The following is a 115,343-nucleotide window of genomic DNA, read 5'->3' on the forward strand; positions in this document are numbered from 1 at the left end:
TGTAATTATAGCTTTTTGAAACAACTATCTTTTTTGAATTTAATAAATACATCTTAAGACCTAGATTATTCTCAATATAAATATAAATACCGATGAAACTTAATATGTTCCATCGGTATGATTTCAATTATATTTTAATATTTAAAATTAATCATCTTTGCTATGCAATTGATAACTTATAATCTTGCTTCAAGGTCTTTCTTCATATCTTCAAATCCTGGTTTACCAAGTAAAGCAAACATATTTTGTTTATATGCTTCTACACCAGGTTGATTGAATGGATTGACACCTAATTGATAGCCGCTCATAGCACAAGCAAGTTCGAAGAAGTAAACGACATAACCAAATGTTTCTTCATCTAATTGTGGAATGTTAACAACGATATTTGGAACGCCACCATCAGTATGTGCTAATAATGTACCTTCAAACGCTTTTGTATTAACTTCATCAATTGTTTTACCAGCAAGATAATTTAATCCATCTAAATCGTCACTATCTTCTTCAATAGTAAGATCATGTTTTGGATGATTCACTTTTACAACTGTTTCAAATAAGAAACGACGACCTTCTTGTACGTATTGTCCTAATGAATGTAAATCAGTTGTGTAGTTAGCACTTGAAGGATAAATACCTTTAAAGTCTTTACCTTCTGATTCACCGAATAATTGTTTCCACCATTCATTGAAATATTGCATTGAAGGTTCATAGTTAATAAGCATTTCAGTTGTATAACCTTTGCTATACAGAAGGTTACGGATTGTTGCATATTGATAAGCAATATTTTCTTCTAATTTGTCAGAAGATAATTCTTTACGTGCTTTTGCTGCACCAATCATCATTGCTTCAATATTAATACCTGCAGCTGCGATTGGTAATAAACCTACAGCAGTTAAAACTGAATAGCGACCACCTACATCATCAGGTACTACAAATGTTTCATAGCCTTCATTCGTAGCTAATTGTTTCAATGCACCCTTTTGCTTATCAGTTGTAGCAAAGATACGTTTTTTAGCTTCTTCTTTACCATATTTATTCTCAACTAATTGTTTGAATAAACGGAATGCAACTGCTGGTTCTGTAGTTGTACCAGATTTAGAAATAACATTTACAGAAAAATCTTTGTCAGCTAAATAATCTACTAACTCTTTTGTATAGCTTGAAGATAAATGATTACCTACAAACACAATTTCAGGATAGTCATTATTTGTTCTGAATGAAGATGTTAGCATTTCAATAGCAGCACGTGCACCAAGGTATGAACCACCAATACCAATAACAACTAACACGTCAGAATTTGCTTTAATACGTTTAGAAGCTTCTACAATTCTTGAAAACTCTTCTTTATCATAATCAACAGGAAGGTCTACCCAACCCAAGAAATCATTTCCTGCACCAGTTCCTTCATGTATCGTTTTGTGTAATGTCTTCACGATATCTTTTTGTTGTTCTAATTCATGTTCTCCAAAAAATTCTAAAGTTTTACCATAATCTAATTGAATATGAGTCATCTAAAAAGCCTCCTAAGTTTTACTACTTTAATTCTACTAAGTTTGTATATGCTATTCAATTCACAAGTCTCTATTTTATATTCAAAAAGTGAATTTTCAGTGTCATCTTCTTAAATCATCAAAATACCTCCCTTTCTTTATACAATTTTCTAAAAATTATTAATTAATTAAAATGCCTACAAATCAATTATTACATGTATTTCGGTTCTAAAAAGTTATACCTAAAATGTATATTTATGTAGTTTTATGGTTTATTTTTCATCAAGAATTTGCTATGATGAATTTATATTAAAATTCTGAAAATAATTTGAGGTGTAAATATGAAAGAGAAAATCGTTTTAGCATATTCCGGAGGATTAGATACAAGCGTTGCAGTACAATGGTTAATTGACAAAGGATACGATGTAGTCGCTTGTTGTTTAGATGTAGGAGAAGGTAAAGATTTAGACCTTGTTCATGACAAAGCATTAAAAATGGGTGCTGTAGAATGTCACATCATTGATGCAACAAAAGAATTTAGTGATGATTATGTTAGCTATGCTATTAAAGGGAATTTAATGTATGAAAATGCATATCCATTAGTATCAGCATTATCTCGTCCCCTAATCTCTAAAAAGTTAGTTGAAATTGCTGAAAAAACAAATTCAGTAGGTATTGCTCACGGATGTACAGGTAAAGGTAATGACCAAGTACGTTTCGAAGTTGCTATTAAAGCCCTTAATCCTAACTTAAAAGCATTTGCACCAGTAAGAGAATGGGCATGGAGTCGTGAAGAAGAAATTGATTATGCTATCAAACATAATATTCCAGTTTCTATTAACTATGATTCACCTTATTCCATCGATCAAAATTTATGGGGTAGAGCTAACGAATGCGGTATTTTAGAAGATCCATATGCTGCTCCCCCTGAAGATGCCTTCGATTTAACGAATGCATTAGAAGATACACCTGATGAAGCTGATGAAATTATCCTTTCATTTAAAAATGGTGTACCTGTTCAAGTTGATGGTAAAGATTACAATTTAGATGACTTAATCCTTTATTTAAATGAATTAGCTGGTAAACATGGTATTGGTAGAATTGACCATGTTGAAAATAGATTAGTAGGTATTAAATCAAGAGAAATCTATGAAACACCAGGTGCGGAAGTCATCTTAAAAGCACATAAAGCATTAGAAACAATTACGCTTACTAAAGACGTGGCACACTTCAAACCAGTCATTGAAAAGCAATTTTCTGAACAAGTGTACAATGGTTTATGGTTCTCACCATTGACTGATAGCCTTAAACAATTTATAGACAGTACACAACAATATGTTGAAGGTGACGTAAGAGTTAAATTATTCAAAGGCAATGCGATTGTAAACGGCAGAAAATCACCATATACACTATATGATGAAAAACTTGCGACTTATACTAAAGAAGATGCCTTTAATCAAGAAGCTGCAGTAGGATTTATCGATATTTATGGTTTACCAACACAAGTCAATGCTATGTTACATGGAGGCTATAGTAATGAGTAATAAAGCTTGGGGAGGCAGATTTGAAGCACAACCAGAAGAATGGGTTGATGAATTTAATGCTTCAATTGATTTCGATCAAAATCTAATCGATCAAGATGTACAAGGCAGTATTGCACATGCTACAATGCTCGCTAATCAAAATATTATTAGTCAAGATGAAGCCCATACAATTATCGAAGGGCTAAAAGCAATACAAAAAGACGTACATCAAAATAAAATCGAATTCAAAGCGTCATTAGAAGATATTCATTTAAATATTGAACATGAACTGATTCAACGTGTTGGTGAAGCTGGGGGTAAACTTCACACAGGAAGAAGTAGAAATGACCAAGTAGCTACAGATATGCATTTATATACTAAAGAAGAAGTAAGTGGCATTATTGAATTAATTAAATCATTACAACAAACAATACTGACAATTGCTAACCAACATGTCGATACGATTATGCCAGGTTATACGCACTTGCAACGTGCACAGCCTATTTCATTTGCACATCACATTATGACTTACTTTTGGATGTTAGAACGTGATAAATCACGTTTCCAAGATAGTATGAAAAGAATCGATATCTCCCCTCTTGGTGCAGCAGCATTAAGTGGGACAACACATCCTATTGATCGTCATGAAACACAAGAATTACTCAATTTTAGTGCAGTTTATGAAAATAGTTTGGACGCAGTAAGTGACCGTGACTATATTGTTGAAACTTTGCATAATATCTCATTAACTATGGTTCATTTATCAAGATTTTCTGAAGAAATTATCTTTTGGTCTACAGATGAAGCTAAATTCATTACTTTATCTGATGCCTTTTCTACAGGGTCATCCATCATGCCTCAAAAGAAAAATCCTGATATGGCTGAATTGATTAGAGGTAAAGTTGGACGTACCACAGGACATTTAATGAGTATGTTAGTAACACTCAAAGGATTACCATTAGCTTATAACAAGGATATGCAAGAAGATAAAGAAGGCTTATTTGATGCGATTCATACCATTAAAGGTTCATTAAAAATATTTGAAGGTATGCTAGATACTATGACGGTAAATACCAACCGTTTAAATGAAACAGTTACTAAAGATTTTTCAAATGCTACTGAATTAGCAGATTATCTAGTAAGTAAGAACGTTCCATTTAGAACAGCACATGAAATTGTTGGAAAAATCGTCTTAGATTGTATTAATAAAGGTATTTATTTACTTGATGTACCTTTAGAAGATTATCAATCACATCATGAAAGTATCGAAGCTGATATTTATGACTTTTTAAAGCCTGAAAATTGTTTAAAACGTCGTAAAAGTTATGGTTCAACAGGTCAAGATGCTGTTAAACACCAATTATCAGTTGCACAACAATTAATAAATTCATAATATATTTAGCAAGGAGAGACAAATTGTCTCTCCTTGTTTTTCTCTCCAATCCTCTCCTCTTCCAACATAAAACCTAAAACAACTGTTTTAAATTATAATTATATTGCCTGTCAACTTATAGTATAATAATCAAGTATTCAAAAATTATTAGAAAGGGCAATCTATGTTTAAACATCCCAAAACTACTTTATTTTTATTATTTTTTATATTTTTGTCTTTCATTGGTCTGTTTATTTATACTTACTTCCAAAACACTCGTGTTAAATCTGAACAGTTCAATAACAAAGCCAGTCAACATTCAAAATGGCATACCAATCCCACACAAGAAACATTTGTAACAATTGCACATAGAGGCGCGAGTGGTTATGCGCCTGAACATACACTTAATGCCTATGATAAAAGTCATCATGATATTGGCGCCTCATACATAGAGATTGATTTACAAAGAACAAAAGACGGCCAACTCATAGCGATGCATGATGATTCAGTTGATCGAACTACTAATGGTCATGGCAAAATCAAAGATTTAACGCTAGCACAAATTAAAGAACTAAACGCTGGTGAATGGTTTAATCAATTACATCCTGAAAAGGCTAAACCAGAATATCAAAATGCCAAAGTACCAACCTTAGATGAAATACTGTCAAGATATGGTAAACATGCAAATTATTACATCGAAACAAAATCACCTAATGTTTATCCAGGTATGGAAGATCAACTTTTACAAACACTTCAAAAACATGATTTATTAAATAAAACCTCTTTAAAAAATGGTCATGTTATGATTCAATCCTTTTCTGAAGATAGTCTGTTAAAAATCCATCATCAAAATAAGTCTATTCCGTTAGTTAGATTATTAAAAAAACACCAATTACAACAAATGACAGATAAAGACTTAAAATATATTCGCAAATACGCAACAGGCATTAGTCCAGAATATACTGACTTAAATGAATCTAACACTGTTCATTTAAAAGATTTAGGTTTTATCGTACATCCTTTTACTGTAGATAAAAGTGCTGATATGAAACGATTAAATCGTTATGGTGTCGACGGTGTCTTCACCAACTATGCAGATAAATATAAACGTATTTCACATTAAGATAAATGCATATCATAAAGCATAACTACTCAATATTTTTAAAACTTCAACAATGTAAATGGTTTGTTAATTATTAATATATTTTGAAATGAATATTAAGTTCTTTATAGTTGTTTAATTATTCAGTAAATTCTATTTCTCATATTTAAAAATATTGCCATGATAGTAGTAACACTCAAATTGAAAGGATGTTATTACTTTGAAATTAAATAAATGGGTATCTGTTGGAGTTGCAACAATCACTTTATCTATGCTAAGTGTCAGTACACCAGCACTTGCAAGCGGAGATGGTCAATCAACACAAACATCAGATTCAACTGAAAATCAAACACAAACTCAAACATCTAATCATACTAATCAAAGTCATTCGCAATGGCAGAAAAATTTAACTGGTGAAGCTCACACGACAATTGCTCATAGAGGTGCAAGTGGTTATGCTCCTGAGCATACATTTAATGCCTATGATAAAAGTCATAAAGAATTAGGAGCGTCATACATAGAAATTGATTTACAAAGAACGAAAGATGGTCATCTCGTTGCCATGCATGATGAAACCGTTGATCGTACTACTAATGGACATGGACGAGTTGAAGATTATACATTAGCAGAGTTAAAGAAACTCGATGCTGGTAGTTGGTTTAACAAACAACATCCTGACCTTGCTAAATCAGAATATAACAATGCAAAGGTCCCTACTTTGGATGAAATTTTAAGTCGTTACGGTAAAAACGCTAATTATTATATCGAAACAAAATCTCCTGATGTTTATCCAGGTATGGAAAATCAATTAATTCAAAGTTTAAACAAACATGGTATGTTGACTGATCAATCACTTAAAAATGGTCATGTCATTGTTCAATCTTTTTCTGAACCTAGTCTACAAAAAATGAAACAATTAAATCCTAATATTCCTTTAATTCGTTTATTAGATAAAGGCGAGTTACCTTTCCAAAGTGAAGCAGATTTAAAACGTATTAAGTCTTATGCAGTTGGTGTAGGGCCTGAATATACAGATTTAAATGAAAAAAATACTAAGCATTTAAAAGATTTAGGATTCCTAATACATCCATTTACTGTTAATGAAGAAGCAGATATGCAACGTTTGAATGACTATGGCATTGATGGTGTATTTACCAACTATGCAGATAAATACAAAAATTTAAACCAAAAATAGCAATACTTATAAATCATTGTGTATACTAACGTTAGATTCATACTTTTAACTTAAGGGTTGTGAAAACATGGCAACATCTGAAAATATACTCAATCGATTTATGCAATACATGAATGAAGATCATATTACGACTCGTAAAATGATGGGAGAATATATCATATACTATGATAAATGTGTAGTTGGTGGATTATACGATAACCGATTATTGATTAAAACGACACCTTCTTCGTCAGAAATATTGAATGATTGTGAATTGGTTGTGCCCTATCCAAATGCCAAACCAATGATTCATTATCTAAATATTGAAGACAGTGAAACTATTTTAAAAGTCTTGCAACAAGTTAAAAATGATTTAAATTAAACAAAAAACATTCACTCAACAATTTCTGAGTGAATGTTTTTATTTTATATGAAAGTAGGTTTAACCGATATTAATAAAGGCTGTTATGCCCATCCACGATATCTAGCTGCTTCTGCTGTACGTTTGATACCAACAATATAGGCTGCTAAACGCATATCGATCTTTCTGTTTTGTGATAATTCATAAATTGTATCGAAAGCAGTAATTAATTTTTCGCGTAATTTTTCATTAACTTCTTCTTCAGTCCAATAGTAACCTTGATTGTTTTGAACCCATTCGAAGTATGAAACTGTTACACCACCTGCACTAGCTAAAACATCTGGTACTAATAAGATGCCACGTTCAGTTAAAATACGTGTCGCTTCAGGTGTAGTTGGTCCGTTTGCAGCTTCAACCACGATACTTGCTTTAATATCATTAGCATTTTCTTCAGTAATTTGGTTTGAAATCGCTGCTGGAACTAAGATATCACAGTCTAATTCGAATAATTCTTTATTTGAGATTGTCTCTTCAAATAAGTTTGTTACAGTTCCGAAGCTATCTCTTCTGTCTAATAAATAGTCAATATCTAAACCGTTAGGGTCATGTAAAGCACCGTAAGCATCTGAAATACCAACTACTTTCGCACCTAAATCATATAAGAATTTAGCTAAGAAACTACCTGCGTTACCAAAACCTTGGATAACCACTTTAGCATCTTTAAGATCCATGCCTTTACGTTTAGCTGCTTGTTCAATTGCAATAACAACGCCTAGTGCAGTTGAACGGTCACGTCCTTGTGATCCACCAAGTACAATAGGTTTACCAGTGATAAATCCTGGAGAATTGAATTTATCTAGTGCACTGTATTCATCCATCATCCAAGCCATGATTTGTGAGTTAGTGAATACGTCTGGTGCTGGAATATCTTTGTTTGGTCCTACGAATTGTGAAATCGCTCTAACATACCCACGAGATAAACGTTCAACTTCATGAATACTCATTTGACGAGGGTCACACACGATACCACCTTTACCACCGCCGTATGGTAAATTAACAATGCCGCATTTTAATGTCATCCACATTGATAATGCTTTAACTTCTTCTTCGTCAACATCTGGGTGGAAACGCACTCCCCCTTTAGTTGGACCTACTGCATCATTATGCTGTGCACGATAACCAGTGAATGTTTGAACTGTACCATCATCCATACGCACTGGAATACGTACTTGTAAAAATCTTAGTGGTTCTTTGATTAGATCGTACATACCATCATCAAAGCCCAATTTATGCAAAGCTTCTTTAATAATTCCTTGAGTAGAAGTCACTAAATTATTATTCTCAGTCATGATCCTTTTCGCCTCTTTTTAACTAATGATTTCGCTTTCATTTATTATTGTAACACAACTTTATCCTTTTTAAAGGGGTTGCAAAATGATTGTTACAACTTTTTGAACTTATTTAAAAACTTGTTTAATTTTTTCAATTGCAAGGTCTAATTCTTCTTTAGTAATAACAAGTGGTGGTGCAAATCGAATAACTGTATCATGTGTCTCTTTACATAATAAACCTAATTCTTTTAATGATTCACAGTATGGTCTTGCATTCTCAGTTAATTCAATTCCGATGAATAAGCCACGGCCACGTACTTCTTTAATTGAAGGATGTTCGATTTTTTGTAATTCAGATTTGAAGTATTCACCTAATTCTAATGAACGGCCAGGTAAGTCTTCATCTACAATGACATCTAAAGCAGCTAGTGACACGGCACAAGCTAATGGATTACCGCCAAATGTAGAACCATGTGAACCTGGTGTAAATACATCTAAAACTTCTTTATCAGCTAAGACAACGGAAATTGGCAGTACGCCACCGCCAAGCGCTTTACCTAAAATGTATACATCTGGTTTAACATTATCCCAGTCTGTGGCAAATAGCTTACCTGAACGGCCTAACCCAGCTTGGATTTCGTCTGCTATAAATAAGATATTATGCTCATCACATAATTCTCTGATTGCTTTTAAATAACCTTCTGGTGGCACATTGATACCAGCTTCGCCTTGAATAGGCTCTACTAAAATTGCTGCAGTATTATCAGTGATTGCTGCTTTTAATTTTTCTACGTCACCAAAATCAATTTTACGGAAACCATCTAATAATGGACCATATCCTCTTTGATATTCTGCTTCAGACGATAATGACACGGGTGCCATTGTACGACCATGGAAGTTACCATTGAATGCAATGATTTCTGCTTTATTTGGTTCAATACCTTTCACATCATAAGCCCAACGTCGTGCTGCTTTTAATGCTGTTTCAACAGCTTCTGCACCAGTATTCATTGGTAATGCTTTATCTTTACCTGATAATTCACAAATTTTCTTGTACCATTCACCTAAATTATCACTGTGGAAAGCACGTGATACTAATGTTACTTTCTCTGCTTGATCTTTAAGTGCCTGAATAATTTTAGGATGTCTATGCCCTTGGTTTACTGCTGAATATGCAGATAGCATATCCATATATTTATTACCTTCCGGATCAGTTACCCATACACCTTCTGCTTCGGCAATGACGATTGGAAGCGGTACATAGTTATGTGCTCCATAGTGATTTGTTAATTCAATAATTTGTTCTGACTTAGTCATAATATCTCCCCTTTGTTTAATAAATACTAAAGCTAGTTACCAATATCATAACTGATTTCCAGTGGCTCTCAAACAGATTACATTAATATATTTCTAAATAGTCTCATTTTATTAAAGTTGTAATTTTTCTATCTCTTATTACAACATGTATTACTTAAATTTTTATATTTTGAAAGCCCTTACAAATATAATGACACATGCCCGCTATGTTGTACAAGTAAAAGTTTAAAAATTCGTCATAATATATCTTTTATTGTTTCTAAAACCTTATAGTGACACCTTTTATTGATTTTACAATATACCAAAAATTCTATAAAAGTGTATAAAAAAAGCTAGAAATAATCATTGGTAAATGATCTTTTCTAGCTTTAAATATATTGCTTTAAATATATTATTGATCTTTTCTAGGTAAAGGATAAAAACCATTATTAAATTGTTGCCATAATTTAGGTGGTAATTCATGATTATCTTCACGTTCTGGATCAAAATAGCTTATAATTTCAGATTCTCTACCTTCTTTAATTTTCCCTACAAAATCATAATCAAGTAGAATCTCACGTCCTAAAGCTACTAATTCTACGCCAACATCTTCAACTGCATTTAAAGCATCATCAGCAGTAAATACTGATCCAATACCGATTAATGGCATACGTCCATTAATCCATTTATGAATAAGTTCTAATCTATTTTGTCCTTCATACTGTCCATCACGTGTTTTAGAATAAATATCCATAATTGATACATGAATATAATCTATGTCTTTTTTAGTAATTGCATTAACTAATTCTTCAGTAATATCCATTGTAATACCTGGTGATTCCGCTTCTTCTGGTGACAAACGATATCCGACAATGAAATCATCAGATGCATAATCTTTTTTCGCTTTAAGCACTTCATCAATGACAGCCATTGGGAATTTCAAATTCTCAGCCCATATATCGTTTCTTCTATTGTAGTAAGGTGAAACAAATTGGTGGATTAAATAATGGTTAGCTCCATGAATTTCAACACCATCAAATCCAGCCTGTATAACACGTCGTGTTGCTTCACCGAAATCTTTAATCGTTTGTTCAATTTCTTCTGATGTCATTTCTCTTGCATCGTGTTCTTGTTTTTGGCCGAAACTTTTTAATGAAATTGGGCTTGGAGCAGCTACATCACCATCGGGCGTCAATTCAGGTAATGCTTGAGCCCCACCATGATGAATTTGAACTAATGCTTTAGCACCATTTTTCTTCATCGCTTGTGCAAGTTTTTTAAGACCTTCTATGTCTGCATCGTGAGCTACTGAAGGCTGTCCAGGAAATGCCTTACCAAGATCGTTCACATTACTCGCTGCATTAATCGCTAATCCGACATCTTTCGCACGCTTTTCAATATATGTTAATTCAACATCTGAAATTGTGCCATCGTTATTAGATGAAATGTGTGTTAAAGGCGCTAAAACGAACTTATTTTTTAATTCAACGCCATTTGGCAATGTCACACTTTCAAATAATGAATTATATTTACTATTCATAACTCTACCTCCAGATTAATAATAATGGAGACTATAACATGAAAAGATTTTATGCTCTATTTATTTGCTTATAGATTTTTTATATGAATCATCATCAAACAATCAAAGGGCTCTTTAGAGACTGAAGCTATACTTGTTCAACTTTCTCAAAATAAAAACGATAATATCCATCACAAAATAGATACTATCGTTTATATCATCCCTATATTCTTAGTATAAATATAACGAATATAATTACGTCACTTTAATCTTGACGTATAGTACGTTTAGACCGTTTGATCCAGACCGGTAAGCGTTCTTCAAGTGTTTGAAACCCATACTTTTCTGTTTCTTTTATTTCATCTAGCACCGACTGTTTTTCTTTTTTACGTTCATAATTTTTAAAGTAATCATTATCTTTTAAAGACAAGTTGAGTTTACCTTCTTCATCAATTGATAAAATCTTAGCTTTGACGACTTGTCCTTCAGATAGAAATTTCTTCAAGTTATGGACATAATCATCCATGATTTCAGAAATATGGATAAGTCCTTCAGTATGGTCAGGGGCCTCAACAAATGCGCCATACGGTTGAATACCAGTCACACGTACCTTAATATGTTGACCTTCTTTGTAGTGATTATTCAACTTGATAACCCCTTATTTCGTTTTTCTTAACACTATTATCATAGCATAAAACAAATTAAGGGACTAACTATAACGTTGAATTTTTTGAATTATTTTGAAATAGATCCTATGGAACTTTATTCATTCCCATAATGATAATAATAAAATGTCTGATAAAAATGTTGTGCCCCTCTATGTTATATAACATTAAAAAACTTCACGTTCAAAGTATGACTTTACTTGAGCGTGAAGTTTCTAATCTTTTTTAAATTGAAATTATCCTAAAATCATGTTTACGAATCGTTAAATACAAACAGTCACCTTATTCAGTAACATCGATAGATTCGATAACTACATCATGTACAGGTTTATCTTGAGGTCCTACTTTCGTATTCGCAATGTCTTCTAATGTTGTTTCACCTTCAACCATTTGACCAAATACAGTATGTTTTTGATCTAACCAAGGCGTACCTCCATTTTCACCATACGCTTTAACGATTGGTTCTGGCCAACCACCATCAGCTAATTGACTTAGCATATTTTGTGGTACTTCTTTCATTTGAACGATAAAAAATTGTGAACCGTTTGTATTCGGACCAGCATTAGCCATAGATAATGCACCATATAAATTAAACGCTTCTAACGAAAACTCATCTTCGAATGCACCACCATAAATGCTTTCGCCACCCATTCCAGTTGCAGTCGGGTCGCCGCCTTGTACCATAAAATCATTGATTACGCGGTGGAAAGTTACCCCATCATAGTAACCATTTTTAGCATGTGTAACAAAGTTTTCAACTGTTTTAGGTGCAATATTAGGGAATAACTTAAATGTCATGTCTCCTTTATTAGTATGCATTACAACTTTAATTTCATCTTCTTGTATCTCTTTATTTAACTGAGGATAGTTCGTCATTAAAATTCTCCATTCATGTTATGATATACGTATATATTAACACATTTGAAAGGAAGTAATATAGCATGTTATATCGATTTTCTCATAAGACAGGAAGCTACGGTGTTTCAATTAAAGAAGATACTGGTGACGACGTTTTAGTTCAAGTTGAACAAGTGATCAAACATCCTAAACAAGGTGATTTACACAATCCTAATGAATCGACAGGTGTATTTTTCCATGAACGTAAAGCATTAAGCCATTATGAAAAAAGATATGCTAAGCGTTCACAATTACGTGACTTTAATGTCGAAAAAATGTCATATGAAGATTCTCTTCAACAAGCTATTTCAAATTTAGAGTCACAATTAAAAGAAAAAAATGACGCACATGCAAAGCGTTCATTACAAAATTTAGAACAACTTAAAGCTGATTATACTATTCAATACAAACAAAATTTTCATTAAAAATTGACGTGTTTCTTCTTATTTAACAGTGGATAGAAATTCAGTAATTTCAAGCGTTCAGACGTTTTTCAGAATGATATGATTCATGTATAATGAATATCATAAACATTTTTAAAGGAGGACAATTTAATGAGTTTGTTACATATTGCGGTTCTATTACCGTTAATATTTGCACTCATTATTCCAATCCTATATCGCTTCTTCAAAAGAATTCACATAGGTTGGTTTGTATTACCTGTCCCCGTCGTCTTATTTATATATTTCTTATCCTTTATTACGACTACTTCGTCAGGTAATACCGTAATGAAAACTTTTAAGTGGATGCCACATATCGGTATGAATTTCAACCTTTATGTTGATGGATTAGGGTTGTTATTCAGCTTACTGATTACTGGTGTCGGCAGTTTAGTTGTCTTATACTCCATTGGTTATTTAAGCCAATCAGAACAATTAGGGAATTTTTACTGTTATTTATTACTTTTCATGGGTGCAATGTTAGGCGTTGTTCTTTCAGATAACCTTATTATTTTATACTTATTCTGGGAGTTAACTTCGTTCTCAAGTTTTTTACTTATATCATTTTGGAGAGAGAAACAGGCTTCCATTTATGGGGCTCAAAAATCTTTAATCATCACAGTTTTTGGAGGACTTAGCCTTTTAGGTGGCATCATTTTACTTTCTGTAGCGTCAGATTCATTTAGTTTACATTATATTATTCAACACGTTGCAGAAATACAAAACAGTCCTTTCTTTATCCTGGCTATGATATTTATTTTAATTGGTGCATTTACTAAATCAGCTCAAGTACCTTTTTACATATGGTTACCAGATGCAATGGAAGCACCAACACCTGTTAGTGCCTATTTACATTCGGCAACAATGGTTAAAGCTGGTTTATATTTAATTGCAAGAATGACGCCCATTTTTGCTGTATCACAAGGTTGGATTTGGACAGTTACACTAGTTGGATTAATCACTTTATTTTGGGCATCTTTAAATGCAACAAAACAACAAGATTTAAAAGGTATACTAGCCTTTTCAACTGTGTCACAACTCGGAATGATCATGTCTATGTTAGGTATGGGTGCAGTTAACTATCATTTTGAAGGTCAAGATAGTCAACTTTATATAGCTGCCTTTACTGCAGCTGCATTTCATTTAATTAATCATGCTACGTTTAAAGGTGCGTTATTCATGATAACTGGTGCAGTCGACCATAGTACCGGAACGCGTGATATTAAGAAATTAGGTGGTTTATTAACTATTATGCCTATATCGTTCACGATTACTGTTATTACTTCATTAAGTATGGCAGGCGTCCCACCTTTTAATGGCTTTTTATCTAAAGAGAAATTCTTAGAATCCGTCATTGAATTAACACACGCGCATGTGATGAGTCTAAATACATTAGGCCTCATCTTCCCAATACTTGCCATTGTCGGAAGTATTTTTACTTTTGTCTATTCAATTAAATTTATTATGCATATATTCTTTGGAGAATATAAACCTAATCAATTACCACAACGAGCTCATGAAGCATCTATATTAATGCTTATTTCACCATCAATATTAGCTATATTAGTTATTATATTTGGTCTATTCCCTGGAGTATTGACACAATCGATTATTGAACCAGCGACAACATCAATGAGTCAAACAACTCAAGTAAGTGCCGAGTTTCACTTATTCCACGGTATAACACCGGCATTTATTACAACTATTGGTATCTACATCATTGGTATTTTACTCATCATAACGTTTGCTTATTGGATTAAATTATTACAGTCACAACCTAACCAACTTACACTTAATTACTGGTACGATCGAACTGGTAAAATAATGCCAACGTATTCTAAAAATATGACAAATAGCTATGTCACTGAATCTTCTCGAAATAATCTCGTGATTATCTTCGGTTTATTAATTTTATTAACTACAGTAATTTTATTAAGCGTTCCATTCACAATTAATTTCAAAGATGTCAGTCGCATTAGAATATTTGAAGTAGGCATCATTGTTTTACTTGTCATTGCTTCGTTCTTAATTGTCTTTGCTAAATCTCGTTTATTTAGCATTATTATGTTAAGCGCTGTCGGTTATTCTGTTTCAGTGTTGTTTATATTCTTTAAAACACCTGACTTAGCATTAACACAATTTGTTGTAGAATCCATTTCTACCGCATTATTTTTACTATGTTTCTATTTCTTACCTAATCTTAACCGTTACAACGAAACACGATCATTTAAAGTCATAAATGCTTTAATTTCGGTTGGTGTCGGTCTTGTTGTGACGATTTTAGGATTAATTGCGTATGGCAATAGACACTTCGAATCAATCACTCATTATTATCAAGATCATGTTTACGATCTTGCTTCAGGTAAAAATATGGTTAATGTTATTTTAGTAGATTTCCGTGGCATGGATACTTTATTCGAATCATCCGTATTAGGTATCGCAGGTTTAGGTATTTATACAATGATTAAATTACGTATGAAACATCAACATCGTTCAGAAACAAGTGAGGTGAAACGTCATGAACAGACAGAAAAATGATTTAATGTTCCAATATACAGCAGTCATCATTTTCTTCATGGTTATGATGTTCGGCTTTTCACTATTTCTAGCAGGTCACTATACACCAGGTGGCGGTTTCGTTGGAGGTTTATTATTCTCAAGCGCTTTGGTTGTTATTGCCATTGCATTTGATATAAAGACAATGAGACGTATTTTTCCAATTGATTTTAAAATATTAATTGGTATCGGATTATTATTTTGCGTCGGTACTCCAATGGCAAGTTGGTTCATGTCCAACAACTTTTTTACACATGTCACATTTGACATACCTATTCCATTGCTAGCGCCCATGCATATGACTACCGCTGTATTCTTTGATTTCGGTGTCTTATGTGCCGTAGTTGGAACTGTAATGACTATTATTTTATCGATTGGAGAGAACGAATAGTGGAAATTATTATGATATTTGTTAGTGGTATCCTCACAGCAATTAGCGTCTATCTCGTTTTGTCTAAGAGTTTGATACGGATCATTATGGGGACTACGCTACTAACACACGCAGCAAATTTATTTTTAATAACAATGGGCGGATTAAAACATGGCAAAGCACCTATTTATGAAAAAGGCACGCAAAGTTATGTTGATCCAATCCCACAAGCACTTATATTAACAGCCATCGTTATCGCTTTTGCTACTACTGCTTTCTTTTTAGTTTTAGCATTTAGAACTTATAAAGAACTTGGTACAGATAACGTTGAAAGTATGAAAGGAGTTCCAGAAGATGTCAGAGAGTAATATGTTAGCTCTTACTTTAGTTGTACCAATTCTGACGGCAATATTACTCGTCTTCATTGGAAAAAGACCGCATATCAAACGTTATGTCGCATTAGTAGGTACAATCATTACATTAATAATTGCAATACTTAATTTAAAAAATGTCTTACAAGATGGACCTATTAAATTAGAATTAGGTTCATGGAAAGCACCCTATAGTATCGTTTTTGTATTAGATATTTTTAGTGCATTATTGATTATTACGAGTATTATCATTACTGCACTCATCATATTATATTCTTATCAATCTATTGGTGTTGAAAGAGAAACGTTTTATTATTATTTCTCTATTATGTTTATGCTTATTGGTATCATCGGTGCATTTACAACAGGTGATATTTTCAACTTATTCGTATTCTTCGAAGTATTCTTAATGTCATCCTACTGTTTATTAGTTATTGGTACGACAAAGATTCAATTACAAGAAACGATTAAGTATATATTAGTCAATGTTGTATCATCATCATTCTTTGTCATGGGTGTAGCGATTCTATACTCTGTCGTGGGCACTTTAAACTTAGCGCATATTAGTCAACGTTTGAATGATTTATCAGCACATGAAAGTGGCTTAGTAAACATTGTATTTATATTATTTATATTTGTCTTTGCTACAAAAGCTGGTGTCTTCCCTATGTATGTTTGGCTACCAGGCGCTTATTATGCGCCACCTTTCGCTATTATTGCATTCTTCGGTGCGTTATTAACAAAGGTCGGCGTCTATGCAATTGCTAGAACTTTAAGCTTGTTCTTTAACAATACAGTAAGTTTTTCTCACTATGTCATTTTATTCCTAGCTATCATGACGATTATATTCGGTTGCGTTGGTGCAATAGCATACTATGATACAAAGAAAATCATTCTATACAATATTATGATTGCTGTTGGCGTTATATTGGTTGGCGCAGCTATGATGAATGAAGCAGGTATGATAGGTGCTATTTATTACACTATCCATGATATGTTAGTAAAAGCATCTCTATTCTTACTCATCGGGGTCATGTATAAAATCACTAAAACTACCGATTTACGTTTATTTGGTGGTTTAATTAAACAATACCCAGTGCTAGGTTGGACATTCTTCATTGCTGCATTAAGTTTAGCCGGAATCCCACCTTTAAGTGGTTTTTACGGAAAGCTATATATTGTGCAAGCTACATTTGAAAAAGGCTTCTATATCACTGGTATCGTTGTCTTATTATCAAGTTTAGTTGTTTTATACTCAGTCATAAGAATTTTCTTAAAAGGATTCTTCGGAGAACCTAAAGGATATGACGTCACAAATAAAGCTAATACATTAGGTATGACTACCGTATCTATCGTAGCTGTGGTTATTACTGTGATATTCGGTTTATCAGCAGATGTGCTATACCCTATTATTAAAGAAGGCGCAACAACATTCTACGATCCAACTGTTTACATCAATAGCGTATTGGGGGGTAAATCATAATGGCAGTCCAAATTGTTATTAATTTATTAGTCTCAATCATATGGTTACTTATCTCTGATAGTTATACACTTAATAACTTTGTATTAGGCTATCTATTTGGTCTCATTTTAGTTTACCTACTCCACCGTGTGATGCCAGGTAAATTTTATCTCATACGTATTTATAGAATGATTAAATTAGTTTTCATTTTCTTACTAGAATTAATTAAAGCGAATTTAGATGTGTTGAAAATTATTTTAAAACCACATATTTCAAATAAACCTGGGTTCTTTGTCTATCACACAGACTTGAAGACGGATTGGCAAATCGTGTTACTGTCTAACCTGATCACACTAACGCCAGGTACTGTCGTCCTTGGAATTAGTGATGATCGTACAAAAATTTATATCCATGCCATTAACTTTAGTACTACTGAAGAAGAAACTGAAGGTATTAAATCTTCACTTGAAAAAGTAGTTAGAGAGGTGGGCGAACAATAATGATTACCAAAACATTAATAATTATTGCTTTAGTCATTGTCGTATTATCTATGTTAGCAATGTTAGTTAGAGTTATTTTAGGCCCATCTCTAGCCGACAGAGTTGTTGCATTAGATGCAATGGGATTACAATTGATGGCAGTTATTGCCCTTTTTAGTATTTTAATGGATATCAAATATATGATTGTTGTTATCCTACTAGTAGGTATTTTAGCCTTTTTAGGCACAGCTGTATTTTCAAAATTCATGGATAAAGGTAAGGTGATTGAACATGATCGAAACCATCATCATTAGTATTTCAATTATCTTAATTATGATTGGTGCACTTATTAGTGCGGTAGCAGCTATTGGTTTATTGAGGCTTGAAGACGTTTATTCACGTGCACATGCTGCAGGAAAAGCGTCTACTTTAGGTGCTATGAGTTTATTATTTGGGGCCTTTTTATACTTTATTGTTAAAGATGGTTATACAAATATGCAGTTAATTATAGGCATCATATTTGTACTAATCACTGGTCCACTTTCAAGCCATATGATTATGAAAGCAGCCTATAATATTAAAACACCCTACAGTAAAAATACTAAACAAGATGAAATCAAAGACGATTTAAAAGATAAAAAATTATAGAAATAAACAGCCAATCGGGATGTTATACATCAACCGTTTGGCTGTTTTATATTAATATGACATATTTGAATTGCAAATAATTTTAATGGGTGTCGTTATTAACAACATCAATTTCAAATCCTAAATCCTCTAACATCTCGTAATCCATTTGATTAGGCTGTCCACCAGTAATTAAATAATCTCCAACAAATATTGAATTAGCAGCTTGTAATGCTAAAGGTTGTAATGATCTTAAATTCACTTCTCGTCCACCTGCTATTCTTATTTCTTTAGTAGGATTAATTAATCTAAACATCGCAATAATTCGTAAACACTTTATTGGATTTAACTCATCCATATCTCCAAATTTAGTACCTTTAATCGGGTGTAAAAAATTAATAGGTATACTATCAGCATCAATCTTTTTTAATGCTAATGCCATATCAATGATATCCTCATTTGATTCTCCCATACCACATATTACACCTGAACAAGGTGATATATGATGTTGTTTCATAATCTCAACTGTATTAACACGATCTTTATACGTATGTGTAGTCACTACATTATCATGGTATCGTGCACTGGTATTAATATTATGATTATAACGATCGACACCTGCTTTTTTTAACCTTGCAGCTTGTTTTTCATTTGTTAATCCTAGGCACGCACAAATTCTTAATTGAGGATGAATACTTTTAATTTCCTCAACTGTATCGCAAATATGTGCAACCTCTTTATCACTTGGACCACGGCCACTCATCACAATACAATACGTTCCAATTTGATGTTCTCGTGCTACATTGGCACCATCTTTAATCTGTTCTTTATCAACTAAACTATATCTCTGTTTTTGCTTCATTTATCTAGATTGACCACAATAGCCACAATCTTCAGGACAAATACCACTTTTAGCATTTAATATCATATTTAATTTTACACGTTTACCATAATAATGCTTTCTAATGTTATACGCTTCATGTAATAAATCCAATGTATCGATATGTTCATCTTCAAATATATGCATCCACGCTTCTTTAGAAAAATGCTCATTGTTTAAAATTCGTTCTGATAATGTCATCAGAAATCCTCCTCTTCTTAAAAAGTAATCACTCACCATATAAAGTCATTGACTTAACTTAGTACAATGTAAACTTAATTAAAATAAAAGTTTACATTATAAGCGTGATTCATCCTTTCAATATAAAAATTGTATTCATGTCACAAATATGCTACAATTTTACAAATCGAAACAATTACGTTTTATAAAAAATAAGAAAGAGTTGATAGTATGCAATGGACAATTATTGGTGGTGGCATTCAAGGAACAACCATAGCTTTAAAATTAAGACAAGCTGGTTTAGACGCTAAGGATTTAACAATCATTGATCCCTATCGTACATTATGTGAACAATTTAATAGTTATACACATCGTATTAGTATGCCTTTTTTAAGATCACCTTTTGTACACCATATACATCCAAAACCATTTCATTTAAAACAATACGCTAAATTAAATCAGTATACAGGGGCTACTTATGGGCCATATAAGCGTCCTCAACGCGATATGTTCATGCATCATACACATGAACTCATCCATCAATATCGTTTGAATGAAAGTCATATACAAGGAGCCGTAAGGCATATACATCGAGATAATCATCAACAATGGCAATTAGAATTAAATGATGGTCGAATATTGTCAACACAGTATTTAATCATTGCACACGGTTGCAATCATCGTGCCTATATCCCAGCTATGTATCATGATCAACCAGATATTCAACATATTTTTGATGAAGAAGAATCACAAATTAAAGAAAAACAAACATCTCATGTTGTAGGTAGTGGTATATCTGCTGCACATTTAGCCCTAAAATTAGTCAATAATGATGACAGTAAAACAGTACATTTATGGCTTAATAAAGATATTGAAATTCATGACTTTGACGCGGATCCAGGATGGTTAGGTCCCAAAAATATGAATGCATTCCTAAATATCGAATCTTCTGAAGAAAGAATGCGTATTATTCAAACAGAACGTCATAAAGGATCGATGCCTCATGAGTTATATCTGCGCTTAAAGAAAAAAATGAGCCAAGGTCGTTTAATCATTCATAAAAATGAGATTGAAGATATTAAAAATCATCATATCATTACTTCAAATGGCAAGATGTATTATGATCATATCTTATTGGCTACAGGATTTGAAAATACTGTCATGTCACAACCTATGATTCAAGATTTAGTTTTACATTTCAATGCCCCTATCGCACAATGTGGTTTCCCAGACATTACGCATGAACTAGAATGGCTACCACATTTATTTGTAGCTGGAGGTTTAGCTGATTTAGAACTAGGACCTTTTGGTAGAAACATTATGGGAGGCAGAGAAGCATCCGAAAGAATATACCAAGCGTTTATTCGCCTACAAAAACAACTCGCATCATAACATAATAAAAGCTACCGCTTCACAACGAAACGGTAGCTTTTATTTATTTCAATGGCTTAATAGCCATTGTTCCTCGCATTATACTAATTAATTGATTATTGTCATCTTTAATTTCAATATGCCATACTTGTGTTGATTTGCCTTGATGAATAATAGTAGCAATCGCAATCACTTTACCTTCTTTAACTGAATGAATATGATTAGCATTCATCTCTAAACCTAATGGAATATATTTAGACGTATCAATTAAGTTTGCTGCACCTAATGAGCATGCAGTTTCACCTAATGCTAAACTTGCGCCACCATGTAGATAACCAAACGGTTGTTTCACTTTATCTGTTACAGGCATTGAAATGACAACTTTACCTTCTTCTTCAATTTCAACATTCATTTCAAATGTTTCTAATAAATTGGTCAACCTAACACTCCTCTTTTTATACTATAATACCATGGCCGCAATCGTACCAAAAATAATTAATGGGATATTATAGAATAAAAAGTTTGGAATACAAGTATCTCTAATATGATCATGTTGACCGTCCATATTTAATCCTGCTGTAGGCCCTAATGTAGAATCACTTGCAGGTGATCCAGAATCACCTAACGCACTTGCTGTACCTATTAACGCTATTAATGCCATTGTATCTAAACCAATAGATGCACCAAATGGAATAAACAATGAAGCGATAATTGGTATTGTTGCAAATGAAGAACCTATACCTAACGTCACGATCAATCCGATAATATACATCACTACTATACTAATTAATTTGTGGTCTCCAGTAATACTAGTTAAACTTTTAACCAAATTATCAATATCACCAGTTGCGTTCATAACACCAGCAAAGCCATTTGCAGTTAAAATAACCACACCAATATATGCCATGATTTTAATACCATCTACAAATTGCTCATCTAATTCATACCAACTATATGCACGTGATACAAAGAAGACAAGTACACCTGCTAAAGCACCAAAAATCATTGATTCTGTTAATGTTTGAACAATAAATGTTGCTAAAATGGCAATCACAGTCACAACTAAAATATATGGTTTTAGTTCTGTAACTGTTGCTCTATCATTAATATTTCTCTCTTCATATTTTCTAGGCTTACGATAGACGATAAGTCCTAAAATTAAGCCTACAATATAGCCCATTGAAGGAATAAGCATCGCTTTCCAAATCATATTAAATTCGATAGGATGGTGCGCTTTTTGGAACCCACTTTGAATAATTTGCTGGAATATTTGACCAAAACCATACGGTAATAACACATACGGCCAACATAATCCAAATCCAATAACTAAACCAATCAAGCGTCTATCCATATTTAAATCATTGAATAAGCTTAATAATGGCGGAATTACTATTGGAATAAACGCAATATGTACAGGTATTAAGTTCTGACTCATAATACTCATTGCTAAAAGTGCAACAATTATAATCACTTTCACTCTGATTCTTGAAAGTCGACTGTTTTCAGAGTGAATGGCTTTAATAATTTTACCAACTAAGTAATCAGTAATACCACTATAGGAAATTAAAGCGGCAAAGCCACCTAATAACGCATAACTCAGTGCTACTTCGGCCCCATCAACAATATTCTTACCAAATATGTTAATGACTTTTTCAAGGCTCATGCCAGATAGCATACCACCTACTAAAGCACTAATGAATAAACTAATCACAACGTTCAACCTACATAAACATAAAATAATCATTAAAATAACAGCAATCACTACTGCATTAATCATACGCAAAACCATCCTTTACTACTCTATCGAACTAAAGTATTTATGGATAATATCATAGCAACTCAATTTTATAAAGTCAATAAGAAATTGAAATCTAGTTTAAATAACCCTTTCAAAAAATATAAAAGGAAGCGCTAAGGCGCTTCCTTAAATAACTATAATGATTTTAACCATTCAACAATCGTTGGAATCATATATCCTGTTGGACCTTTCGGACCTTTATGTGATGGTTTATTTATCGTTGCTGGACCAGCTATATCAAAGTGCAGATGAGGTACTGAGCCACTAAAATGACTGATAAATGAAGCGGCAAATAAAGCTTTCCCTTGTCCATTTGTGTGATTGACTAAGTCTGCGACATCACTATTTTTAATTAACTGTCTTTCTGTTTTTGTAATAGGTAATTCAAACACTTGTTCATCAACAGTTTTAGAGATACTTAAAATCGCTTTTAATTGCTCACTGGCATTAGTTTCAAACGCGGCAGCCTTATCTTCACCTAGAGCCACAATTGCAGCACCTGTTAATGTAGCAAAATCTAAAATAACTTGAGGTTGAAATTGAGTTGCATATGCAACAGCATCACCTAATACTAAACGACCTTCAGCATCTGTATTGAGTACTTCAACTGTTTCACCACTTAATGCGGTATAAACGTCATCTGGTTTCATTGCCTTGTCATTAATCATATTTTCAGCAGAAGCTATGATACCTATAATATTAATTGGTAACGCTAATTGATGAGCAACCTCAATCATGGCAACAACATTTGCAGCGCCACACATATCAAATTTCATCGTTTGCATTCCTATTTTACTTTTAATACTGTAGCCACCTGAGTCATAGGTAATACCTTTTCCAACTAGGACAATTGGCTTCTCATCAGTACGACTACCATCATATTGCATCGTAATCACTCTAGGTTCATGGATAGAGCCTTTTCCTACCGCATGTATCAATCCAAATCCTTCTGATTGTATTTTCTGACCATCTTTAATATCTACTTCTACAGATGAATCTTTAAAGTGTTGTACGACAAGCTCAGCAAAATATTGAGGTGTTAACAGATTAGGGGGATTTTGACTTAATTCACGCGCTAAATTAATTGATTCACCTACCGTTTTACCTTCTTGTATTTTAGTTTCAATTTTCTCAAGGTCACAGTCAACATTTACGTGTAAATCAGGTTGATAAGGTGCACGCTTATCAGATTTATAATTGTCAAACTGATAAATAGCTTGTTCACTTTGCAAACCTAGCGTTTTAGTCACTACATCGTCTTCAATATGTGGACTTAAAAATGAGTTTAGTAACAATTCTGCTTCTGTGATATGTTCTTGTTTTAAAAACTGAAACACATTTCCCCAAATGATTAAATAATCCGCATAAGTTAATTCTTTAATATTTCCTAATCCAACAGTTATAAGACGTTTAGGTTGTTGTTGAATATAAATCATTGATGTCGTTATCTTTCCAGTTGCACCTTGTATAATATGATTTTTCTTTAAAACTTTTAAATCATTCATTAATGATTGTTCGTGATACACGATATCATTTAATTGATTCATATGTTCAGGAATACCAATAATTAATGTATGTATGTCATCTAGATTAGTAGAATTAATTTGGATATTCATCATACAGCCTCCTTTTGATATTTAATTTAAATCAACTATTATGATAAGTAGTTATTTTTAAAGTCACTCTTTCAATAGTTGTAAATGATCTTATTTATATTTAAGCATACAAAAAAGCCTCCAAACTTTTAAGTAAGGAGGCTTCATATATCATAAAAAGTTAGAATTTACCTTTTTTGAATGCAAGACCTACGCCACCGATTTTGAATACAGCACGAGTGTCGATAACTTTCTTCATGAATGCAGCTTTTTTACCAGTAATATCTTTACCGTAAACAATACCTACACCGTCATGAGATCCTAATGAACATACTGTACCACGATCAACATATTCAAATTCTTCTTTAGCTTCGCCATTTAAGATATGTTTGATGTTTTTAGCAACATGTTCACCTTGTTGCATTGCGATTTGAGCTGTTGTTGGTAATGGACGTTCTTCACCTGCTGGGATGAATGCAGAAACATCACCGATAACAAAGATATCATCATGACCTGCAATTGTAAGGTCTTGATTAGTCACAATACGGCCACGTTTAACACCTTCAAATGATTCTTCCATTAAGTGGCTACCACGTACACCTGCAGTCCATACTGATGTACCTGCTTCTAATTGTTGTTTTTCACCATTTACTTCTACTACGAAACCTTTTTCGTTACAAGCAACGATTGGTGTAGCAATTTTAAATTCTACGCCACGGTTTTCTAAGTAGTTTACAGCATGGTTAACTAAGTCATCTGAGAACATTGGTAACATTTTAGGTGCTGCTTCAACACAAGTGATTTTCACTTTGTTTTGGTCAATACCATATTTGCTACATAATTCAGGAATTCGATCAGTTAATTCACCTAAGAATTCGATACCAGTGAATCCAGCACCACCAACTAAGATAGATAAATCTTTGTCGTCTTTCTCTTTAGAAGCTGCATAATTAGCGAATTTATCTTCGATATGACGAGATAATTGACGCGTAGTTAAAACATTTTCAATTTGGAAAGCGTGATCTTTCATTCCGTCAATACCAAATGTTTCACTCACAAATCCTAATGCTACAACTAAGATATCAAAATCATAGATGCCTTTGTCAGTTTCTACTTTTTTAGCATTGCGGTCGATTTTAGTAACTTCTGCAGTTACGAAGTTAACTTTGTCTTTTTTCAATACACTTTCAACTGGGTATAATAAATCTTCATAATTGATTGTACCTGCTGAAGCTTCATGTAACCAAGTTGCTTCGTAATGATAATCATTTTTGTTAATTAGAGTGATTTCCGCTTCTTCTGCAGAAAGTTCTTTTTGTAATTTAGTAACAGTTTGTAAACCTGCATAACCCGCACCTAAAACTAATACTTTTTTACGTTCTTGAGCCATTGTTTTCACCTAAGCTTTCATAATATTTTAACTCCAGTGTAACATACTTAAAAATACACGACCTTTTTAATTAAGCCTTGCATTATAACCACGTCAACACAGTAATTATTACGTCTTTTTTCTTTAAGCTATATCTCGTGAAGTTCACAGAAAAGACAATATTTAATCCAAGTTTAATTCTATAGCTTTTACACAATATTTTCAAGCGACAATAGTCCACATTGTGAAAAATTTAATTTATTAAATTAAAACCGTCATCTCGCCTAGCAATCTTCTGGATTACCTGCAACCTTAGCAGTTCTAAATGAACTACCGCAGCCACATGAAGCAATGGCATTTGGATTATCGATTTGGAAGCCACCACCCATTAGTGATTGTTTGAAATCAATTGTTGTACCGTTTAATACTGGGGCATCATGTTTATCTACCAATACTTTCAAACCGAAGAATTCTAATACTTCATCGTTTTCACCTGGTTCAGCTTCTGCTGACATACCATAAGTCAATCCTGTACATCCACCACCATTGACTTTGATTTTAAGATAACCATCAGGCATATCATTACTTTCTAACATGTCTTTTACTTCATAAGCTGCCGCTTCAGTTAAAATAACTGTTTGCATTGTCATAACCTCCTATAATAAATTCGTAAAATCATTTTCTTCTATATGTTTATATATATTATTTAACAAATCGTCCAGTGTATCTCCTTCAACAATATCACCATCAACCAGTGCATACAAGCCGTTGGAGCATATACCACAATTTTGTAAGCATCCATATTCTAAAACATCTACATCAGGATCATTTTCTAACTTTTCATAAACCACATCTCCACCCTTAGCCATATTGGAAATGCAGAATTCAACTAACGGAAACATACGACACCCTCTCTATTATAATAGTTATAATATTATAACAAACCACACGTTATTATGACTATTATTGAGCTTAAAATGTCGGAAATAGAAAAAATTACTAATAAAACAATATATTTAATTTAATTCGATATATATTTGTAGTCAATTTGAAAAATCGATATAATAATCATATAAATACATAGTCATATAAGATAAGATGGTTAAATTTTTGTTCATTTCCATCATTTTTTTGGGCAAAAATGCTTAATATGACATTAGTCTAAAGGGCAATATCAATATTAATGCTCTTATTTATAACATGATTTTTTAGGATAAAGGGGTATACTAAAATGAAAAACATTGTTTTATTAGGCGGGGGTTACGGTAATATGCGCATCATGGCTCGTATATTGCCTAATGCGTTACCAGAAGGATATAGGTTGACTTTAATTGACCGTATGCCATTCCATGGTTTAAAACCAGAATTTTATGCATTAGCTGCTGGTACAAAATCAGATAAAGATGTACGTATGTCGTTTCCAAATGATGCAAATATCAATACAGTTTATGGGGAAATCAATGATATTAATTTAGATGAGCAAATCATCTCTGTAGGTAATTCAAAAATAGATTATGATGAGCTAGTCATTGGTTTAGGTTGCGAAGATAAGTATCATAATGTACCTGGTGCAGATACACATACACATAGTATTCAAACCCTTTCGAAGGCACGCGATACTTTTCATAGTATTAGTGAACTACCTAAAGGCGCTAAAGTTGCTATCGTTGGTGCTGGACTGAGTGGCATTGAATTAGCTAGTGAATTACGTGAAAGTCGTGCAGATTTAGAAATATTATTATATGATCGTGGTCCACGAATTTTACGCAATTTCCCAGAAAAACTTAGTAATTATATTTCAAAATGGTTCTCTAAACACGATGTTACTGTAGTACCCAACTCAGTCATCGATAAAGTCGAACCAGGAAAGATATATAATAATGGTGTTCCTGAAGATGTCGATTTAGTCGTTTGGACGGCTGGTATACAACCAGTTGAAGTAGTTAGAAATTTACCTATAGATATTAATAACAACGGCCGTGTCATTTTAAACCAGTATCACCAAATTCCTACTTATCCAAATGTTTACGTTGTAGGTGACTGTGCAGACTTACCACATGCGCCTAGTGCTCAATTAGCTGAATTACAAGGCGAACAAATCGCTGACGTAATGAAAAAGCAATGGAATAACGAACCATTACCTGAAAAAATGCCAGAACTTAAAGTTCAAGGTTTCTTAGGCTCTCTAGGTGATAAACAAGGATTTGCTTATATTATGGATCGAACTGTTACCGGACGTCTCGCTTCTATCTTAAAATCAGGTGTCCTTTGGTTATATAAATATCATAACGGTTAAAATAAATAAAAGGGGCAATGAAATCATTTTAATTGGTTTCACTGCCCCTATTTTTAATACTCTATATTAACTTTCTGTTTTTAAAATTTTTGATCTACAAACTGCGTAATCTGCTTAGTTTGAATATAACCATCTGCTACATATTCATCATTCATTGTAATCAAAGGATAAAACAACTCATCTTCTTGAATACGTTCAATAAATTGTTGATCGTGATCTGTTAGATTTTCGGTATCCTTTTCAATATCAATATAAGTAAACTCAAAATGATGGTGTGGAAATTTTCGTTTTAACAATGGTTGTAACCAATCAAATGTATCTTTTGATGTCGGTGCATTCACACAACTTGCACATACTACATCTGCCCCATAAACAACAACACTCACTTTAGTCATTGAAATCCCTCGTTTTGATTTATAGATTTTTCTTACTTAATCTATTATAATGTACTAATAATGATAATGAAATAATTTACTTGAAAGGAGACATATCTCATGCCTACTGAGAATGCGACAATGTTTGATCAAGTAGCTGAAGTAATAGAACGTTTACGTCCATTTTTATTACGTGATGGTGGCGACTGTACGTTAGTTGATGTTGAAGACGGCATCGTAAAATTACAATTACATGGTGCTTGTGGTACTTGCCCAAGCTCAACAATAACATTAAAAGCTGGTATTGAACGTGCGTTACACGAAGAAGTACCTGGCGTTATCGAAGTTGAACAAGTATTCTAATGTTTTTCGTTAGTGTAATATAAAGATATAATTTAAAATAATTGATTTCGTTTTATCCCATCTCTGGACAATTAATCCATTGATGGGTGTTTTTTTGTTTGTTTACAATTTCCGTTAATTTCAATGTAACGTTTAATCTTCATAATAGCATTGAAATAATTCAATAATAGCTTTCAAATTAACATCTAGATATTTATCTTTATGCTTTATGAGATAAAAATTTCGAAAGACGTCTAACTTGATAGCAGCTAATATATTATTATGTACTTCATCTAATACAGATTTAGATATAACTGTAAATCCTTTACCAGCCTTCACCATATCAACGATTACTTGATTACTATTAATTTCCACTAAATATGGATGTAATGATAAGTTAGTTAAACCGATTTCTTGGTAAATTCTTGTACCTGATCCTTGTTCTCGAACAAAGCATATTTGTTTCGCATCAAAGCCTACTTTTTGATTGTAAATTAAGACCATTTCATCTTGCGATATACATGCTAAATCAATGGTATTATCTTGGATTTCTCTCTCTACAATTCCAATGTCTACAACATTGTGTTTAACGTTATCTAAGACCGTATCTGAATTAGTTAAATATGCATTTACATGTAATTCTGGATATTGGTTGGCAATTTCTATTAATTTTTGTGATAAATATTGCTCACCATACGTATAACTACTACCTATAGATAGTACACCCGCTACATCTTTCTTATCATTTTTTAAATTTTGCCAAAGTTCCCGCTCTATATTTTCTCGTTGCAGTGCATATTTTAAAATCTTCTCACCATCTGATGTTAAACGAATCGATGGCCTAGTAAATTCAAAAATTTTAACATTATACTTAGTTTCAAGTCGTTTGATATCACGACTTATTGATGGCTGTGATGTGTACAGATGCGCAGCTGCTTTTGTAAAATTTGCTGTTTTTACTACTTCTATTAATACTTTATATGGATCCATGGATATTCCCCTTAATAAAATATATATTCATCATATCAATTTTGTTATGTATACTATATCAAATATTTATTTAACGTTATAACAGTACAATGCTAAACTTTCTCTTATAGGAGGAACGTCACATGATTCAACTCAAGCATAAATATTTTTTCATAGGTATGTTATTTACATTTGGTATTGCAATGTTAAGTCTGGCATTATCTAAATTACCTATACTTCACCATGTCGGTGGATTATCTATTGCGATACTTATTGCAATTTTATATCGTCACTTCAAAGGATATCCTGAACAATACAAAGTTGGTATTACATTTTCTTCTAAGCGACTATTGAAAATCGCTATCGTCTTTTACGGTCTCAAGTTGAATATCGATGAAATTTTAGGACGTAGCGGTCCACTATTATTGATGGATGCCTGTATTATCATTTTTAGCATTGTTATGACATATGCCTTAAGTCGTTTGTTTAAAACAGATACGTCAATAACAACTCTATTAGGTGTGGGGACTGGTATTTGTGGGGCGGCAGCTATTGCGGCTATTGCACCTGTCATAAAGTCTAGAGATAAAGATATAGCAATCAGTGTTGGTATTATCGCATTAGTCGGCACTGTCTTTTCATTATTTTATACATTAATCTATTCAATTCTTCATATGTCACCTATTCATTTTGGTATATGGTCAGGAACCAGTTTGCACGAAATTGCACAGGTTGTATTAGCAGGTAATTATGCAGGCATTGATTCATTAAAAATTGCATTATTAGCTAAGTTAGGTCGTGTATTTTTATTAATACCTGTGATTATCATTTTTATATTATGTGTTAAATATAAAAATAAAGACAGTGAACAATCACATCGTATCGATTTCCCTTATTTTTTAATTGGCTTTATTGCAATGGCTTTAATTAATACATATATTTCACTTCCACCTGCTTTATTAAAAGTACTAGAAATCATGACCAATATCTTTTTACTAATGGCGATGGTAGCACTTGGATTAAATGTTTCTTTTAAAGATTTAAAATCTAGAGCTTTAAAACCCTTACTTGTTATTATTATTGTATCTATTTGTTTATCGATCTTAAGTTACTTTATCACTCAAACCATATTCTAAAAAAAACGCCTTTCAAGCTTTATATGATGAAGTTTATCATCATTGATACTTGAAAGGCGTTTATTATTATTTGTTATCTTCTTGATGCTTTTGTTTATCTTTATGATCTACTTTAGGTTGTTTGTCATCATTCATATGTTTAGCAATTTGTTGGTCAACGTAGACCCAACCTTTCCATCCTATATGAACGGCATCACTAATCACATATTTTTCATAGTCTTTATCTGTCATATCATATATTTTACCGCCATTATCAACGACAGTAGAATGAATTTTTTTATAGACTGCTTGACGTCTATCACTATCAATACCAATATGATCATACCATTTACCATTCGAAGGAATGCTTACATACTGTACATCTGCACCAGCTTTATTCATTGTTTGAACGAGTAATTTTAAGTCTTGGAACTCAGGAGAATTAACGTTAAATTCATAATCACGCTTAACTTTACGTTTATTTCCTTTAATTAATTTCCAATATGGATCTCTAATATGATATTGATTAGATTTTGTATTATCTTTACCAATTTCTTCTGCTTTATTTCTCATTTGACTCCATGATGCTTTTTCATCTGTGGCAGGATCAACATGAGACAATGGTGGTTTAGTGAAAGAGAATAATGATTTAATTGCTTCAATCTTAATTAATTGATTCTCTTTAAATGCTGAAATGTAATTTCCAGATACATTATTCGGATCTTTCGCAACTTGTTTTAAATAATCCTTATTATGAACATGAGGGAATTGTAACAAACGTTTAGCGAAACGTTGTTTCAAATCTTCTGGCATATCCTTTTGATTAAACATTTGGTTAATTTGGGTTTGTGACATACGTGCGTCAAAGTTTTGGTTAGTTAATCCATGATTCGTAAACCATTGCGGAGAGATAATAAAAGTTAATTTTTTACCTTTTAAATTATCATATTGAGACGCAAGTTCAACCGCATTAATCAAATCCGTTGATCCACCAGTACCTAATAAAAATACATTTTTGTCTGAGTGATGTTTATTCAATGTAATTGCTGGATTGAATGGATCATCTTTACCTAATTCACTAGAACCATAAATTGGATAGTATTTATCTGATTTATAAAGTTGATTTTGAATGAGCGTGCCTTTTAATACTTGATCTGTTAATGAAATTCTATTATTAGCAAGCGTTTTATCAGTTATCAATCCTGTAAACAATTGCGCTGGTAACAGGACAAATATGATGAAAATAACGCCGCTAATTAGAATTGGTAAAAAAGGTTTTAATTTCATCGTAGTTCTTCTAATGCTTCCACAATTTTATTTGGTGTAGCCCACTCATCACGGTCAAAGTCCATAATTGATACTTCGATATCTAATTTATTTTGAATTTCTAATAATAAACCTACAGTTTGGAAAGAATCAATGATACCTTCTTCGAAAATTTCTACATCAGGATTCTCTTTGACGATATCATTTTCTGCGACCTCTGCTAATAAATCTAATACTTGATCTCTAAATTCCATAATTAATTACTCCTTTATTAAATAAATTTACCTGAGAAAATTAAAAAGCCAAACGCAACAAAATGGAAAGTAATCACTACACTTAATGCTGTAGTCCATTTATTTTGCCAACGTGGTGGATGTTTTTTTCTCCATTTTTCATAATAACCATAACCTATAAATAATGCTGCATGGTATAAACCGTATACAATATAGTAAACTTCTAAACCGTGCCAAATCCCCATAATAAAGAAGTTAAGGAAGAATGCAATATTTGACATTGCTAATTGGCTCTTAAACATCTTTTTACGAGACATATAGAATAAAGATCTCATATAAATACAATCTCTAAACCAGAATGATAATGTCATATGCCATCTATTCCAGAAATCTTTAATATTTTTAGATTGGAATGGTTTATTAAAGTTAGGTGGTGTTTTAATTCCGTATAAATAACTAAGCGCTATAGCAAATAAACTATAACCTGCAAAGTCAAAGAATAGATAAAAACTATATGCATACATATATAACCACATATGTGTGAATCCATGTAAATTCATTTGTAATGGATTTATCGCATATACTTGAATGAAATAGGCAATAATATATTTATATAAAAAGCCTATCATAATCATGTGGATCGCTTTTAACACTAATTCTCTGTATTCTCCACCAGTTGGAACCTTTTTATCATCTTTAACAAATCGTTTATATCTGTCAATTGGTCCAGAAGAAATAGTTGGGAAGAATGATATAAATTGGATTAATTTCCCTACTTTAATTTCTTTAATAGACCCATCACGTATTTCCATAATCAATTGAACACTTTTGAATGTCACATAAGATATTCCAAGGAATCCTACAAATTCAATTAATTTGCTTTCATGGAAATGAATTTGGTGGCCACCTAGCCAAGTACTTTGTAACACTTTAACTAATGCTAAAGGTAATATAGACAGAATCATGATAATTACAAATTTGGCAAATGTGTTATTTTTCTGTCTAGATTTATAATAAAACATGATTAAGGCAACTTGCCAAATGATATATATGATAAAACTTATTAACTGTACGCTTAAGTACTTTTGTCCAAATAAATTATGCTTATCTGAAGAAAAGATAAGTACAATCATAAATGCCGTACTAATACCGTTATATATATAGCTTCGCTTACCTAAAAAGCCAAGAATTATAACAGGAATAAGTACAATAAATGATATTAAGAAGAATGTAAATGTGCCATAAGGTATCATCCGTTAACTACCTCAGCAATCTTTTTACGATCAAGTTTACCATTAGATGTTAATGGTAACTGCTCCATCCAAACAAACTTTCTCGGAATCATGTACTCTGGTAAGCGTGATTTCAGTTCGTCTTTAATAGCTTTAGTCATTTGTCTCTCATCTTCAACTTCTTCTGTTGATACGACCGCACCAATCAAATGAATGACTTTATCATTTTTATATACTGGTACTACTATGGCTTCGCGTATTAAGTCAGAATCACGTAATTGCGACTCTATTTCTTCTAATTCCATACGATAACCATTTAATTTAATTTGGAAGTCGATTCGACCTTGTATAAACCATAAGCCGTTTTCTTCTTTAGCTTTATCACCTGTATGATAAGTTCTTACTCTATCTTCAAAATTAAACACAGCAGCTGTTTTTTCTTCGTTTTTCAAATATCCAACACTGACGCTTTGACCTTGAATAACTAATTCACCATCTTCAGTTGTCGTCAATTTAGTACCTGGTCTAGAAACACCTACTGGAAGTGGATTATATTGTTCTAGTACCTCTGGTGTAATTTGTATACTAGTCACTGCAACTGTCGCTTCTGTAGGTCCATACGTATTATAGATCGTACCATTAGGGAATCGATCTACTAACGCTTTAGCAGTTCTATGTCCTAAAATTTCTCCGCAGAAGAAGAAGTGATTCAAGCTACCATATTGTTCTTCATTTAAAGTCGGTAATAATAAACACATTTCAATAAATGATGGTGTAGAAACCCAAATATTAATTGGTGTCGCTTGTAACATATCATTTAATAATTTAGGTTTATTAATCATATCTTTATCAACTAAGTTTAATGTACCTCCTGAAACTAAACATGGATAAATAGCCATTACAGATAAATCAAATGAAAACGGTGCTTGATTTAACCACTCTTGACCATTCCCAGATTGATTCAATGAATCCATCCATTCCGCAAATTCAACTAAACTTGCATATTCAATTTGTACACCTTTGGGTTCTCCTGTAGAACCTGATGTGAAGATTGTATATACAACATCATTAGCCTTCATTTGGCTATCAAATATTACAGGGTCTTGTGAATTCTCAACGTTTTCAATTGTGATAACCTGAGCGCTTTGTTGATCCAAAGTGTAATCAGTAGTATTAAAGATATATTCAGGTTCTACTTTATCGATAATCATCTTCACACGTTCTTCTGGCACTGACGTATCGATAGGTACATATCCACATCCTGCTTTAATTGCACCAATCATTCCTACAATCATAAATGGCGACATATGTCCAAATAAAATCATAGGTTGTTGACTACCTTGAAGTTGATGTGCAAGCTTACTAGAAAATTCATCTAGTTCTTTATAAGTGATTTCTTCAGTCGTATGTCTTACTGCAATTGCATCTGGTTGTTGTTTACTCAATTGACTGAGAATATTAATAATATCTGTCATAGTTTTCTCCCTCATTAAAATTCATTATAAATGAAGTTATTCTGTGTATCTCCGCTTCCATAAATTAAATATAGTGCTATAAATATTGCTAAATATAACAATGTTAAAAGGTACGGCTTCATTGCTAGGTAATACTTATTCGTAGGTTCCTTACCTTTGGACTTCATTTGGCACCTCTCCTAAAATTTAAATATCTTTATTTAAAGCTATAAATGATTCATAGTCCCTTTAAACAAATCCGATATATAATTAATAATTTATATTTTATTTTTATAATTCATTATACTCATTCTTCGATTGAAATTCAAAACAAATTTTAAACATTAAAACCACTATCTGCTTAATCCAATGTCTTGATATCTATCTTATGCATGAGTATTTATTTAGTGAATATTATTATTCTAAATCTTAAGCGTGAATTAAACAATTACAGATCATATAACAAAATTGTTAGATTAGCCATTATTCAATCAAAAAGCTTGTTTACTTTTCTATCTAAGTAAACAAGCTTATATATATTATTTAACTTGATACAGGTGTTATGGCTGGTTCATTATTAAGAACTGCTTTAATATTATCAATACACAATTGCACCATACGATCTCGCGTATATTCTGAGGCACTTCCTATATGAGGAACAATCACTACATTAGGCATTTTAAGTAGTGGGTGCTCTACATCAATCGGCTCTTGCTCCAACACATCTAGTCCACATGCCAAAATTTGTCCAGTATTCAATGCATGTACTAAATCATTTTCGTTCACAATTGCACCTCTACCGATATTGATAAAAATGGCATCTGTTTTCATCTTTGCAAAAGCTTCGGCATTGAATTTGTATTTAGTTTCGTCCGTCAAGGGCGCAGTACAAACAACAAAATCACTGTTCTCTAATAGTTCTTCAAAGGATACAAATGACGCGTTGTAATCACGTTCTGCATCTTCATGTCTGGAACGATTATGATAAAGAATGTTAGTGTCGAACCCTTTTAATCGTTTGGCAAATGCTTTTCCAATGTCTCCCATTCCGAATATACCAATTGTTGATCCATAGACATCTTTTCCTGACAATAAATATGGCCCCCAACTCTTCCACTGACCATCTTGAACATATTTTTCTGCTTCAACAATTCGACGTGCAGTTGCCAACATTAAAGTAAAACCTAATTCAGCAGTTGTCTCGGTAAGTACTTCCGGTGTGTTAGTAACTATGATACCTTTTTGTTTAGCTATATTAACGTCAATATTATCATATCCTACTGCCATGTTTGCGATTACTTTTAGATGTGGTGCATTTGCAAGACATGTTTCGTCTATTGTTTCACTTAATGTGATAAAACATGCGATAGCATCTTGTACTTCCGCTAAAAATTTATCTCTAGGCATGGGTATCAAAGACTCATTCCAAACGACTACCTCTGCGATGTCTTCTAATTGTGATATGAATTTTTGAGGGATTTGACGTGTTACAATAATTTTATTCAATTTACAATCTCCTCTCAACTTCATAAATTTATTTTTCTAATTCGGTAATGGCTTCATTTAAATCTTTGAATGAATGCGTTGGTGGTACATCTTTTGTTTGAATTTCTTCAAATGTTGTTACACCTGTTTGTACATGTATCGTATCAATACCAACATTAATGCCTGACATAATATCAGTATCATATAAATCTCCAACCATTGCCACATCTTGTTTATCAAGTTGTAGTATATCTAATGATTTTTCCATAATGATTGTTTCCGGTTTACCGATGAATTGTGGTTGAACCCCAGTAGATACTGTCACAACACTTGTTATCGCACCATTCCCAGGTAAAAAGCCACGCTCTTTTGGTATTGAGACATCTGGATTTGTTGAAATAAATGTTGCACCGTTTCTGACTGCTAGTGTTGCAATCGCAAGTTTTTCATACGTTACATTTTCATCTAAACCTATGACCACATAATCTACATTTTCATCATCTTTAACTTCAAGTCCAGCTTCAGTAAGCGCAGTATGTAGACCTTCTCCACCTAACATATAAACAGAAGCACCTGGTGATTTTTCTGAGATATAATCTGCAGTTGCTAATGCAGATGTAACCACTTCATTAGCTGATGCATCAATGTTCATTTCATGTAGTTTTGCTGCGACCTGTTCAGGTGTTTTTGTTGAGTTGTTTGTTACATATAAATGAGGGATTTGATGTTGATTTAAATAATCAATAAATTGACTTGCACCATCAATTTCATCAGTACCTTTATACATCGTTCCATCTAAATCAATTAAATATGCCTTGTAATGCTTCACGCTTAATTCTCTCCTTTACCAAATGCAGTAATTGGAACATTTTCATTATTTAGAAATTGCACAACCTCATTAATAAATTGTTTATAATATGGTAATGCATGATCAAATAATGGTTCAATTTCCTTAGTATCTAGTTGAATGTAGTTGTGTGCAAATTGCTTTCTAACATCAACAGTTTGATTAATATGCTCTTGTGTCTCTTTTGAAATGACGTTTTCCAATTCTAAAATATCGATAACATCTTTATAATTACCTGGATCTCTTAAAATGAATCCATCAATAATCATATTGCCAATATCGACTGAAGATTCGATTAACATTTGTGCAATTCTTTCAAATGCATATTGATTTGTTTTATTTGTTTCATAATCATTTGTTAATTGTTGTAAGTAATTTAGTTTTTCTGATAGTTTATCTTTATCTACAAAATACATTCCTTAGTCACCTCTTATTATCTTAATCATATCACAACTTTGCAGTACACTTCATTTGTCGTTATACTAACTTTAGTAAATTTCGTATTAAAGGGGTCATAAAAAATGATTGATATGTATTTATATGATGATGAAGAACAAAGCCAAGTTCAATTCGTTGGCTTTGTTGGAGAACATAGTCGATACGACTTAATGTTAGTACAAACAGATCGTCATTATGAAAAAACACTTGTCTTAAATATGCAAACTAATAAATTTGGTATCATAGGTTCAGATGATATTGAAGAGGAAGGTTATATCGCTCATATTCTTGGGGTATCAGCTGAAGAAGGCGATGAAATCATTGAATATCTAAATGAGGTTATTCAATAAAAGTAAATCTCCCTCTGTTTACGCTAGCGTTTACAGAGGGAGATTATTTATTTGATTATTGTTAATTTATTGTTTTATTTTTCAGTATCTTGGATTGTAGGTTGTATTTTAACATCATGCAATTTATCTTCTTGATCTATAATTGCTGGATCATCTATTTGTTGTTTCACTTCATTTTTAGATAAATGCTTTACTACAAAATAAGGACACCCAAAATTACAATATTCTAATAAGTAGTCCTGAATACTTGAGAAGCGTTTACTGATTTCAGCTTTTTTGTTTGTATCTTTATAGAATCCTTTTAAACGTAATTGATCGTATCCAAAGTCTCCTACGACATAATCATATTTATCTAATATATCTGAATATCTGTTGGCAAATATTTCTTCATCGAAACATGCTCTATAATCTTCTATTAATTCAAAATATTGTTGTTCTACTTTTATCATTTTTTCACCTAATCCACTTTTCGAATGATTATGTCTCTATTTTAACAATTTTAGCCTTTAATATACAATTTTACTCACTTTCGTATACTACATAAATAATCTAAAAAACAAGAACCACTTCATTTATTCTCATAAAAAAGTGGTTCTATCAAAACATTCAACTTCATTTAATGAATGTCATTACTATGATTAGCTATTTAATTGTTCTTCACCTTGACGTTGTCTTTCTTTTGCAGCTTCATTAACTTGTTCGTCTGCATGATAAGAACTACGTACTAATGGTCCTGCTTGACAATGCTTAAATCCTTTTTCCATTGCTACTTTTCTCATTTTACCAAATTCTAATGGTGTGTAATATTTCTCAACTTTTAAATGTTTACGTGATGGTTGTAAATATTGGCCTATAGTTAAAATATCTACATCATTAGCACGTAAATCATCCATTGTTTCATAAATTTCTTCCATTGTTTCCCCTAAGCCAACCATTAAACTTGATTTTGTAGGAATATCTGGTTGTAATTCTTTAGAACGACGTAAGAATTCTAACGTGCGATCATATGTTGCACGAGCACGAACTCTAGGTGTTAGACGACGAACTGTTTCGATATTGTGGTTTAAGATATCTGGTTTAGATGCCATTAAAGTTTCTAACGCGTCGTAGTCACCACCCATGTCTGACGGTAAAATCTCGATTGTAGTGAATGGGTTTCTTGCTCTAACTTTTCTTACTGTTTCAGCATAAACATTTGAACCCGCATCACGTAAATCATCACGAGCTACTGCAGTAATAACAACATGTTTTAAGTTCATTAATTCTACTGATTCTGCAACACGTTCTGGTTCATTTAAATCTAATTCATTAGGCAAACCAGTTTTAACGGCACAGAAACGACAAGCACGTGTACATACAGCTCCTAAAATCATAAATGTAGCTGTACGTCTTTCTCCCCAACACTCATGTATATTTGGACACTTTGCTTCTTCGCAAACAGTGTGTAAATTCTTTTCGCGCATCATTTTCTTAAGGCCAGTATAGTTTTCGTTCGTGTTTAGCTTTATTTTCAACCAATCTGGTTTTCGTAGTATTTCCTCATTTTTTGTAGCCATAACAACGCATACCCTCCTGTTTAATCTCTCTCTTTATTATTATAACGAAATTAACAGTAAATTAAAATCTAATCTATTGTTATTTTAAAATTCCAGTAACTTTTGTTTAAATATATCTCGTAAAAATTCGGGCATTATATATTCTGTTGGAAGTCCTTTCAACGATGGGAAATATCTACCAAATGTATACATATCTACTGTTCCTAAAATATAATGTTCATCATTTTGTATTTCTTTTCCATCTATAAAATAACGTCCCTCTGATTCAATAAAACCTAATCGATATAAAATATATCCCCCAAAAATATCTCCACGGAATCCAAGGCCTTGAGCATGTTCGTGCATATACTCTTGCTTTTGACTTTTAACAATGACTTCTTTAAGTTCTTCGCCTGTCAATTTTACTCTTACAACATTGATGGGATGAGGTAACATGCGATGAATATCAAATTCCGTAATTTCATCCGCTTCAATGCCTTTTACAATTAAACCTGCATTTATAATTGTACAATCTGCATTTGTGAATTCATAGACACTTTCTGCTAATAAATACGACGTTTTTGTGATTACATCTGTTTTATTATCTAACTTAAGCGGGTGATTCACAACTGGCGTACGCATCATCGCCTTTCCTTCCTCATCAAAGTTGGTTTGAACTTCTGGTAACGTTTCTAACGGATGTAAGCACGCAGTCTTCCGAGTTATGCTTTTATTTTCAATTGTTAAGTTCACTTCTCCTAAGTAATTTCCATACTTCCCAGCTGCTGCCATTAAGACTCCATTATTCATTTGGCCATGATCAAAATGGTGATGTGTATGACTACCAAGAATTAAATCAATTTCCGGAATTTCTTGGCATAATTTTTCATCAAAAAATACACCTACATGACTCATTACAATTAGTACATCATATTGTCCATCGTTTGCTTTAATTTCATCTTTGATGGATTCGAGTGGATTTGTAACAACCCAATCCAAAGCTCTATAAAATGGTGTAAATGGTGCTGTTGCCGCTACAAATAATATACGTACACCATCTATTTCTTTTATATATGATGATGCTATACGGTTAGGCAGACGTCCCTCTTCATCAAATACGTTAGCACAAATCACTTCAAATTGTGCATTTGTATATAAATTTTGTAATGCCTCATGCGAAATTGTCATACCTTCGTTATTACCTATTGTTGCAATATCACATTTAGCTTCATTTAATAATTCTATATTTTTCTTTCCTAGGGTTGCTTGTGTAATCGGTGCTGATAAATCAACATGATCACCTATATCCAAATATAGTGAGGGATGTTGAAGTTTTGAGCGATGTTCTGTCATATATGATTGAATACGTGCATATTCGTTGAGATGACTATGAATATCATTAGTATGGTATATAGTTAACTTCAAAATACTTCCCCCTTTTTAAAATGACTTTATAAGGTCATATATAATGTAACATGTATCGTTAAAACGAATAGATTATATGTACTTTTAACTTTTAAATAATAGATTTAATAATTAAATATGCACCTATTAGCAACATTACAGTACGTAACAACATGACGACTGTGTCAGACTTAATCGAATGATTGACTTTAACACCAATTTTAGCGCCTATATAACTAGAAATAATAAGTACAATTGAATAATCCCAAGCTACATGACCTTGTATGATATGTCCAATTGAACTCATCACACTTGAAAAGAAAATCATCATCATACTTGTTCCAACTGCTACATGCGGTGGAAATCTAAATACAATTAACATTAACGGCGTCATTAATGCACCTCCACCAATACCAAACAATCCTGTAAGAATACCGATCAATAAAGTAGCAATAAAAGCAACGAATGGTGGTACGCTATAATGATATGTCTTACCTTCTGCATCTATATATGTTTTTTCGTATTGAGGTTTATTAAATATTTTAAATGGTTTAATTTTATGTCTTACCATTAACAATATGGCTACAAAAATCATAAATATCCCAAAATAGAGATTAAATGACTTTAATGTTAAATATTGACTTAAAAAAGACCCAATTAATGACCCTGGTAATAATCCAAATAAGAAAATAGAGCCATTTTTTATATCAACTTGTTTCGTCTTTAAATAGCCTAATGAGGAAGACAACCCAGTCACAATGAGAATGACAGACGATGTCCCTATTGCGATTTGAGTCGTAATACCATGTAATATACTATGATCGACTCCAAGATAGACTAATGTAGGTACAATAATGATGCCTCCGCCAATACCTACTATTGAACCTATAATCGCTGACAATCCACCAATGATAATTAATAATAAAATCGTTAATAACATTTACTTTCGCCTCTTAGAATAATTCTAGTTGTTGTGGTGCTAGTCCTTCATAGTCAATACCGAGAATATTTTGATATGTTTTAGCATTTTGAGCTGCATGACCACCAGAATTATTATTAAAAACAACGTATACTTGTTTAGCTTTTTGTTCTAAAATTTTAACTTTTTGTGCTAAATCCAGTAATTCTGTTTCATTATAATTGTATAAATATCTTACATCTCGCCATTCTTGATCTGTCATATCTTTTTTTGTCCAACCATGTACGTTTCGTCCATGATATCTAACAAAAGCGATATCACTGGTTATTCTATTTACAAGTGGGATACTTGCATCTTTGACTTGTGGTTCATCTACAACTGCATGAATAATTTGATGTTCAGTTAAAAAGGACAATGTTTCCTCTTTAAATTGATCATTAAACCAAGACTGATGTCTGAATTCAACACACATTGGATAGTCTTGCAGTTGTTGTTTAACATATAAAATATACTTGATATTTTGACTAGAACAATCAAACCATGGTGGAAATTGTACCAGTACCATAGCTAGTTTATGACTTTCTTGTAATGGTGCCAACATTTCTTTAAATGCATCAAATAGTTCTTGGCGTGTTTCTGAAAAATCTCTAAAATCTGCATGTAGTGTCAAAGCTTGATGTATTTTAACTACAAATTGAAACCTTTCTGGTGTCTCACTTATCCACTTCTTGATATTTCGTTCTGGTTGAATCGCATAGTATGATGCATCAAGTTCTACAATAGGAAAATGACTTGCATATGTTTTTAATTTATCTGATTTTCTAGCTAGATCTTCATATAATGTATCATGATCTCCCCAACCAGTTAGACCTATATTTATCATTTATATCACCAAATTAATGATACCACAGAATAAAACGACGATTCACTTTATCTATTTCAAATTTACAGATTCTTATTAATCTATAGGCAACCTACAGATAATGCATCAAATAATAAAAACGCTCCCTTAATTATTTAAGAGAGCGTTTGATTTAACAATTATAAATTGGACATATCACTGATACGACTGACCATACGTTCTATTAAGTTTGCTGCATTTTGTTTTTCAGCTAATCTTGGTGATTGACCACTCCATATATGAGTTAGTTCACTATCACCTTGTTGTACTGCAGCCTTTCTAATTTGAGTAGTTAACTGGTTTTGAATCGGGTAATCTGGTATAACTCCTTGATATTCGCTCATTTCTTTAACGAATTGATTATTAATGCCACGAGCATTTTTACCACTAAAAACATTAGTGACCACTGTATCAGTCTCTTTACTTTTTAATATAGTGTCTTTAAGTAACTCGTTTGCTCCACTTTCATGAGAAGTTAAGAATGCAGTTCCCATTTGCACACCTTGTGCTCCTAACATTAGACTGGCAAGTAAACCTCTTTCATCCATAATACCACCAGCTGCGACAACAGGTATAGATACATGATCGACCACTTGAGGTACTAAAGACATTGTGCCAACCATTGGTTCTACATTATGACTAATTTGTAAAAATGACCCTCTATGTCCACCTGCTTCACTTCCTTGAGCTACAACAATATCTATTCCTGCTTTTTCATTTTCTATAGCTTCTTCTACTGTTGTTGCTGTACCAATTAATATCACTTGATGTTCTTTTAACTTTTCAATAGTTAATGCATCAGGAATACCGAATGTAAAACTACAGATTGGTACATTATACTTAATAATCATATTTATAGCTTCTTTAAATTTTTGAGTTTCATCAATGTTAATCACTGGTTCCTCTAAATGAAAAGCTCTCCTATACGGCTTTAACCATGCATTCATATGTTCGACCTGTTGTGGATTTGCTGTAGCATTTTGATGAGGTACAAATAAATTGACCCCAAAAGGTTGAGTGGTCTTTTCTTTAACTGCTTTAATTTCACTTTCCAACTGATCGATACTAAAATATCCAGCTCCTATTGTACCAAGTCCACCTTTTTCGCTGACAGTAGCAACTAAAGATGCAGTAGTACTGCCGGCCATACCTGCTTGAATAATTGGATATTGAATGCCTAATAGACGTGTTAACTTATTGTCATTCCACATATTACTCACCTTTTCTATTTGTTACGCTTCGTTTTATTGAGATAGGTTTGATTTTCTAATTTTTCTTCTTCTTCTTTATCTAATTCATCTTCAATTTCCATTCCTAGCAGCTCTTCAATTAAATCTTCATGTGACACGATTGCATCTGTTCCACCAAATTCGTCTAGTACGATTGCTAAATGTTTTCTAGATATCGTCATTTTTCTAAGTACCCATTCAGCCCTATTATGTTCATTTACGAATAATGGTTCTGATGAGAAATTAGTTATTGATTCGTATTTTTTCTTACTCCATGCTAACAGATATTTAGAATGGAATACACCTATGACATGATCTATATCTTCATCATAAATTGGATAACGGGTATATGGTTCTTTCATAACGGTGTCATATGCTTCATCAAATGAAATATCTTTTGGAAATGCTACAACATTAATACGCGGAGTTGTATCTACATCTTTTATTTTAAGGTTTTCGAAATCTAATACGCCTTTTAATCGATTTTGTTCTGTCTCATTAAATGCACCTTCACGTCCTGCCACAATCAACATTGTACGTATTTCTTCTTTAGTATACTGATTATCATCAGCTCTATCTTTTGATAATGATTTACTAATTTTACTTGTTATAGTATTCAACAATTTTGTAATTGGCTTAAGAATAATAACTAATGTGCGAATGATTGGATAAACAATACGTGATGTTTTATCAGGATTTGCTGCTGCGATTGCTTTGGGTATCACTTCAGATACTAATACAATGAATATAATCATGATGACTAGCACAGCTAATACATTAAATTGCATTTTTATAGCAAGAATGGTACCGAGCACTGGCAATATAATATTACTTATATTTTTTATGATTAATATAGTTGTTATAAACTCACTTGGTTTATCTAATAATTGGGAAAGTTTTTGTGACCTTTTATCACCATTTTTCGCTTCAGTCTGAAATTTACTTTTATTTGCTGCCGTTAACGCTGTTTCACTAAGTGATAAATAGAATGATACGATTAATAAGAATATGATAGCTATAATCATGAGGCATACTCCTTATTCATACAAATTTTCTTTAATAATAATTAAAACATTCCCTTGAATAAGCTTTTATAAACTATTCAGTCCATAGCGTGAACTTATAAAGTATTTTACTTGAAATACCCAAATAAAAAACTAGCCAACGGATCATAAAATCCATTGGCTAGCAATGACTGAGATTAATATCTCAAATTATATCAAACGATGTTCATCTATAAGTTACAATTAACCAATAGATCCTTCCATTTCGAATTTGATTAATCTATTCATTTCTACCGCATATTCCATTGGTAATTCTTTTGTAAATGGTTCAATGAAGCCCATAACAATCATTTCAGTCGCTTCTTCTTCAGAGATACCACGACTCATTAAATAGAATAATTGTTCTTCTGATACTTTAGAAACTTTAGCTTCGTGTTCTAATGAAATATTATCGTTAAATACCTCATTATAAGGAATTGTATCTGAAGTTGATTCATTATCTAAAATTAATGTGTCACATTCGATATTTGAACGCGCACCTTTCGCTTTTCGTCCAAAATGAACAATACCACGATAGATAACTTTACCACCATTTTTAGAAATTGATTTAGAAACAATAGTAGAAGACGTATTTGGTGCTTTATGAATCATTTTTGCACCTGCGTCTTGAACTTGTCCTTTACCTGCAAATGCAATTGATAATGTGCTACCTTTTGCACCTTCACCAAGTAATACACAGTTAGGGTATTTCATCGTCAATTTAGAACCTAAGTTACCGTCAACCCATTCCATATTACCATTCTCATGAACAAATGTACGTTTAGTAACTAAGTTATAAACATTATTTGCCCAGTTTTGAATTGTAGTATAACGTACGTGTGCATCTTTATGAACAATAATTTCAACTACTGCTGAGTGTAGAGAGCTTGTTGTATAAACGGGTGCAGTACAACCTTCTACATAGTTTACAGAAGCACCTTCATCAGCAATGATTAATGTACGTTCAAATTGTCCCATGTTTTCAGAGTTAATACGGAAATAAGCTTGCAATGGTGTATCTAATTTAACGTTTTTAGGTACGTAAATAAATGATCCACCTGACCAAACAGCTGAATTTAATGCCGCGAATTTGTTGTCAGCTGCTGGAATAACTGTTGCAAAATACTCACGGAATAAATCTTCATTTTCACGTAATGCACTATCAGTGTCTTTGAAGATGATACCTTTTTCTTCTAATTCTTTTTCCATGTTGTGATAAACAACTTCGGATTCATATTGAGCAGATACACCTGCCAAATATTTTTGTTCAGCTTCAGGAATACCTAATTTATCAAATGTACGTTTGATTTCTTCTGGTACTTCATCCCATGAACGTTCAGTATGTTCTGATGGTTTTACGTAGTAAGTAATGTCATCAAAGTCTAATTCTGATAAGTCGCCACCCCATTGAGGCATTGGCATTTTATAGAATAATTTTAAAGCTTTCAAACGGAAATCGAGCATCCATTCAGGTTCATCTTTCATTTTTGAAATTTCTCTAACTATATTTTCAGTTAGACCTCGTTCTGATCTGAAAATGGAAACATCTTCGTCGTGGAAACCATATTTGTAATCCCCAACATCAGGTGCTTTTTTAGCCATTTCAATCACTCCTTATATATATTTAAACGTCATGTGCGAGATTTTTAATTACAAGTATTAAATTGTTATCATATTATAACAACGATTAAGGAAAGTAAAAAGCCAACATGAATGATAATATTCATTATCTAGTTTAAGTTTACCCGTTATGTCAGATAGAAACATCTCCAGTTTTATTCTTCTGTAGTTCCTTCTGATTTACCTTCTTTTTCAACTGTCCCTTTTTCGAGCGCTTTCCAAGCTAAAGTGGCACACTTAATACGTGCAGGGAATTGAGAAACACCTTGTAGTGCTTCAATGTCTCCCATTTCTTCAGTAATTTCGTAGTCTTCACCTAGCATCATTTTCGTGAATTCTTGACTCATTTGCATTGCTTCAGCTAATGTATGACCTTTTACCGCTTCAGTCATCATTGAAGCACTAGACATAGAGATTGAACAACCTTCACCTTCAAATTTAGCATCATTAATAACGCCATCTTCTATATCAAAGGTAAGTCGAATACGGTCACCACATGTTGGATTATTCATATCAACAGTCATCGAGCCATTGTCTAATACGCCCTTGTTTCTAGGATTTTTATAATGATCCATAATTACAGATCGATAAAGTTGATCTAAATTATTAAAATTCATAAGAGAAAAACTCCTTCGTTTGTTTCAATGCATATACAAATTGGTCGATGTCTTGCTTATTATTGTATACATAAAAGCTTGCTCTGGCAGTTGAAGAAACGCCTAACCATTTCATTAATGGTTGCGCACAATGGTGTCCTGCTCTTACCGCAACACCTTCTGTATCAACAGCAGTTGCAACATCATGCGGATGAATATCAGCTAAATTAAATGTAATGACACCTGCACGTCTATCTTTAGGCGGGCCATAAATGTCTAAACCTTCAATTTCTGATAGTTGTTCGTATGCATACTCTGTTAATTCTTTTTCATGTTGATGGATAGCTTCGAATCCTAATTTTTCAATGTAACGTATGGCTTCGGCTAAACCAATTGCTTGTGCAATTAAAGGTGTTCCTGCTTCGAATTTAGTTGGTAAGTCTGCCCACGTAGCATCATACTTACTTACAAAATCAATCATATCGCCACCAAATTCAACAGGTTCCATGTCTTTAAGTAGATCGCGCTTACCATATAACACACCGATACCTGTAGGTCCTAACATTTTATGACCACTAAAACTATAAAAGTCTGCATCAATATCTTGCATATCTAATGCCATATGTGGCGCTGCTTGTGCACCATCAACACTAATGATAGCACCATGTTGGTGTGCAATTTCTGCTATCGTTTTTACATCATTAATTGTCCCTAATACATTAGAAACATGCGCGATAGCAACAATCTTAGTTTTATCATTAATTGTTGCTTTAATGTCATCGATATTGAGTTCACCTTGATCAGTCATTGGGATGAACTTTAATGATGCCTTTTTACGTTTGGCAAGTTGTTGCCATGGCACGATATTAGCGTGATGCTCCATTTCAGTAACTACAATTTCATCGCCTTCTTCAACATGAGCATCACCATAGCTATGCGCAACAATGTTAATAGACGCTGTTGTACCTCGTGTAAAGATGATTTCCTCAAAATATTTTGCATTAATGAAACGTCTTACTGTTTCACGAGCACTTTCATATCCATCTGTAGCTAACGAACCTAATGTATGAACACCTCTGTGTACATTAGAGTTATAGCGCTTATAATAATCATCTAATACATTTAATACTTGAACTGGTGTTTGGCTTGTCGCAGTTGAATCAAGATAAGCTAAACGTTTGCCATTAACTTGTTGCTCTAAAATTGGAAAATCTTTAATAACTTCATTAACGTCAAATGATTGTTCGGCCACTTTATTCACGACCTTTCTTTAATTAAAAATCTCTTATTTGTATGTTTACTTAGATACTTTAAGCTCAATAACTTCTCTTAATTGACGTTTTACGTCTTCAATTGGCAATTCTCTAACAACTGGATCTAAGAATCCATGGATAACTAAGCGTTCAGCTTCTCTTCTAGAAATACCACGGCTCATTAAGTAGTATAGTTGTTCTGGATCTACACGACCTACAGATGCTGCGTGTCCTGCTTCTACATCATCTTCATCAATTAATAAAATTGGGTTAGCATCTCCTCGTGCATTTTCAGAAAGCATTAATACACGTGATTCTTGGTTAGCAATTGATTTAGTACCACCATGTTTGATGTAGCCAATACCGTTAAATACAGAAGATGCATTTTCTTTCATTACACCATGTTTTAAGATATAGCCATCTGTCTCTTTACCATATTGAACAATTTTAGAAGTTAAATTGATTTTTTGATCGCCAGTACCGACTACAACTGATTTAAGTTCACTTGTTGAACGATCACCCATTAAGTTAGTTGTATTATCAATAATTTGGCTTCCTTCATTCATTAATCCTAAAGCCCAATTAATTGATGCATCCGCTTCAGTAGTACCTCTTCTAATAATATGTCCAGTAAATCCTTTATCTAAATAGTCTACTGAACCATATGTGATATTAGAATTTGCACCTGCGATAACTTCAGAAACGATATTAATTTGATTTCCTTCACCGCTTGCATTTGATAAATAGTTTTCGACATAAGTTACTTCTGCACTTTGCTCAGTAACTATGATGACATGATTATAAAAACTTGTATTTTCATCATCATGTAACACAACATATTGTACCGGATGCTCAACGACTACATTCTTAGGTACGTATACGAATACGCCACCATTCACTAAAGCAGTGTGTAAAGCCGTTAAACGATGTTCATCAACATTTACAGCATCTGTCATATAATATTTTTGAACTAAATCACTATGATTAACAAGTGCTTCTGATAAACCTTCAATAATGACACCATCATTTTTAGCTTGTTCAGAAACTTGTGTATACGCTAAATCATTATTATGTTGAATAACTAAGTTTTCAGTATTTTCAACATCGATAATCTTCTTAACTGATTCAGGTAATTCTTCTAAACTTTGATATACACTACCTTCAGTGTGATGTTGTTTAAAACTATCAAAGTCCCATTTTCTTAATTTTGTTTTATCAGGTTTTGGCATTTCTAAAGTTTCTGTTAATTTCAACGCTTTTTTACGTAATTCTGTCATCCAAGAAGGTTCATTGTGCGCTTTTGAATAATCAACAAGTTGTTCTTCAGAAATGTTCAAAGTTTCAGTTGTCATAACTCTTATCCTCCCACTTGATGAAATAGTATTAATAAGTCAATGTTCAGTTTCATCATTTATACGAACATCTCAACGAGCTTACAATCGATGTATCAATATCGATTATTCAGCTGCACCAAATTCTTCTTTAACCCATTCGTAACCTTCTTCTTCAAGGCGTTTCGCTAACTCTGGTCCACCAGATTTAACTACTTTACCTCCATACATAACATGTACTTTGTCTGGTGTAATATAATTTAATAAACGTTGATAGTGAGTAATCATTAATGCACCGAAATCTTCTCCACGCATTTGATTAATACCTTTAGATACTACTTTTAACGCATCGATATCTAAACCTGAGTCAATTTCATCTAAAATTGCAAATTTAGGTTCTAACATCATCAATTGTAGGATTTCATTACGTTTTTTCTCTCCGCCTGAGAAACCTTCATTTAGATAACGTTGTGCCATATCTTGGTCAATATCTAAGAAATCCATTTCTTTATCTAATTTTTTAATAAATTGCATTAAGTTGATTTCTTGTCCTTCTTCACGTTTAGCATTGATTGCTGAACGCATGAAATCAGCGTTAGTAACACCTGTAATTTCAGAAGGATATTGCATTGCTAAGAATAATCCTGCTTTAGCTCTTTCATCAACTTCTAATTCTAAAATGTTAACACCATCAAGTAACACTTCACCTTGTGTTACCTCATAGCTTGGATGACCCATAATTGCAGATGATAACGTTGATTTACCAGTACCATTTGGTCCCATAATGGCATGAATTTCCCCAGTATTAATTGTTAAATTAACACCTTTTAAAATTTCTTTATCGTCAATAGACACGTGTAGGTCTTTAATTTCTAATGTTGATGACATTTATATTCCCTCCATAAAATATAAAGTTTTCTTAACTAGTTTATAATAATTTTAATCTGTAGTCAAAAAGCCTTTGGAATTTTCAATCCTGTTCATTATAACGTACTTACAGGAGAATATAAACTTTTTAAAACCGTAAATTAGAGTTATTCTTTTCAAAAAACGATTTTCATCTATTGTTTTTAGTTATTTCAAATGATAACGAAATATGCATCTTTCTCAATAGACACTTTTTAGACAAATAGTTGTTTTATTTAACCCAAACCAATGAATTATGTTATTATACACTTTAACCTTTTAGGGTTAAGAAAGGAGACATTAATGAAAAACTTTAAATGGATTAATGTATTAAAAGGTTTTGGTATGGGTACGAGTGATTTAGTACCTGGTGTTAGTGGTGGTACTATAGCACTTTTACTTGGCATTTATGATGGTTTTATTAGTTCCATCAGTGGCTTATTTTCTAGAAGATTTTGGCCTAGTTTGAAATTTTTATTACCTATTATAATAGGAATGCTTTTAGCAATCGGTATATTAAGTAATCTATTTAACTATTTACTTAGTACACATGAAATTCCAACGATGTTCTTTTTTACTGGTTTAATCATCGGTATTATTCCTTACCTTCTTAAAGTGTCACGTTTTAAATCTACTTTCAAAGCAAAGCATTACATTGTAGTTTTGGTTGGCATCGCAATATTAGTGATTATGACTTTACTTAATGGTGGAGACAAGCACACAGGAGAAACATTATCTTTATCTACTAGTCTTATTATTAAATATTATATTGCAGGTATATGCGCTTCTAGTGCAATGCTCTTACCAGGAATCTCTGGTTCATTTATGTTACTTATATTTGGTGCTTATGGTACTGTAATGTTTGCTATATCTGAATTAGTAAAATTTAATTTCAACGCTTTACCCATACTTTTAATTGTAGGTTTAGGTATCCTAACTGGATTCTTAGTTTCAAGTAAATTAATCCAATACTTGTTACATCATCATACAACCATGACATTTGCATTAATTATAGGCTTCGTTATTGGATCTATATTTGCCGTCTATCCAGGTTTACCTCATTCCGCTTTGACATGGATCATTTCAATTGTCACTTTAATTATTGGCTTTATCGTTAGCTATGTCTTAGGACAAATAACTGCTAAAAATGAAGAACAAATATAAAAAGAAAGGCTCTCAAACACTTTGGTGTATGAGAGCCTTTTGATTATTTATTAATTATTCTTTGTTACCTTTTACTTTGTCGATAACGTTATTTACTGCTTCTTTAACTTTACCAGAAGCTTTATCTTCTTTACCTTCTTTTTCAAGGTTTTCATTATCAGTTACGTTACCTACAGTTTCTTTTACATTACCTTTTGCTTGTTCGAATTTATCTTCAGCCATGATGAATTCCTCCTAGAATTTATTTTGTAAGTTATTATGATTAATTTATACCACTATTCGTACTATATAAACATTTATTATCAAAAAATTTATATTAATTGAGTGTTTATTATGAAAATAATGCCTTTTTCATTATGTTATGCTTGCAAGAAAGGAGTGGTTTAATGTTAGTATTGATCATTCATTTATTAGCAACTTTATTAATATTAATATCTTTAATTTTAATTATTAAAAATCAATTCACTAAGCCTAATCATAATGCCATGTTACCTTCTGTACTTCTACTCATTGCTTCATTAATATTGTTATTTTATAACATATTAAAATGAGCTATTGGATAACTATGGATTGAATCAACATTTAAATATACAAAAATCCTCAAGCATTTTCGTCTTGAGGATTTTACTGTTTCAATCATTATTCTGCTGGCACAACGGCACCATCATATTTTTTATTAATGTAGTCTTTAATTTCTTTTGAACGTAAAACTTTCATTAATTCTTTAATTTTCTTATCATCTTTATGTCCATCTTTAACTGCGATTAAGTTAGCATATGGATTATCTTTAGCTTTTTCATATGCGATTGAATCTTTTTTAGGATTTAATTTTTGATCAATAGCATAGTTTGAGTTAATAATCACTGCATCTGCATCTTGTTTTTGATAGATTTTAGGCAAGAATTCTGCTGATTGTTTGTTATTAAATTTGATATCTTTTTTATTTTCAGTGATGTCACTGAATTTTGCATCTTCAATTTTAACACCTTTTTTAATTTTAATTAATCCTTCATCCACGAAGAATTTAAGGAAACGACCTTGTTCTGCAGGGTTGTTAGATACGTATACTGTTGCGCCTTTAGGTAAATCTTTTAAACTTTTGTATTTTTTAGAGTAAACTGCCATTGGTTCTAATTCTACGTCACCAGCTGACTCAATTTTGTATCCTTTTTCTTTACTTTCAGTTTTTAAGTAAGGTGTGTGTTGGAAGAAGTTGGCATCTAATTCACCTTTATCTAATAATTTGTTAGGCGTTGTATAGTCATTGATTGTTTGAATATCTAATTTATAACCTTTTTTCTCTAATAATGGTTTGGCTTTTTCTAGAATTTCTGCGTGTGGTGCAGGTGAAGCTCCGACTTTAATCGTCTTGTCATCATCCTTACCTCCACATGCTGCTAATGCTACGGTTAAAGATAGTAATAATAAAATACCTAAAATTTTCTTCATTGATTTATCCCCTTTTCTTTAGCGTTTATCAATTTTATTTGTAACCCAATCACCAATAAATTGGATGATGAATACAATAATTAAGATGAAAACTGTTGAAACTAAAATAACGTCATTTTGATTTCGAGTGAAACCAGTTAAGTATGCTAAGTTACCTAAACCACCCGCACCAATAACGCCGGCAATTGCTGTAGATCCTACTAATGCAATTGCTGTTACTGTCAAGCCTGATACTAACGCCGGCATTGCTTCAGGTAGTAATACTTTTCTTACTACAGTCCAAGTATTAGCACCCATAGACCATGCTGCTTCAATTACCCCTTTATCTATTTCTTTGAAAGCAATTTCTACTAATCTAGCATAGAATGGCGCTGCACCTATGATTAAGGCAGGCAATGCACCTGTTGGACCACTTATTGTACCTAATACAACACTTGTAAATGGTATTAATAAAAGGATTAAAATGATGAACGGTATCGCTCTAAATAAGTTCACTATAAATGAAACAATTGAATAAAAAATTCTTGCAACTTTCGAATGACTCTTAGCTGATAAAAATAATAAAACACCTAAAATCAATCCAAATATAAAAGCAAATATTGTTGATACAACAGTCATATAAAGTGTTTCAACAATGGCTTGCCAAACTTCTGGCCATTGGACGTTTGGCATTGTAATCATTTCTTGGAGTATTTCTCCAACTGACTTACCCATGTCTTAACACCTCCACATTCACATGTTTCTCATGAAGATTATTTTTGAAATCTTCAAAATTTTCAGAACTTATAAAAGGTATATGGACGACTAAAAATCCTAACGTACCATTTCTTGTATTCTTAATGTCAGCTTCCAAAATGTTGACTTCAATCTGATGTGTTTTCGTAATGTACGATATAATCGGTTGAGTTGTATTTTCACCGTTAAAGTTTAATCGAACTATGTATGCATTGTTATCTAATGGTTCTAATGCATCTAATGACTCTTCAAAATCCTCATTTAAATCATCTTTTACAAATCGTCGTGTTACCTCGTGTTGTGGATTTTCAAATACCTGGCTTACTTGACCTTGTTCTATCACTCGTCCGTTTTCCATAACTGCAACTTCATCACATATTCGGCGAATGACTTGCATTTCATGCGTGATTAACACGATTGTTAAATTTTGTTGCTCACGTATTTTTAATAATAAGTCTAAAATTTCATCTGTAGTTTGAGGATCAAGTGCACTCGTTGCTTCATCACAAAGCAATACTGTCGGATCATTGGCTAATGCTCTAGCAATACCCACTCTTTGTTTTTGTCCACCAGACAACTCAGATGGATATGCATTTTCTCGACCTTTCAACCCTACAAGTTCTATTAATTCATTGGCCTTACGTTTAGCTTCTCCTCTAGATAAGCCTGCAATTTCTAGTGGGAATGTAATATTTTTAAGAACTGTTCTCGACCATAGTAAATTAAAATGTTGGAAAATCATACTTACTTTTTGGCGTTTCTTACGTAAATCTGACTTCGATAATTGACTTATATTATCTCCATCAATAATAACTTCTCCAGAAGTGGGTGCTTCTAAATTATTAAACATTCTAATTAAAGTACTCTTACCTGCTCCAGAAAAACCAATCACCCCAAAAATGGAACCGGATTGAATGTTTAAATCAACGTGATCTACAGCGAGTACGTCTTTATTTTTCGTATGATATCGTTTCACGATTTGTTTTAACTCAATCACGTTAATGCCTCCTTGTTTATAACTAATACAAATTAAAAAATGCTTCCTCAAAACTTTAGACTGTTTGAGAAAGCATTTTAAAATATCTTTCTCTCATCTTCTAAAGTTTACCTTTATGTGAATTGGCACCATTTCTATATAAGACGGTTGCCGGGCTTCGTAGGGCACATCCCTCCACCTCTCTCGATAAGAGTGTTTGCATGATTTAATTTTATTTAATCCTACCATCACGGTAGAGATTCGTCAATAATTATTTTAAATTTTCTAACAAATAAGGAACAGACCTAAATGCATACAACCTTTTCACTTCTTTATCCTTATTCATTAACATTAATACTGGTACTGACATAATTTGATGTGTTTCACTAAATTTCGGATGAAAGTTCATATCGATTTTCTTAACGGGGAGTTTCAAGATTTCATTTGCTATATCCAACATTCTTTCAGACACTTTACACGTTCCACATGTTGGCGTATACCCGAAAATAAGATGTTTTTCTTCTCCAAAATTTTCTGTCACATCGTCTATTTCTATAGATTTACTCATTCACTAAAACTAACCTTTCAGTTTTTAAATTAGGTATAAGGGATTTCTCTTTCTTGCAATTAAATCCATGTTTGGTAAGTACATGTGCTAAATAATTTTTAGGACAGTTTGCCACTTCGCAAAATGTTTTATCTACAAAAATATGTTCAGACTCACTTAAATATCGTTTGAACCATTTTCTAATTCGATCCCCTTCGTCATCTGAATCAGCTAAGACGAAAACTTGTTTACCATAAAGTGATTCTATCATATCATCGATCTTATCTATACTCATAGTACCATGCGTACAGATAATACTTACCGGTTCTGCGATGACTTGCTGCACTCGTTTTTTATCAGATTTACCTTCAACAATGATTACTTTGTTCACAATAGTCATAAGTATTCACCCTTTAAAAATCGAAAATTAACTATCACTATTCATTTCCACGAGGATTCTGCTTATAAAACATATACTGCAAAAACTTAAAATGAATTAACCATTTTATTACACTGTTAATATCATTTTTACAAATGTCATAAATGTTTTTTAATCTAAGTTCATCAAATTGTATGTACTCTTGCTTATATATTCCTTGCATTCGGGTCGCCTTTGCTTTCGCAATGGCATAAGTGTTTCCAAAATCTAAAGATTTAAAAAACACTAAAAAAACTCCTTGATACGAGATCGAGGAGTTTACTAATATTATTCGCCAATCATTTCTGAATATTGATCTGCTGATAATAATTCGTCAATTTGGCTTTCGTCGCTAATTTCTACTTTAACCATCCATGCTTTTTCATATGGTGATTCGTTTACAAATTCAGGACTATCTTCTAATTCTTCATTAACTTCAACTACTTTACCAGTAATTGGTGCATATAATTCAGATACAGTTTTTACAGATTCAACACTACCGAAAGTGTCGCCTTCGTTTAATTCATCATCAGTTTCAGGTAATTCAACGAATACGATATCACCTAACTCATTTTGAGCATATTCAGTAATACCAATTGTCGCTACATTTCCTTCAACTTTAACCCATTCGTGTTCTTTAGAGTATTTAAATTCGTTTGGTACTGCCACGATAAATCCCCTCCTAATTTTAAGTACATTTTAATGATGCCATACCCGCAATTATCAATCAACTATTATCTAAAAATTTTAAACCTTAAAATATTCGGGTTTAAAAATGTAAATTGCTATTTTTATAACTTTATTAAAATGAAAGTTCACTTTTTATAATTTGAAACAATCTACTTTTATAACCAAGTATTTTTATATTCTTCTTCTTTAAAGCCTAATGTAATCTTATCACCTAATATAGCTAACGGACGTTTCACTAACATGCCATCTGAAGCAAGTAATTCAAAACGTTCTTCGTCTGATAAGTCATTTAATTTATTTTTTAAATCTAATTCACGATATTTGGCACCGTGCGTATTAAATAATTTTTTAGTATCTACACCAGTTTTATCTACTATTTCTTTAAATTCATTTTTCGTAGGTGTATGTTGAACGATATCAATAGGTTCATAACTTACACCGTATTCATCTAAAAATTTAGCTGCTTTTTTGCAAGTTGTACAATTAGCATATTGGTAAAATTTAATCATCGATTTGCCTCCTTTATCTCTTAAATCCAATATATCATGTTATTTTAGAAAACGCTCTACTTTTTAAGCTTATTTTTTTATTTAAGTATTTCCATCCGTTATAATAAATTTACTAAACTTTTTCAAAGGAGCTTTTATAAATGGAAAGTATTAAAACAACTGAACAATTTAACAACACTGTCCAAAACGATCAACCTGTCATCGTCAAATTCGAAGCAGGCTGGTGCCCTGATTGTAAAGCAATGGATATGTGGATAGACCCTATCGTTGAAAAATATAAAGATTATGAATGGTATACTGTTAATCGTGATGAATTAGAAGATGTAACTGCTGAAAATGATGTTATGGGTATTCCAAGTATTTTAGTATTTAAAAATGGTGAAAAGTTAGCTCATTTACACTCAGCAAAAGCTAAATCACCTGAACAAGTAGAATCATTCTTAGACGAAACATTCAATAAATAATATACAAAAATGGTCGAGACACTAATTAAGTATCATAAGTAACCACTTTATGGTTTATGACTTAGTTATGGTCTCGACCTTATTTGATTATAACTCTATATAATCACTTTAATACTCTGAGATTAAATCTCTATTCTTACGTTTAGCTTTTGTCATTGGTTCTTCTAAATCGGTAAGATATAAGAATCCTGCTAAAATTTCATCATCTTCAATATTTAATGCTTTACGTATTTTAGGTTCAAAAATATATGCAGGCGATTTCCAACATGTACCGATACCCGCTTCATAAAGTAATAACATTAAATTTTGGGCAAATGCACCGAATGCAAAGTAATTTTCTCTATTTTGACGTTGTCTTGGATCAGCTTTCATAATCAACAACAACATACCGCCTAATTTCGTCACTTTATCATAATGATCTGCTCGCTTTTCAGGACTATTTGGGAAAGCAAAGCGTGTAATATCTTCACTCATATTTCCTAATCTATCTTTAGCAACATGTACAACTCGCCAAGGTTCTCTCATACCATGGTTAGGAGCATCGGTAGCTTTTTCTATAGCTTCATATAAAGCATTATCATCGATAGTCATATCGTGTTTAAACTTCTTGACGCTTCTTCTATTTGATATTGCATCTTGTAGTTCCAATCATATCGCTCCTTCTTCGTTCATTGATAATCTTTATCAATTATAAATTATATTTAGGCTTTGTTCAAATTGTCTACTTACTTATTATAGAAATCTATTTGTTTTTTCAATTCTTCTATGTGAATTTGTCCTGGAGCTTGCGGTTCATTTAAGCAACCATAGGATACAGTACCACCAAATACGCCCTGTGCCGTGCGACTAACTATGCCAATATCAGACATTGCTATGCCAATAATATGTTGATTTAAAGCATCAGCAGAGTCTTTGACCGCTTCTAATAGATGTAATACATCTTTTTCGTCATTTGGCATGACAGCCACTTTTAAATAGTCTGCTTCAAATTGATGCATTTTATAATAAGTGAATTTTAATTCTTCTAATGACGGTGTTTCATTAAAATTATGATGTGATAGTACCACTTGAATGCCTTTTTGATGTGCCTTATTTATGAATGATAAATAAGTATTTTTATCTTTTTTGTCATCCCATTCAATGTCTAACATCTCATATCCTGATTCATTAATAAGCTTTTGAATCACATTTTGATATTCCATTTCATTCACATGACCCTTACCTCCTTGGGAATTAGATCTATATGTGATTAATACTTTAAATTCAAATGGCAATTCCTTTAACTCATTAATAACTTGTTTAACTCCTGTAACATCAGTCCATTGATCTATCCTTAATTCAATAATATCAATACTATCTTGATAGAACTCTAAATCTTTAAACAAATCATTTATCGTTGCATCTTCAGGCGCAATCGTTACGGCTATATCTACCTTGCTCATATCAATCCCTCATTTCATTCAATACATCATTTATTGTTTATTATTTTAAACCAAATCATATCAAACCGCCATAAAGCGCGATTGCATAGTACATCTTAGAAAAAGATTTATATATGATTGAGATAAATATTTGCGGGTATAAAAATAATATATACAAAATATAGGAGGTAATCATATATGGCAGTTCAATATGAAACTAAAGCAACAAACGTTGGTGGACGTAAAGGACACGTTCAAACTGATGATAATGCGATAAATGTAGATGTATTACCACCTCAACAAGCAGATGGTAAAGCAACAAATCCTGAGCAACTATTTGCTGCAGGTTATGCATCATGCTTTAATGGTGCTTTTGATTTAATCTTAAAACAAAACAAAGTACGTGATGCAGAACCAGAAGTAACTCTTACAGTAAGATTAGAAGATGATCCAGACGCTGAAAGTCCAAAATTAAGCGTAGATATTGATGCAAAAGTGAAGAATGTATTATCTCAAGAAGATGCAGAAAAATATCTTCAAGACGCACATGACTTTTGCCCATATTCTAAAGCAACACGCGGTAATATCGATGTTAATTTAAATGTTAAAGTAGAAGACTAAATAAAAATAGCGTTTAAAAGATTGAATACGAAAGGCACGTTCTTAGTTGAACGTGCCTATTTTTATATTAACTCTTTAAGTAATTTCCCCCATCCTACCAATAATTTTGGTATACTGAATATATAATATATGCAAACAAGTAATTAAATAATTATTTTATCAAAGTTGTTAAAAGTGTTTTTGGCTGTTTTTAAATTATTATTGAAAGTTTTTATTAAATATTTTATTATGTAATTAATTAGCCACTTCAAATTAATCAACCCTTTGAATCAGGAGGTCACTATGAACAACATACGTACATTAACCCTAGATGATTTAGCATCATATAAAACACTTTTATCAGGGGAACACCACACATATTCATGGGATCGCTATTATTTGGATCACGTATCCGACGATGCTTTGACAAAAATTTTATCTTCAGAAACTAGTCATATCAATGTTTTTGGTGCTTTTGAAGATGATGTTCTAGTTGCAACTGCAACATTGAGACAAAGTAAATATGTAGGTAAACAACACAAAGCAATCATCTTAAATAACTTTGTAAAAGATAATGACGAAGTAATTAACAGAGAATTAATCAATTATATTATTCATTATGCGGATCAAAAGAACTTAGAAACGATACTTACATCCGTTACTTCTAGTAACATCAGTGCTAAAGTATTTTTTAGTTCTCTAGGATTTGAAAATCTTGGTTTTGAGAAAAATGCTAGTAAAATTGGTGACGAATACTTTGATGAACATTGGTTATCTTATGATTTGAGAAATAGCTAATATTTGCGTTTGATTAAAAAGTATAAATGAACAATGCACACACTATTCATTTAAATATTTAAAACAGATTCACGCTATAAGATACATTTAAAGCTCAACATTGCCAAAATTGCAACGTCGAGCTTATTTTTATATAGTAGGATCGATCAATTCAATAAAATTAAATTGTCCATCTTGATATTCAAATTTTAAAATATGACAATTTCCTATGTCATACGAACTGCCCTCTTCATAACCCAAGCACTTTCTAATGAAAAGTCCTATAGTGCTACCGTGACTTACAGCTAACGTTGTTTTACCACTATGATGTTCCATAATTTCAGTTAGTGTATCTGTCACACGTTGTTCTACTTGTAAACGTGACTCTCCACCGAAAGGAACTACATAATCTCCATAAAGCGTTTTAGGCTGTTTGATTTTCTTAAGTAATTCAATACTCTCTCCCTCAAATACACCAAAATGCCATTCTTTTAAACCTTTTAACCGAACATATTTTTGTTGATGGTTAGGTACAGCATTCTCAAGTGTATCACACGCTCTTTCCTGAGAAGATGTAAATAAGTCATCAAATTCAATCTTATTATTATTAAAATAACGAGCAGCGGCTTGAGCTTGTTCAATTCCACGGTCTGTTAAGGGGGAATCACTTGCCCCTTGAATTTTACCTTTTAAATTAAAAACTGTTTGACCATGTCTCATTAAATATAAAATCTTTGTCAATTTTCACACCTCTACTAAACTACTATTCACAATTCATTCGATTACAACGAGTTGTTTATCTAATACCATTAAATCACTACTAAAGCCGTTAGTAAATCAACAATTTATTGATAAATTAACTGTTTAATAGGGTTTGGCTAACCATAAAAAGGGTATAACTTAACACTAGATTTACATTTGTTAAAGGAGTGTTAAATAAAATGGAGTCTCATGATTACAATTATGTGAACCCGCAAAATGTATCACTTGATTGGGAATGTTTTATTGTTAGTAAGAGTGATATGTTATTAGACGGCGTACCAAATGAGCTCATTAACACCTGGTTAGATAACGACATCATAAAGCCGTTTAGTATCAAAAATAATGATATTAATTTTAAAACGAAAGACGTTTGGCATGCTTTAAACCAACAAAATTGGTATTACTTAAGTTAGTTGATATAAACTAATCGCTCTATTGGTGCTTTCAATAAGTTGAGGGTCCTTATAATTAGATAACACATACGATCGAATAACATACTTATTTTTCTCATCTTTTGGGAATTTGTGATCTTTATTAATATAGTTAGCTAAACTTCCAAATGGTGTATCATCATTAATAAAACCTATAATAAAATCATAAAATGTCATATCACATACCCCCTTATCTTAATCTATAGCTGATTTGTATTTAATCTTATCAGAAAACTCGAGATTGTAAATGTGCAAAATTCAATTTTGCACATTTTTTATTAATTTTTAATATTTCTTCAATTAATTTCTCATTTTTTATTCACATTTAATCGATAGTTATATCATTTCTATATTTACCAAATCTCAATTAATGATATGATAAGAATAAGAGTTTTAAAATCAAAGATGCATTTTCCAGAGGTGAAGCACCTATGAAACGATACATTTTACATGCAATCAATATCATTTTAACGATATTACTTATTATTTTTAATGTGATTATTACTTATAATACAAACCTAGACGAAACCTTATGGTTAGTGCCTGGATTAATTGTATGCGGTTTGATTATGATGATTAGCTTTACTATTGCTATTACCATTAAGGACTTATTAAGTGAAGTTCTTTTCTTTATTAATATTATTCTTACACTGTATTACATTTATCCAATTTTTTATGATTTTCTTTAAAGAGATAGGAGGTTAAAAAATGAGCTTGCATTTTACAATTCTTTTTTGGCTTTCACTTATATTTATCATAGCTGGCGCAATCATTCTAGCTATCATGCTTAAAACTAAAAAAGAATCTAAGAAGGAATCTTATCTTGGTTTCACCATTGTATTCTTCATTTTTGGATTAGCAATGTTGATTTATACATTGTTATTCGGACTCTAGTCCTGAAAAAATACGTTCAGTTGCCTTGTAGCTGAACGTTTTATTTTAATACTATATTAATTTTTATGTATTTTACATTTATAAAGGAGCCTTTAATCATTGTATAAAAAGTTCGTATACATATTAATTTTTACTATAATCCTCAATATATGCTTGACCTTATCACCTTTGCATAGCAATATTGCTAATGCCGAAGATACTTCTATGTCCAAATCAAAACAAGACTTCCAACTGCAACCTGGAGATATCATTATAACTAAAGGTCCTGTCTTATTCGGCTTTTTTGGTCATTCAAGCATTGCCATTGATCATGATACCGTATTGCAAATTGAAGGCCCTGGTGACAAACCTATCACTGAATCATTTGAATCATTTAAATCAAGATTTGGTGAAGGTAAAGATGACTGGATTAAAATATATCGTTGCGCTAAGCCTGGTGCCGGTATAAAAGCTGCTCAATGGACTAAAGATAACTACGAAAATACTGATCATAGATATTTAGTAACATTAAATCTTAAAAGTAAACATTTCACTTACTGCACAAAAATTATCTACCAAGCCTATAAAGAAGGTGTAAGTCAAAATGCAGTAACCGACCACGGTATGTATATCATTTCACCTTATGCACTTAAAGATAACTTTACAGACGAATACCATTTAAAATTAGTGAAAACATATTAAAACGCCCTACTCTATTTAAGTCATTTTACAAATGATGAGTAAGGCGTTTATTCATGCGATTAGACTTCTTTGAAATAATTAACAAACTGGTCATTTTTTTCTAATAAATCAAGATAAGATATCGCCCCAAATGGAATAATTCTTGTGCAATTCTTCATAGGATAAATAATGACCTCATGTTCATAATCAACGTGGATATCGTTTTCTAAAATGACACGTTTATTCCCAAATACTACCGCAACTGCTTTGAAACCATCGTCATTTAAATATCGTCTTAATAATTCTTTATCCATATCATCACATCCCTTTAACTACATATTACCACGTTAACATTAAGAAATTGTTAATATTTAGCGTTATTTTACATTACCTAAATAAAAAGAATCTTATAGTGGAAGCCTTGATATAATTGAAGTTATTATTATTTCGTATTTTTAGGTTTTGCGAAATATTTTAATTAATATAATTAATATGTAGTTGTAGTCAAATTACTTGTTAAACGTATTAAAAAATTGATATGATTTATAAATCAAAAATTGATTATTAAGGAGAGAGTATGAAAAGGAACACGAGTCTTTATACTAAATTGTACTATTTATCAATCATATTAATAGTCATCGCAATCTTGATTGTGGCTTTAATATTTTATAATACACGAAAAAACATGAATCAATCGAATTTAGATCGATACAATAATTTTCAAGAACTTAAAACAAATACCAAAGAGCATAAGGACTGGAGAATTGTCACAAAAGAGCGTAAACATCACGATATTTTAGTCACTGCCATACATGGTGGCGGTATTGAACCAGGGACAACAGAACTTGCGCGCCGTATTTCTAATGTAGGTCACTATGATTTCTATTCATTTGAAGGGTTACGTAAGAAAAATAATGATCAACTTCACATTACATCTACAAATTATGACGAACCTAAATTACATCAAATGTTAAAAACTGCTGAGCAAACTGTTTCAATACATGGTTTTTCAGGGGATGACCCTATCGTTTTTGTTGGTGGTAAAGATAAAAAAATGGCCAAATCTATAGCCAAATCACTTCGACATAAAGGATTTACTGTTAAAGAAAGCCCAAATGAGATTGATGCCAAATCGTCTAAAAACTTTGTCAATGAGAATGAAAATGACTCAGGTGTGCAATTAGAATTAACCACAAAACAAAGAGAACAGTTTTTCAAAAATCATAAGCTAAGTAGAAAAGTTCGTTCTAATCCTGATAATTATACAAAAACGTTCTATAAATTTGCGAATGCCGTTCAAGATGGTGTCAAAAAAGCAAAAGAGTCATAATTTTGTCAGTAATTGAATGCGTAATTCGTTTTGTAAGTTGAAAATATAGGGTAAAAGATATTTAGTGTAATATTGGGGAGGAAAATAATATGGACGAACTAACTAAAGAACAAAAATATACCATCGCAAAATTTTATAAATTATACATGGAACGTTCTAATGATGGACAAACTGAACAAGAAGCCAATCATTTTAAGGATTCTATAACGACTCAAGATGATTATTTTTGTGATCGAAATTACGATGACTTTGTTAAAAATTTAAAAGTTCTAATTGAACACGGTTATATTGATGGTCAAATTGAAGATAACCAAATCAACGATATCAAAATGACAACAAAAGCATTTACTGATATTGAAAAAAGTTTTGGCTAATACAATTCATCTATCATTAAGTCAATATATGTTCGATTTGTTTGGAAATGAATTTCTCTATAGGAGGTATAAAGAACGTGGCAGAATGGAAAATTAACAATCAATCAAAAAAGACAATTTGCAATCCAACGAAATGACAATGAAATTTCTATTGTTGAACCACAAAATAACGAAAGTTTTAAAATACTAGCTGAAATCGACACACATAATCAAATTACCCATGTACATGATCCCCTACTATATGTGTCAGCTGATACTCATAATGCAGAATTAAATATCTTTGATCATTCATAAGTGTTGTCTAAATATAGAAAACAAAAATTTAATAGCACACATTGAACAATACACAATATTTTTGATTTCACATCTTTTCTAATACTCATATCATTTTCAAATTTAAATCTTTTGTAATTTTAAGTTCCATTCAACTATATAAAATATATAACTTGAAGTTTAATTTTCCTTTTCTAATTATCAATATAATAAAGTGGTAAAAGGCTTATATTTATGGTAATCTTAATTTGTTAAACTTTGTGAGTGTTTAACATTACTTCTTGTTAGCGTCAACTTAACTTTAATTTTCGTCATTATTAAAGTTAACGTTGGCGTTTTTTTTAATTATAATAAAATACTTTGAATTATCATTACATTTCTTTATACAAATTAATAAAAATATTCACAATTTTGAAAAAGAAAAAGATGTAAAATAACAATAATATGTAGTAAACTTAAGATAATTAAGAATCTTAGGAGGATTATATGAAAAAATTATTTTGGTTGGTTCTATGTAGTTTTTTAGTTTTAGGTGCATGTAGTCAAAGTGATCATGATTCAAAACAAGATGAAAAGAAATCAACACAAAAAGATAAAAAAGACTCTAAGAGTAGTAATGATGATACAGTCAAAAAAGTGAAGGATAGTGCTAAAAAGAAAGACAATCCTAAATCACAAGATGACAAAGGAAATAAAGAACGCGTAGATGGTGATAAAGCAAATTAATCATCGTACTTAAAAATCTCAGCTTAGATGTTAATTACATTTAAGCTGTTTTTTCAAACACTTAAGCAAAATCCAACAAAATTGTACTTAATTGTATTAAACTCTATTTAATATCAATTTTGTACTTTAATAGATAGCCAATTGTTATTTTTGCGTAAACCATGTTGTAACATCTTTATGATAGTAATCCTTATTCATATACATAACTGAGGAAAGGATGTGATTAACATGAGAGACACAAAATTTAGCCAGGAAGAACTAGAAACAATTCAACGTTTCTATAATTCAAGAAGACGTACAGTTTGCTGTTCAAATCCTAAACTTAAATTTTCAGAAGATGTGTTCTTTATTCCTACAGCAGCAAATCAATCTAACGGCATCGAAGCTTTCGCTACGTATTGTGAAAACTGTGGACAAACTAAAATTTTTAATCTTAATGTTATGCATAACGCAAAATTTTAAATTAAAATCTTTTAAGTATTAACATTGATTGATAGTTTTTTGTTTTATATATTATATTTATACTAAACACTCCCAGTTTCATTAATGAACTGGGAGTGTTTTACATATTTAAATAATTCTAATTAAATAATGGCATAAAAAAAGCAACCATAACGGTTGCTTTGAAAATGTTATTACATTTTTACGACATTAGCTGCTTGTTCTCCACGATCGCCTTCAACGATGTCGAATTCAACTTTTTGTCCTTCTTCTAATGATTTGTATCCTTCTTCAGCGATTGCTGAGAAATGTACGAATACGTCGCTTCCATCTTCTCTTTCGATGAAACCAAAACCTTTTTCTGAATTAAACCATTTAACTGTACCGTTATTCATATAGAATACCTCCGCGTGCTTTTGCACTAAATATTTGTAACAAATTTCATTGAATCAAAAGGAGTGTATTCTTATAAATAACTCTCAATTAACTTCACGTACTTGATTACTTAATTACAACTATACGCTTATTTTGAGAAAAGTAAAGCCTTTTTAGTAAATTCTTTTAAATTTATTTTATTTTCAAAAATTGTGAACTGCTATTTGTATTAAAATCAGCTTTAAATTAATCTAATACTTAGAATTTATAAATGTGATTTATTTTATATGCAAAATAGTTTCTAAGTAAGATTTCTTCTAATACAAAGAGAGGATTTGATTACTTTGCATTGAACATTTCGTTTAATATATTAATACCTTGGTCATATACTGATTCCATTTCATATACATATGGGTGAATATCATCCATATTTACATTTTCACTAATTAAGCATTCCCTAGCTAATAAATAAAACGTTCTCATAGGAGCAATAAATTCAATATTTAAATTATTATAATAATCATGAATATGACAATAAAAACTGAGATTGACTAATAAATGATCCACCTCATTCAATAAAATCATTTTTTCATCATTGACATTGCACGACGAATTTTTAAGTAAGATTTCATATAGATTCGTAAGTTTCATATAAAGACTTGTCATATTTCCTTTTAAAAAGCGAAACTCTTTATTTCTTATCATATTAATATCTCACCTGCCATCATTAATAAAATTTATAGGGTAATAACATGCGGTTTCACATTAACATCATGATTAGCTATTACTTCTACACAATTTGGATCATCCGACATTCTTTTAACCCAATCTAATGATATTTGAGCATCTTCTTTATCTACCAATACACTTGGGAGTATATTTTCTTGCCATGATTTTGCAGCGTAACCTACATCAGTGGCTAATAGTATGAATTTTTCACTATTTTCATTTTTTATAATTGTTGATGCTAGTCCCTTACTATGCCCTGGAACCCATACCATTGTTATAGTACCATCATCAAATAAATCGAATGATCTTTTTTTTCGGTCCTATGCCAGTATTGTCAAAATGGAATGTATTTAAATGTACGCCTTTCCATTCATGAGGTAAATAATGTATTTTATCGTTTGAAATGGCTTCATATTCATCTTCACTTACTAAAATATTTTTAGCATTTTTAACTAATCTCAATCCATCCGCATGATCACAATGCATATGACTCATTAAAATGTAATCAATATCACTCGGTTTATAACCTAATTTGATTAATTGTTCATGCACTGCTTGTCCTTCAGGTAATTCAGCTTTGTTTATTGGATATTGGAATGATAAATTCTTCAATTGATGTTTTCGATTATCCGTATGCCAACCTGTATCAATTAAAATAAGACCTTTAGGATGTTCAATTAAATATACTGACACAGGTAGTTTGATTTGATGTTTTTTAGATCTCAACATTCCTGTCCAAGCCATAGGAGGATTGGAATCATAAGCAAAAGGTAGTGCTTCATCTACAATAACTTTTCCTGTATATATTACATGTACTTTTATTTCTTTGTTCATTTTAATTTCATCCTTTTTGTATAATTGATTTAATTTCGTACATATGATTAATGATATTCTCTAGGTTATCTTCACTTAAATCCAACTTTTTCTCTAAACCTTTATAAAGTAACTCTTGTCTGTTTTGATAAAATTCATATCCCTCACTAGTTAGAGAAATAAGCTTTTCTCTTTTATCAACTGAATTTACTTTTTTTACAAATCCTTTATCTTCCATTTTTTTAATTCTTTTAGTAATTGCTGTTTTATATACACCTTGTCTATATGCAATGTCCTTCATTGACATTTTTTTATTTTCCATAAGTAGTTTAAATACACCCATTTGCTCTCGTGAAATATCAATGTTTTGTTCTTCTAAAACTTCATTTATTTGTTTACTTAATTCTATAAACGCTAAATGTATTTCATTAAGTTGCTTTAATGTGTTTTTGTTCATTTAATTCTCCTTTCAAAGTAGTTTACCGCGGTGAACTATATTACAAATGAAAATTAACAAATAATGTGAAGCACCTTAATAGTACACCCAGGTGAACTTTATATCAAGAAATTATTTTAAATAAGTTGGATAAAGCCACCAAAATTTTTTATATTTTAGATGGCTAATATCTCTCTATGCTTCTTCGTATTGTTTAAAATATGCTTCATCTAAATGATTGAGATGGATATTCTCTATTTGCAATGTGACATGTCTTAATCCATATTTTTCTTTAAGTAATTTAGAAACTTTATTTATTGTTTCATAAGGAGACTTAATATATTCATCACTAAGTACAACATGCGCACTTAAAGAACTATGATTGGTTGTTATGCTCCATAAATGGAATTCATGAACATCAATGACACCTTCTACTGATCTCATATCTTCAATAATGATATCTGTGTTGAAACCGTCAGGCACACGTTCCATTAATACTTTCCATGCATTTTTAATAATTTTAAATCCACCATTAAATATAATTAATGAAATAATAATACTAATAATCGGGTCAATCATATTCCATCCCGTTAAATAAATGAGTACTACTGCTACAATGACACCTACAGAGTTTAATAAATCACCAAAAAAGTGCCATAATGCGCTTTGTATATTAATATTATCTTCTTTTCTTAAAGACGCTACTAAAATCAATGTCAAAACAACATTAACGACAAACCCTAAAATAGCTATGACAACCATAAGACCACTTTCTACAGGTCTTGGATGAATAATTCTCATAATCCCTTCATACATAATACCTAGTGAAATTACTATAAGAGCCAAACCATTTAAAAAGGCCACTATAATTTCTAATCTCATAAAACCGTAAGTATAATTCTTAGTAGGTGCTTTACTTGCAAAATATATTGCTACCATGGAAAGTGCTAAAGCAAGCACATCACTCAACATATGAAATGAATCTGATAACAATGCAAGCGAATTAGATACGATCCCTCCTACAAATTCTACTATTGTAAAAAAGAGCGTGATAATTAAAGATAACCATAATGTTGTCTTAGAACTATTTTGAAATTTACGATGTTCAACATGATGAAAATATTTTGTTTGATTATTCATAGATAGTCTCCTTCGATAGAAACACAACAATCTTATCCAGTTTCTTAAGTAATATTTTAATCATTATTTTTTTCCTTCTTATTTTGGCTATATAGGTTCAGTATTATAAAAACAAATACTGGGAAGAAGATAATGAAAAAAGTCATATCAATTCTCCTTTTACTAGAATGCAACTCATTAAAATTATTTATTTCATTCTTTCAACTTTATAGTACCAATTGTTCTATATCAATTCAAAATTACACGAATAACTTTATAGTTTCTATTTATATATCAGATAAAATTGTCTTATATAACAAATTAGTATCTATACAATCTATTGTCATTTTAAAATTGATAAAAAGCAATTTAAGTTATCAACCTTTATAACTAAAAGTGATTACTAAAAACCCTGTCATAACAGTATTATTAATATATATGTAAATTACAAATAAAGGAGCTATGTTGAATGGAAGAAAACTATAATGAAGAACAGCAAAGAAAACAATGGGAACAATTTCAAGAATTTCAAAGACAACAAGAAAAGCAAAAGTATGCAAAGTCTAAATCTAAGAAACCATGGATGTGGGTTGGTGTAGGTTGTCTCGTTTTCTTTATTTTAATTATTATTGGCATTGTTGCATTAACCTTTGGTATGAATGGTGGATTCAAACATCATGCTACCGGTACAAAAAATTATAAAATCGGTGATACCATTAAAAACGGTGATTTAGAAGTTAAAGTTAAATCAATTGAAAATACTAAAGCTGTTGGACCTTCAATTGCACCTACTAATGCGAAAGATACATTTGTTGTCGCAGATGTTTCAATTAAGAATAAGGGAGACAAAGCATTAACAATCGATAGTCAAATGTTTAAATTAAAATCTGGAGATAAATCATTTGAAGCAGATGCCACTGGTTCAGTATCTGCTAACCAAAGTGATGACGGAAGTATCACTAATTCATTTTTCTTAGAACAAATTAATCCTGACAGTACTGCTGAAGGAAAAGTTGTCTTTGATGTTTCTGAAAAAGTTGCTAATACTAAAGATAAAAAACTAGAAATCACATCTAGCTTGTTCAGTGCTAAAAGTATAACTGTTGATCTATCAGATGCTAAAACATCTACTAAAGATAAAAAAGATGATGATGCTACTAACGACGAAAGTACTTCATCTGCCACATCAGGTTCAGCGGATGACACTTCATCAAGTAATACCGGTAATTCAACTTCATCATCTGCATCACCTTCATCAAACACTGGCAGTCATCAAGACGCTAGTAGTAGTTCGTCAAAAGCAACACCATCTAAAGAAGATTCATCATCTTCAGCACCGAAAGAAAGTGAACCTCAAGAGTCAAAATCAGCTGTACCAAATAGTGAAAACACACCAAAATCATCTAATGACGTTACATCAAATAGCGCGCCTTCAAGTGCACCTAGTGACAGTAGTTCAGAGTCAGAATAAAATATTAACATCGTGATCACATTAAAAGATAAATACGTACCAAATCAATGCCACTCATTTTCGGAGTGGCATTTTTATATTTTGAAATATTGCCCTGATATGATATCACTTTAAATTTGATATCGCTATACGTTAGAATGACACCACAATGTTATTAACACATTGTAGCCAAATAATATAAATGAAGGAGATTGAGACATGAAGAAACCCTTTTTTATTTTATTATCAAGTTGTTTAATTTTAGGCGCTTGTGGCAACCAAGATTCTGAACAAAAAGATGAACATAAAAAAACTGAACATAAAAAATCAAATGACTCAAAAAAAGACAAAGAAAACTCTAAAAATAAGCGATCTAATGACCCTAAGAAAGATAATATCAAAGATTACGACGAAGAAAAGAAAGATTCAAAAAAAGATAAGGATAAAAAGAAAGATAAAACTAAAAAGCAATCTTCATCTCAAAGCAAGCCTAAGCAAAATAAACAGACACCTACTCAAAATAACGGGCAAAATGCACAACAAGGAAGTCAATCCCAACAGTCTAATGGTCAAAATCAACAACAATCACAATATCAGCAACCACAACAATCTAATGGCCAAAATCAACAACAATCGCAATCTCAACAACCGCAACAATCCACTAAACAGAATACACAACAACCACAATCTAGTGGTCAGAACACAATGCCCGCTTCAAATTAACTATAGTTAAAACATAGTAATCCGAACTAACTATATTATATTGAAACCACGATTCAAATCCCACTTTCCTAACATATTAGGAGTGGGATTTTTGATTATCCAAAAATATAAATATTAGTATAAAAATAACCCACAATTCTAGGAATTGCAGGTTAAGTCGTACACTCTAATTCTATTTTTTTATCAATAAATCTTTAATCCTTTAATGATTTAAAACCTCTTTTAACATCTCTGATTAAATCGCTAGACCCTAACCAATTAGAAATCGTTGTCATGATAAAAGCTATTATTTTACCTATCAAATCCATACATATGACCTCCATAGGCTTTTAATAATATTTACCACGAAATAATAGTAATGTAACATAAAACAATCCTAATCTAATTTAAAACGAAATTACATAACATTATGCAATATTAAATAAGGTGTCCTTTCATTTTCAAAGGACACCTTATTTTTTACTTTTTACCAAAGCTTCGAATATTTCTTATTACTTTACTTACCCGACGCCACCACAAATTATGTCTTTCTTTCACCTTACTTAAAGTAATCATATCTTCCTCTAAGATAACAAAATCAAGATTTGCATTTTCTTTCATATGAACAGGATTGGTACTTCTTGGAAGTGGTAAAACACCAATTTGCAAGTCATATCGAATAGATAATTGTGGTACAGATACGCCATATTTATCAGCAACGCGTTTAACAACCGGATCGTTTATCAGTTTGCCTGTGGCATTAGGTGAATAAGCCATAATCAAAATATCATGCTTTTCACAGTATTCCATAATATCCCTAGGTGTAAGTCCAATATGTACTTCAACTTGATTAACTGCAGGTTTAATCTTCCCGTTCTTCAGAATATTTTCTAAGTCTGCTATTTCAAAGTTAGAAACACCAATAGAACGAATCTTACCTTCTTCTACCGCTTCTTCCATTGCTTTCCATACTGCAAGATTTTCATCAAAATATGGCTTAGGACTACCTACAAGAAGTTCTCTCCAAGGTTTCGGCGAATGAATTAATACTTGATCAATTACTCCAATATCCAATCTTTCAATAGAATTCTCAATACAAGCTTTAGCGCCTTCATAGGTTTTTACCTCTGGCGGAATCTTTGTAGTGACAAAAATATCTTCTCTTGGAATACTAGATTCACGAATTGCCTTACCTACACCTTCTTCATTTTCATAATGAATAGCAGTATCAATATGACGATAGCCTATTTCAAGTGCCTCTTTCACTGCTAATATCACATTTTCATTAGAAATTTGCCATGTTCCAAAAGCAATTTTTGGCACTTCTAATTGGTTATTTAGTGTATATTTTTCTTGTAATACCATAAATATCTTCCTTCTTGATTTGTCTCGTTTCATTTCTGTATTTTCTTTGCATTAATGCTATATTTCAATGTCGCATTGATAGAGAGAAAGAATCTGTCACTAATTTTTCAACTAAATGGTATTCTTCTTTTCACCAAACAACTGATTTATAACTACTGTATCCCACCTATTAAATAACGTAGTGCCTCCATTGCCTCTTCTTTATCCATCTGATTTTTGCGAATAAAACTCCAGTCCAAAATCATATGAATGGTGTTGGCATAATGTTCTGACATCTGATCATATGATAATTGATACTTTTTAGAAGGTGGACAAGTTACTAGAATAGTATAAATCTGTTGCCTAATATATTTTCTTAACGATTCAGCAAATCGGCCATCATTAGTATTATGTGTCATAATTTTTTCAATATTATCTCTGTATCCATTTAAATAGTCGTAACAACGCTCAAATAGTATATAAGGTCTTTTTTCTGGCGTAAGTGAATCATAATTGTCAACGACCATATCACTAGCTATTCTTTGCCAACAATAATTTAAAAGATCATTAATATCATCAAAATAATTATAAAAGGTTGCTCTTGGATAGTTAGCTTTCTCACACAACTCATTAATAGTAATTTTCTCCAATGGTTTAGTTTTCAATGTCCAAAAGAGTATTTTAGCAAATTCTTTTAATGTTCGTTCTGCAAACTTAGTCATCTTTTTATTTGTATCGTATTTCATTTATTCAAGTACTTTCCTTTTTATAATCGTCTGATATCTATTTGTATGATACCGTCTACCATATAGTAATACAAGCACCATCTTGTTGAATTCGTCTATCCTTTTGCAGATTTTAAAATATGTCTATCTATGTGTTTTCATAAAAATTTTCTACAAAACAATAAAAAAGCTACCATTGAAGGTAACTTTTCAATAATAATATAAGTTCTATTTTAAATATGATAAATATATTGCTATTACCACTAATACTAATGCAATTGCACCATGTCCAAACATATTAATTTTAATTTGCGTTTTATTCAAGCTCTGTCCCCTATTCATACGCTTATAATTTAATTGATATAAAAATGTCCAAAACGTTGCATATATTAATATAAATAATAATCCTAAAATTATTGCCACATATATACTAATATTAATCACCCTTCATATTATGATGTGATATTACATTCAATAAACAATATAAGAGTTCACCTATTTTGCTTGGCGTTAATAATAATAGACGCTATTCCTAAACAAAATAAAAAGAAAATCATCAAATAAACAGCCATATTATCCGTCTTGATATAAAATTTAAACAGAATAAATGATAATAACGCGACAATAAAGTAAACAGGAAGAAAAGATTTTTTCCAAAATAATGAATCTTTCATAAAATCCCCCTCTTATACATAGTATTAATCTTCAGATGAATCACCCATTAATTGATATATAACATATACCACAACCACAATAATCGTAAGCAAGTCAAACGAATGTATAAATGCATCGCCAAATGAATGATCTAACCAAAAGAAACGAATTAAGAATAACAAAATTGATTGAAATAAAATAGCAAAGAAAATATTAATTATGGATTTAGCTAATATAAAATTATAAACAATATATATCATTCCTAATATGGTAACAGTCCACATTAATATATGAGGTAGCATCTAATCATCCTTTAATAAGCGTTATAACAAAGTCATAATAATGAATTATTTAGCTCAATGCTCTACGAATTCAATTATTTTTATTAAATTGAGCATTAATATAAATTAATAAAATACCAATCAATATAAACATCAAATGTCCTATTACACTAAAAATTTTAGATTGGTTCAGATTTAATAAATGGAAAATAATTGGTTGCAATATGATTAATAATAATAGGTACAAACCTAATTTAATTGAAGTAAAATACTTTGCCATATTAGCACCCTCTTTTATTAAAACATTAACAAACTTTAGTTGTTCCGTCATCAAAGTGATGAAGTTAAATTATTCAATGATATTTTTAATATTTCATAACCATTAATATAAATGGTCCCTTTATAACACTTATGTATTAGAATTGGACACTTAAGAAATCCACAACAACTCTATATGAATTACTCTAAACTGAAAATATAGTCCAATTGCAAGATAAAACTATATATTTAGGAGTGAACAATCGTGTTCGAAAATAAAGATGATATTACATTACTATATCAAGCTATTTCAGAACTAGCTGAAATCATAGGTCATCATCCCTACAACACAAAATCAATTAGCCTTTTATGTTTGGATTTAGGTATAACACTCGAAGAATATCAAAAAGTACTGATAGCATTCTTAAAATTAGCACATAGTAAAAATACAGAAGAAATAGAAATAAATGATTTTAAAAAGATATTAATTCAGTATATTGAAAAATATGATGACCTTACAGATTCTCAAACATTACGATTTATTGAAGGCTATGCACGTAACTATATTCCCGAACTACTGCCATACGCTGAGAAACTTTATCATGAAATACGCGTATAACTAAATGAAGTTGATTGGTGCAATACACTATTTGTGAATCAAAACAAAAAAGCCCACAACCACATGGGTTGCAGGCTATATAATGGAGTCGGCGAGAGTTCATTAATGCCTTTATCTATTCGTGTAGAAATCGCTATAAGTATTGTCATAGCAATGTTTAAATTGTCTAATAAGTTGTGTGTAAAATATTAAAATTGAAAAAACACAAGATATTTGGGGCAATGAATAGCATTATCTTTATATCAAATTTACAGTTCTGAATATAATTTATTAATATAATCAATTAATGACTGTTCGTTCCTAAAGTATACGTTACTTATATATTTATTAAGGTCGTTAATACATTTTATATTCAGTAAGAAAAGAAGAGCAGTCATCAGACTGCTCTATTTTTATTTATTTTATGATACTATTTATTAATTCAACATATAACTCACTATTTTTATAACCCTCTAATATATCATTTACTTGTCTCATTGGAATTTCTGGTACTTCTCTAATGTTTTCCAATTTTGTTTTGAATTGTTTTTTTGTTACTTGCTCTTTATTAGTAGCCAATTGGAACAAGTAAGAATCTAACATATTAATTTCTTTATATGAATACATATATCTTAATAACATTAAATCTCTAGTTTTTAAGTTTGGCGCTAGTTCTTCTTGTAATTGTTCTATTGATTGTTTCATTAATAACAATCTTGTTTCTAATTCTTCATTATTCATTTTATCACACTCTTTTTATATTAATGCTTGACCAACTTGAGAAACCCAAAATCCTATGCTTCTTACAGTAGAATCTTTAATACCGGTTCCCATCAAAGCTTGCGAAACTTGTCCTTGTACATTTCCCCATGTAGCTTCTTCTTGTTTTAATACATTATTCAATGCAGGATTTACATATTTATCCCATCTTTTTTCCAATGATTTTCCGGCACGAGGACTGATTTCTTTTACACCATTAAACACAGCTTTTTTATTTTTAATCATAGCTTTTATGACTTTTTTAACAGCGTATGATCCTCCAACTCTTTCAGATGTGCCTTCTTTTAAATTAGATGGTAAGTTATCAATAGTTTTTTGGCTAGTTCTTTCTGGATTTTTAAAAAATCCATCTAATATTTTATCATCTGTATTTAATTTTTCAGTAATTTGCTTAATATTTGTATTATCGTTATTTTGGGTAGTATCTTGCACACTTGCTATAGGTGTCGCAGTTGAAAGGAATAAAGCGCTCATTATCAATGTTCCAAGTATTTTACTCATTTACAATATTAAAATTCATTTGCTTTATATTTACTCCCAATCACAAAATTATATTCCCATAATCAACATAGCATTCTAAACAATAAATTCAAGTTTGGATAATTAAAGTTTTTGTAAATTGAAATTTACTGTCGGAGTTTAATGCAAAATCAACACTTAAACATTATAAAGATACACTTTCATATTCTTATTAACCCAAATTTTATATTCAAGTAATATAAATTAAAGGAGGAATAACATTGTTAAAATTGTAATTATTTTCTTATTTATTATTTCTCTTTATTCTGTAGATCTTTCTTTTAAATTACATTAATAATAGATCAAACTAGAGCTTTTACAAAAATGAAAATAATTTAAGGAATAAATACAAATAATATGACAGGTAATACTATTTTAGATCTGGCTACTTTTATTTGGGAACGTAAAAAAGGGAAGTTTTATATTAAAAATATAAAACAAAATGAAATAATAAACTTAAAAATCAATATATATTTTTAACAAGAAATATACTAAAAAGATAAACCTCTATTCAAATATGGTGATGAAAAATCATTTATACATAAATTAATTAGAATACATACTAAATTAGAAAAGCTACCAATCACGGTAGCTTTTCTAATATTTCCTCATATATCTGTTTTACTCTTTCACTACTTAATTTAAATATTTTTACAACTCTTTTAAATCACTATCATTCTTTTCATCGTCTTGACCAATGCTATCAATAAAAACTGGTGTCGCCATATTCATATCTATTTTATCAGTAAAGATACTAAGATAACGCCCAAGTAGGTCACGGGCTTTCAAACGACTACTCGCTTTTATAGGTACCTCAACTAATTCCACATGTTCGTTATATACGAGGTTCATGTGTCCTGTGTCGGGGTTCTTTTCAAATGAACTTTTCTTAACTACAACTTCTTTCACTTCAGTTTCCTCACTCACTGCTGAACGTGATAGCAAGTATAGTGTTTCTTTCGCAGTTAAAATGGTATCGTCTATAATCTCATCTTTCTTGCTTTGAATATAGTCTTTTACTTTCTCATTGCGCAATAATCTTCTACCTGTTACATGTGTGCTATTTGAGCTATAACCGTTATTTATAGCGTTTTGAGTGCATTTTCCACTCATTCTTAATACTCTCTTTTCTACTTGTTTATTCGTCCTAATAATCACTACGTCTCTCTCAAATGACATATATTTTAGTTCTTTTATTCGATCTACATCGAATATTTACTACTAACCACATCACATACAATAAAAAGCCCACAACCACATGGGTTGCAGGCTATATAATGGAGACGGCGGGAGTTCATTAAAGCGTTTATCTATTCATGTATAACTCGCTATAAGCATTGTCATATCAACGTTTAAATTGACTAATGAGTTGTGTGTAAAATATTAAAATTGAAAAAACACAAGATATGTGTGCACTTTACTTTTAATAAATTTCTAGCTACATCTTTTTTGAAATGTTTTACTTTAATACTCAATTATGAGTGATTAATTTAGCTGGTTTATATTCCATAATTACTATTTTATTGTTTAGCCTTTTTTTCAGATAAGGTATATATCTACAATACCCAAAGAGCCCCCACCTTTTCTTATGGTAGTCAAAGTAATTATATTCATTTATAACTTTCATTTTATTTGGTAAAACTTTATCCAATTCATTTAAATCATTGTATCCATATTTAAAAACAGGTTGTGAGGATAATTTTGATACAGATTTATGTCTTTTTGTATTATTTGCAATTGTTTTTGAGCAAAATTCAATCGCAAAGACCAAATTATGATCTCCAAACTTTTTAATAATAGTATGTAATAATTTAGTCATTACACTCTCATCAAAATACATCAATACACCTTCAAAGATAAACAATATATTTGACTTACTATTAAAAAATTTATAATTTTTAACATCTTCAATCCAACTGTAATCCAGCATTGATTTAGCTATCATCTTATAACTATCTGTTTCTTTAAAAAATGTTTTTCGTATTTCTATTGATTCAGGTACATCTAAATCTATCCACGATATTTTTTCTTTATTAAATCTTTGAAACCTTGTATCTAAGCCACAACCTATATTGACCACAATCAAATTTTTATTATCCTTGATAAGCCTTTTAGTAACACTATCTATTATCACAGAACGTATACTAATTCCAATTTGAGACATATCATCACATGTAACATTTTTGTACATATCATCTAAACCATCAAATATTTTTTTAGATAGTGCGTCTTTTATTATTGGTTTTTCGTATTCGTACTCTTTTGCTCGAGCTATCAAAGGAATTAACATTGATTCGGGAATTCCATCCAGTCGTTTCATTTAATCACTCCTTAAAAATATTATTATTAATACATTAGAAATTTTTATAACTTATTTCTAGTGAGATTTATTTAAAATTTCTTTTTTTAATTTACTTCTCAAATGTTCTAATGTAATAGGATCTGTGAACCAATAATCTTCTGCTTTATATGAAATTACATGTCCTTTTTTTACAGCTTCAATATTCTGCCATGTATGTGTTTTTTCAAAATCAAATTTCCCGTATGAAGGCTTACTTAAAAATATATAATCACCAGCATATTTACTAATATTTTCTTTTGAAATCGAAGCATAACCTTTTTTATCTTCTTGTAATTTATCTTTATATTGCTTTGTCATTGGCATACCGAATGCATCATGAACAATATCCAAACCACGACCCCATGTAGAGTTATATATGTATATTTGCTTTTCATCTGGTTCAAACACAGATGCTGTTGCTTGACCAATTTTACTTTGAATTTCTTTTTTATCTTTTCTAGTTTTATCTTCCCACTCTTCAATCCATTTTTTTGCTTTATCCTCATTATTAGTCAACTTGCCTATTTCTTTTAATATTTCTTTATGATTGTATTTATTATATGTATATGGGACTGTTGGCGCTATTTTTTGGTATTTTTTAATATTTTTATCCATAGCATCTACAACAATTAAATCGGGTTTTTCTTTAGCAACTTTTTCAACATCATTTTCTCCAATATAATCAACCCCTTTTAAATAAGGTTTTAAAATTGAAGAATCTTTAGTTATATCTGAAACAGCAATTGGTTTGATTCCTAACTTTATAAAATCACCAACATAAAATCCAGTTAATACAGCAACTCTTTTAGGTTTCTCTGGTACTTTCAGTGTTTTACCATTTTCAATTTTATAGTCTATAGTCTTTGTCGAGTCACTTGTTTTATCGACAGATGTTGAACACGCAGTCAAAATAAATAAACTACATAATAAAATTCCAATTAATCTTTTCATAATATCATCCTTTCACTTTTAATTGATATTCATTTTCTATTATAGATTTTTAAAAATAATAGTCAATACTTATACCTATCCTACTCGATGATATGAATGTATTTCGTTAAGCCATAATTAACTTATACATTATTTTTAACGTATTAGAGAATTTTTATTATCACATGAAAGCTTTTTGATATAGAAGTTTGTGAATAAAAAATAGGCAAGTACCGAAGTACCTGCCCAGAAAAGGATCATTCACTTTTTTACTCTAACTGATTTCTCCACATAAGTCGCTTAATAACTGACTAGTTGGAACAGAACCATTCAATGTTCTAATAGGCAAGTAATAACGTTGCCCCTCCCATTTATATAATACCCTTAAATAATATTTATATAACTAATATATGCAATTTTACAAGGCTCAAAATTGAGTTCTGCCGTTAAATTCATAAACATTTAGTATGGAATTTTAGTTTCACCATTTGATGTTATGTGTTCTTTGGTGCGTTCTGGTTCGGGAAGAGTTGCGATTTCGTATAAAATATTCATTGATTTTTTCGACGTCGAAATTTCTTCTTGATGATTTTCTACTATTGTTATAAATTTACTTGCTTGCGATTTATTCAAATTAACTTTTTCAAGCCACTTACCAAACTCTCCGTGTGCTAAATCGTTCTCTTTCACATGTTTTAGTCTTCGACCAATCTCGAAAATCGACTAACCAGCCTTTGATGATGTCGAATTTAACAATGTAATATATACATTTTGCATACATAGTTATTAAAACTCATTTCCCACTGCAACACGGGGCGTTTCTCAGCGTCTTAAAATACAAACAACGTCACTCGTAAGTGACATTAAAAAATATCTTTTATAACATATCCAGTATTTTTGTTTGATCTGGAAAATTCATTTTTGTATATAGGTCATCTATAGTAATTGTATAGAAAGAATGTGAATAATTACTTATTAGTTTATCCATGTTTTTCATCAATTTTATGTAATCATGTTTATTCAAAAATAGACATAGTGAAATCAACAAATCGAATACATAACTACCATTCATTGTAGGAACGTATTCTTTATCGTATATTTTGTTATAATTGGCGAATATATTAGCTCTACTTTTAGCCCTGTCTATTTTATAATCATACAATCTTTCTTCATGCGCACACACGTTACGAAACATATGTGCTTGTTGTAGTATACTGTCTACATCTGATGGAGTTATTTGAACACGTGTTTTATAATCTCTTTCCAATTTCCTTTTATAGTCTTTAGCAACTTCCAATCGAAGATCATCATCCAAATTGGAATACATTTTTGAAACATTACCTAAAGTTAAATAATTCACCAATATCCATAGTGGCACTCCATTATGAGTATTAATATAATGTTTTAATGGTTTATTTTTTCTATTACTCATAACCGAGCTAAATGTAGCAACCATTTTCACGATGCTATCTGTCTTACTTGTGTCAGATGAATAATTTTTAAAGTATAAATATGAATGTGGTTCTCTATATTTTTCGCTAAAATAATATGAAATTCTTGATTTAATATGAGTTTCAAATACTAACAAATACTCTAATAAAACATTCCTAAATTTTCTATCTAGTTTGTATAAAGAAAAGACTTCTTTAAAATGAGTACCTTGCTTATATTTATCAGGAACCAAAAAATTACCATTAACATCTAGTTCTAAAAATAAATCTTTATAACCATTTATGATATTATAATAATTTTCATTTTCTAAATCTCTTTTAGCACTACTCGGTACTTCCATTCCTCTTCTTCTTAGAATTTTCAATTGTTTATTATGACTTTCAAATGGCTTCATAAATTTACCCCTATAAAAGTAGCCATAACCCGAATAGAGTTATGGCTAGATCGTTATATATATAATACATTTAATTTTATCGGTTGTAAATAAATAAGAAATAACAAAAAGAGATATTTTACACAATTACTTCCTTTGTTTTATTGCTACTCCTCAAACCCACCAATATTATCAATAAACACTGGTGTCGCCACATTTAAGTCTACCTTTTCTGTAAACAAGCTATGGTAACCAATAAATTTATCATTTAACTTCAATCCTCTAACGGTATATCATCCACAATCACAGTATGGTTAGGATTAGCGTTAGATACATCTTTTACAGTTTTATCTAATTCCTCATCGTCTCCGTCCCACTCACCGATATTAATGAATATCGGCACATTACCGTTGATATCATGCTTATCTGTAAATAACTTATGGTATTTACCCAACATATCACGAGCTTTTAAACGATCACTAGGTTTAATTGGCACCTCTATCAGTTCAACATGTTCATTATAGACTAACTGTACTTTGCCACTTTGTGGATTCTCTTTATATTCCCCACGCTTGACCACAACTTCTTTAGTTTCTGTTTCATCACCGACTGCCGCATTCGTAAGCACATGTAGTAACTCTTTTGCAGTTAATACATTTTCATCTATAATCTTATCTTTTTGTTCTTGTATATATTGTTTGATGTGTGGTTTCTTCAATAACCTACACCCTGTCACATGTGCACTATTTGCGCTATAGCCTGCTTTTATGGCACTTTGTGTCACATTAAGTGTTCTAATGTATTCATTCACAAAACGCGCTTGTTTTGCCGTTAACTCACTCATTCTATCACCTCCACAATTTTATCTAATAAGGTTTCATACCATAATCTTACAGATTGTTCTGAATACTCTAAGACATTGCTAATATCTTTAAAACTACGTCCTTGTATTAAAGAATCGAAAATATAAAACTCTTTATCATTAGCTACTTGGTCAACAATCATTTCTAAGTGATTCTTTACAATATGATCATCAATGTTATCGTCTGCCATCCATTCATTAGAATTTTCATCACCTATTGAAAAGAATTCACCGGTATTTATTTCATCATCTATCAACACATCACTTCTAGTTCGCTTATGATAATCACACACGAAGCCTTTTATTTGCTTTTTATCCATTGTTACACCACTTTTACATATGTAGATTGGTGATATGCATTTACTCGTGCAATCTTACTGTTTTCAATTGCTGTATTTCTTTGTTTTTGACGTTCTGAACGTTGTTTAATACTTTCTCGGTACAAATCAACCTGTAAGCGTTCAATGACGTTGTAGGGCTTATATCGTCCATTTGAACGCATATATTTTACAACTTGCTTCTTCTCTTTTTCTGTATAAAAGGTAAGTACATTTTTCAGTAATGCCATATTACTTATAGATCGTTTTTTATAGTTTTGTAATCTTGCCTTTGTTTCAATAATTTGGATAACTAGTTTTTCAATTGGATATGAGACAGACACAACCCCCATTATTTCATCACATGTTGTGGTCGACGCACTCATATGGTACATACTTTCAATTTGGAATTCACACATCTTAATTTTTTTATTAATAAATGCTGGGTTAAATTGCGTTAATAGTTGATACTCAGATAATTTATTGTCGCCATTACGATAATATAAACAATTCTTCGTTTTAAGCAGTTTCATACGTTCACTCCTATAAAGAGAGCCTACCCAAATTGGATAGGCTATTTTTGATTTAAGCGTTACGGAACACTTCGTTATACTTACTTTGAATGTTAATAATTTCTATATCGCCATCACTATCTTTGATGACTGGTTGCCCGTTATTTTGTAACCCAAACTGTCTTAAAACATTATAGTTATACTCTAATTTTTGATATTCTTCATTATTTCGATATGGATAAATTACCTTTTCTACCAATACATCAAAGTAAGGTTTTAACCTTACATTTTCATCTTCAGTAAGACGACTTTCTATCGCTTTTTTATAGATATTAAGTTCATATACATTAGTGGTTTTAGGATTGGCATTATAAACAAGATTAAATAGTTCTTCTGCATCAATTAAATTTACTTTCGCCTCTATGTCTTGACGTTTCAACATTTCAACTTGTGGATTCTCATATGAAGATTCTTTCTCTTTTTGTTGGATTTCTACTATTTTTTCTTCATGTTCATCTAATAATATTTGTCCTAATTCTTTGAATTTAGATTGTAGGCTCAAAGCCTTATTATCCATTTTATTTTTAATAACATCCGTTTTATAGCCTTGTCTAATTAATGATTTCGTTTCTGTTATTAGATCTTCAAAATCTCCTAACAAATTTCTATAACGTCTATCATTAAAATATACATCCCACGTATCACCCGTGATTGTTGTAGTTGTCATTTATAAGTACCTCTTTCTTTAGTTTTTGTTTTACACTTCAATTCGTTTCAAAGCTTCATAGCGTTTCATACTGCCATCAGCTAATTTCTTAATACTTCTCATCGCTTGTTGCTTTTCTTGTTCTGTCGTAATGGTGTAATAACCACGTTCACTAGGTTTATAACTGCATCCGATAGGATAGCCATAATCATATACTAATGAATTGATTACTCTTCGTAACCATCGTTCATTGCTTGAATTATATTCATATCCCAATTGATTTAAGATTTTAGTTTTAGTAATATATTTATTGGACGTATTTTTTATCACATTGAAAACTTGCAGGTGTTCGGTGGGTAAATGATACGTCTCTTTTTCTGCGATACTTTCCATTTCTACACCCCTTTCTTTTAATTATTTTATACCTAAATTATACCATTTTCACTGACCTAAAACAAACTTATGTTCGCTTTGTAGCACGCTTTGTCAGTTGTTTAGCTTATCTCATATAAAACTTATAAAACAACATTATAAAATTAATAAGGAGCCTTTTAGATCATTCAAATACAGAACTTAAGTTCGATATAATAGGGCGAACAAATGGCGAACGAATTTAACTTTTAGGCCTATACCAAAAACACAAACTTTAGCTTGTATTAGCGTTAACAAAGTTCGCACACCTTGCACAAATCTTGCCATTTTTTCAATTCTCAAAGACTGTATACCTTCCGATTTTAAAAGCTAACACCTTTATATAACCTTATTATTTTCAAAGCCATAAAACAGCTCAATATCAACATTTCACACTTTTTTTAATTTCGCACACCTATCTATTAACTCACTATTGTTGCAACCTTTACATTTTAAAACTTCTATACCTTATACTTTTACATTAGGAGCCACACACCACGTGTGACTCCATATTTAATTACTTATTCAAACTGTAATAAGATGACTTCAACTCAGTTAACTTACGTTCTAAAGCCTTGTAATCCTCTTGTGTAGCCTTCTCATCTTGTACAAACTCAGTTACTAATTTTAATCCCTCAACTAACTCTGGTGCTGGTTCATTGATTCCCGTAGCTATCTGATACAACATTTCAATATTCGCTATCACATCAGTATTACTCGATTGAATGCCCTCAAGTGTATCAGTATCAAATCCATTTTCTAGGTACTCAAACACATCACTATTATTTGATTCTGCATATGTTTGTAATCCATACATAAAATATTCATCTTCAAACAAATGACTAGCCATCATATCACTAATAGAAAGCTGTTTACCGTCATGTAATTCATAACCTACATAATGCCCCTCTATGCTTCTTATAAGCCCCTCAGTGTGCTTAGGTGACGCTAATTCAAATGATTGCCTTACTTTACAATCTTTAATATATACATGACCGAATAACTTCCCGTTCATCATCACATAAACCATATCAAATGGATCATTGTATAACTTAAAGCAACATGGTTGCACTTTACTATGTTCTAATAATCCTGTGTAGTACCTTAGTAACGTGCCTGCTCGTGTTTCAAATTGGTTTACGATAGTTTCTACGTTCATGTTATTTACTCCTTTTTATATAATTTAAATAATTCTTTAATCTAGCTAGCACTAACTCAAAACTTCCTGTAGCTATAACTTTGTAACTTGTCCTTTTATTCGATTTAGGTATATAACTCTCACGCCATGCAGTCCAATTGTTATCAATATATTCTAAATAAACCGTTGATACATAACTTATTGAACAATAATATACTTCATTAGATATACCAGTTATTAAGCCGATGCTTTGGGCTTGTTCATCTAAATTGTAATTCTCTTTAACGGCTTGCACTTCTAACTGTCGCCTCCCAGTCTCTCTCAGTAAATACATCGCCGTTTTTATTATCTCCAATCAATACACGTAACGGCTCAATATCTACGTTACATTGAATCGCGTAACTTACTGCTTTATATAAATCATTGTTCCTATATTCACTTTGACCGTCTATAATGCGTTGATATGCACGTTTGCCTTCTCCACCTTTGCCAACTCTTACGTGACTAAAACTATAATTAGGTAGTGCTCGTCGAATGGAATACGGCTCTAATACTTGTTGTTTGTAATTACCAGCTTTAGAAAATATTCGTTTCTCAAACTCTCCTTGATACTTAGTTACATTGACACCGTTATGAGTGTATATACCTTTAGCTGTTTGACTACCTGCAAGCACAAAATAATTATTGGGATGTGCTTTGATATCAACAGATGGTAAATAACCTATCTTCTGTCCGTATTCGATATTGTCATGCTTTTTGAATATGATATGTTTCCCACCACTTGCCGTTGTCTGTACTAATGTATTTTGTGCATTGGTAACAAGTTCTTCGTAATATGGTATTTGTTTCAAACTAACGAAACCATTCTTACCATCTTCATGATCTACATCAATGTCGATACACCATACACCTCGTGTTAATACGCCCAATACATTGGTTTGATGATAAATATTAGAATGATATTCAATGAATTCATCGGTAATATCTATATCAGCAAATGAAACTGTTGGCTTTTTGTGATTATTAAGTGGTATCACTTCAATATTCTTTTTTAATAATTGTTTTGCTACATGATAACCTGTCATTGTATACCTCCTTTGTAGGTAACCAGTAACTCTAATAACTCTTATTTTTACCTATATCATCAACAATATTAAAAGTTATCGATTAATGTTACAGTAATAAGAGTTATATAGGTTACCAATTGTTATAACGCTATTTTTAGAGTTACTATATAAGTTACCTAGAGTTACAGTAACCTTAGTGTTCAGAAATTAGTTCTAAAGCCATATTAAATAATTCAATGTTTCCAACTTTATGAACTTTTGTATTTACCCCGTCTATTTTCTTTTGATTATTGATACTAATGCCAATTTTCCTCATGTCTTCTTTAGCGTTCTTGTAACGTAAACTTGAGTAATCTTGTTCTATCAAGCGTTGTAAAGTTTCATCGCCTGCTAATATAAAGCCCTGTTTTGATAACAATCTGATCATAGTAATTTGAGTTTCAGTCAATTCATCTTCATTAAAATAATACTTGAGCGTTACATCCTTAAATTTAAATTCTCTTCCATTTTCTTTTAAATATTCCAAACTCGCTATTAAGAATGACACTGATGCACTAACTGAAATGTTGCCATTAGGTTGTATATAATCCCAATAAGGCTTAAAAATCTGATAACGTTCTTCATCAGTTTCATTTATGGGTCTATCCTTTAGCGATATTTTAACTGTTCGCGTTGTATTGGCTGTAATTTCACCAGTATCGACACTTTCATTTGTATCTAGTATTAATACGGCGTTATTTTTAAATGTAAATGCGTTTCTTCCAATGCCCCGTCCAGAAATTGTTTCACCTGTTGCTATTTTTCTTAATATGCGCATCATTTGTTTAGTGATTTCACCTGTCTCATTAGCATGAGCTATATCTGCACCGTAAAAATTCATCCACTCATTTGCCGATTCAAAACCACCAGAAATAAGGCTATCAAAATTAACTTTGTTCACTGTCATCAATTTTTCAAATGTAGCCATAAACAAACCTTTTCCAGAACGACCAAAATCTTTAAGTAAAAACCACTTTTCTGCTTGTATCAATTTCATTTTTCGATACATTGTATAAGCGTGTGTTAGCATTAAATTGTTTTTACTCTTTTCATTGTCAGTTACTAAATCAAAGAAGTTTCTGGGTATTTCTAAATTGATATCTTTAATATCTACGTCATATTTAATTGAGTAGAGCTCATCACTTTTTAATTTTTGTTCTGTAAGCGTTAAATTTTGGCAATCATATACCCAGTCATTACCTGCAATGCAATATGGATAAATCTTAAAGTTATGAGTTACATTTAAATGTTCGCGGTAAAGCTCTAACATCACATCTAAGAAATCATCAATATAGTACTTGTTATCAACTGGATAGGTTAACGCAAAGTTTGTATTGTCTATCACTTCATACTGGTTATTCTTAACTATAATAAAGCAGTCTAGTTGTTTTGAATAAATGACCCTGTCAGAAATTAGATCAGCTATAAAACGTGCATAGTTATGAAAATGACTGGTTTTAAACGTAGATTGTTTTTCTTCTTCACCATTTTTATCAACAGTCTTGATATTGACGGTACCATAAACAAGCCCAATTTCTTTTGGTTTTATGGTATAATCTAAAGTAAGATTACTAATATAATCACCTGCAACATTATCTTTTTCTCGGTGATATACATTTCCTTTGTTATTAAAAACTTGTCTATCTGTTGAGATTGATGCAAAGTTTATACGCTTGCTTATCTCTTTTATCCTAGATAGATTAATTGTTGAAACATAATCTAATTTAGAATGAAATTCGAAATGTTTTTTATAAAGTGATACTTCGTCCATGTAGTCACCCTTTCGATAATATTCTGTTTTTGTTAATATATTAATTAGTATTTATTTAATTAAATACTTTGTACATTTGCGTTACTTTCGCTTTGGTCGGTGGAGAGTGACGCTTTTTCTATTTCATGAAACTTATTCATTAAACTGTCTAATTCTTCCAAATAAGTAAGCATTAATTCTGTAACTTGTTCGTTGTGAATTCTATGTTCGTTATACGCTAGACCGTAATTAACCACTTCTTCTTCAGTTTTTAACGATCTCTTCGTAAATCGTCCATCTACAAACCATGTATGTGTAGTCGCTACATCTTCCAACTTTCCTTTTACTATCTCTATATTGCACATTAAATTTCTAATCTCCCAATTCATTTATAATTCCTCCACTTCAATATTTCCCACAATGTAATCTAATGCCCACTCTAACATTCCAATCACGTGTCCTTTGCGATCTGTTGTATGTTTATGTTCACCTTTTTCGTCTATGACACTATAACGGTAAACGTGTTGTGTTTCTTTCATGACATCACTTAGCGTCATTGTTACTTCATCAAGAATTAAAAATGCTTCATCTTCAAAATCTAATTCAGCAAGAATATTGAACAATCCATTATGAACTAACTTTAAAGCATATTCATAAAATGCTTTATCCTGATAATGATAGTCCTTATCGGATTTAAACTTATCTTCCTCGTATAATACTACTTCTAATATTTTAACCACTTTTGATAATTGATATTTTTGTTTGATTTCCATCTTAACTACCTACTTTTTTCTTATTTTTAATTTCTGTAATTTTTGATAAATCCATTTCTAAACACGCAACTTGAACATCTTTACTAACATCAGGAAAGTACTGTCCAAATACTTTTGGCGGTATATTTAACATTAAATTATGTTGAGTATCTTTAATGTTGTGCCAGCCAACTACTGTTTTTGTAATAATAACTTGTTTTCGCACGTTGTAATCTCTCCTGTTAAATTAAATCCATAAGTTACCATCATGCCGTACACACTAAAAGCGACATACATGTTAGATATTGCTAGTAATAATATTGTTAACAATGAAACTAAGCAGATATAAGTTAAGTACATTTTCATTGCCTTGACCCCTCTACTTTAATTTTTGATGAAAATAACTCATCAATTGGCATGTCATACATTTCTGAAAGAATCTGACACTCATTTAAATTAAATATTGCTTTACCACTTTCCTTTAACTGGTAGCGTTGTGGACTAATACCAAGTTTGCTAGCAACTTTCTTTTGCGTGTCACCTTTTTCTTTTCTAGTAATGTATAACATTGGATAAGTTAGTTTTGTCATTCTAATCACTCCTAAAGGAAACTTTATGCTACTTATTAATTAAAAAAATATCATCAATAGTAATGTCTTTGATACCATTTTCTATTAATTTATTTTTTATAAACACCTTCTCTGAATCTTTAAATGGTGTTATTCCTCTTTCTTTATTTCTATAAGCAGTAACTGAAATTTTTAAATTATTAGCCATTTGATTTTGTGTTAAACCAATATACCTTCTGTAATTGCTTACTTTATTATTCATCAAAACCACCTCCTTGAAACTTTATGCTACAAGCATATAACCTCTCCTTTTACTTGTCAACACTTTTTATGATACTTTATGAAACTTATAATTCCACTAAAGCTAAATTAATGATAGAATACTAACATAAATATTCATCATTAAGGAGGCGTTTAGTATTTCACAACAATCAATTTTAGCTAATAATATAAAAAAAATTAGAAAAGAATTAGGTCTTACGATGGAAGAGTTTGGTGAAAAATTCACACATAAAGCTCATAAATCTATTGTTTCAAAATGGGAAAAAGGGCTAACAAAACCAAGTAATGAAAGATTAAAAGAGATTGCTAAGTTAGGGAATATAAGTGTACATCAATTAATATACGGTGATTTTCTAGGGTTGTTAGAAAGTATTGCAAACGAGGAAATAAAGTTTATTTTAGACACAAATATGTGTGCTAACAATAGTTTTCTAGCTAATGAATTATCATCTTCAGTTTCTCGTTTTATATTTTCCTATTATGAAAGAGGTAAAGAAAATTTTAACGAAAATTTATTTAGAAAATTGTTACAACATTATTTACAATTAGAATTAGATTTAGGAAATAGAGATCTTGAATCTTTAACATATTTCGCTTATCAAAGAACAATAAATGCGCAAGAATTAGTAGTTGACTATTATGAAGATTCAAAAGCAAAAGAATTTTTAAAAGATGAGAGCATCGATGAATTCCTTACGACAATATCTAACAAATACTTTGATCTATTAGAATACATTGATGACTATAGAGTTAAACATGATCTAGAGAAAATTAGTGAAGAGTGAATACAATGTCATATAGCTTAAACTTATCCCACAACATATATAAAGACGCTAAACGTGGCACTTACTATTTCCGTATCACTTACTATGACAAAAGCAATACTCGTAAGTACATAACACGTAAGGGGTTTAAACAACGTAAAGATGCAGTAAAGAAATGTAACGAAATGATGGACGAATTAGAGGGAGTCGGACACCTTAATAGGTTACCTTTTGACAAGCTCGTTGAAGAATATATAGACTGGTATTCAGCGCGTCGAAAGACATCAAGTGTAAAAGCATTAAAGACACATACCAATAACCATTTGCTACCTTATTTTAAATCTATGGACGTGTTTAAAATGACTACACAAGATGTGATGAAATTTCAGAATAAGAAGTTAAAAGAGGGGCATTCTGGAGACTACTTAAAGAAGATGCATGTATATTTAGTATCATTACTGAATCATGCAATGAAGTTTCATGAGTTAAAACAAAATGTTGCATCTCTTGTAGGGAATTTTGAAATAGAATCACAGAAACGATTGAATTATTGGACGTTAGAACAATTCAATCAATTCTATGATGCGCTTGCTACACAACAACAAAAATTATTTTTTAAACTATTGTTCTACTCTGGAGCAAGAAAGGGCGAAATCAGAGCTCTCACATGGCGCGATATTAACTTTGATGATGACTTTATCCATATAAACAAAACGGACTATCACGGTGAAGTGACAGCCCCTAAAACGAAATCAGCCATACGTGATATATATTTGCCTACTCACATGATGTATGACATCAAAGATTATTTAATTTGGTATAAAGAGAATAACATATACAAGGACGACTATGTATTGTTTGGTACATTCTATAAAGCTTACAGCGAGTCTACTATTGATCGTTGGTTTACTAACGCATTAAAAGTGTTGGATGAGCAATTACCAAACGGACAAAATTTCCCTAGAATCGTTATACACGAGTTAAGACATAGCCATGCATCTATGCTAGTTAATCTAGGGGCTAGTGTAATGATTATAGCTCAGCGTTTAGGTCACAGCGATACGACAGAAGTGTATAACCGATATGGTCATTTATATCCTAGTACACAGAAAGAAATAGTTAAATACTTATAAAGTCACTACCAACTAAAATTGGTGGTGTCTTTTTGTATCCTGTGCATTTTCTGTGCACTATCTGTGCACTCAAAAATGAAAAGCCCACAACCACTAAGGTCGCAGACTATATAATGGAGACGGCGGGATTCGAACCCGCGTCCAGAGGTCCTGATACATATCTTTCTACGTGTGTAGTTTATCATTTAGTTTCGCATAATGAGAGGTGATAAACAACCAACATTATGCTAGTTTGATTGGTTTTCATCTAAACAGACTTCAAACGGCAGTGTTTAGCATATCCTACTTAGGTTGAATCGCGTTAACAGCACATAGGAGATGCTGTTAGGCGATGCAGAGTGCTATTAGGCAGCTACTGCGAAATTATTGTTTGATTTGCCAGTTATTATAAACTGAGTGTGTTAGTGACGGAGACAACCCTCCGACACGCTTAATAAGCTCTGGGGACCCCTGTCGAATCCATAAACGTCCCCGTAATAAAATGTACTTTGTAGAAATCAAACATGTCGTTAACAATAATATTATCATTGTCACTCGCACTTGATGAACAACGTCTGAGTCACCTAAAATAAGATGTTCTTACTCAACCACTTTTCTAACAAAGCACTTATTAATATATCAAATGTAGCCCGTGTAAGCAATAGTATTGCTTAATAACGGGCTTTTACTGCGCGATCCATATCACGTTTGACTGCTTTTTCTTTTAAAGCTTGTCGTTTGTCATATTTTTTCTTACCGCGAGCAATACCTAATAATACTTTGCATTGACCATGCTTTAAGTACAATTTTAGCGGAATAATAGAATACCCTATTTCTCGTGTGCGGTCACCTAATTTAATAATTTCTCTTTTATGAAGGAGCAATTTACGTGATCGCAATGGATCATGGTTAAATCGGTTACCTTCTTCATATGGCGCAATATGCATATTATTTAAATAGATTTCACCGCGTTTTACTTGAGCATAGCTATCTTTAAGATTGGCGCTACCTCTACGTATAGATTTAATCTCTGTACCTTGTAACACAATCCCCGCTTCAATCGTATCTTCTATATTATAATCATGTCTTGCTTTACGGTTTTCAGCTAATGTGCCTGGTGATTTTTTCTTAGCCATTCTGTCTCACCTCTTTGCTGCTTATTTTTTCTTTTTACGTGATTTTTTCTTAACGCTTTTATCTTTATAGAATGGTTTATGCTTCGTGTTACCTTTTTTATCTTGTTGGCGTGCATTTTTACCTTTACGTTGTTTACGCTTATTTTTGCCATTTCCTTTATCATCAGATTTTGATTTATCTAATGATTTACCACGTGTTTTTGCTTGAATGGTCTTACCACGTGCTGGTCGTTGGCTTCTATCATTCTTAGGTAATGGCATTCCGACGATTTGGAAGTCAATCATGCGTTCATCCACATCGACATGTGTCACTTTGACTTTGACAGCATCACCGATACGGAAAACTTTGGCTTGGCGTTCACCAATTAATGCCATTTGACGTTCATCAAATTGATAATAATCATCAGTCATATTTGAAATATGAACCATACCTTCAATGGTATTAGGTAATTCAATGAACATACCAAAATTAGCTACAGAACTAATGATACCTTCGAATTCGTCACCAATGTGTTGAATCATATATTCAGCTTTCTTCAACTCATCTGTATCACGTTCTGCTTCAATCGCACGACGTTCCCGTTGAGATGTGTGTTCAGCAAGTTCTGGTAGTTTATCTTCCCATTTATGTTGTTCCTTTTTATCCATTGTATGTTCAATAAGGTATTTACGAATTAAACGGTGCACCGTTAAATCTGGGTAACGACGTATAGGTGATGTGAAATGTGTGTAATATTCTGCAGATAGACCAAAGTGACCTAAGTTCACATCATCATAATGCGCTTGTTGCATTGAACGTAACATCATGGTTGAGATAACCATTTGTTCTGGTCGTCCTTCAACTTCTTCTTGAATATTTTGAAGCGTTGTCGGATGAATATCTTCACCTGTCCCTTTAATCATAATGCCAAAGTTCGTAATAAAGTCAAAGAACTGTCTCAAGCGTTCTGATTTAGGTTGTTCGTGGACACGATAGATAAATGGTACTTCTAGTTTATTAAAGTGTTCAGCTACGGTTTCATTAGCCGCTAACATGAATGACTCAATTAAACGTTCACCTTCACCACGTTCACGCACTTGTACATCTGTTGGGATACCATCTTCATTAACAAGCACTTTCGCTTCGTTAATGTCGAAATCAATTTCACCACGACGTTTTCTCATATTTACTAAACGGTTAGATAAATCTTGTGCCAAGTCAAGCATTGGTGTGACTTCACTATATTGACGACGTACATCTGGATTCTGTTCAGTAATAATTTGGTTAACAGCATCATAAGTCATTCTGTAGTTAGAATGGATGACACTATCAAAAATGTCATGGTTCACTACTTCACCACGTGCATTGATTTCCATACGACAGCTTAACGTTAAACGATCAACTTCAGGATTTAATGAACAAATACCATTACTTAATCTATGCGGAATCATTGGAATAACTCTGTCTACTAAGTACACACTTGTAGCTCTATCATAAGCTTCTTTATCTAAAGCTGAATCTTCAGTTACATAATAACTTACATCTGCAATACTTACCGTTAATTCCGTATTACCATTTTTTAATTTTTTAACGCTAATGGCGTCATCTAAGTCTTTAGCATCTGCGCCATCAATTGTAATCGTTAATTCGTCTCTTAAATCATGACGTCCTTCGATTTCAGAAGGCTCAATTTCATCAGGAACATCTTCAGCTTCTTTAAGTACATTATCTGGGAATTCTATCTCAATACCATGTTGATAAATGATAGATAAAATATCTACACCAGGATCGTTTTTATGGCCTAGTATAGCTGAAATGTGGCCTTCCGGGTTATCTGTTCCATCAGCATATTTAGTGATTTGCACTAATACTTTATGACCATCTACTGCACCTAAGCTTTGACCCTTAGGAATAAAGATATCCTGCATAATACGTTTATCATCTGGAATGACAAAGCCGAAATGTTTCGCTTCACTATAAGTACCTACTACTTGAGTGACAGAATGTTTTTCGATGGATTTGACTTCACCTTCTGTCTTGCCTTTAAAGTCGCCTCTACCTTTGTGAACTTCTACAATGACGGTATCTCCATCTAAGGCTCTATTGATTTTTGTTGGCGGGATGAAGATGTCATCTACACCCTCTTCTTCTGGTCTTAAGAACGCAAATCCCTTTTTATTCTGACTTAACGTTCCTCTTACTAATTTCGAGTTAGACTTACTAGATTGCTTTCGTTGATATCTATCTGTCTTCGTACGTTCAATTAAACCAGTTTGTTCTAGTTCAACAAGCACCTTTATTAAATCTCTGAATGAGTCGGCACTATTTAAACCTAACGCATCTTGAAAATCTGATACTGACATGGGTTCGTAGTCAGGTTGTTTAATCATTTCTTCGATGGATTGTTTTAAATTCATTATGCCCCTCCTTTCTAATTATCTTGTTTATTTTTATTCTGACCAATCTAATGATTCTAAAAATGCGTAAATATCCTCAAAGACTTGTACTTTTTCTTTATCGATTGTGATTACATGTCCTGAGTTCGCATACCATTTAATATCTTTATCATCAGATTCTACAGTTTCATATATATAATTTGCTGATTGAGGATCAATCATTTTGTCTTGTTCTGCTTGTACAACTAATATTGGGTCCATCACTTCATCTACTTGATCTTTAACGCCTTTCATTGTAGCACTTAATTCTTCAAGTGTTTCAGTTGGATGGAAATGTTCCATTTCTTGATCAATGGTCGCTTGATCTTTACCCTCATATTTCTTGAAATTTCTAGCATATTCTAAAAATCCGTCGTAAATTGTGCTCGATGACTTATCATCCATAGGAGCGCACATAGTTATAATACCCTTAACATCTCTGTTTAAGCTTAATTTTAAAGCAAAAACGCCACCTAATGATAATCCCGCAACTGCAATTTCATCATATCCTTGATCAACTAAATATTGATAGCCATCTAAGACATCTTTAAACCATACGTATGGACTTGATTTTAATATCTCTTCAGGTGGTGCAGCATGGCCCTCATATTGTGGCGCATAAGATGTATAGCCCTTTTTCTGTAAGAAACGGCCTAATTGTCTTACATCTGAAGAATTACCTGTAAATCCATGTAATAACAATACTGCACGCTTGCCCTCTTCGAAAAAGAAAGGCTTAGGTAGTTTAATTTGCATGATGTTCATCCCTCTTCCAAAAGTATTCATAAACCATTTTTATATCAAACGACTTCCCTTTATTACTCAATATCTCTATCATTCATTTTCTCTTTATTATAAATAAAAAAGCCCGACATGAACATCGTCGGACCTTATAAACCAAGATAACTTATGCCAATCATAAGTAAAAAGAATATTACAAATAAAATTATTGTTAATCTATGCAAGAATAAATCGACGCCACGTTGTTTTTGTTTACCAAACAACTGTTCTGCGCCGCCACTGATAGCACCTGAAAGTCCATTACTTTTTCCTTCTTGGAGTAATACAACAGTCACTAATGCAATACAATCTATAATTAATAATACGACGAAAAATGTATGCATAAAAATTGTCCTCCATTCATTATATACGAATCGAATTATAACACATATTCGTATTGTTTATCAATCTTCTATCGATTGAACGTACTTTTACGCTTAATTGATACGACTAACATATATGCTGCTAAAATAAGTGAACCAATCACTACAATTAAAATAGGTAATATGGCGATCACACTTTTAACATCTAGTATCGCATGTACAACCATGTATAAATTGACGAGTGTAAAGAAAGCATTCGAAATATATACTGCAAACATAAACCACCATAAATAAGGATGGCGATTCCAATATGCAATGACACCTGATAAATATGCTAATAAATACATGACACCGTCAAATCTGAAACTGTTTAATACTTGATTCACTGAATTAGTCGTTGTCTTTTGACCTGCTAGTGATAACAATGTTTTAACTGTTGTAGCATCTAACACGATAAAATTATGAATGATTAACAATATGAAAAATATAAGTGAACTGATAGCTATTACATTACCTGTAACGACTTCTTTTTTTGTTGTTTCAGCCATTATCGTTCTCCTTTTACAATTGAATACTTACATTATTATACCAGTTTGTATATATAAGTTAAATCATACTTATTGATGCACTTATAAATGATCAACTACAATGACATATTAAAAACCCGTTACAGCCTCAACTCTGTAACGGGTTATGTTTCTAGGATGCACATCCTAGACTTTTAGCGTGAACTCAATAATTTAAATGTTAAAACAAAACTTATTTATCTAAATTGTAGAATGATTTAATACCATCAAATTTAGCAGTTTCGTATAATTCATCTTCAATACGTAATAATTGATTGTATTTAGCGATACGGTCAGTTCTTGATAATGAACCAGTTTTGATTTGACCAGCGTTTGTAGCAACAGCGATATCAGAAATTGTTGTATCTTCTGTTTCACCTGAACGGTGAGAAACTACTGCTGTGTAACCAGCTTTTTGAGCCATTTCGATCGCATCGAATGTTTCAGTTAAAGTACCGATTTGGTTAACTTTGATTAAGATTGAGTTACCAATACCTTGTTCGATACCTTTAGATAAGATTTCAGTGTTAGTTACGAATAAATCGTCGCCAACTAATTGTACTTTATCACCGATACGTTCTGTAAGTTGTTTCCAACCTTCCCAGTCGTTTTCGTCCATACCATCTTCAATAGTGATGATTGGGTATTTGTTGATTAATTGTTCTAAGTAGTCAACTTGTTCAGCTGCACTACGTTTAGCACCATGTTCACCTTCGAATTTAGTGTAATCATAAACACCATTTTCGTAGAATTCTGATGAAGCACAGTCAAATCCTAAGAATACTTCTTCACCTGGTTTGTAACCAGCTGCTTCGATAGCTTGGATAATTGTTTCTACAGCATCTTCTGTACCTTCAAATTTAGGAGCGAAACCACCTTCGTCACCTACTGCAGTTTCTAATCCACGTTTACTTAAAATTGATTTTAAGTTATGGAAGATTTCAGCGCCCCAACGTAATGATTCTTTGAATGATTCAGCACCTACTGGTAAAATCATGAACTCTTGGAATGCGATTGGTGCATCTGAGTGAGAACCACCGTTAACGATGTTCATCATTGGAACTGGTAATTGTTTACCGTTAAATCCACCTAAGTATTTGTATAAAGGTTGACCTAATAAGTCAGCTGCTGCTCTAGCTACGGCGATTGATACACCTAAAATAGCGTTAGCACCTAATTTACCTTTATTTGAAGTACCGTCTAATTGAATCATCATTTTGTCGATAGATACTTGATCTAATACTGAGAATTCACCTTCAACGATTTCTGGTGCGATGATTTCATTTACGTTTTCAACAGCTTTAGTAACACCTTTACCTAAGTAACGTGATTTGTCACCGTCACGTAATTCTACTGCTTCGTGTTCACCTGTAGAAGCACCTGATGGTACTAATGCACGGCCGAATGCGCCACTTTCAGTTAATACTTCTACCTCAACTGTTGGGTTACCACGTGAATCTAAGACTTCGCGAGCGTAAACATCTGTAATAATTGGCATGTTTAATTTCTCCTTTAAATATATGATTTAAAGCTATTATAGCTTTATTTATTTAATTAATAAAATGATAATACATGTTGTTAACGAAAAGTTAACAAACAAGGGAACTTAATCCCTTATTTGAAACATATTTTCTATAAATTAATGATTAATTAAAGATTCGCCTGTCATATCTTCAGGTTGTTGAACATTTAATAAATCTAATAATGTTGGAGCTAAGTCGCCTAAACGACCAGTTTCTCTTAAAGTTACGCCTTCTTTTGTAACAATAACTGGAACTGGGTTAGTTGTATGTGTAGTCATTGGTTGATCATCATCTGTTAAGACTTGGTCAGAGTTACCATGGTCTGCAGTGATGATCGCATGACCACCCATGTCGATAATTTTATCTACAACTTCACCTAAACATTCATCAACAGCTTCGATAGCTTTGATTGTTGGCTCTAACATACCACTGTGACCTACCATGTCTGGATTAGCAAAGTTTAACAAGATTAAATCTAAGTCGCCTTTGTCTAATTCTTCTAATAAGGCATCTTTTACTTCGTATGCACTCATTTCTGGTTTTAAGTCGTAAGTTGCAACTTTAGGTGAATCGATTAAACGTCTACGTTCACCTTCAAATTCAGCATTACGACCACCACTCATGAAGTAAGTAACATGAGGGAATTTTTCTGTCTCAGCAATACGTAATTGTGTAAGATTATTATCTTGAGCAACTTCACCAATTGTATTTTTAAGATCTACTTTTTCAAATACAACTTCAGCATCAACGTCATCGTTGTATTTTGTAAATGTAGCGTAGAATAAGTCGTTAACTCGTTCTACTTTGAAACCTTCAAATGCTTTATTAGTGAATACTTCTGATAATTGTGCAGCTCTGTCTGGACGGAAGTTATAGAAAATAACTGCATCTCCGTCATTAACGCCATCATTTTGTCCTTCAACGATAAATGGTTCAACAAACTCATCTGTTAAATCTTTATCATAGTTCGCTTCTACACCTTCTTTAGCAGTAGCGAATGTAGGACCTTCAAAATTACGAATTGCGTTGTAAGCTTTTTCTTCACGATCCCAACGTTTATCACGGTCCATTGCATAATAACGTCCAGATACTGAAGCGAATTGGCCTACACCTAATTCTTTGAATTTAGCTTCTGTTTCTTCGATATATTTAATTGCAGATTTTTGATCAACGTCACGTCCATCTAAAAATGCATGTACATATACTTTCTCAACACCTTGCTTTTTAGCTAATTCTAAAATCGCAAATAAGTGTTTATAATGACTGTGAACACCGCCATCTGATAGTAAACCGAATACATGTAATGCTGAATTGTTGTCTTTCACATGTTTTACTGCGTTATTTAACACATCATTTTCGAAGAAATCTCCGTCTTCGATTGATTTGTTAATACGAGTTAAACTTTGATAAACAATACGTCCAGCACCAATATTCATGTGTCCTACTTCAGAGTTACCCATTTGGCCTTCAGGAAGACCAACATCTAATCCACTAGCTTCAATTTGAGTAGTTGGATATTTATTGTAGTAACGATCAAAATTAGGTTTGTTTGCTAATTTTACAGCGTTACCGTGTTCACTTTCACGATTTGCAAAACCATCTAAAATGATTAAGGCAGTTGGTTGTTTTGCCATAATTATTTTGCACCTTCTAACAATTGTTCAAAATCTTCTACTTTTAATGAAGCGCCGCCTACTAATGCGCCGTCGATATCTGATTGAGCCATATATTCTTTGATGTTGTTAGGTTTAACACTACCACCATATTGAATACGAGTTGCATCAGCTACATCTTGGCTTGATAAGTCTGCAATTGTTTTACGAACATGTGCACACATTTCATTAGCATCTTCAGATGTAGATGATTTACCAGTACCGATAGCCCAGATTGGTTCATATGCAATCACAACTTGTTTAAGTTGCTCATTTGATAAACCTTCAACAGCTTTCTTAACTTGGTTACCTACAACTTCATTAGCTTTTCCACTTTCACGTTCTTCATCTGATTCACCAACACAAATGATTGGTGTCATGCCGTGATTGAAGATAGCGTGCGCTTTTTTATTAACTTCTTCGTCTGTTTCGTGGAATAAGTCACGACGTTCAGAGTGCCCGATGACAACATATTTCACGCCTAAATCAGCTAATGCTACTGGAGAAGTTTCTCCTGTGAAAGCACCATTATCTTCAAAATATGCATTTTGAGCACCGATTTGTAAGCCTTTAGCTTTACCATCTTTAACTGCTGTGATTAATGCATCTAATTGAATTGTTGGTGCACAAATTACTGATTCAACTTCTTTAGGATCAGGTAATGTTGATAATTCATTAACGAAATCTTTAGCTTCTTGAACTGTTTTGTTCATTTTCCAGTTACCTGCGATAATTGGTGTTCTCATTCAATACACTCCTTAATATTTTAATGTTTATTGGTATACTATATATCTTTCAACATTCGTTTTCCCGAATATACCTTAGAAAAACACAACATTTTATAGATATTATTTATTGTTGATTGCTTTAATACCAGGTAATTCTTTACCTTCTAGGTATTCTAATGATGCACCGCCACCAGTAGAAATGTGAGTGAAGTTATCTTCGAATCCTAGTGAGATTGCTGCTGCTGCAGAATCACCACCACCGATAATTGTCACAGCATCTTTTAAGTTAGCGATTGACTCACATACACCGATAGTACCTTGAGCAAAGTTACTAAATTCGAATACACCCATAGGTCCATTCCATACTACTGTATGCGCACCTTGTAATTCTTTATTAAATAATTCAACAGTTTTAGGACCAACATCCATTGCTTCTTGGTCTTTAGGAATATCATCAATTGATACTTCAGTGATTTCTGCATCATTTGAGAATTCTTTTGCTACTTTAGCATCAACAGGTAATACAATTTGGTCTCCATTGCTTTCTAATAATTCTTTAGCAAAGTCAATTTTGTCTTCTTCTAATAAAGATAATCCAATTTCTTTACCTTGTGCTTTAAGGAATGTATAAGCCATTCCTCCACCGATAAGGATTTTATCAGCAATGTTTAATAAGTTTTTGATTACGCCGATTTTATCAGAAACTTTAGCACCACCAAGGATGGCTACCACTGGTTTGTGTGGATCGTTTACTACGCCACCAATGAATTTAATTTCTTTTTCCATTAAGAAACCAGCTGCAGTTTCTAAATGAGTAGAAATACCTACGTTAGAGGCATGTTCACGGTGAGCAGTACCGAATGCATCGTTTACAAATACGTCACCTAATGAAGCCCAATATTTACCTAATTCTGGGTCATTTTTAGATTCTTTCTTACCATCTAAATCTTCAAAACGTGTATTTTGTACTAATATTACATCGCCAGCTTTAAGATCTTTGATTGCAGATTCTAATTTTTCACCACGAGTTTCAGGTACAAATACTACGTCTTTATCTAACTTTTTAGATAAGTCATCTGCAACAGGTTTTAATGTTAATGATTCTTTGTCGCTTTCTTCTTTTACTTTACCTAAGTGTGAGAATAAGACAACTTTACCACCTTGTTCGATGATGTATTTGATTGTTGGTAATGCTTGTACAATACGGTTATCATTTGTGATTTCACCGTCTTTTAAAGGTACGTTGAAGTCCGCACGAACTAATACCGTTTTGTCTTTAAGTTCTAAATCAGAAACTATTTTTTTAGCCATTTTCATTTCCTCCTTTAATTAGGAAAATATATATTAAAAAATAAGCGGAGAAGCGTTTGTGCTCCCCGCTTACTCATAAGCTTTATTATAAAATTTAACAGTTAAGAGCACTAGTTAAATTAACTATGCTTTAATTATTTAGATAACTCAGCTAATTTGTTTAAAGTACGTACTAATTGAGCAGTGTATGACATTTCATTGTCGTACCAAGCAGCAACTTTAACTAATTGACGACCACCAACAGCCATTACACGAGTTTGAGTTGCATCGAATAATGAACCGTAAGTCATACCAACTACGTCAGAAGATACGATTTCGTCTTCAGTGTAACCGAATGATTCGTCAGAAGCTTGTTTCATTGCTTCGTTAACTTGTTCAACTGTTACGTCTTTTTCTAATACTACTGTTAATTCAGTTAATGAACCAGTTGCAACTGGAACACGTTGTGCACCACCGTCTAATTTTCCGTCGATTTCAGGAATTACTTTACCGATTGCTTTAGCAGCACCAGTTGAGTTAGGGATAATGTTTTCTGCTGCAGCACGAGCACGACGTTTGTCGCCTTTTCTGTGTGGAGCATCTTGAGTATTTTGGTCACCAGTGTATGCGTGGATAGTTGTCATTAAACCTTCAACTAAACCGAACTCATCACTTAACACTTTAGCTACTGGAGCTAATGAGTTAGTAGTACATGATGCACCTGATACTACTGTTTCAGAACCATCTAATTCATCGTGGTTAGTGTTGTAAACGATTGTTTTTAAGTCACCAGTTGCTGGAGCTGAGATTAATACTTTTTTAGCACCTGCATCAACGTGAGCTTGTGCTTTATCTTTGTCAGTATAGAAACCAGTACATTCTAATACTACGTCGATATCTAAGTCTTTCCAAGGTAATTTGCTTGCATCTGGTTCATCGAATGATTTAACTTCTTTACCGTTAACGCGGAATCCACCGTCGATAACTTCTACTTCACCAGTGAAGCGACCTTGCATAGTGTCATATTTTAATAAGTGTGCTAACATATCGTCATCAGTTAAGTCGTTTACTGCAACTACTTCTAAACCTTCTACGTCTTGAATTCTTCTAAATGCTAAACGACCAATTCTACCAAAACCATTAATTGCTACTTTTACTGCCATTATAATGGCCTCCTTTAATAATGATATTTAAAAAGCTTTGAACTTTTTATTCCTAATTTAATATTACTTTCGCCGCAGCTTCATCAGTGATTAACACTGTATTGTCAGGGGCAATTGATAAGTAAGCTTTAATTGCTTCACCTTTAGATTGACCGCCTGCTACTGCATAGATAAAGTCTTTGGACTCAAGATCTTCTAATTGTAATCCGATTGTCTTTACTTTGTGGACGATATGACCTTGAGCATCAAAGTAATAACCAAATGCTTCACCCACGGCTTGGTGATGTTGAAGCTTATCAATCACATCTTTATGTGACTGTCGTCGATGCGCCATCTTCAGCGCATCACCAATACCATGTATCGTTACATTCGCTTGTTTAATTTTATCCAATGTATGACTGACTGAAGGTTCTAACATTAATGTATTATATGTAGACTCACTTACGTTATCAGGTACATATAATGTTGTGTAATAACCACCTGCTTGTTGTGCCATACTTGATGCAATCGTATTGGCTTGATATACCATATTTTCACCAAGTCCACCACGAGCAGGTACGAAGAACACATTAAATGGTAATAAATGAATAGATTCACTTACATAAGCCATTGTTGAACCACCAGTTACTGACACAATTGCGTCTTCGTATAAACTACTTTCTAATAACTGGCCAGCCTGTCTGCCCATTTCTCTTTTAACTGATTGTTTCTCGTCTGAATCACCAGGGACAACATGAACTTCTTTTATGTTGTACTTCTCTTTAATGGCATTAGCCATTTTATGATCATCTGAATAATGATTAAAGTAATCATTTAATTGATTGATTACCTCTTTACCCTTTTCAGTGATTTCCATTCCTGTTGATTTAACTTTGATTAGTTCTTGTTTTTTTAACAAATCTGTTTCAGAACGTAGAACTCTTTCCGTCAAATCCATATGTTCACTTAAACTACGTCGTCCAACTGGCTCATTTTGAGAAATAGTAGCTAAGATTGAAAAACGACGATACATCTTTTCGACCAAATCTGGAATAAGTTGCTGTTGAATTTCGATCAAATCTTTCACTACTCTTTCCTCCTTGTATGTTTCTAAAGGATGAGTCAATATTGCTTGAATCATAGAGGATTGACGTTTGAAGTCCCACGTGGGACAAAATCTAACCTCTTTACAATTGCAATAGTACTATTATGCGAATTAAAATGCAAGTAAATCCGCTCAAAATTTTCCAAATATTGTGTAAAGCGATTTCATTTACTTTAGGTACAGTTACGTGAATTAAATCACTTATTCAAGGTATTTTAAGCTTTTTATCAACTTTTAGTTGCACACGACTCAGTTGATAAATATTGTGCTACACATTGATAATATTACCCTTTATGTTACGAGTTAACCATATCACTATAAAGCAATTATTCTTTTATAATATTGTGCTTTTCATTTATAATCCAAATAAGGACAACTCTTTTTGAAAGAAGGTTTAATTTATATTGAGTACAGACGACGAAAATAAAATAGAAGTTATCGATCCAACTGACCCGCGTTATAAAGATGATGAACATTTTCATCAAAATCGCTATGACGATAACAAGTCCAGTAACCAAATTTATACATATGGATGTACACACACGGGGTGTGGATGTTCTATTGGTTGCTCTACATTGATGCTCATTTCCCTTATTATCACAATGTTTATTTATTGGTTATTTTAATGCACATTACTGTAATAATTTTTTTAATATAAAAAATGCCGATAAGGTCAGTACATTAACTTGCGAATCGCAATTGTACGAAATACCTTATCGGCCTTTTAATACTTATTCATCAGATTTATTGTTAGATGAACTATTTTGACTTTGTGAACTTTGTCTATTATTTGATTGTTGTGATGCACTGCGTTGTGTATTATTGTTTGAGTTATTCTGCGTTGATTGTTGTGCACTTGGCTTTTCTTGGGTACTTGGTTTTTGTTGTGTGCTTGGTTTCTCTTGAGTACTTGGCTTTTGTTGTGTGCTTGGTTTTTCTTGAGTGCTAGGCTTTTCTTGGGTACTTGGTTTTTCTTGCGTGCTTGGTTTCTCTTGCTTGCTTGGTTTTTCTTTAGTTGGTGCTTCCTTAGTTTTATTATCTACTTTTGGTTTTTGTTGTGTCTTAGGCTGTTGTGATTTTGGTTGTTGAGTAGAAGGTTGTTGCTGTGTTGTTGGTTGTTGTCTTGTCTGTTGTTGTGATGGTTTTTGTTGTGTATTTTGCTTTTCATCAGACTTTTTGTCAGATGATTTTTCTTTTTTCTCTTTGTCGTCTTTGTCTTTTTTATCTTTTTGTTCTTGCTTCGTCTCATTATTTAATCGTTCATTAGCTTTCTTTGAATGATCTACAAATGAAAATATAGCAAATGTTAAGCCACCCAGTAGCAATAATACGATAATGATACTAATTATTTTCGCGATGCCACTCATACCTTTTTTACCTTGATTGTCGTACTCATTAAAATCTTGCTTTGACATATTCTCCCTCACTTTAAACATGGAATATCATATATAATAAATAAATTTATATCTTAAGTTTTCGTTATGTTTTATTCATCAAAAATTTATATTTAGGATTTCAATAGGATTAGCAAATTACTATTTACATAATCTTATCTCATTTATGATAACATCATAATGAAGAAGAAACATCTATTTTAAACTTTTTTAATGTAAATTTAATAGGAACGGTTTGTGATAATAATGAAAAAATTGTTTGAAGAACATTTAGAGACTAATACCAATGATGACCACAAAATTACAATAAAAAAGATGTTGATAACTAATGATCAACATCAAAATAAATCACCCATTTTAAGCAATAGCTGCTATTATGCCTTCATTTTATTGGCACTGTTCACTTTCATTTGGTTTTTTCATTAAAATTAAAGTTTATTAATTAAATGATTATTTCTATTATAAATATGCACACAATTTTTTATTAAGTTTATTTCTGTAAAAAGATGTAAAAATCATTTAGAATAATAATAAAGAGAGAAAAAAGACCCATACGTTGCTCGCATGGGCCCACTACTAAAGGGAGTCAAAATTTACCTTCGCTAGTATATTATGGGGTATACTCATACTAATTAAGAGATGTTTAATTAATTTCCGAAGGTACAAATCAATTATAACTTAACAAAAAATTTTTTAAATACGAATCTAAAAAAGTATTTGACATATTGTTGGCTAAAAATTGGATAAATTTTGAATAATAATAATCACTACTAACTATTAACTAAGTTAGAATTTTTTATTGAGGTGAGATAATGAAACAATATTTAATAACTGGTGGAACTGGCATGGTAGGTTCTCATTTAGTGAGTGAAATTAAGAAATCAAATGCTCATATTACTATTTTGACTCGACATGATGAACAATCAAACGATGCTCGGGTTTCATATGTGAATTGGTCTAAAGATGGCTGGGAAAGTAAAGTGCCTGATATCGATATCGTTATCAATCTAGCTGGTGCAACACTCAACCAACGTTGGACAAAAGACTATAAACAAACATTAATGTTAAGCAGAATTCAATCTACACAGGCCCTTTTTGAATTATTTAAAAAAAGAGAAAAGAAGCCAGAAGTATTATTTAATGCTAGTGCTATGGGATATTACCCTCCTAATTATCACCATAGTTATACAGAACTTTTTAAAACATTACCGTTTGACTTTTTATCAGATATTGTTTATCAATGGGAAAGATTTGCTAAGCAATTCGAAGCACTAGGAACAAGAGTCGTTTTAGGTCGCTTTGGAATGATCTTATCTAATGATGGTGGCGCTTTACAAACTATGAAATTACCTTATCAATTTTATGTTGGTGGTAAATTAGGATCTGGTTTCCAGTGGTATTCATGGATTCACATTGATGATTTAACACGTGCAATATTATTTACAATCGGTAATGACAAAGCCAAAGGACCTTTTAACTTAACTGCACCAATACCTGAACGTCAAAATTTATTCGGTTATACGTTAGCTCGTGCAATGCATAAGCCACATGAAACATGGGTTCCAAGCTTTGCGATGAGACTAGTACTTGGTGAAATGTCTACCGTTGTTTTAGATACGCAAAAGGTATTACCAAATAAACTCGAAGCACTAGGATTTAATTTCATGTATAATAATCTTAAAAATGCACTAGATGATTTAATCAGAAATTAAATTAAGAGGTACAACAGCAATGGAAAACAATCAAAATGACAAACTCACATACATTTTAATGATCATAGCAGGCTTAATCTGTATTTTGAACGGTGTCTTAGTATTTGATCAAACAGTAATTATGATATTACTCTCCATCCTATTTATTATTGTAGGACTCATAATGTCGTTTATTTCAATTAATGGATTGAGACATAAGTTAAAATAGTTAACGCCATACAAATCTATATAAGTAAAAAAGAAGTCAGGACCTTAAATGATGGTCCTGACTTCTTTTTATTGAACTTCGATTATTATATCTAATTAAATAGAAATATTATTGTTTACCTTCTGGTTCCATAACTTCATCAACTAAGCCGTATGCTTTAGCTTCTTCAGCTGTTAAGAAATTGTCACGATCAGTATCTTGTTGAATTTTTTCAATAGATTGACCTGTTCTTTCAGCTAAAATACGATTTAATTTTTCACGAGTTTTTAAGATATGGTTGGCAGCAATCTCGATTTCAGTTGCTTGACCTTGTGCACCACCTAAAGGTTGGTGAATCATTACTTCAGCGTTTGGTAAAGCATAACGTTTACCTTTTGCACCTGCTGCTAATAAGAATGAACCCATTGACGCAGCCATACCAATACAAATTGTTTGAACATCTGGTTTGATATGTTGAATTGTATCATAGATAGCAAAGCCAGCAGTCACGCTTCCCCCTGGTGAATTGATATATAAGTAAATATCTTTTTCAGAGTCTTGGGCTTGTAAGAATAATAATTGAGATACAATTGAGTTAGCAACGTTATCATCAATTTGAGAACCTAACATAATAATACGGTCTTTTAATAATCGTGAATAAATGTCATACGCACGTTCCCCACGATTTGTTGTTTCGATAACTGTAGGAATTAAATTCATCTATATTTCCTCCTTGTAATAACTGTTACTTCACATTTTAACCCAAAAGTCAAAAATGGTCAAAAATAAAGTTCTTTTAGTTTAATTGCTAATTGACGTTAAGTGAATTACTTTTGTACACTAGAAATAACTATTTTTGATTGTACTGATTTTATATCGTTTAGTACAGAAATAAGCTTTATCTATTTTCCCCTTGTAGTGTAATGGATAACACATAAGATTCCGGTTCTTAGAATAGGGGTTCGATTCCCTTCGAGGGGGCTCAGTAGCCATTAAAACGTTGTTTTAATGGCGTTTCTTTTGCTTAATGGGGAAAAAACAGGGAAACGTTATTTATATTTTGAATAAAAAGTTTTCAGATTTGCAAAGTAAGTACTTTTAATTCTGTAAAAATCTGGGTTTTTCTCTTTTTCTCCATCATCTTGGCGACTATTTAAATCTTCAATACAAAATATTAATTCTGATATTAACTCATACACATCATCTAGTTCAGTGATATCATCATCACTTAGATAATAATAACTTTCGCTCATTTTAAACTCGCTTATTTTATTCAGTGATATATTTATTCTATTTATATAGGTATCTCTTACTCTGTTATATATTACTTCTTCAAATGTAAACATTCCACCTGCATCAAAAGGTCGTGCATTATCAAGAGCTATTTTAGTTTGTTTTAACAACTCATTTTTTAGCGCTTTTGCTCTCTTTTTATTAATTTCAATTTTATTATTTTCACTTAATCTAATGGTTTTCATGGTATAACGCCCAGATATAGCCGCACCTAAAAATGCACCACCAAACGTTGAAAATATACCAACAAAACTAATGGCAATGGAATAACCCGTAATACTATGATTAGGATCCACAGAGCTAATAATGTAACCAACTGTGAACACAAACGTCATTATTGCAAGAACAACAATAAAGGTTATAAACAAAATATGTTTCAACTCAAATTTATTTTGCATTATCTGTCACCTCATGTTTTTCTTACCATAATACCACATATAAATTTAGTACCTACTACTAAGTTATGGTATAATTAAACTATGTTGAAAGTTACTCAACATTTGGGGATTCATGAATCTCAGATAGTCTTAAATCATAGTATAATAAAATGACGCTATTCATACTATGTTTATTTTTAATTTCACATTCAACGTTTAAGCCACCATATACTATATATGATGGCTTTTTGTTATGCTTGTTTTTAATATATAAATTAGTAAGTATCTTAAATGTATTTGTCATAGTGAACATTTCGTTCAGTAAGCTATATACTAGTGTCATGGATCACGATTTCAATGACCATTTTAGTAATCATTAAACCATTAATTAAATTTATCATCACTTAAATATAAATAAGCTATAACACCTATAGGAACACCCAATAATGGTGTCGTAAAGATACTAGCTATGAATATGTATAATATTAGCATCCAAATTTCATCAGATTCCCATTTTTTATTTAGTAAATATTCCCACATTTCTTTTATACTCACGCAATAACCACCTTTATTATATTTAATTAATAATGTACTCAATAATACATATATCACAATATCAATATAAATAAAATAGCTACCCAATACAGATATTAAGTACTATTTATACATATACCGATTCTCAGATTTACACAAGACGTTTCTCAGAAGTAATTCCAAAGATAGTAAAAGTTATATATATACACTTATGTATATGAAACAGACACTTGGGGAAATTACACCAATTTTAAAACGATTACTATAGACTAAAGTTGTAAGTGCTAGATTAAAAATTTGATTAAAAGAGTAGATAAGCTATGAAGTTAAGTAAGAGTATAGGATCATTAGTTTTAAGTGCGGTTTTATTAACGTCTATTTCCCCTTTAGCAAGTGCAGAAGAACAAGTTCAAACGCAAAATAGTAATGTTCAACAATCTCAAGATAACAAGTCAAATCAACAAACTAATGAAAACAAAAAAAATGTACAAACCTATGTAGGCGGGATATATCTTACTAAAAAACTATTAAGGGTATATTAAGTAATAAAGGTAAATTAGTAGGTGCAGTTAAAACTGTTACTGGCAATCAAAAAGCAGCAAATGCTGTTTCAAAAAATTTCGACGCAATTGATTCAGAACTACGCCCTTTGTTAAAATTATCTGAAGTCCCAGCTAACTCAGTTGCTGATGCAGTGTATAGAGGATTAGTAGATGCTGGTATTGACAAAGACCTCGTTGGTCAAGTTAAAGTTGCAGTAAAAGAAGGTATTAATTTACTAGTTTAGGAGTGAAAATAATGTTTGAAAATAAAGATGATATAAGGTTACTATATCAAGCAGTTTCAGAACTAGCAGAAATCGTAGGACATCATCCTTACAATACAAAATCAATAAGTCTTTTATGTTTAGACTTAGGTATCCCTCTAGATGAATATGAAAAAGTATTTATGGCATTTACAAGGTTGTCTAATAACAAAAACACTGATGATATGAACATTGAAGAATTTAAATCAATATTAATTGAAAATGTAACTAAATATGACGAAATAACTGACTCTCAAGCTTTAAGATTTATAGAAGGCTACGCTAGAAATTATATACCTGAATTATTACCATATGCAGAAAAGTTATATCTTGATTTAAGAGTATAAAAATAAGAGCTTAGCATTGTGATGTGCAACCCAAAAGTTGGACTACAAATCTAACTTTATGGAGTGCATATCATTAAATTGTTGATCCTTATTTTGTTGAAATTTACTCATCATTAGAAAAACATTATACAAAAATAAATTTGAATTATATCTTTAAATAGCTCTATCACTTATTTATTCTGAGAATTTCTCTTTCATTCAAATTATAAATCACGCTTATCTATGTATTCTCTAATATCAATAACGAAATTATTAACCATTTGATAAACGTCATCTAAAAATTCAAACACTTCTCTATTATTGTATTCAAAATAAATTTCTTCTTTATATGAATAGTCTTTAACTTTGCTAAAATCAATCTTCCTACTATTCGGCATAATCAAAGTATCAACATTGTCTTCATGCCCAGATATACTCACATCTTTAATAATCACACCTTTTTGTTCAGTGTAACCTATTCCCTTTGTTATATTTTTGAATTGAACATTTATCATTGAATGTTTTTCATTATTCTGCATTTTATTGAATTCATTATATGTTTCAGTGTAAAATAAAGAATCAAAAATTTCTCTACCTCTATTGTCATTAACACCAAATCTTTCATTTAGCAGATTGTAAAACGTTTCGATACTTTTCATTTCTTTTTTATTTGGAATATATGGTTTTTTGTTTTTACTCACATTATTATGTTTTTTTATGCGTTGTATAGAATATTCCATTACCGATTTATATACGTTCAGTAATAAGTTAATCATTATCTGATCATTTAAATCTAATTCTTCTTTTTTCTTTAAATTTTCTATGTGATATAAACAAAAATTTAATTTTTGAATACTTTGCTCATATAAATCTAATTCTTTTAATTTTTTCATAAAACTACCTCTTTTTTTAGGTAACTATCTTTTATAGTATTGATTAGTATTAAATCTTTATCATCCAATTCATATATAACTCTATTTTCTAGTTCTAATATTCTATAAATTTTGTAATTTGATAATATATTGGTTATAAGATTTTGATTCTCACTAACACACATTACATTGGTCTTAGAATTTTCATAATCTTCTATATGCTCAAACAGTATATACGTTTTATCTCCCTCCTTTTAAAATTATTTTTACACTTATGAATTAAATTATAACACTTTGGCAAATACAATTAATCTTTATATACCATTATTTAAAATGATTCTTAAGGAGGTGTATATGATGAATGTATTGATAGAAGATATTAAAAAATCTCAGTGGTGTATGGTAACAATGATTATTACATCTATTTCATTTATCTTTCTAAAATTAATGGCCAATGAATTTATTAAACAGTTTGGTAATGATGTAAATATTCGAAATTTAGGTAAAGATGGTTACTTAAGTGGCACATTAATAATTTTATTAATAGCTTTAATAACTGCTATTTTTTCAATTTTAACTGCTTATCTAGGCTTTAGGTCACTCCAATACGATTTCAATATCACTTCGTTAGTTTGTATTGCATTATCAATAACTTTGTTAATGCTGACGTTTTTCATTAGTGAGATACCATTCTTAAAAACAATTATCCTCGTACTAATTATAGGCTTTGCCATTATAACTATATTAAATGATAATTAACAAAAAGCTACCAATTACGGTAGCTTTACTAAGAGTCCATCATATATTTGTCTAATGCGTTCACGACTTAAATCAAATATTTCCCCTATATTTTCGTATGAATGCCCCTCGCTAATTAACCAGTACACATAATACTCTTTATCTGATGCGATTGTTTCTATCAAAGTATCTAGTTCATTAAAGTATATTGTGTCGTCTATATGATCATTCTCTATTTCTTCATCTTGATTTATATTAAAGAAATCATCAATGTTAGTCACTACAATATCTTTATCGATATCATTTTTATGTTGATAGTTTTCAGAAATATTTTCACACTTTGTTTATCATATTTTTTCATACCCAACCTATCTCATTTGCTAATTGTTTAATAATGATTCTACGCCCTTTATTGAAGTCATTCATACTTAAATTTAGTGCTGGTGCTATTACTTCATCAAGTTGTTCACCTTTCCACCAAGATAACTCTATAATTTGCTGATATAATATTGAACATTCGTTAAAGACCGAAGTTATACCTCTAGTAAGATGATATAAATTGTGATGGTATAGATCATTCTCAACGATTGATAATAATCCATCATTTTATGATAATTTTTAAAGTGTTTCGATAAAATCACGTAATCATCATTCTTCATGGCATCGCTAACACCTTTCTATTGGTAGATAATTCTTCTTTAACTTGTTCTAAATGCTCATCAAATGCCTTTTGGTATAATTCTGAACGTTCATTTTGTCTTTCTTTACGTTTTTGACTCTCAACTTGATAGATATCTTTCTTCAAGCGTTCGATAACATTTTGATTTCTTACTTTACCACTGATTAACATATATTTAATCACATCTTGTTGTTCGTTCTGAATATAATTCTTGATGATATTTTTGAGTAAATTTAACCTGTCGTGTGCTGTTTTTGAATTATATTGAAGTTTCGCTTTCTCATCAATGATACAAATACCATCATATCTTTCTCATTGGTAATCACATGACTCATATTTAAATGATATAGGCTATCTATTTGTGATTTCATAGCTTTAATCTTTCTATTAATCACTTTGGGATTATAATCCATTAAAAATTCAATTTCTGTGATTTTATCATTACTTTCGAAGTCAGAGACCAAATAATCACACCTTTTTCAATGGATTTGACGCTTAAAATGATTAAAAAAAGGGATAAACTGAGTTACCCCCTTTCATGAAAAATTTATCCGCGTTGCAAACGAAAGCCCCCCGCCGGTACCCGTCAAAAATAATATTTG

139 protein-coding genes, 1 tRNA gene, 1 other RNA gene, 4 pseudogenes and 1 riboswitch are annotated in these 115,343 nt (G+C 31.7%); of the genes and pseudogenes, 44 read left to right on the forward strand and 101 right to left on the reverse strand.

Annotated features, from left to right (window positions below; all coding sequences use genetic code 11):
- Nucleotides 1-176: 176 nt before the first annotated feature.
- Nucleotides 177-1,508 (reverse strand): glucose-6-phosphate isomerase, encoded by a 1,332-nt coding sequence (locus ssp1_RS08855; protein WP_002450798.1) that lies wholly within the window; start codon nt 1,506-1,508, stop codon nt 177-179.
- Between the two features lie 320 nt (nt 1,509-1,828).
- Between ssp1_RS08855 and ssp1_RS08860 the strand changes: the two genes are divergently transcribed.
- From ssp1_RS08860 to ssp1_RS08880, 5 genes are all read left to right on the forward strand, one after another.
- A complete protein-coding gene (locus tag ssp1_RS08860) occupies nt 1,829-3,031 on the forward strand; it encodes an argininosuccinate synthase (RefSeq protein ID WP_002450799.1) in 1,203 nt (400 codons plus the stop codon).
- Nucleotides 3,024-4,403 carry an argininosuccinate lyase gene (argH, locus tag ssp1_RS08865; protein WP_002450800.1) on the forward strand — a complete coding sequence of 460 codons (1,380 nt, stop codon included), beginning with the start codon at nt 3,024-3,026 and terminating at the stop codon, nt 4,401-4,403. Before ssp1_RS08860 ends, argH begins: the two co-directional genes overlap by 8 nt.
- Before the next feature lie 163 nt (nt 4,404-4,566).
- Complete coding sequence (locus ssp1_RS08870) at nt 4,567-5,505, forward strand: glycerophosphodiester phosphodiesterase (RefSeq protein WP_075778077.1); 939 nt, start codon at nt 4,567-4,569, stop codon at nt 5,503-5,505.
- Between the two features lie 250 nt (nt 5,506-5,755).
- Entirely contained in the window at nt 5,756-6,679 is a 924-nt protein-coding gene (locus ssp1_RS08875; protein ID WP_182463871.1) for a glycerophosphodiester phosphodiesterase, read from the forward strand.
- A gap of 67 nt (nt 6,680-6,746) precedes the next feature.
- Nucleotides 6,747-7,040 carry a TfoX/Sxy family protein gene (locus ssp1_RS08880; protein WP_075778076.1) on the forward strand — a complete coding sequence of 98 codons (294 nt, stop codon included), beginning with the start codon at nt 6,747-6,749 and terminating at the stop codon, nt 7,038-7,040.
- Nucleotides 7,041-7,123: 83 nt separating this feature from the next.
- On the opposite strand, the gene ssp1_RS08885 is transcribed toward ssp1_RS08880, so the two are convergent.
- From ssp1_RS08885 to ssp1_RS08905, 5 genes are all read right to left on the reverse strand, one after another.
- On the reverse strand, nt 7,124-8,368 hold the full coding sequence (locus ssp1_RS08885; protein ID WP_002450804.1) for a Glu/Leu/Phe/Val family dehydrogenase: 1,245 nt from the start codon (nt 8,366-8,368) through the stop codon (nt 7,124-7,126).
- A 108-nt stretch (nt 8,369-8,476) separates the two neighbouring features.
- Nucleotides 8,477-9,667 (reverse strand): ornithine--oxo-acid transaminase, encoded by a 1,191-nt coding sequence (locus tag ssp1_RS08890; protein ID WP_023374987.1) that lies wholly within the window; start codon nt 9,665-9,667, stop codon nt 8,477-8,479.
- Nucleotides 9,668-10,058: 391 nt separating this feature from the next.
- Nucleotides 10,059-11,186 carry an NADH-dependent flavin oxidoreductase gene (locus ssp1_RS08895; RefSeq protein WP_118828198.1) on the reverse strand — a complete coding sequence of 376 codons (1,128 nt, stop codon included), beginning with the start codon at nt 11,184-11,186 and terminating at the stop codon, nt 10,059-10,061.
- A 244-nt stretch (nt 11,187-11,430) separates the two neighbouring features.
- Nucleotides 11,431-11,811 (reverse strand): S1 domain-containing post-transcriptional regulator Ygs, encoded by a 381-nt coding sequence (gene ygs / locus ssp1_RS08900; RefSeq protein WP_002450807.1) that lies wholly within the window; start codon nt 11,809-11,811, stop codon nt 11,431-11,433.
- Between the two features lie 301 nt (nt 11,812-12,112).
- Complete coding sequence (locus tag ssp1_RS08905; RefSeq protein WP_002450808.1) at nt 12,113-12,706, reverse strand: peptidylprolyl isomerase; 594 nt, start codon at nt 12,704-12,706, stop codon at nt 12,113-12,115.
- 65 nt (nt 12,707-12,771) lie between these two features.
- Between ssp1_RS08905 and kapB the strand changes: the two genes are divergently transcribed.
- From kapB to mnhG1, 8 genes are all read left to right on the forward strand, one after another.
- Entirely contained in the window at nt 12,772-13,152 is a 381-nt protein-coding gene (gene kapB / locus ssp1_RS08910; RefSeq protein ID WP_002450809.1) for a sporulation phosphorelay system protein KapB, read from the forward strand.
- 129 nt (nt 13,153-13,281) lie between these two features.
- Nucleotides 13,282-15,705, forward strand: coding sequence for a Na+/H+ antiporter subunit A (locus tag ssp1_RS08915; protein ID WP_107535790.1), 2,424 nt, complete (start codon nt 13,282-13,284; stop codon nt 15,703-15,705).
- Entirely contained in the window at nt 15,686-16,114 is a 429-nt protein-coding gene (mnhB1, locus tag ssp1_RS08920; protein WP_002450811.1) for a Na+/H+ antiporter Mnh1 subunit B, read from the forward strand. The genes ssp1_RS08915 and mnhB1 overlap by 20 nt, the downstream gene beginning before the upstream one ends.
- Nucleotides 16,114-16,461 carry a Na+/H+ antiporter Mnh1 subunit C gene (gene mnhC1, locus ssp1_RS08925; RefSeq protein ID WP_002450812.1) on the forward strand — a complete coding sequence of 116 codons (348 nt, stop codon included), beginning with the start codon at nt 16,114-16,116 and terminating at the stop codon, nt 16,459-16,461. Before mnhB1 ends, mnhC1 begins: the two co-directional genes overlap by 1 nt.
- Nucleotides 16,448-17,947 carry a Na+/H+ antiporter Mnh1 subunit D gene (gene mnhD1, locus ssp1_RS08930; RefSeq protein WP_118828199.1) on the forward strand — a complete coding sequence of 500 codons (1,500 nt, stop codon included), beginning with the start codon at nt 16,448-16,450 and terminating at the stop codon, nt 17,945-17,947. Before mnhC1 ends, mnhD1 begins: the two co-directional genes overlap by 14 nt.
- Nucleotides 17,947-18,426, forward strand: a complete 480-nt coding sequence (gene mnhE1 / locus ssp1_RS08935) for a Na+/H+ antiporter Mnh1 subunit E (protein WP_075778071.1) — start codon at nt 17,947-17,949, stop codon at nt 18,424-18,426. Before mnhD1 ends, mnhE1 begins: the two co-directional genes overlap by 1 nt.
- Complete coding sequence (mnhF1, locus tag ssp1_RS08940) at nt 18,426-18,719, forward strand: Na+/H+ antiporter Mnh1 subunit F (protein WP_002450815.1); 294 nt, start codon at nt 18,426-18,428, stop codon at nt 18,717-18,719. The genes mnhE1 and mnhF1 overlap by 1 nt, the downstream gene beginning before the upstream one ends.
- Entirely contained in the window at nt 18,697-19,053 is a 357-nt protein-coding gene (gene mnhG1 / locus ssp1_RS08945; RefSeq protein WP_002450816.1) for a Na+/H+ antiporter Mnh1 subunit G, read from the forward strand. Before mnhF1 ends, mnhG1 begins: the two co-directional genes overlap by 23 nt.
- Nucleotides 19,054-19,135: 82 nt before the next feature.
- On the opposite strand, the pseudogene bioB reads toward mnhG1, so the two are convergent.
- Nucleotides 19,136-20,113 (reverse strand): annotated as a pseudogene (gene bioB, locus ssp1_RS08950) (biotin synthase BioB).
- A gap of 210 nt (nt 20,114-20,323) precedes the next feature.
- On the opposite strand from bioB, the gene ssp1_RS08955 reads away from it, so the two are divergent.
- Nucleotides 20,324-21,484: an NAD(P)-binding domain-containing protein gene (locus tag ssp1_RS08955; protein ID WP_075778070.1), complete on the forward strand. Its 1,161-nt coding sequence runs from the start codon at nt 20,324-20,326 to the stop codon at nt 21,482-21,484.
- Between the two features lie 43 nt (nt 21,485-21,527).
- Here the strand turns inward: ssp1_RS08955 and ssp1_RS08960 are convergent, their stop codons facing one another.
- The 6 genes from ssp1_RS08960 to ssp1_RS08985 form a co-directional block, all read right to left on the reverse strand.
- Nucleotides 21,528-21,902, reverse strand: coding sequence for a PaaI family thioesterase (locus ssp1_RS08960; protein WP_002450820.1), 375 nt, complete (start codon nt 21,900-21,902; stop codon nt 21,528-21,530).
- A 21-nt stretch (nt 21,903-21,923) separates the two neighbouring features.
- On the reverse strand, nt 21,924-23,240 hold the full coding sequence (locus tag ssp1_RS08965; protein WP_002450821.1) for a Na+/H+ antiporter family protein: 1,317 nt from the start codon (nt 23,238-23,240) through the stop codon (nt 21,924-21,926).
- 155 nt (nt 23,241-23,395) lie between these two features.
- Nucleotides 23,396-24,877 (reverse strand): leucyl aminopeptidase family protein, encoded by a 1,482-nt coding sequence (locus tag ssp1_RS08970; protein ID WP_075778069.1) that lies wholly within the window; start codon nt 24,875-24,877, stop codon nt 23,396-23,398.
- Nucleotides 24,878-25,037: 160 nt separating this feature from the next.
- Nucleotides 25,038-26,246 (reverse strand): NAD(P)/FAD-dependent oxidoreductase, encoded by a 1,209-nt coding sequence (locus tag ssp1_RS08975; protein WP_002450823.1) that lies wholly within the window; start codon nt 26,244-26,246, stop codon nt 25,038-25,040.
- A 263-nt stretch (nt 26,247-26,509) separates the two neighbouring features.
- Nucleotides 26,510-26,869 (reverse strand): HesB/IscA family protein, encoded by a 360-nt coding sequence (locus tag ssp1_RS08980; protein WP_002466675.1) that lies wholly within the window; start codon nt 26,867-26,869, stop codon nt 26,510-26,512.
- A 12-nt stretch (nt 26,870-26,881) separates the two neighbouring features.
- A complete protein-coding gene (locus tag ssp1_RS08985; RefSeq protein WP_075778068.1) occupies nt 26,882-27,127 on the reverse strand; it encodes a YuzB family protein in 246 nt (81 codons plus the stop codon).
- 329 nt (nt 27,128-27,456) lie between these two features.
- On the opposite strand from ssp1_RS08985, the gene ssp1_RS08990 reads away from it, so the two are divergent.
- Nucleotides 27,457-28,521 (forward strand): NAD(P)/FAD-dependent oxidoreductase, encoded by a 1,065-nt coding sequence (locus ssp1_RS08990; protein ID WP_002450826.1) that lies wholly within the window; start codon nt 27,457-27,459, stop codon nt 28,519-28,521.
- Nucleotides 28,522-28,601: 80 nt separating this feature from the next.
- On the opposite strand, the gene ssp1_RS08995 is transcribed toward ssp1_RS08990, so the two are convergent.
- Nucleotides 28,602-28,916, reverse strand: coding sequence for a YuzD family protein (locus tag ssp1_RS08995; protein WP_002450827.1), 315 nt, complete (start codon nt 28,914-28,916; stop codon nt 28,602-28,604).
- Between the two features lie 99 nt (nt 28,917-29,015).
- Here ssp1_RS08995 and ssp1_RS09000 point away from each other — a divergent pair, with 99 nt between their 5' ends.
- Nucleotides 29,016-29,258, forward strand: a complete 243-nt coding sequence (locus ssp1_RS09000; protein WP_002433501.1) for a NifU family protein — start codon at nt 29,016-29,018, stop codon at nt 29,256-29,258.
- A gap of 132 nt (nt 29,259-29,390) precedes the next feature.
- Here the strand turns inward: ssp1_RS09000 and ssp1_RS09005 are convergent, their stop codons facing one another.
- Nucleotides 29,391-30,227: a LysR family transcriptional regulator gene (locus ssp1_RS09005; protein WP_075778066.1), complete on the reverse strand. Its 837-nt coding sequence runs from the start codon at nt 30,225-30,227 to the stop codon at nt 29,391-29,393.
- 122 nt (nt 30,228-30,349) lie between these two features.
- On the opposite strand from ssp1_RS09005, the gene ssp1_RS09010 reads away from it, so the two are divergent.
- Nucleotides 30,350-31,342: a YeiH family protein gene (locus ssp1_RS09010; RefSeq protein WP_075778065.1), complete on the forward strand. Its 993-nt coding sequence runs from the start codon at nt 30,350-30,352 to the stop codon at nt 31,340-31,342.
- Between the two features lie 66 nt (nt 31,343-31,408).
- Here ssp1_RS09010 and dltD read toward each other — a convergent pair whose 3' ends face one another.
- The 8 genes from dltD to hepT all read right to left on the reverse strand — a co-directional run bounded on the left by dltD (nt 31,409) and on the right by hepT (nt 38,254).
- Nucleotides 31,409-32,608 (reverse strand): D-alanyl-lipoteichoic acid biosynthesis protein DltD, encoded by a 1,200-nt coding sequence (dltD, locus tag ssp1_RS09015; protein ID WP_075778064.1) that lies wholly within the window; start codon nt 32,606-32,608, stop codon nt 31,409-31,411.
- Nucleotides 32,605-32,841: a D-alanine--poly(phosphoribitol) ligase subunit 2 gene (dltC, locus tag ssp1_RS09020; RefSeq protein ID WP_002433359.1), complete on the reverse strand. Its 237-nt coding sequence runs from the start codon at nt 32,839-32,841 to the stop codon at nt 32,605-32,607. The genes dltD and dltC overlap by 4 nt, the downstream gene beginning before the upstream one ends.
- Nucleotides 32,842-32,858: 17 nt before the next feature.
- A complete protein-coding gene (gene dltB, locus ssp1_RS09025; protein ID WP_075778063.1) occupies nt 32,859-34,073 on the reverse strand; it encodes a D-alanyl-lipoteichoic acid biosynthesis protein DltB in 1,215 nt (404 codons plus the stop codon).
- Nucleotides 34,070-35,527 (reverse strand): D-alanine--poly(phosphoribitol) ligase subunit DltA, encoded by a 1,458-nt coding sequence (dltA, locus tag ssp1_RS09030; protein WP_075778062.1) that lies wholly within the window; start codon nt 35,525-35,527, stop codon nt 34,070-34,072. The genes dltB and dltA overlap by 4 nt, the downstream gene beginning before the upstream one ends.
- Before the next feature lie 14 nt (nt 35,528-35,541).
- Complete coding sequence (locus tag ssp1_RS09035; protein ID WP_002466673.1) at nt 35,542-35,694, reverse strand: teichoic acid D-Ala incorporation-associated protein DltX; 153 nt, start codon at nt 35,692-35,694, stop codon at nt 35,542-35,544.
- Between the two features lie 355 nt (nt 35,695-36,049).
- Complete coding sequence (locus ssp1_RS09040) at nt 36,050-37,012, reverse strand: 2-hydroxyacid dehydrogenase (RefSeq protein WP_075778061.1); 963 nt, start codon at nt 37,010-37,012, stop codon at nt 36,050-36,052.
- Between the two features lie 28 nt (nt 37,013-37,040).
- Nucleotides 37,041-37,820, reverse strand: coding sequence for a TIGR01457 family HAD-type hydrolase (locus tag ssp1_RS09045; protein ID WP_002450834.1), 780 nt, complete (start codon nt 37,818-37,820; stop codon nt 37,041-37,043).
- A 2-nt stretch (nt 37,821-37,822) separates the two neighbouring features.
- Entirely contained in the window at nt 37,823-38,254 is a 432-nt protein-coding gene (gene hepT, locus ssp1_RS09050) for a type VII toxin-antitoxin system HepT family RNase toxin (protein WP_002450835.1), read from the reverse strand.
- Between the two features lie 105 nt (nt 38,255-38,359).
- Between hepT and ssp1_RS09055 the strand changes: the two genes are divergently transcribed.
- Entirely contained in the window at nt 38,360-38,626 is a 267-nt protein-coding gene (locus ssp1_RS09055; RefSeq protein ID WP_118828200.1) for a DUF3055 domain-containing protein, read from the forward strand.
- A gap of 74 nt (nt 38,627-38,700) precedes the next feature.
- Here the strand turns inward: ssp1_RS09055 and ssp1_RS09060 are convergent, their stop codons facing one another.
- From ssp1_RS09060 to sufC, 12 genes are all read right to left on the reverse strand, one after another.
- Complete coding sequence (locus tag ssp1_RS09060; RefSeq protein WP_002450837.1) at nt 38,701-39,075, reverse strand: YutD family protein; 375 nt, start codon at nt 39,073-39,075, stop codon at nt 38,701-38,703.
- A 189-nt stretch (nt 39,076-39,264) separates the two neighbouring features.
- Nucleotides 39,265-40,182, reverse strand: a complete 918-nt coding sequence (lipA, locus tag ssp1_RS09065; protein ID WP_002450838.1) for a lipoyl synthase — start codon at nt 40,180-40,182, stop codon at nt 39,265-39,267.
- Nucleotides 40,183-40,266: 84 nt separating this feature from the next.
- A complete protein-coding gene (locus ssp1_RS09070) occupies nt 40,267-41,586 on the reverse strand; it encodes a bifunctional metallophosphatase/5'-nucleotidase (RefSeq protein WP_075778060.1) in 1,320 nt (439 codons plus the stop codon).
- Nucleotides 41,587-41,677: 91 nt separating this feature from the next.
- Nucleotides 41,678-42,505: a sulfite exporter TauE/SafE family protein gene (locus ssp1_RS09075; RefSeq protein ID WP_075778059.1), complete on the reverse strand. Its 828-nt coding sequence runs from the start codon at nt 42,503-42,505 to the stop codon at nt 41,678-41,680.
- A 13-nt stretch (nt 42,506-42,518) separates the two neighbouring features.
- A complete protein-coding gene (locus ssp1_RS09080) occupies nt 42,519-43,367 on the reverse strand; it encodes a DUF72 domain-containing protein (protein ID WP_075778058.1) in 849 nt (282 codons plus the stop codon).
- A gap of 158 nt (nt 43,368-43,525) precedes the next feature.
- Complete coding sequence (locus ssp1_RS09085) at nt 43,526-44,596, reverse strand: NAD(P)H-dependent flavin oxidoreductase (RefSeq protein ID WP_049424922.1); 1,071 nt, start codon at nt 44,594-44,596, stop codon at nt 43,526-43,528.
- A 14-nt stretch (nt 44,597-44,610) separates the two neighbouring features.
- Nucleotides 44,611-45,639 carry a hemolysin family protein gene (locus ssp1_RS09090; protein WP_107532350.1) on the reverse strand — a complete coding sequence of 343 codons (1,029 nt, stop codon included), beginning with the start codon at nt 45,637-45,639 and terminating at the stop codon, nt 44,611-44,613.
- Between the two features lie 222 nt (nt 45,640-45,861).
- Nucleotides 45,862-47,259 (reverse strand): Fe-S cluster assembly protein SufB, encoded by a 1,398-nt coding sequence (gene sufB / locus ssp1_RS09095; RefSeq protein ID WP_002450844.1) that lies wholly within the window; start codon nt 47,257-47,259, stop codon nt 45,862-45,864.
- A gap of 173 nt (nt 47,260-47,432) precedes the next feature.
- Entirely contained in the window at nt 47,433-47,894 is a 462-nt protein-coding gene (sufU, locus tag ssp1_RS09100; protein ID WP_002450845.1) for a Fe-S cluster assembly sulfur transfer protein SufU, read from the reverse strand.
- Entirely contained in the window at nt 47,884-49,134 is a 1,251-nt protein-coding gene (locus ssp1_RS09105; protein WP_171970113.1) for a cysteine desulfurase, read from the reverse strand. The genes sufU and ssp1_RS09105 overlap by 11 nt, the downstream gene beginning before the upstream one ends.
- 36 nt (nt 49,135-49,170) lie before the next feature.
- Nucleotides 49,171-50,478, reverse strand: a complete 1,308-nt coding sequence (sufD, locus tag ssp1_RS09110; protein WP_002450847.1) for a Fe-S cluster assembly protein SufD — start codon at nt 50,476-50,478, stop codon at nt 49,171-49,173.
- A gap of 105 nt (nt 50,479-50,583) precedes the next feature.
- Nucleotides 50,584-51,345: a Fe-S cluster assembly ATPase SufC gene (gene sufC / locus ssp1_RS09115; RefSeq protein WP_002450848.1), complete on the reverse strand. Its 762-nt coding sequence runs from the start codon at nt 51,343-51,345 to the stop codon at nt 50,584-50,586.
- A gap of 321 nt (nt 51,346-51,666) precedes the next feature.
- On the opposite strand from sufC, the gene popT reads away from it, so the two are divergent.
- Nucleotides 51,667-52,527 carry a polyprenyl-phosphate transporter PopT gene (gene popT / locus ssp1_RS09120; protein ID WP_075778054.1) on the forward strand — a complete coding sequence of 287 codons (861 nt, stop codon included), beginning with the start codon at nt 51,667-51,669 and terminating at the stop codon, nt 52,525-52,527.
- Nucleotides 52,528-52,581: 54 nt separating this feature from the next.
- Here popT and ssp1_RS09125 read toward each other — a convergent pair whose 3' ends face one another.
- Nucleotides 52,582-52,752 (reverse strand): CsbD family protein, encoded by a 171-nt coding sequence (locus ssp1_RS09125; RefSeq protein ID WP_171001918.1) that lies wholly within the window; start codon nt 52,750-52,752, stop codon nt 52,582-52,584.
- A gap of 161 nt (nt 52,753-52,913) precedes the next feature.
- Between ssp1_RS09125 and ssp1_RS11915 the strand changes: the two genes are divergently transcribed.
- Nucleotides 52,914-53,078, forward strand: coding sequence for a hypothetical protein (locus ssp1_RS11915; protein WP_002450851.1), 165 nt, complete (start codon nt 52,914-52,916; stop codon nt 53,076-53,078).
- A gap of 88 nt (nt 53,079-53,166) precedes the next feature.
- Here the strand turns inward: ssp1_RS11915 and ssp1_RS09130 are convergent, their stop codons facing one another.
- The 7 genes from ssp1_RS09130 to ssp1_RS09165 all read right to left on the reverse strand — a co-directional run bounded on the left by ssp1_RS09130 (nt 53,167) and on the right by ssp1_RS09165 (nt 57,851).
- Nucleotides 53,167-53,976 carry a MetQ/NlpA family ABC transporter substrate-binding protein gene (locus ssp1_RS09130; RefSeq protein WP_002467439.1) on the reverse strand — a complete coding sequence of 270 codons (810 nt, stop codon included), beginning with the start codon at nt 53,974-53,976 and terminating at the stop codon, nt 53,167-53,169.
- 18 nt (nt 53,977-53,994) lie between these two features.
- On the reverse strand, nt 53,995-54,690 hold the full coding sequence (locus ssp1_RS09135) for a methionine ABC transporter permease (protein ID WP_002450853.1): 696 nt from the start codon (nt 54,688-54,690) through the stop codon (nt 53,995-53,997).
- On the reverse strand, nt 54,683-55,708 hold the full coding sequence (locus tag ssp1_RS09140; RefSeq protein WP_075778053.1) for a methionine ABC transporter ATP-binding protein: 1,026 nt from the start codon (nt 55,706-55,708) through the stop codon (nt 54,683-54,685). The genes ssp1_RS09135 and ssp1_RS09140 overlap by 8 nt, the downstream gene beginning before the upstream one ends.
- Before the next feature lie 90 nt (nt 55,709-55,798).
- Nucleotides 55,799-55,901: riboswitch (SAM riboswitch) on the reverse strand.
- 57 nt (nt 55,902-55,958) lie between these two features.
- Nucleotides 55,959-56,255, reverse strand: coding sequence for a thioredoxin family protein (locus ssp1_RS09145; protein WP_002450855.1), 297 nt, complete (start codon nt 56,253-56,255; stop codon nt 55,959-55,961).
- On the reverse strand, nt 56,248-56,634 hold the full coding sequence (locus ssp1_RS09150; RefSeq protein ID WP_002450856.1) for a toprim domain-containing protein: 387 nt from the start codon (nt 56,632-56,634) through the stop codon (nt 56,248-56,250). The genes ssp1_RS09145 and ssp1_RS09150 overlap by 8 nt, the downstream gene beginning before the upstream one ends.
- Nucleotides 56,635-56,940: 306 nt before the next feature.
- Nucleotides 56,941-57,321 (reverse strand): glycine cleavage system protein GcvH, encoded by a 381-nt coding sequence (gene gcvH, locus ssp1_RS09160; protein ID WP_002450857.1) that lies wholly within the window; start codon nt 57,319-57,321, stop codon nt 56,941-56,943.
- Between the two features lie 176 nt (nt 57,322-57,497).
- On the reverse strand, nt 57,498-57,851 hold the full coding sequence (locus ssp1_RS09165; protein ID WP_002450858.1) for an arsenate reductase family protein: 354 nt from the start codon (nt 57,849-57,851) through the stop codon (nt 57,498-57,500).
- 140 nt (nt 57,852-57,991) lie between these two features.
- Here ssp1_RS09165 and ssp1_RS09170 point away from each other — a divergent pair, with 140 nt between their 5' ends.
- The gene (locus ssp1_RS09170; RefSeq protein ID WP_075778052.1) at nt 57,992-58,315 is read left to right on the forward strand and encodes a thioredoxin family protein; all 324 of its coding nucleotides are present in this window, start codon (nt 57,992-57,994) and stop codon (nt 58,313-58,315) included.
- A gap of 108 nt (nt 58,316-58,423) precedes the next feature.
- Here ssp1_RS09170 and ssp1_RS09175 read toward each other — a convergent pair whose 3' ends face one another.
- Together ssp1_RS09175 and aroD are read right to left on the reverse strand one after the other, a co-directional pair.
- The gene (locus ssp1_RS09175; RefSeq protein ID WP_075778051.1) at nt 58,424-58,963 is read right to left on the reverse strand and encodes a nitroreductase family protein; all 540 of its coding nucleotides are present in this window, start codon (nt 58,961-58,963) and stop codon (nt 58,424-58,426) included.
- 77 nt (nt 58,964-59,040) lie between these two features.
- Nucleotides 59,041-59,757, reverse strand: coding sequence for a type I 3-dehydroquinate dehydratase (gene aroD, locus ssp1_RS09180; RefSeq protein ID WP_075778050.1), 717 nt, complete (start codon nt 59,755-59,757; stop codon nt 59,041-59,043).
- A gap of 177 nt (nt 59,758-59,934) precedes the next feature.
- On the opposite strand from aroD, the gene ssp1_RS09185 reads away from it, so the two are divergent.
- A complete protein-coding gene (locus ssp1_RS09185; protein WP_002450862.1) occupies nt 59,935-60,357 on the forward strand; it encodes an organic hydroperoxide resistance protein in 423 nt (140 codons plus the stop codon).
- A gap of 282 nt (nt 60,358-60,639) precedes the next feature.
- Entirely contained in the window at nt 60,640-61,134 is a 495-nt protein-coding gene (locus ssp1_RS09190) for a GNAT family N-acetyltransferase (RefSeq protein WP_002450863.1), read from the forward strand.
- 129 nt (nt 61,135-61,263) lie between these two features.
- On the opposite strand, the gene ssp1_RS09195 is transcribed toward ssp1_RS09190, so the two are convergent.
- The gene (locus ssp1_RS09195; protein WP_075778048.1) at nt 61,264-61,854 is read right to left on the reverse strand and encodes a histidine phosphatase family protein; all 591 of its coding nucleotides are present in this window, start codon (nt 61,852-61,854) and stop codon (nt 61,264-61,266) included.
- Nucleotides 61,855-62,054: 200 nt separating this feature from the next.
- On the opposite strand from ssp1_RS09195, the gene ssp1_RS09200 reads away from it, so the two are divergent.
- On the forward strand, nt 62,055-62,288 hold the full coding sequence (locus tag ssp1_RS09200; RefSeq protein ID WP_002450865.1) for a hypothetical protein: 234 nt from the start codon (nt 62,055-62,057) through the stop codon (nt 62,286-62,288).
- Here ssp1_RS09200 and ssp1_RS09205 read toward each other — a convergent pair.
- The gene (locus tag ssp1_RS09205; protein WP_002450866.1) at nt 62,280-62,483 is read right to left on the reverse strand and encodes a sterile alpha motif-like domain-containing protein; all 204 of its coding nucleotides are present in this window, start codon (nt 62,481-62,483) and stop codon (nt 62,280-62,282) included. The two genes, ssp1_RS09200 and ssp1_RS09205, sit on opposite strands and share 9 nt — an antisense overlap.
- 254 nt (nt 62,484-62,737) lie before the next feature.
- On the opposite strand from ssp1_RS09205, the gene tsaA reads away from it, so the two are divergent.
- The 3 genes from tsaA (at nt 62,738) to lnsA (ending at nt 63,881) form a co-directional block, all read left to right on the forward strand.
- Nucleotides 62,738-62,995, forward strand: coding sequence for a type II toxin-antitoxin system antitoxin TsaA (tsaA, locus tag ssp1_RS09210; protein ID WP_002450867.1), 258 nt, complete (start codon nt 62,738-62,740; stop codon nt 62,993-62,995).
- 19 nt (nt 62,996-63,014) lie between these two features.
- Entirely contained in the window at nt 63,015-63,200 is a 186-nt protein-coding gene (gene tsaT, locus ssp1_RS09215) for a type II toxin-antitoxin system toxin TsaT (protein ID WP_002450868.1), read from the forward strand.
- Nucleotides 63,201-63,299: 99 nt separating this feature from the next.
- A complete protein-coding gene (gene lnsA, locus ssp1_RS09220) occupies nt 63,300-63,881 on the forward strand; it encodes a lipoprotein N-acylation protein LnsA (protein ID WP_075778047.1) in 582 nt (193 codons plus the stop codon).
- Nucleotides 63,882-63,940: 59 nt separating this feature from the next.
- Here lnsA and ssp1_RS09225 read toward each other — a convergent pair whose 3' ends face one another.
- Nucleotides 63,941-64,174, reverse strand: coding sequence for a hypothetical protein (locus tag ssp1_RS09225; RefSeq protein WP_002450870.1), 234 nt, complete (start codon nt 64,172-64,174; stop codon nt 63,941-63,943).
- Between the two features lie 263 nt (nt 64,175-64,437).
- Here ssp1_RS09225 and ssp1_RS09230 point away from each other — a divergent pair, with 263 nt between their 5' ends.
- The 4 genes from ssp1_RS09230 (at nt 64,438) to ssp1_RS09250 (ending at nt 67,025) form a co-directional block, all read left to right on the forward strand.
- On the forward strand, nt 64,438-65,190 hold the full coding sequence (locus ssp1_RS09230; RefSeq protein ID WP_049424894.1) for a poly-gamma-glutamate hydrolase family protein: 753 nt from the start codon (nt 64,438-64,440) through the stop codon (nt 65,188-65,190).
- A gap of 89 nt (nt 65,191-65,279) precedes the next feature.
- A complete protein-coding gene (locus ssp1_RS09235) occupies nt 65,280-65,564 on the forward strand; it encodes a hypothetical protein (protein WP_075778045.1) in 285 nt (94 codons plus the stop codon).
- A gap of 759 nt (nt 65,565-66,323) precedes the next feature.
- The gene (locus tag ssp1_RS09245) at nt 66,324-66,563 is read left to right on the forward strand and encodes a hypothetical protein (RefSeq protein ID WP_002450874.1); all 240 of its coding nucleotides are present in this window, start codon (nt 66,324-66,326) and stop codon (nt 66,561-66,563) included.
- A gap of 228 nt (nt 66,564-66,791) precedes the next feature.
- Nucleotides 66,792-67,025: a hypothetical protein gene (locus tag ssp1_RS09250; protein WP_075778044.1), complete on the forward strand. Its 234-nt coding sequence runs from the start codon at nt 66,792-66,794 to the stop codon at nt 67,023-67,025.
- 173 nt (nt 67,026-67,198) lie between these two features.
- Here the strand turns inward: ssp1_RS09250 and ssp1_RS09255 are convergent, their stop codons facing one another.
- The 5 genes and pseudogenes from ssp1_RS09255 to ssp1_RS09275 form a co-directional block, all read right to left on the reverse strand.
- Complete coding sequence (locus tag ssp1_RS09255; protein ID WP_002450876.1) at nt 67,199-67,399, reverse strand: cold-shock protein; 201 nt, start codon at nt 67,397-67,399, stop codon at nt 67,199-67,201.
- Between the two features lie 319 nt (nt 67,400-67,718).
- Nucleotides 67,719-68,084, reverse strand: a complete 366-nt coding sequence (locus ssp1_RS09260; protein ID WP_075778589.1) for a hypothetical protein — start codon at nt 68,082-68,084, stop codon at nt 67,719-67,721.
- 32 nt (nt 68,085-68,116) lie between these two features.
- Nucleotides 68,117-68,942, reverse strand: a pseudogene (locus ssp1_RS09265) (N-acyl homoserine lactonase family protein).
- 7 nt (nt 68,943-68,949) lie between these two features.
- Complete coding sequence (locus ssp1_RS09270; RefSeq protein WP_075778587.1) at nt 68,950-69,378, reverse strand: MarR family winged helix-turn-helix transcriptional regulator; 429 nt, start codon at nt 69,376-69,378, stop codon at nt 68,950-68,952.
- A 174-nt stretch (nt 69,379-69,552) separates the two neighbouring features.
- On the reverse strand, nt 69,553-70,497 hold the full coding sequence (locus ssp1_RS09275; protein WP_075778586.1) for a cation diffusion facilitator family transporter: 945 nt from the start codon (nt 70,495-70,497) through the stop codon (nt 69,553-69,555).
- A 448-nt stretch (nt 70,498-70,945) separates the two neighbouring features.
- On the opposite strand from ssp1_RS09275, the gene ssp1_RS09280 reads away from it, so the two are divergent.
- Nucleotides 70,946-71,947, forward strand: a complete 1,002-nt coding sequence (locus ssp1_RS09280) for a DUF4352 domain-containing protein (protein WP_075778585.1) — start codon at nt 70,946-70,948, stop codon at nt 71,945-71,947.
- 198 nt (nt 71,948-72,145) lie between these two features.
- Complete coding sequence (locus ssp1_RS09285) at nt 72,146-72,649, forward strand: hypothetical protein (protein ID WP_075778584.1); 504 nt, start codon at nt 72,146-72,148, stop codon at nt 72,647-72,649.
- Between the two features lie 459 nt (nt 72,650-73,108).
- Here the strand turns inward: ssp1_RS09285 and ssp1_RS09290 are convergent, their stop codons facing one another.
- The 5 genes from ssp1_RS09290 to ssp1_RS09315 all read right to left on the reverse strand — a co-directional run bounded on the left by ssp1_RS09290 (nt 73,109) and on the right by ssp1_RS09315 (nt 75,912).
- Nucleotides 73,109-73,993, reverse strand: a complete 885-nt coding sequence (locus tag ssp1_RS09290; RefSeq protein WP_002450883.1) for an aldo/keto reductase family protein — start codon at nt 73,991-73,993, stop codon at nt 73,109-73,111.
- Nucleotides 73,994-74,145: 152 nt separating this feature from the next.
- Nucleotides 74,146-74,718, reverse strand: coding sequence for a TetR/AcrR family transcriptional regulator (locus ssp1_RS09295; protein WP_075778583.1), 573 nt, complete (start codon nt 74,716-74,718; stop codon nt 74,146-74,148).
- 470 nt (nt 74,719-75,188) lie between these two features.
- Nucleotides 75,189-75,371: a hypothetical protein gene (locus ssp1_RS12060; protein ID WP_075778582.1), complete on the reverse strand. Its 183-nt coding sequence runs from the start codon at nt 75,369-75,371 to the stop codon at nt 75,189-75,191.
- 24 nt (nt 75,372-75,395) lie between these two features.
- A complete protein-coding gene (locus ssp1_RS09310) occupies nt 75,396-75,653 on the reverse strand; it encodes a hypothetical protein (protein WP_002450886.1) in 258 nt (85 codons plus the stop codon).
- A gap of 70 nt (nt 75,654-75,723) precedes the next feature.
- Complete coding sequence (locus tag ssp1_RS09315) at nt 75,724-75,912, reverse strand: hypothetical protein (RefSeq protein ID WP_075778581.1); 189 nt, start codon at nt 75,910-75,912, stop codon at nt 75,724-75,726.
- A 243-nt stretch (nt 75,913-76,155) separates the two neighbouring features.
- On the opposite strand from ssp1_RS09315, the gene ssp1_RS09320 reads away from it, so the two are divergent.
- Nucleotides 76,156-76,509 (forward strand): hypothetical protein, encoded by a 354-nt coding sequence (locus tag ssp1_RS09320; RefSeq protein WP_107546757.1) that lies wholly within the window; start codon nt 76,156-76,158, stop codon nt 76,507-76,509.
- 396 nt (nt 76,510-76,905) lie between these two features.
- On the opposite strand, the gene ssp1_RS09325 is transcribed toward ssp1_RS09320, so the two are convergent.
- The 23 genes and pseudogenes from ssp1_RS09325 to ssp1_RS09440 all read right to left on the reverse strand — a co-directional run bounded on the left by ssp1_RS09325 (nt 76,906) and on the right by ssp1_RS09440 (nt 91,268).
- Nucleotides 76,906-77,229: a hypothetical protein gene (locus ssp1_RS09325; RefSeq protein WP_075778579.1), complete on the reverse strand. Its 324-nt coding sequence runs from the start codon at nt 77,227-77,229 to the stop codon at nt 76,906-76,908.
- A 15-nt stretch (nt 77,230-77,244) separates the two neighbouring features.
- Nucleotides 77,245-77,742 carry a hypothetical protein gene (locus ssp1_RS11960; RefSeq protein ID WP_171970135.1) on the reverse strand — a complete coding sequence of 166 codons (498 nt, stop codon included), beginning with the start codon at nt 77,740-77,742 and terminating at the stop codon, nt 77,245-77,247.
- Nucleotides 77,743-78,438: 696 nt separating this feature from the next.
- Entirely contained in the window at nt 78,439-78,900 is a 462-nt protein-coding gene (locus ssp1_RS09340; RefSeq protein WP_107536308.1) for a terminase small subunit, read from the reverse strand.
- 358 nt (nt 78,901-79,258) lie between these two features.
- Entirely contained in the window at nt 79,259-80,107 is an 849-nt protein-coding gene (locus ssp1_RS09345) for a class I SAM-dependent methyltransferase (RefSeq protein ID WP_096659584.1), read from the reverse strand.
- A 57-nt stretch (nt 80,108-80,164) separates the two neighbouring features.
- Nucleotides 80,165-81,079, reverse strand: a complete 915-nt coding sequence (locus ssp1_RS09350) for an iron-hydroxamate ABC transporter substrate-binding protein (protein ID WP_031922544.1) — start codon at nt 81,077-81,079, stop codon at nt 80,165-80,167.
- A gap of 253 nt (nt 81,080-81,332) precedes the next feature.
- A pseudogene (locus ssp1_RS12065) lies at nt 81,333-81,434 on the reverse strand (hypothetical protein); the annotation flags it as partial.
- A 92-nt stretch (nt 81,435-81,526) separates the two neighbouring features.
- Nucleotides 81,527-81,781, reverse strand: a pseudogene (locus ssp1_RS09355) (DUF3102 domain-containing protein); the annotation flags it as partial.
- 154 nt (nt 81,782-81,935) lie between these two features.
- Nucleotides 81,936-82,904, reverse strand: a complete 969-nt coding sequence (locus tag ssp1_RS09360; RefSeq protein WP_000801979.1) for an Abi family protein — start codon at nt 82,902-82,904, stop codon at nt 81,936-81,938.
- A 253-nt stretch (nt 82,905-83,157) separates the two neighbouring features.
- Nucleotides 83,158-83,727 carry a terminase small subunit gene (locus ssp1_RS09370; RefSeq protein ID WP_001293076.1) on the reverse strand — a complete coding sequence of 190 codons (570 nt, stop codon included), beginning with the start codon at nt 83,725-83,727 and terminating at the stop codon, nt 83,158-83,160.
- Nucleotides 83,724-84,065, reverse strand: coding sequence for a pathogenicity island protein (locus ssp1_RS09375; RefSeq protein WP_107536097.1), 342 nt, complete (start codon nt 84,063-84,065; stop codon nt 83,724-83,726). Before ssp1_RS09375 ends, ssp1_RS09370 begins: the two co-directional genes overlap by 4 nt.
- Nucleotides 84,066-84,067: 2 nt before the next feature.
- Nucleotides 84,068-84,595 carry a spore coat protein gene (locus ssp1_RS09380; protein WP_118828201.1) on the reverse strand — a complete coding sequence of 176 codons (528 nt, stop codon included), beginning with the start codon at nt 84,593-84,595 and terminating at the stop codon, nt 84,068-84,070.
- Between the two features lie 52 nt (nt 84,596-84,647).
- Nucleotides 84,648-85,301 carry a hypothetical protein gene (locus ssp1_RS09385; protein WP_000214169.1) on the reverse strand — a complete coding sequence of 218 codons (654 nt, stop codon included), beginning with the start codon at nt 85,299-85,301 and terminating at the stop codon, nt 84,648-84,650.
- Between the two features lie 30 nt (nt 85,302-85,331).
- Nucleotides 85,332-85,673, reverse strand: a complete 342-nt coding sequence (locus ssp1_RS09390; protein ID WP_107536096.1) for a pathogenicity island protein — start codon at nt 85,671-85,673, stop codon at nt 85,332-85,334.
- A 535-nt stretch (nt 85,674-86,208) separates the two neighbouring features.
- Nucleotides 86,209-86,850 (reverse strand): pathogenicity island protein, encoded by a 642-nt coding sequence (locus ssp1_RS09395; RefSeq protein WP_107536095.1) that lies wholly within the window; start codon nt 86,848-86,850, stop codon nt 86,209-86,211.
- Nucleotide 86,851: 1 nt separating this feature from the next.
- Nucleotides 86,852-87,124, reverse strand: a complete 273-nt coding sequence (locus ssp1_RS09400; RefSeq protein WP_001149389.1) for a hypothetical protein — start codon at nt 87,122-87,124, stop codon at nt 86,852-86,854.
- On the reverse strand, nt 87,111-87,914 hold the full coding sequence (locus ssp1_RS09405) for a bifunctional DNA primase/polymerase (RefSeq protein WP_000148373.1): 804 nt from the start codon (nt 87,912-87,914) through the stop codon (nt 87,111-87,113). The genes ssp1_RS09400 and ssp1_RS09405 overlap by 14 nt, the downstream gene beginning before the upstream one ends.
- A 175-nt stretch (nt 87,915-88,089) precedes the next feature.
- Complete coding sequence (locus ssp1_RS09410) at nt 88,090-89,706, reverse strand: phage resistance protein (RefSeq protein ID WP_103219655.1); 1,617 nt, start codon at nt 89,704-89,706, stop codon at nt 88,090-88,092.
- Nucleotides 89,707-89,765: 59 nt separating this feature from the next.
- Complete coding sequence (tscT, locus tag ssp1_RS09415) at nt 89,766-90,074, reverse strand: type II toxin-antitoxin system toxin TscT (RefSeq protein WP_107536094.1); 309 nt, start codon at nt 90,072-90,074, stop codon at nt 89,766-89,768.
- Nucleotides 90,075-90,458: a hypothetical protein gene (locus ssp1_RS09420; protein ID WP_000403833.1), complete on the reverse strand. Its 384-nt coding sequence runs from the start codon at nt 90,456-90,458 to the stop codon at nt 90,075-90,077.
- A 1-nt stretch (nt 90,459) separates the two neighbouring features.
- Nucleotides 90,460-90,663 (reverse strand): pathogenicity island protein, encoded by a 204-nt coding sequence (locus ssp1_RS09425; RefSeq protein ID WP_107536093.1) that lies wholly within the window; start codon nt 90,661-90,663, stop codon nt 90,460-90,462.
- Nucleotides 90,630-90,803 carry a hypothetical protein gene (locus tag ssp1_RS09430; RefSeq protein ID WP_000784892.1) on the reverse strand — a complete coding sequence of 58 codons (174 nt, stop codon included), beginning with the start codon at nt 90,801-90,803 and terminating at the stop codon, nt 90,630-90,632. Before ssp1_RS09430 ends, ssp1_RS09425 begins: the two co-directional genes overlap by 34 nt.
- Nucleotides 90,800-91,027, reverse strand: coding sequence for a helix-turn-helix transcriptional regulator (locus tag ssp1_RS09435; RefSeq protein WP_000164237.1), 228 nt, complete (start codon nt 91,025-91,027; stop codon nt 90,800-90,802). The genes ssp1_RS09430 and ssp1_RS09435 overlap by 4 nt, the downstream gene beginning before the upstream one ends.
- 28 nt (nt 91,028-91,055) lie before the next feature.
- Entirely contained in the window at nt 91,056-91,268 is a 213-nt protein-coding gene (locus tag ssp1_RS09440; RefSeq protein WP_031895388.1) for a hypothetical protein, read from the reverse strand.
- 196 nt (nt 91,269-91,464) lie between these two features.
- On the opposite strand from ssp1_RS09440, the gene ssp1_RS09445 reads away from it, so the two are divergent.
- Nucleotides 91,465-92,073 carry a helix-turn-helix domain-containing protein gene (locus tag ssp1_RS09445; RefSeq protein ID WP_223223800.1) on the forward strand — a complete coding sequence of 203 codons (609 nt, stop codon included), beginning with the start codon at nt 91,465-91,467 and terminating at the stop codon, nt 92,071-92,073.
- A 5-nt stretch (nt 92,074-92,078) separates the two neighbouring features.
- The gene (locus ssp1_RS09450; RefSeq protein ID WP_096659598.1) at nt 92,079-93,185 is read left to right on the forward strand and encodes a tyrosine-type recombinase/integrase; all 1,107 of its coding nucleotides are present in this window, start codon (nt 92,079-92,081) and stop codon (nt 93,183-93,185) included.
- Nucleotides 93,186-93,296: 111 nt separating this feature from the next.
- Here ssp1_RS09450 and ssrA read toward each other — a convergent pair.
- The 12 genes from ssrA to ssp1_RS09510 all read right to left on the reverse strand — a co-directional run bounded on the left by ssrA (nt 93,297) and on the right by ssp1_RS09510 (nt 105,806).
- Nucleotides 93,297-93,658: a transfer-messenger RNA gene (ssrA, locus tag ssp1_RS09455) on the reverse strand.
- Nucleotides 93,659-93,835: 177 nt separating this feature from the next.
- Nucleotides 93,836-94,300, reverse strand: a complete 465-nt coding sequence (gene smpB / locus ssp1_RS09460; protein ID WP_002466079.1) for an SsrA-binding protein SmpB — start codon at nt 94,298-94,300, stop codon at nt 93,836-93,838.
- Nucleotides 94,301-94,321: 21 nt separating this feature from the next.
- Entirely contained in the window at nt 94,322-96,697 is a 2,376-nt protein-coding gene (gene rnr, locus ssp1_RS09465; RefSeq protein WP_075778938.1) for a ribonuclease R, read from the reverse strand.
- A gap of 33 nt (nt 96,698-96,730) precedes the next feature.
- Nucleotides 96,731-97,471 (reverse strand): alpha/beta hydrolase, encoded by a 741-nt coding sequence (locus tag ssp1_RS09470; RefSeq protein ID WP_075778937.1) that lies wholly within the window; start codon nt 97,469-97,471, stop codon nt 96,731-96,733.
- A 134-nt stretch (nt 97,472-97,605) separates the two neighbouring features.
- Nucleotides 97,606-97,839, reverse strand: coding sequence for a preprotein translocase subunit SecG (gene secG, locus ssp1_RS09475; protein WP_118828202.1), 234 nt, complete (start codon nt 97,837-97,839; stop codon nt 97,606-97,608).
- A gap of 68 nt (nt 97,840-97,907) precedes the next feature.
- Nucleotides 97,908-98,366 carry a hypothetical protein gene (locus ssp1_RS09480; protein ID WP_118828203.1) on the reverse strand — a complete coding sequence of 153 codons (459 nt, stop codon included), beginning with the start codon at nt 98,364-98,366 and terminating at the stop codon, nt 97,908-97,910.
- Nucleotides 98,367-98,577: 211 nt separating this feature from the next.
- Nucleotides 98,578-99,882 carry a surface-displayed alpha-enolase gene (gene eno, locus ssp1_RS09485; protein WP_002450894.1) on the reverse strand — a complete coding sequence of 435 codons (1,305 nt, stop codon included), beginning with the start codon at nt 99,880-99,882 and terminating at the stop codon, nt 98,578-98,580.
- 141 nt (nt 99,883-100,023) lie between these two features.
- Nucleotides 100,024-101,541 carry a 2,3-bisphosphoglycerate-independent phosphoglycerate mutase gene (gpmI, locus tag ssp1_RS09490; protein WP_002465365.1) on the reverse strand — a complete coding sequence of 506 codons (1,518 nt, stop codon included), beginning with the start codon at nt 101,539-101,541 and terminating at the stop codon, nt 100,024-100,026.
- 2 nt (nt 101,542-101,543) lie between these two features.
- Complete coding sequence (tpiA, locus tag ssp1_RS09495; protein ID WP_002450896.1) at nt 101,544-102,305, reverse strand: triose-phosphate isomerase; 762 nt, start codon at nt 102,303-102,305, stop codon at nt 101,544-101,546.
- 102 nt (nt 102,306-102,407) lie between these two features.
- Complete coding sequence (locus ssp1_RS09500; protein ID WP_075778934.1) at nt 102,408-103,598, reverse strand: phosphoglycerate kinase; 1,191 nt, start codon at nt 103,596-103,598, stop codon at nt 102,408-102,410.
- 134 nt (nt 103,599-103,732) lie between these two features.
- Nucleotides 103,733-104,740: a type I glyceraldehyde-3-phosphate dehydrogenase gene (gap, locus tag ssp1_RS09505; protein WP_002450898.1), complete on the reverse strand. Its 1,008-nt coding sequence runs from the start codon at nt 104,738-104,740 to the stop codon at nt 103,733-103,735.
- A gap of 52 nt (nt 104,741-104,792) precedes the next feature.
- The gene (locus ssp1_RS09510) at nt 104,793-105,806 is read right to left on the reverse strand and encodes a sugar-binding transcriptional regulator (protein WP_002450899.1); all 1,014 of its coding nucleotides are present in this window, start codon (nt 105,804-105,806) and stop codon (nt 104,793-104,795) included.
- Between the two features lie 422 nt (nt 105,807-106,228).
- Here ssp1_RS09510 and ssp1_RS12140 point away from each other — a divergent pair, with 422 nt between their 5' ends.
- A complete protein-coding gene (locus ssp1_RS12140) occupies nt 106,229-106,450 on the forward strand; it encodes a hypothetical protein (RefSeq protein ID WP_002450900.1) in 222 nt (73 codons plus the stop codon).
- A 105-nt stretch (nt 106,451-106,555) separates the two neighbouring features.
- Here the strand turns inward: ssp1_RS12140 and ssp1_RS09520 are convergent, their stop codons facing one another.
- Complete coding sequence (locus ssp1_RS09520) at nt 106,556-107,239, reverse strand: DUF4887 domain-containing protein (protein WP_075778932.1); 684 nt, start codon at nt 107,237-107,239, stop codon at nt 106,556-106,558.
- Between the two features lie 791 nt (nt 107,240-108,030).
- On the opposite strand from ssp1_RS09520, the gene ssp1_RS09525 reads away from it, so the two are divergent.
- Together ssp1_RS09525 and ssp1_RS09530 are read left to right on the forward strand one after the other, a co-directional pair.
- Complete coding sequence (locus ssp1_RS09525; RefSeq protein ID WP_075778931.1) at nt 108,031-108,930, forward strand: TIGR01777 family oxidoreductase; 900 nt, start codon at nt 108,031-108,033, stop codon at nt 108,928-108,930.
- A gap of 19 nt (nt 108,931-108,949) precedes the next feature.
- Nucleotides 108,950-109,138: a hypothetical protein gene (locus ssp1_RS09530; protein ID WP_002450903.1), complete on the forward strand. Its 189-nt coding sequence runs from the start codon at nt 108,950-108,952 to the stop codon at nt 109,136-109,138.
- A gap of 108 nt (nt 109,139-109,246) precedes the next feature.
- On the opposite strand, the gene clpP is transcribed toward ssp1_RS09530, so the two are convergent.
- The gene (clpP, locus tag ssp1_RS09535; protein ID WP_002450904.1) at nt 109,247-109,837 is read right to left on the reverse strand and encodes an ATP-dependent Clp endopeptidase proteolytic subunit ClpP; all 591 of its coding nucleotides are present in this window, start codon (nt 109,835-109,837) and stop codon (nt 109,247-109,249) included.
- Nucleotides 109,838-110,026: 189 nt separating this feature from the next.
- Between clpP and ssp1_RS09540 the strand changes: the two genes are divergently transcribed.
- Nucleotides 110,027-110,098, forward strand: a tRNA-Arg gene (locus ssp1_RS09540).
- Between the two features lie 68 nt (nt 110,099-110,166).
- On the opposite strand, the gene ssp1_RS09545 is transcribed toward ssp1_RS09540, so the two are convergent.
- On the reverse strand, nt 110,167-110,808 hold the full coding sequence (locus tag ssp1_RS09545; RefSeq protein ID WP_118828204.1) for a hypothetical protein: 642 nt from the start codon (nt 110,806-110,808) through the stop codon (nt 110,167-110,169).
- Nucleotides 110,809-111,171: 363 nt separating this feature from the next.
- The gene (locus tag ssp1_RS11920; RefSeq protein ID WP_142237379.1) at nt 111,172-111,342 is read right to left on the reverse strand and encodes a VraH family peptide resistance protein; all 171 of its coding nucleotides are present in this window, start codon (nt 111,340-111,342) and stop codon (nt 111,172-111,174) included.
- Between the two features lie 299 nt (nt 111,343-111,641).
- On the opposite strand from ssp1_RS11920, the gene ssp1_RS12075 reads away from it, so the two are divergent.
- The 3 genes from ssp1_RS12075 to ssp1_RS09555 all read left to right on the forward strand — a co-directional run bounded on the left by ssp1_RS12075 (nt 111,642) and on the right by ssp1_RS09555 (nt 112,473).
- On the forward strand, nt 111,642-111,863 hold the full coding sequence (locus tag ssp1_RS12075; RefSeq protein WP_240328887.1) for a hypothetical protein: 222 nt from the start codon (nt 111,642-111,644) through the stop codon (nt 111,861-111,863).
- Between the two features lie 107 nt (nt 111,864-111,970).
- Entirely contained in the window at nt 111,971-112,108 is a 138-nt protein-coding gene (locus ssp1_RS12080) for a hypothetical protein (protein WP_232133409.1), read from the forward strand.
- An 11-nt stretch (nt 112,109-112,119) separates the two neighbouring features.
- Complete coding sequence (locus ssp1_RS09555; RefSeq protein WP_075778929.1) at nt 112,120-112,473, forward strand: hypothetical protein; 354 nt, start codon at nt 112,120-112,122, stop codon at nt 112,471-112,473.
- 203 nt (nt 112,474-112,676) lie between these two features.
- Here ssp1_RS09555 and ssp1_RS09560 read toward each other — a convergent pair whose 3' ends face one another.
- The gene (locus ssp1_RS09560; protein ID WP_075778928.1) at nt 112,677-113,345 is read right to left on the reverse strand and encodes a hypothetical protein; all 669 of its coding nucleotides are present in this window, start codon (nt 113,343-113,345) and stop codon (nt 112,677-112,679) included.
- 336 nt (nt 113,346-113,681) lie between these two features.
- On the opposite strand from ssp1_RS09560, the gene ssp1_RS09565 reads away from it, so the two are divergent.
- A complete protein-coding gene (locus ssp1_RS09565; protein WP_075778927.1) occupies nt 113,682-114,083 on the forward strand; it encodes a hypothetical protein in 402 nt (133 codons plus the stop codon).
- Between the two features lie 14 nt (nt 114,084-114,097).
- On the opposite strand, the gene ssp1_RS09570 is transcribed toward ssp1_RS09565, so the two are convergent.
- The 3 genes from ssp1_RS09570 to ssp1_RS12090 all read right to left on the reverse strand — a co-directional run bounded on the left by ssp1_RS09570 (nt 114,098) and on the right by ssp1_RS12090 (nt 115,205).
- The gene (locus ssp1_RS09570; protein WP_158256367.1) at nt 114,098-114,343 is read right to left on the reverse strand and encodes a sigma factor-like helix-turn-helix DNA-binding protein; all 246 of its coding nucleotides are present in this window, start codon (nt 114,341-114,343) and stop codon (nt 114,098-114,100) included.
- A gap of 374 nt (nt 114,344-114,717) precedes the next feature.
- A complete protein-coding gene (locus ssp1_RS12085; protein ID WP_228077250.1) occupies nt 114,718-114,912 on the reverse strand; it encodes a hypothetical protein in 195 nt (64 codons plus the stop codon).
- Between the two features lie 62 nt (nt 114,913-114,974).
- A complete protein-coding gene (locus ssp1_RS12090; RefSeq protein ID WP_228077251.1) occupies nt 114,975-115,205 on the reverse strand; it encodes a hypothetical protein in 231 nt (76 codons plus the stop codon).
- Between the last annotated feature and the right edge of the window lie 138 nt (nt 115,206-115,343).

The sequence above is a fragment of the Staphylococcus sp. M0911 genome (genome assembly GCF_003491325.1).
Classification (GTDB): domain Bacteria; phylum Bacillota; class Bacilli; order Staphylococcales; family Staphylococcaceae; genus Staphylococcus; species Staphylococcus warneri_A.

Coding starts and splice junctions, on each gene's coding strand:
- ssp1_RS08870 (WP_075778077.1), top strand. CDS start 4,567: ATGTTTAAACATCCCAAAACTACTTTATTTTTATTATTTTTTATATTT.
- ssp1_RS09010 (WP_075778065.1), top strand. CDS start 30,350: ATGATTCAACTCAAGCATAAATATTTTTTCATAGGTATGTTATTTACA.
- ssp1_RS09280 (WP_075778585.1), top strand. CDS start 70,946: ATGGAAGAAAACTATAATGAAGAACAGCAAAGAAAACAATGGGAACAA.
- ssp1_RS09060 (WP_002450837.1), bottom strand. CDS start 39,075: ATGATAAAAGTAGAACAACAATATTTTGAATTAATAGAAGATTATAGA.
- ssp1_RS09520 (WP_075778932.1), bottom strand. CDS start 107,239: ATGTCAAAGCAAGATTTTAATGAGTACGACAATCAAGGTAAAAAAGGT.
- aroD (WP_075778050.1), bottom strand. CDS start 59,757: ATGAGCAAGGTAGATATAGCCGTAACGATTGCGCCTGAAGATGCAACG.
- ssp1_RS09430 (WP_000784892.1), bottom strand. CDS start 90,803: ATGAAAATGTACTTAACTTATATCTGCTTAGTTTCATTGTTAACAATA.
- tscT (WP_107536094.1), bottom strand. CDS start 90,074: ATGAATTGGGAGATTAGAAATTTAATGTGCAATATAGAGATAGTAAAA.
- ssp1_RS12085 (WP_228077250.1), bottom strand. CDS start 114,912: ATGTTAATCAGTGGTAAAGTAAGAAATCAAAATGTTATCGAACGCTTG.
- ssp1_RS09000 (WP_002433501.1), top strand. CDS start 29,016: ATGCCTACTGAGAATGCGACAATGTTTGATCAAGTAGCTGAAGTAATA.
- ssp1_RS09260 (WP_075778589.1), bottom strand. CDS start 68,084: ATGATAAGAAATAAAGAGTTTCGCTTTTTAAAAGGAAATATGACAAGT.
- ssp1_RS09360 (WP_000801979.1), bottom strand. CDS start 82,904: ATGAAGCCATTTGAAAGTCATAATAAACAATTGAAAATTCTAAGAAGA.
- ssp1_RS11960 (WP_171970135.1), bottom strand. CDS start 77,742: ATGAGCGCTTTATTCCTTTCAACTGCGACACCTATAGCAAGTGTGCAA.
- ssp1_RS08905 (WP_002450808.1), bottom strand. CDS start 12,706: ATGACGAACTATCCTCAGTTAAATAAAGAGATACAAGAAGATGAAATT.
- ssp1_RS09470 (WP_075778937.1), bottom strand. CDS start 97,471: ATGCAAATTAAACTACCTAAGCCTTTCTTTTTCGAAGAGGGCAAGCGT.
- ssp1_RS09145 (WP_002450855.1), bottom strand. CDS start 56,255: ATGAGTAAATCTATAGAAATAGACGATGTGACAGAAAATTTTGGAGAA.
- ssp1_RS09130 (WP_002467439.1), bottom strand. CDS start 53,976: ATGAAGAAAATTTTAGGTATTTTATTATTACTATCTTTAACCGTAGCA.
- ssp1_RS08985 (WP_075778068.1), bottom strand. CDS start 27,127: ATGTTTCCGTTAGTTGAATTCTGCATTTCCAATATGGCTAAGGGTGGA.
- ssp1_RS09340 (WP_107536308.1), bottom strand. CDS start 78,900: ATGAGTGGAAAATGCACTCAAAACGCTATAAATAACGGTTATAGCTCA.
- ssp1_RS09285 (WP_075778584.1), top strand. CDS start 72,146: ATGAAGAAACCCTTTTTTATTTTATTATCAAGTTGTTTAATTTTAGGC.
- ssp1_RS08860 (WP_002450799.1), top strand. CDS start 1,829: ATGAAAGAGAAAATCGTTTTAGCATATTCCGGAGGATTAGATACAAGC.
- ssp1_RS09080 (WP_075778058.1), bottom strand. CDS start 43,367: ATGATAAATATAGGTCTAACTGGTTGGGGAGATCATGATACATTATAT.
- ssp1_RS09405 (WP_000148373.1), bottom strand. CDS start 87,914: ATGACAGGTTATCATGTAGCAAAACAATTATTAAAAAAGAATATTGAA.
- ssp1_RS09075 (WP_075778059.1), bottom strand. CDS start 42,505: ATGTTATTAACGATTTTATTATTAATTATCATTGGTGGATTGTCAGCG.
- ssp1_RS12060 (WP_075778582.1), bottom strand. CDS start 75,371: ATGAAAGATTCATTATTTTGGAAAAAATCTTTTCTTCCTGTTTACTTT.
- ssp1_RS09395 (WP_107536095.1), bottom strand. CDS start 86,850: ATGAACGTAGAAACTATCGTAAACCAATTTGAAACACGAGCAGGCACG.
- secG (WP_118828202.1), bottom strand. CDS start 97,839: ATGCATACATTTTTCGTCGTATTATTAATTATAGATTGTATTGCATTA.
- lipA (WP_002450838.1), bottom strand. CDS start 40,182: ATGGCTACAAAAAATGAGGAAATACTACGAAAACCAGATTGGTTGAAA.
- sufC (WP_002450848.1), bottom strand. CDS start 51,345: ATGTCATCAACATTAGAAATTAAAGACCTACACGTGTCTATTGACGAT.
- gap (WP_002450898.1), bottom strand. CDS start 104,740: ATGGCAGTAAAAGTAGCAATTAATGGTTTTGGTAGAATTGGTCGTTTA.
- ssp1_RS09500 (WP_075778934.1), bottom strand. CDS start 103,598: ATGGCTAAAAAAATAGTTTCTGATTTAGAACTTAAAGACAAAACGGTA.
- mnhG1 (WP_002450816.1), top strand. CDS start 18,697: ATGATCGAAACCATCATCATTAGTATTTCAATTATCTTAATTATGATT.
- ssp1_RS09275 (WP_075778586.1), bottom strand. CDS start 70,497: ATGAATAATCAAACAAAATATTTTCATCATGTTGAACATCGTAAATTT.
- ssp1_RS09385 (WP_000214169.1), bottom strand. CDS start 85,301: ATGACAACTACAACAATCACGGGTGATACGTGGGATGTATATTTTAAT.
- ssp1_RS09480 (WP_118828203.1), bottom strand. CDS start 98,366: ATGGCTGAAACAACAAAAAAAGAAGTCGTTACAGGTAATGTAATAGCT.
- ssp1_RS08880 (WP_075778076.1), top strand. CDS start 6,747: ATGGCAACATCTGAAAATATACTCAATCGATTTATGCAATACATGAAT.
- ssp1_RS09450 (WP_096659598.1), top strand. CDS start 92,079: ATGTCATATAGCTTAAACTTATCCCACAACATATATAAAGACGCTAAA.
- ssp1_RS09205 (WP_002450866.1), bottom strand. CDS start 62,483: ATGACATTTTATGATTTTATTATAGGTTTTATTAATGATGATACACCA.
- mnhF1 (WP_002450815.1), top strand. CDS start 18,426: ATGATTACCAAAACATTAATAATTATTGCTTTAGTCATTGTCGTATTA.
- ssp1_RS09055 (WP_118828200.1), top strand. CDS start 38,360: ATGATTGATATGTATTTATATGATGATGAAGAACAAAGCCAAGTTCAA.
- ssp1_RS08955 (WP_075778070.1), top strand. CDS start 20,324: ATGCAATGGACAATTATTGGTGGTGGCATTCAAGGAACAACCATAGCT.
- ssp1_RS12075 (WP_240328887.1), top strand. CDS start 111,642: ATGAAGTTAAGTAAGAGTATAGGATCATTAGTTTTAAGTGCGGTTTTA.
- ssp1_RS08855 (WP_002450798.1), bottom strand. CDS start 1,508: ATGACTCATATTCAATTAGATTATGGTAAAACTTTAGAATTTTTTGGA.
- dltC (WP_002433359.1), bottom strand. CDS start 32,841: ATGGAATTTAGAGATCAAGTATTAGATTTATTAGCAGAGGTCGCAGAA.
- ssp1_RS08970 (WP_075778069.1), bottom strand. CDS start 24,877: ATGAATATCCAAATTAATTCTACTAATCTAGATGACATACATACATTA.
- ssp1_RS09375 (WP_107536097.1), bottom strand. CDS start 84,065: ATGGATAAAAAGCAAATAAAAGGCTTCGTGTGTGATTATCATAAGCGA.
- rnr (WP_075778938.1), bottom strand. CDS start 96,697: ATGAATTTAAAACAATCCATCGAAGAAATGATTAAACAACCTGACTAC.
- mnhB1 (WP_002450811.1), top strand. CDS start 15,686: ATGAACAGACAGAAAAATGATTTAATGTTCCAATATACAGCAGTCATC.
- ssp1_RS09290 (WP_002450883.1), bottom strand. CDS start 73,993: ATGGTATTACAAGAAAAATATACACTAAATAACCAATTAGAAGTGCCA.
- ssp1_RS09085 (WP_049424922.1), bottom strand. CDS start 44,596: ATGTGGAATGACAATAAGTTAACACGTCTATTAGGCATTCAATATCCA.
- tsaA (WP_002450867.1), top strand. CDS start 62,738: ATGAAACGATACATTTTACATGCAATCAATATCATTTTAACGATATTA.
- ssp1_RS09440 (WP_031895388.1), bottom strand. CDS start 91,268: ATGAATAATAAAGTAAGCAATTACAGAAGGTATATTGGTTTAACACAA.
- ssp1_RS08995 (WP_002450827.1), bottom strand. CDS start 28,916: ATGACTAAAGTGAGTGTTGTTGTTTATGGGGCAGATGTAGTATGTGCA.
- ssp1_RS09545 (WP_118828204.1), bottom strand. CDS start 110,808: ATGCAAAATAAATTTGAGTTGAAACATATTTTGTTTATAACCTTTATT.
- ssp1_RS09370 (WP_001293076.1), bottom strand. CDS start 83,727: ATGAGTGAGTTAACGGCAAAACAAGCGCGTTTTGTGAATGAATACATT.
- ssp1_RS09310 (WP_002450886.1), bottom strand. CDS start 75,653: ATGCTACCTCATATATTAATGTGGACTGTTACCATATTAGGAATGATA.
- ssp1_RS09230 (WP_049424894.1), top strand. CDS start 64,438: ATGAAAAGGAACACGAGTCTTTATACTAAATTGTACTATTTATCAATC.
- ssp1_RS09235 (WP_075778045.1), top strand. CDS start 65,280: ATGGACGAACTAACTAAAGAACAAAAATATACCATCGCAAAATTTTAT.
- ssp1_RS09185 (WP_002450862.1), top strand. CDS start 59,935: ATGGCAGTTCAATATGAAACTAAAGCAACAAACGTTGGTGGACGTAAA.
- ssp1_RS09270 (WP_075778587.1), bottom strand. CDS start 69,378: ATGAACAAAAACACATTAAAGCAACTTAATGAAATACATTTAGCGTTT.
- ssp1_RS09435 (WP_000164237.1), bottom strand. CDS start 91,027: ATGACAAAACTAACTTATCCAATGTTATACATTACTAGAAAAGAAAAA.
- ssp1_RS09170 (WP_075778052.1), top strand. CDS start 57,992: ATGGAAAGTATTAAAACAACTGAACAATTTAACAACACTGTCCAAAAC.
- ssp1_RS09165 (WP_002450858.1), bottom strand. CDS start 57,851: ATGATTAAATTTTACCAATATGCTAATTGTACAACTTGCAAAAAAGCA.
- ssp1_RS08875 (WP_182463871.1), top strand. CDS start 5,756: ATGCTAAGTGTCAGTACACCAGCACTTGCAAGCGGAGATGGTCAATCA.
- ssp1_RS09200 (WP_002450865.1), top strand. CDS start 62,055: ATGGAGTCTCATGATTACAATTATGTGAACCCGCAAAATGTATCACTT.
- ssp1_RS09530 (WP_002450903.1), top strand. CDS start 108,950: ATGGAAAACAATCAAAATGACAAACTCACATACATTTTAATGATCATA.
- sufB (WP_002450844.1), bottom strand. CDS start 47,259: ATGGCTAAAAAAGCACCTGATGTTGGGGATTACAAATATGGTTTCCAC.
- ssp1_RS09350 (WP_031922544.1), bottom strand. CDS start 81,079: ATGAAAAGATTAATTGGAATTTTATTATGTAGTTTATTTATTTTGACT.
- hepT (WP_002450835.1), bottom strand. CDS start 38,254: ATGTATTTTGTAGATAAAGATAAACTATCAGAAAAACTAAATTACTTA.
- tsaT (WP_002450868.1), top strand. CDS start 63,015: ATGAGCTTGCATTTTACAATTCTTTTTTGGCTTTCACTTATATTTATC.
- ssp1_RS09225 (WP_002450870.1), bottom strand. CDS start 64,174: ATGGATAAAGAATTATTAAGACGATATTTAAATGACGATGGTTTCAAA.
- ssp1_RS08965 (WP_002450821.1), bottom strand. CDS start 23,240: ATGATTAATGCAGTAGTGATTGCTGTTATTTTAATGATTATTTTATGT.
- ssp1_RS08915 (WP_107535790.1), top strand. CDS start 13,282: ATGAGTTTGTTACATATTGCGGTTCTATTACCGTTAATATTTGCACTC.
- ssp1_RS08990 (WP_002450826.1), top strand. CDS start 27,457: ATGAAAAACATTGTTTTATTAGGCGGGGGTTACGGTAATATGCGCATC.
- mnhD1 (WP_118828199.1), top strand. CDS start 16,448: ATGTCAGAGAGTAATATGTTAGCTCTTACTTTAGTTGTACCAATTCTG.
- ssp1_RS09005 (WP_075778066.1), bottom strand. CDS start 30,227: ATGGATCCATATAAAGTATTAATAGAAGTAGTAAAAACAGCAAATTTT.
- ssp1_RS09135 (WP_002450853.1), bottom strand. CDS start 54,690: ATGGGTAAGTCAGTTGGAGAAATACTCCAAGAAATGATTACAATGCCA.
- eno (WP_002450894.1), bottom strand. CDS start 99,882: ATGCCAATTATTACAGATGTTTACGCTCGCGAAGTCTTAGATTCACGT.
- ssp1_RS09245 (WP_002450874.1), top strand. CDS start 66,324: ATGAAAAAATTATTTTGGTTGGTTCTATGTAGTTTTTTAGTTTTAGGT.
- ssp1_RS09190 (WP_002450863.1), top strand. CDS start 60,640: ATGAACAACATACGTACATTAACCCTAGATGATTTAGCATCATATAAA.
- clpP (WP_002450904.1), bottom strand. CDS start 109,837: ATGAATTTAATTCCTACAGTTATCGAAACAACAAATCGTGGGGAACGT.
- smpB (WP_002466079.1), bottom strand. CDS start 94,300: ATGGCTAAGAAAAAATCACCAGGCACATTAGCTGAAAACCGTAAAGCA.
- ssp1_RS08885 (WP_002450804.1), bottom strand. CDS start 8,368: ATGACTGAGAATAATAATTTAGTGACTTCTACTCAAGGAATTATTAAA.
- tpiA (WP_002450896.1), bottom strand. CDS start 102,305: ATGAGAACACCAATTATCGCAGGTAACTGGAAAATGAACAAAACAGTT.
- ssp1_RS09525 (WP_075778931.1), top strand. CDS start 108,031: ATGAAACAATATTTAATAACTGGTGGAACTGGCATGGTAGGTTCTCAT.
- ssp1_RS09090 (WP_107532350.1), bottom strand. CDS start 45,639: ATGATTATAGCTATCATATTCTTATTAATCGTATCATTCTATTTATCA.
- dltD (WP_075778064.1), bottom strand. CDS start 32,608: ATGAAATTAAAACCTTTTTTACCAATTCTAATTAGCGGCGTTATTTTC.
- popT (WP_075778054.1), top strand. CDS start 51,667: ATGAAAAACTTTAAATGGATTAATGTATTAAAAGGTTTTGGTATGGGT.
- argH (WP_002450800.1), top strand. CDS start 3,024: ATGAGTAATAAAGCTTGGGGAGGCAGATTTGAAGCACAACCAGAAGAA.
- ssp1_RS09250 (WP_075778044.1), top strand. CDS start 66,792: ATGAGAGACACAAAATTTAGCCAGGAAGAACTAGAAACAATTCAACGT.
- ssp1_RS11915 (WP_002450851.1), top strand. CDS start 52,914: ATGTTAGTATTGATCATTCATTTATTAGCAACTTTATTAATATTAATA.
- ssp1_RS08890 (WP_023374987.1), bottom strand. CDS start 9,667: ATGACTAAGTCAGAACAAATTATTGAATTAACAAATCACTATGGAGCA.
- mnhE1 (WP_075778071.1), top strand. CDS start 17,947: ATGGCAGTCCAAATTGTTATTAATTTATTAGTCTCAATCATATGGTTA.
- ssp1_RS08980 (WP_002466675.1), bottom strand. CDS start 26,869: ATGCAAACAGTTATTTTAACTGAAGCGGCAGCTTATGAAGTAAAAGAC.
- ssp1_RS09565 (WP_075778927.1), top strand. CDS start 113,682: ATGAATGTATTGATAGAAGATATTAAAAAATCTCAGTGGTGTATGGTA.
- dltB (WP_075778063.1), bottom strand. CDS start 34,073: ATGATACCTTATGGCACATTTACATTCTTCTTAATATCATTTATTGTA.
- ssp1_RS09150 (WP_002450856.1), bottom strand. CDS start 56,634: ATGACTATTGTGAACAAAGTAATCATTGTTGAAGGTAAATCTGATAAA.
- ssp1_RS09295 (WP_075778583.1), bottom strand. CDS start 74,718: ATGAAATACGATACAAATAAAAAGATGACTAAGTTTGCAGAACGAACA.
- ssp1_RS09390 (WP_107536096.1), bottom strand. CDS start 85,673: ATGGAAAGTATCGCAGAAAAAGAGACGTATCATTTACCCACCGAACAC.
- ssp1_RS09410 (WP_103219655.1), bottom strand. CDS start 89,706: ATGGACGAAGTATCACTTTATAAAAAACATTTCGAATTTCATTCTAAA.
- ssp1_RS09255 (WP_002450876.1), bottom strand. CDS start 67,399: ATGAATAACGGTACAGTTAAATGGTTTAATTCAGAAAAAGGTTTTGGT.
- sufU (WP_002450845.1), bottom strand. CDS start 47,894: ATGAATTTTAATAATTTAGATCAACTTTATCGATCTGTAATTATGGAT.
- ssp1_RS08895 (WP_118828198.1), bottom strand. CDS start 11,186: ATGAATAGTAAATATAATTCATTATTTGAAAGTGTGACATTGCCAAAT.
- ssp1_RS09555 (WP_075778929.1), top strand. CDS start 112,120: ATGTTTGAAAATAAAGATGATATAAGGTTACTATATCAAGCAGTTTCA.
- ssp1_RS09420 (WP_000403833.1), bottom strand. CDS start 90,458: ATGGAAATCAAACAAAAATATCAATTATCAAAAGTGGTTAAAATATTA.
- ssp1_RS09345 (WP_096659584.1), bottom strand. CDS start 80,107: ATGAAACGACTGGATGGAATTCCCGAATCAATGTTAATTCCTTTGATA.
- kapB (WP_002450809.1), top strand. CDS start 12,772: ATGTTATATCGATTTTCTCATAAGACAGGAAGCTACGGTGTTTCAATT.
- sufD (WP_002450847.1), bottom strand. CDS start 50,478: ATGACAACTGAAACTTTGAACATTTCTGAAGAACAACTTGTTGATTAT.
- ssp1_RS08975 (WP_002450823.1), bottom strand. CDS start 26,246: ATGGCTCAAGAACGTAAAAAAGTATTAGTTTTAGGTGCGGGTTATGCA.
- gpmI (WP_002465365.1), bottom strand. CDS start 101,541: ATGGCAAAACAACCAACTGCCTTAATCATTTTAGATGGTTTTGCAAAT.
- dltA (WP_075778062.1), bottom strand. CDS start 35,527: ATGACAGATATTATTAATATTCTCAGTCAATTGAGTAAACAACAACCA.
- ssp1_RS09035 (WP_002466673.1), bottom strand. CDS start 35,694: ATGAAGTCCAAAGGTAAGGAACCTACGAATAAGTATTACCTAGCAATG.
- ssp1_RS09315 (WP_075778581.1), bottom strand. CDS start 75,912: ATGGCAAAGTATTTTACTTCAATTAAATTAGGTTTGTACCTATTATTA.
- ssp1_RS09325 (WP_075778579.1), bottom strand. CDS start 77,229: ATGAATAATGAAGAATTAGAAACAAGATTGTTATTAATGAAACAATCA.
- ssp1_RS09380 (WP_118828201.1), bottom strand. CDS start 84,595: ATGAAACTGCTTAAAACGAAGAATTGTTTATATTATCGTAATGGCGAC.
- ssp1_RS09560 (WP_075778928.1), bottom strand. CDS start 113,345: ATGAAAAAATTAAAAGAATTAGATTTATATGAGCAAAGTATTCAAAAA.